Source organism: Variovorax sp. YR266, assembly GCF_900107295.1.
Classification (GTDB): Bacteria; Pseudomonadota; Gammaproteobacteria; order Burkholderiales; family Burkholderiaceae_C; genus Variovorax.
In genome coordinates this window covers 1-101,293 of record NZ_FNPM01000019.1, presented here as the reverse complement: position 1 = coordinate 101,293, position 101,293 = coordinate 1, and the positions used below count along the sequence as shown (strand labels likewise).

Annotated in this window: 92 protein-coding genes and 3 pseudogenes; 40 read left to right on the top strand and 55 right to left on the bottom strand. The window is 65.9% G+C overall.

Annotated elements, in window-relative coordinates:
* Positions 1-252: 252 nt before the first annotated feature.
* Positions 253-1,361: pseudogene (locus BLW48_RS32070) on the top strand (IS1182 family transposase); the annotation flags it as partial.
* A gap of 251 nt (positions 1,362-1,612) precedes the next feature.
* Here the strand turns inward: BLW48_RS32070 and BLW48_RS32065 are convergent.
* Entirely contained in the window at positions 1,613-3,115 is a 1,503-nt protein-coding gene (locus tag BLW48_RS32065; RefSeq protein ID WP_256331041.1) for an MFS transporter, read from the bottom strand.
* Between the two features lie 2 nt (positions 3,116-3,117).
* On the opposite strand from BLW48_RS32065, the gene BLW48_RS32060 reads away from it, so the two are divergent.
* A complete protein-coding gene (locus BLW48_RS32060; protein WP_093179654.1) occupies positions 3,118-3,990 on the top strand; it encodes a LysR family transcriptional regulator in 873 nt (290 codons plus the stop codon).
* 399 nt (positions 3,991-4,389) lie between these two features.
* Here BLW48_RS32060 and BLW48_RS32055 read toward each other — a convergent pair whose 3' ends face one another.
* Positions 4,390-5,550, bottom strand: a complete 1,161-nt coding sequence (locus tag BLW48_RS32055) for a serine hydrolase domain-containing protein (protein ID WP_093179653.1) — start codon at positions 5,548-5,550, stop codon at positions 4,390-4,392.
* Between the two features lie 411 nt (positions 5,551-5,961).
* Between BLW48_RS32055 and BLW48_RS32050 the strand changes: the two genes are divergently transcribed.
* The gene (locus tag BLW48_RS32050; RefSeq protein WP_143047846.1) at positions 5,962-6,507 is read left to right on the top strand and encodes a hypothetical protein; all 546 of its coding nucleotides are present in this window, start codon (positions 5,962-5,964) and stop codon (positions 6,505-6,507) included.
* A 177-nt stretch (positions 6,508-6,684) separates the two neighbouring features.
* Here BLW48_RS32050 and arr read toward each other — a convergent pair whose 3' ends face one another.
* Entirely contained in the window at positions 6,685-7,080 is a 396-nt protein-coding gene (gene arr / locus BLW48_RS32045; protein WP_093080736.1) for an NAD(+)--rifampin ADP-ribosyltransferase, read from the bottom strand.
* Positions 7,081-7,228: 148 nt separating this feature from the next.
* On the opposite strand from arr, the gene BLW48_RS32040 reads away from it, so the two are divergent.
* Complete coding sequence (locus BLW48_RS32040) at positions 7,229-8,242, top strand: LysR family transcriptional regulator (protein WP_093080739.1); 1,014 nt, start codon at positions 7,229-7,231, stop codon at positions 8,240-8,242.
* Here the strand turns inward: BLW48_RS32040 and BLW48_RS32035 are convergent.
* From BLW48_RS32035 to BLW48_RS32020, 4 genes are all read right to left on the bottom strand, one after another.
* Positions 8,160-9,053, bottom strand: a complete 894-nt coding sequence (locus tag BLW48_RS32035) for an ABC transporter permease subunit (RefSeq protein WP_093179650.1) — start codon at positions 9,051-9,053, stop codon at positions 8,160-8,162. The genes BLW48_RS32040 and BLW48_RS32035 overlap by 83 nt on opposite strands.
* Positions 9,046-9,834, bottom strand: coding sequence for a taurine ABC transporter ATP-binding protein (locus tag BLW48_RS32030; RefSeq protein ID WP_093179648.1), 789 nt, complete (start codon positions 9,832-9,834; stop codon positions 9,046-9,048). The genes BLW48_RS32035 and BLW48_RS32030 overlap by 8 nt, the downstream gene beginning before the upstream one ends.
* A gap of 26 nt (positions 9,835-9,860) precedes the next feature.
* Positions 9,861-10,874, bottom strand: a complete 1,014-nt coding sequence (gene tauA / locus BLW48_RS32025) for a taurine ABC transporter substrate-binding protein (protein ID WP_093058457.1) — start codon at positions 10,872-10,874, stop codon at positions 9,861-9,863.
* Positions 10,875-11,040: 166 nt separating this feature from the next.
* Complete coding sequence (locus BLW48_RS32020) at positions 11,041-12,579, bottom strand: MocR-like pyridoxine biosynthesis transcription factor PdxR (RefSeq protein WP_093080746.1); 1,539 nt, start codon at positions 12,577-12,579, stop codon at positions 11,041-11,043.
* A gap of 137 nt (positions 12,580-12,716) precedes the next feature.
* Between BLW48_RS32020 and BLW48_RS32015 the strand changes: the two genes are divergently transcribed.
* From BLW48_RS32015 to BLW48_RS31970, 10 genes and pseudogenes are all read left to right on the top strand, one after another.
* Positions 12,717-13,112 (top strand): nuclear transport factor 2 family protein, encoded by a 396-nt coding sequence (locus BLW48_RS32015; protein WP_093179647.1) that lies wholly within the window; start codon positions 12,717-12,719, stop codon positions 13,110-13,112.
* A gap of 62 nt (positions 13,113-13,174) precedes the next feature.
* Positions 13,175-14,665: an NAD(P)/FAD-dependent oxidoreductase gene (locus BLW48_RS32010; RefSeq protein WP_093179645.1), complete on the top strand. Its 1,491-nt coding sequence runs from the start codon at positions 13,175-13,177 to the stop codon at positions 14,663-14,665.
* Between the two features lie 197 nt (positions 14,666-14,862).
* Positions 14,863-16,467 (top strand): ABC transporter substrate-binding protein, encoded by a 1,605-nt coding sequence (locus BLW48_RS32005; RefSeq protein ID WP_093179643.1) that lies wholly within the window; start codon positions 14,863-14,865, stop codon positions 16,465-16,467.
* Positions 16,468-16,479: 12 nt separating this feature from the next.
* A complete protein-coding gene (locus BLW48_RS32000) occupies positions 16,480-17,457 on the top strand; it encodes an ABC transporter permease (RefSeq protein ID WP_093058462.1) in 978 nt (325 codons plus the stop codon).
* Positions 17,454-18,371 (top strand): ABC transporter permease, encoded by a 918-nt coding sequence (locus tag BLW48_RS31995; protein ID WP_177142483.1) that lies wholly within the window; start codon positions 17,454-17,456, stop codon positions 18,369-18,371. Before BLW48_RS32000 ends, BLW48_RS31995 begins: the two co-directional genes overlap by 4 nt.
* Positions 18,371-19,417, top strand: coding sequence for an ABC transporter ATP-binding protein (locus BLW48_RS31990; RefSeq protein ID WP_093179642.1), 1,047 nt, complete (start codon positions 18,371-18,373; stop codon positions 19,415-19,417). Before BLW48_RS31995 ends, BLW48_RS31990 begins: the two co-directional genes overlap by 1 nt.
* A complete protein-coding gene (locus BLW48_RS31985; RefSeq protein ID WP_093179640.1) occupies positions 19,414-20,451 on the top strand; it encodes an ABC transporter ATP-binding protein in 1,038 nt (345 codons plus the stop codon). Before BLW48_RS31990 ends, BLW48_RS31985 begins: the two co-directional genes overlap by 4 nt.
* Entirely contained in the window at positions 20,448-22,124 is a 1,677-nt protein-coding gene (locus BLW48_RS31980; protein ID WP_093179639.1) for an amidohydrolase, read from the top strand. Before BLW48_RS31985 ends, BLW48_RS31980 begins: the two co-directional genes overlap by 4 nt.
* A 7-nt stretch (positions 22,125-22,131) precedes the next feature.
* A complete protein-coding gene (locus BLW48_RS31975; protein WP_093179637.1) occupies positions 22,132-23,079 on the top strand; it encodes a CobW family GTP-binding protein in 948 nt (315 codons plus the stop codon).
* A gap of 51 nt (positions 23,080-23,130) precedes the next feature.
* Positions 23,131-23,580, top strand: a pseudogene (locus BLW48_RS31970) (N-acetyltransferase family protein); the annotation flags it as partial.
* A gap of 56 nt (positions 23,581-23,636) precedes the next feature.
* Here the strand turns inward: BLW48_RS31970 and BLW48_RS31965 are convergent.
* Positions 23,637-23,978: a hypothetical protein gene (locus tag BLW48_RS31965; RefSeq protein ID WP_093058531.1), complete on the bottom strand. Its 342-nt coding sequence runs from the start codon at positions 23,976-23,978 to the stop codon at positions 23,637-23,639.
* Between the two features lie 244 nt (positions 23,979-24,222).
* Here BLW48_RS31965 and BLW48_RS31960 point away from each other — a divergent pair, with 244 nt between their 5' ends.
* Complete coding sequence (locus BLW48_RS31960; protein WP_093179635.1) at positions 24,223-26,124, top strand: GspE/PulE family protein; 1,902 nt, start codon at positions 24,223-24,225, stop codon at positions 26,122-26,124.
* A 34-nt stretch (positions 26,125-26,158) separates the two neighbouring features.
* Here BLW48_RS31960 and BLW48_RS31955 read toward each other — a convergent pair whose 3' ends face one another.
* Entirely contained in the window at positions 26,159-27,784 is a 1,626-nt protein-coding gene (locus BLW48_RS31955; RefSeq protein WP_177142482.1) for a phospholipase D family protein, read from the bottom strand.
* Between the two features lie 188 nt (positions 27,785-27,972).
* Here BLW48_RS31955 and BLW48_RS31950 point away from each other — a divergent pair, with 188 nt between their 5' ends.
* On the top strand, positions 27,973-29,709 hold the full coding sequence (locus tag BLW48_RS31950) for a YadA family autotransporter adhesin (protein WP_093179634.1): 1,737 nt from the start codon (positions 27,973-27,975) through the stop codon (positions 29,707-29,709).
* Between the two features lie 72 nt (positions 29,710-29,781).
* Here the strand turns inward: BLW48_RS31950 and argC are convergent, their stop codons facing one another.
* Positions 29,782-30,708, bottom strand: a complete 927-nt coding sequence (gene argC / locus BLW48_RS31945) for an N-acetyl-gamma-glutamyl-phosphate reductase (protein WP_093179632.1) — start codon at positions 30,706-30,708, stop codon at positions 29,782-29,784.
* A gap of 82 nt (positions 30,709-30,790) precedes the next feature.
* Between argC and BLW48_RS31940 the strand changes: the two genes are divergently transcribed.
* Positions 30,791-31,681: a LysR family transcriptional regulator gene (locus BLW48_RS31940; protein ID WP_093058470.1), complete on the top strand. Its 891-nt coding sequence runs from the start codon at positions 30,791-30,793 to the stop codon at positions 31,679-31,681.
* A gap of 29 nt (positions 31,682-31,710) precedes the next feature.
* Here the strand turns inward: BLW48_RS31940 and BLW48_RS31935 are convergent, their stop codons facing one another.
* The 4 genes from BLW48_RS31935 to BLW48_RS31920 all read right to left on the bottom strand — a co-directional run bounded on the left by BLW48_RS31935 (position 31,711) and on the right by BLW48_RS31920 (position 34,952).
* Positions 31,711-32,001 carry a DUF1330 domain-containing protein gene (locus BLW48_RS31935; RefSeq protein ID WP_093179630.1) on the bottom strand — a complete coding sequence of 97 codons (291 nt, stop codon included), beginning with the start codon at positions 31,999-32,001 and terminating at the stop codon, positions 31,711-31,713.
* A gap of 82 nt (positions 32,002-32,083) precedes the next feature.
* Positions 32,084-33,352 carry a TCR/Tet family MFS transporter gene (locus BLW48_RS31930; RefSeq protein WP_093179629.1) on the bottom strand — a complete coding sequence of 423 codons (1,269 nt, stop codon included), beginning with the start codon at positions 33,350-33,352 and terminating at the stop codon, positions 32,084-32,086.
* Between the two features lie 7 nt (positions 33,353-33,359).
* Entirely contained in the window at positions 33,360-34,247 is an 888-nt protein-coding gene (locus BLW48_RS31925) for a glycosyltransferase family protein (RefSeq protein ID WP_256331039.1), read from the bottom strand.
* Between the two features lie 348 nt (positions 34,248-34,595).
* On the bottom strand, positions 34,596-34,952 hold the full coding sequence (locus BLW48_RS31920) for a hypothetical protein (RefSeq protein WP_093179626.1): 357 nt from the start codon (positions 34,950-34,952) through the stop codon (positions 34,596-34,598).
* Between the two features lie 896 nt (positions 34,953-35,848).
* Between BLW48_RS31920 and tuf the strand changes: the two genes are divergently transcribed.
* On the top strand, positions 35,849-37,042 hold the full coding sequence (tuf, locus tag BLW48_RS31910; protein ID WP_218132254.1) for an elongation factor Tu: 1,194 nt from the start codon (positions 35,849-35,851) through the stop codon (positions 37,040-37,042).
* 61 nt (positions 37,043-37,103) lie between these two features.
* On the opposite strand, the gene BLW48_RS31905 is transcribed toward tuf, so the two are convergent.
* Both BLW48_RS31905 and BLW48_RS31900 read right to left on the bottom strand, forming a co-directional pair.
* Positions 37,104-37,544, bottom strand: a complete 441-nt coding sequence (locus tag BLW48_RS31905; RefSeq protein ID WP_093179624.1) for a VOC family protein — start codon at positions 37,542-37,544, stop codon at positions 37,104-37,106.
* 560 nt (positions 37,545-38,104) lie between these two features.
* The gene (locus BLW48_RS31900) at positions 38,105-38,434 is read right to left on the bottom strand and encodes a 1-deoxy-D-xylulose-5-phosphate synthase (protein ID WP_093058476.1); all 330 of its coding nucleotides are present in this window, start codon (positions 38,432-38,434) and stop codon (positions 38,105-38,107) included.
* A 368-nt stretch (positions 38,435-38,802) separates the two neighbouring features.
* Between BLW48_RS31900 and BLW48_RS31895 the strand changes: the two genes are divergently transcribed.
* On the top strand, positions 38,803-39,054 hold the full coding sequence (locus tag BLW48_RS31895; protein ID WP_093179622.1) for a hypothetical protein: 252 nt from the start codon (positions 38,803-38,805) through the stop codon (positions 39,052-39,054).
* A 37-nt stretch (positions 39,055-39,091) separates the two neighbouring features.
* Here the strand turns inward: BLW48_RS31895 and BLW48_RS31890 are convergent, their stop codons facing one another.
* The 6 genes from BLW48_RS31890 to BLW48_RS31860 all read right to left on the bottom strand — a co-directional run bounded on the left by BLW48_RS31890 (position 39,092) and on the right by BLW48_RS31860 (position 43,402).
* Positions 39,092-39,853, bottom strand: coding sequence for an SDR family oxidoreductase (locus BLW48_RS31890; RefSeq protein ID WP_093179621.1), 762 nt, complete (start codon positions 39,851-39,853; stop codon positions 39,092-39,094).
* 365 nt (positions 39,854-40,218) lie between these two features.
* Entirely contained in the window at positions 40,219-40,944 is a 726-nt protein-coding gene (locus BLW48_RS31880) for a DUF6348 family protein (RefSeq protein ID WP_177142481.1), read from the bottom strand.
* A gap of 123 nt (positions 40,945-41,067) precedes the next feature.
* Positions 41,068-41,514, bottom strand: a complete 447-nt coding sequence (locus tag BLW48_RS31875; RefSeq protein WP_093080786.1) for an SRPBCC family protein — start codon at positions 41,512-41,514, stop codon at positions 41,068-41,070.
* A 45-nt stretch (positions 41,515-41,559) separates the two neighbouring features.
* Entirely contained in the window at positions 41,560-42,027 is a 468-nt protein-coding gene (locus BLW48_RS31870) for a GNAT family N-acetyltransferase (protein ID WP_093179618.1), read from the bottom strand.
* Positions 42,028-42,042: 15 nt separating this feature from the next.
* Positions 42,043-42,579 carry a GrpB family protein gene (locus tag BLW48_RS31865; RefSeq protein WP_093179616.1) on the bottom strand — a complete coding sequence of 179 codons (537 nt, stop codon included), beginning with the start codon at positions 42,577-42,579 and terminating at the stop codon, positions 42,043-42,045.
* Between the two features lie 28 nt (positions 42,580-42,607).
* Positions 42,608-43,402 (bottom strand): AraC family transcriptional regulator, encoded by a 795-nt coding sequence (locus BLW48_RS31860; protein WP_093058483.1) that lies wholly within the window; start codon positions 43,400-43,402, stop codon positions 42,608-42,610.
* Positions 43,403-43,471: 69 nt separating this feature from the next.
* Here BLW48_RS31860 and BLW48_RS31855 point away from each other — a divergent pair, with 69 nt between their 5' ends.
* Positions 43,472-44,719 carry an MFS transporter gene (locus BLW48_RS31855; RefSeq protein ID WP_093058484.1) on the top strand — a complete coding sequence of 416 codons (1,248 nt, stop codon included), beginning with the start codon at positions 43,472-43,474 and terminating at the stop codon, positions 44,717-44,719.
* A 30-nt stretch (positions 44,720-44,749) separates the two neighbouring features.
* On the opposite strand, the gene BLW48_RS31850 is transcribed toward BLW48_RS31855, so the two are convergent.
* The 7 genes and pseudogenes from BLW48_RS31850 to BLW48_RS31820 form a co-directional block, all read right to left on the bottom strand.
* The gene (locus tag BLW48_RS31850; protein WP_177142480.1) at positions 44,750-45,490 is read right to left on the bottom strand and encodes an alpha/beta hydrolase; all 741 of its coding nucleotides are present in this window, start codon (positions 45,488-45,490) and stop codon (positions 44,750-44,752) included.
* Positions 45,491-45,506: 16 nt separating this feature from the next.
* Positions 45,507-45,845 (bottom strand): annotated as a pseudogene (locus BLW48_RS36120) (DUF4419 domain-containing protein); the annotation flags it as partial.
* A 104-nt stretch (positions 45,846-45,949) separates the two neighbouring features.
* The gene (locus BLW48_RS31840) at positions 45,950-46,375 is read right to left on the bottom strand and encodes a hypothetical protein (RefSeq protein WP_093179613.1); all 426 of its coding nucleotides are present in this window, start codon (positions 46,373-46,375) and stop codon (positions 45,950-45,952) included.
* Positions 46,376-46,383: 8 nt separating this feature from the next.
* Positions 46,384-47,724, bottom strand: a complete 1,341-nt coding sequence (locus BLW48_RS31835; protein WP_256331038.1) for an adenylosuccinate synthetase — start codon at positions 47,722-47,724, stop codon at positions 46,384-46,386.
* A 7-nt stretch (positions 47,725-47,731) separates the two neighbouring features.
* Complete coding sequence (locus BLW48_RS31830; protein ID WP_093080801.1) at positions 47,732-48,712, bottom strand: hypothetical protein; 981 nt, start codon at positions 48,710-48,712, stop codon at positions 47,732-47,734.
* Between the two features lie 27 nt (positions 48,713-48,739).
* Positions 48,740-49,717: a lipopolysaccharide kinase InaA family protein gene (locus BLW48_RS31825; RefSeq protein WP_093179611.1), complete on the bottom strand. Its 978-nt coding sequence runs from the start codon at positions 49,715-49,717 to the stop codon at positions 48,740-48,742.
* A 10-nt stretch (positions 49,718-49,727) separates the two neighbouring features.
* Positions 49,728-51,041: a hemolysin family protein gene (locus tag BLW48_RS31820; protein ID WP_093058490.1), complete on the bottom strand. Its 1,314-nt coding sequence runs from the start codon at positions 51,039-51,041 to the stop codon at positions 49,728-49,730.
* 23 nt (positions 51,042-51,064) lie between these two features.
* Between BLW48_RS31820 and BLW48_RS31815 the strand changes: the two genes are divergently transcribed.
* Positions 51,065-51,907, top strand: a complete 843-nt coding sequence (locus tag BLW48_RS31815; RefSeq protein ID WP_093179609.1) for a symmetrical bis(5'-nucleosyl)-tetraphosphatase — start codon at positions 51,065-51,067, stop codon at positions 51,905-51,907.
* A 19-nt stretch (positions 51,908-51,926) separates the two neighbouring features.
* On the opposite strand, the gene BLW48_RS31810 is transcribed toward BLW48_RS31815, so the two are convergent.
* Complete coding sequence (locus BLW48_RS31810) at positions 51,927-53,483, bottom strand: M20/M25/M40 family metallo-hydrolase (RefSeq protein ID WP_093179608.1); 1,557 nt, start codon at positions 53,481-53,483, stop codon at positions 51,927-51,929.
* A 121-nt stretch (positions 53,484-53,604) separates the two neighbouring features.
* Here BLW48_RS31810 and BLW48_RS31805 point away from each other — a divergent pair, with 121 nt between their 5' ends.
* Positions 53,605-54,522, top strand: coding sequence for a LysR substrate-binding domain-containing protein (locus tag BLW48_RS31805; RefSeq protein ID WP_093179606.1), 918 nt, complete (start codon positions 53,605-53,607; stop codon positions 54,520-54,522).
* A gap of 10 nt (positions 54,523-54,532) precedes the next feature.
* Here BLW48_RS31805 and BLW48_RS31800 read toward each other — a convergent pair whose 3' ends face one another.
* A complete protein-coding gene (locus BLW48_RS31800; protein WP_093179605.1) occupies positions 54,533-55,246 on the bottom strand; it encodes a GNAT family N-acetyltransferase in 714 nt (237 codons plus the stop codon).
* Between the two features lie 95 nt (positions 55,247-55,341).
* On the opposite strand from BLW48_RS31800, the gene BLW48_RS31795 reads away from it, so the two are divergent.
* On the top strand, positions 55,342-56,817 hold the full coding sequence (locus tag BLW48_RS31795; RefSeq protein ID WP_093179603.1) for a MocR-like pyridoxine biosynthesis transcription factor PdxR: 1,476 nt from the start codon (positions 55,342-55,344) through the stop codon (positions 56,815-56,817).
* A 170-nt stretch (positions 56,818-56,987) separates the two neighbouring features.
* Positions 56,988-58,526, top strand: coding sequence for a peroxidase family protein (locus BLW48_RS31790; protein WP_093179602.1), 1,539 nt, complete (start codon positions 56,988-56,990; stop codon positions 58,524-58,526).
* A 27-nt stretch (positions 58,527-58,553) separates the two neighbouring features.
* Here the strand turns inward: BLW48_RS31790 and BLW48_RS31785 are convergent, their stop codons facing one another.
* Positions 58,554-59,471 carry a helix-turn-helix transcriptional regulator gene (locus BLW48_RS31785; RefSeq protein WP_093179601.1) on the bottom strand — a complete coding sequence of 306 codons (918 nt, stop codon included), beginning with the start codon at positions 59,469-59,471 and terminating at the stop codon, positions 58,554-58,556.
* A gap of 104 nt (positions 59,472-59,575) precedes the next feature.
* Positions 59,576-60,280: a fumarylacetoacetate hydrolase family protein gene (locus BLW48_RS31780; protein ID WP_093179599.1), complete on the bottom strand. Its 705-nt coding sequence runs from the start codon at positions 60,278-60,280 to the stop codon at positions 59,576-59,578.
* A gap of 380 nt (positions 60,281-60,660) precedes the next feature.
* On the opposite strand from BLW48_RS31780, the gene BLW48_RS31775 reads away from it, so the two are divergent.
* Positions 60,661-63,981: a bifunctional diguanylate cyclase/phosphodiesterase gene (locus BLW48_RS31775; RefSeq protein WP_093179598.1), complete on the top strand. Its 3,321-nt coding sequence runs from the start codon at positions 60,661-60,663 to the stop codon at positions 63,979-63,981.
* A 72-nt stretch (positions 63,982-64,053) separates the two neighbouring features.
* The gene (locus BLW48_RS31770; protein WP_256216958.1) at positions 64,054-64,764 is read left to right on the top strand and encodes a glycine-rich domain-containing protein; all 711 of its coding nucleotides are present in this window, start codon (positions 64,054-64,056) and stop codon (positions 64,762-64,764) included.
* Here BLW48_RS31770 and BLW48_RS31765 read toward each other — a convergent pair.
* Genes BLW48_RS31765 through BLW48_RS31745 form a run of 5 tightly spaced genes read right to left on the bottom strand, consistent with a single transcriptional unit; the run spans position 64,761 to position 69,736 of the window.
* Positions 64,761-65,717: an ABC transporter substrate-binding protein gene (locus BLW48_RS31765; RefSeq protein WP_177142479.1), complete on the bottom strand. Its 957-nt coding sequence runs from the start codon at positions 65,715-65,717 to the stop codon at positions 64,761-64,763. The two genes, BLW48_RS31770 and BLW48_RS31765, sit on opposite strands and share 4 nt — an antisense overlap.
* 20 nt (positions 65,718-65,737) lie before the next feature.
* Entirely contained in the window at positions 65,738-66,739 is a 1,002-nt protein-coding gene (locus tag BLW48_RS31760) for an ABC transporter substrate-binding protein (protein ID WP_093179597.1), read from the bottom strand.
* A 10-nt stretch (positions 66,740-66,749) separates the two neighbouring features.
* Entirely contained in the window at positions 66,750-67,574 is an 825-nt protein-coding gene (locus tag BLW48_RS31755) for a class II aldolase/adducin family protein (protein WP_093179595.1), read from the bottom strand.
* 3 nt (positions 67,575-67,577) lie between these two features.
* Positions 67,578-68,696: an LLM class flavin-dependent oxidoreductase gene (locus BLW48_RS31750; RefSeq protein WP_093179594.1), complete on the bottom strand. Its 1,119-nt coding sequence runs from the start codon at positions 68,694-68,696 to the stop codon at positions 67,578-67,580.
* Between the two features lie 38 nt (positions 68,697-68,734).
* Entirely contained in the window at positions 68,735-69,736 is a 1,002-nt protein-coding gene (locus BLW48_RS31745; RefSeq protein WP_093058502.1) for an ABC transporter substrate-binding protein, read from the bottom strand.
* A 110-nt stretch (positions 69,737-69,846) separates the two neighbouring features.
* On the opposite strand from BLW48_RS31745, the gene BLW48_RS31740 reads away from it, so the two are divergent.
* The 5 genes from BLW48_RS31740 (at position 69,847) to BLW48_RS31720 (ending at position 74,648) form a co-directional block, all read left to right on the top strand.
* Positions 69,847-71,091, top strand: coding sequence for an acyl-CoA dehydrogenase family protein (locus BLW48_RS31740; protein WP_093179592.1), 1,245 nt, complete (start codon positions 69,847-69,849; stop codon positions 71,089-71,091).
* The gene (locus BLW48_RS31735; RefSeq protein WP_093179591.1) at positions 71,088-72,071 is read left to right on the top strand and encodes an ABC transporter substrate-binding protein; all 984 of its coding nucleotides are present in this window, start codon (positions 71,088-71,090) and stop codon (positions 72,069-72,071) included. Before BLW48_RS31740 ends, BLW48_RS31735 begins: the two co-directional genes overlap by 4 nt.
* Positions 72,068-72,679, top strand: coding sequence for a cysteine dioxygenase family protein (locus BLW48_RS31730; RefSeq protein WP_093179589.1), 612 nt, complete (start codon positions 72,068-72,070; stop codon positions 72,677-72,679). The genes BLW48_RS31735 and BLW48_RS31730 overlap by 4 nt, the downstream gene beginning before the upstream one ends.
* Positions 72,676-74,298 (top strand): rhodanese-related sulfurtransferase, encoded by a 1,623-nt coding sequence (locus BLW48_RS31725; RefSeq protein ID WP_093179588.1) that lies wholly within the window; start codon positions 72,676-72,678, stop codon positions 74,296-74,298. The genes BLW48_RS31730 and BLW48_RS31725 overlap by 4 nt, the downstream gene beginning before the upstream one ends.
* A gap of 128 nt (positions 74,299-74,426) precedes the next feature.
* Complete coding sequence (locus tag BLW48_RS31720; RefSeq protein ID WP_093080849.1) at positions 74,427-74,648, top strand: hypothetical protein; 222 nt, start codon at positions 74,427-74,429, stop codon at positions 74,646-74,648.
* A 35-nt stretch (positions 74,649-74,683) separates the two neighbouring features.
* Here BLW48_RS31720 and BLW48_RS31715 read toward each other — a convergent pair whose 3' ends face one another.
* The 6 genes from BLW48_RS31715 to BLW48_RS31690 form a co-directional block, all read right to left on the bottom strand.
* Complete coding sequence (locus tag BLW48_RS31715) at positions 74,684-76,147, bottom strand: DEAD/DEAH box helicase (RefSeq protein ID WP_093080851.1); 1,464 nt, start codon at positions 76,145-76,147, stop codon at positions 74,684-74,686.
* Between the two features lie 131 nt (positions 76,148-76,278).
* Entirely contained in the window at positions 76,279-77,163 is an 885-nt protein-coding gene (locus tag BLW48_RS31710; protein ID WP_093179586.1) for a KPN_02809 family neutral zinc metallopeptidase, read from the bottom strand.
* Between the two features lie 110 nt (positions 77,164-77,273).
* Positions 77,274-77,840 (bottom strand): dCTP deaminase, encoded by a 567-nt coding sequence (dcd, locus tag BLW48_RS31705; protein ID WP_093179585.1) that lies wholly within the window; start codon positions 77,838-77,840, stop codon positions 77,274-77,276.
* A 79-nt stretch (positions 77,841-77,919) separates the two neighbouring features.
* Positions 77,920-79,206 (bottom strand): guanine deaminase, encoded by a 1,287-nt coding sequence (gene guaD / locus BLW48_RS31700; protein WP_093179583.1) that lies wholly within the window; start codon positions 79,204-79,206, stop codon positions 77,920-77,922.
* Positions 79,207-79,282: 76 nt separating this feature from the next.
* A complete protein-coding gene (locus tag BLW48_RS31695; RefSeq protein ID WP_256331037.1) occupies positions 79,283-80,266 on the bottom strand; it encodes a hypothetical protein in 984 nt (327 codons plus the stop codon).
* The gene (locus BLW48_RS31690; RefSeq protein WP_093179582.1) at positions 80,263-80,868 is read right to left on the bottom strand and encodes a short chain dehydrogenase; all 606 of its coding nucleotides are present in this window, start codon (positions 80,866-80,868) and stop codon (positions 80,263-80,265) included. Before BLW48_RS31690 ends, BLW48_RS31695 begins: the two co-directional genes overlap by 4 nt.
* 105 nt (positions 80,869-80,973) lie before the next feature.
* Here BLW48_RS31690 and BLW48_RS31685 point away from each other — a divergent pair, with 105 nt between their 5' ends.
* The 3 genes from BLW48_RS31685 to BLW48_RS31675 all read left to right on the top strand — a co-directional run bounded on the left by BLW48_RS31685 (position 80,974) and on the right by BLW48_RS31675 (position 83,108).
* Positions 80,974-81,861, top strand: coding sequence for a LysR family transcriptional regulator (locus BLW48_RS31685; protein WP_093179580.1), 888 nt, complete (start codon positions 80,974-80,976; stop codon positions 81,859-81,861).
* Positions 81,862-81,925: 64 nt separating this feature from the next.
* Complete coding sequence (locus BLW48_RS31680; protein ID WP_093179661.1) at positions 81,926-82,396, top strand: helix-turn-helix domain-containing protein; 471 nt, start codon at positions 81,926-81,928, stop codon at positions 82,394-82,396.
* The gene (locus BLW48_RS31675) at positions 82,389-83,108 is read left to right on the top strand and encodes a nucleotidyl transferase AbiEii/AbiGii toxin family protein (RefSeq protein WP_093179579.1); all 720 of its coding nucleotides are present in this window, start codon (positions 82,389-82,391) and stop codon (positions 83,106-83,108) included. The genes BLW48_RS31680 and BLW48_RS31675 overlap by 8 nt, the downstream gene beginning before the upstream one ends.
* A 2-nt stretch (positions 83,109-83,110) precedes the next feature.
* On the opposite strand, the gene BLW48_RS31670 is transcribed toward BLW48_RS31675, so the two are convergent.
* The 3 genes from BLW48_RS31670 to BLW48_RS31660 all read right to left on the bottom strand — a co-directional run bounded on the left by BLW48_RS31670 (position 83,111) and on the right by BLW48_RS31660 (position 86,162).
* Entirely contained in the window at positions 83,111-84,211 is a 1,101-nt protein-coding gene (locus tag BLW48_RS31670; protein ID WP_093179577.1) for a BMP family ABC transporter substrate-binding protein, read from the bottom strand.
* Positions 84,212-84,301: 90 nt separating this feature from the next.
* Positions 84,302-85,108 carry an SDR family NAD(P)-dependent oxidoreductase gene (locus BLW48_RS31665; RefSeq protein ID WP_093080861.1) on the bottom strand — a complete coding sequence of 269 codons (807 nt, stop codon included), beginning with the start codon at positions 85,106-85,108 and terminating at the stop codon, positions 84,302-84,304.
* Between the two features lie 106 nt (positions 85,109-85,214).
* A complete protein-coding gene (locus BLW48_RS31660; RefSeq protein ID WP_093179576.1) occupies positions 85,215-86,162 on the bottom strand; it encodes a GlxA family transcriptional regulator in 948 nt (315 codons plus the stop codon).
* Between the two features lie 172 nt (positions 86,163-86,334).
* On the opposite strand from BLW48_RS31660, the gene BLW48_RS31655 reads away from it, so the two are divergent.
* A complete protein-coding gene (locus BLW48_RS31655) occupies positions 86,335-87,576 on the top strand; it encodes an MFS transporter (RefSeq protein ID WP_177142478.1) in 1,242 nt (413 codons plus the stop codon).
* Between the two features lie 21 nt (positions 87,577-87,597).
* Here the strand turns inward: BLW48_RS31655 and BLW48_RS31650 are convergent, their stop codons facing one another.
* The 3 genes from BLW48_RS31650 to BLW48_RS31640 form a co-directional block, all read right to left on the bottom strand.
* Positions 87,598-90,030, bottom strand: a complete 2,433-nt coding sequence (locus BLW48_RS31650) for a penicillin acylase family protein (protein WP_093179573.1) — start codon at positions 90,028-90,030, stop codon at positions 87,598-87,600.
* A gap of 114 nt (positions 90,031-90,144) precedes the next feature.
* A complete protein-coding gene (locus tag BLW48_RS31645; protein ID WP_093179571.1) occupies positions 90,145-90,957 on the bottom strand; it encodes a helix-turn-helix domain-containing protein in 813 nt (270 codons plus the stop codon).
* Positions 90,923-91,951 carry a LysR substrate-binding domain-containing protein gene (locus BLW48_RS31640; protein ID WP_093080874.1) on the bottom strand — a complete coding sequence of 343 codons (1,029 nt, stop codon included), beginning with the start codon at positions 91,949-91,951 and terminating at the stop codon, positions 90,923-90,925. The genes BLW48_RS31645 and BLW48_RS31640 overlap by 35 nt, the downstream gene beginning before the upstream one ends.
* Positions 91,952-92,047: 96 nt before the next feature.
* Between BLW48_RS31640 and BLW48_RS31635 the strand changes: the two genes are divergently transcribed.
* On the top strand, positions 92,048-93,346 hold the full coding sequence (locus BLW48_RS31635; RefSeq protein WP_093179659.1) for an MFS transporter: 1,299 nt from the start codon (positions 92,048-92,050) through the stop codon (positions 93,344-93,346).
* Here the strand turns inward: BLW48_RS31635 and BLW48_RS31630 are convergent.
* Both BLW48_RS31630 and BLW48_RS31625 read right to left on the bottom strand, forming a co-directional pair.
* On the bottom strand, positions 93,307-94,368 hold the full coding sequence (locus BLW48_RS31630; protein ID WP_093179570.1) for an adenosine deaminase: 1,062 nt from the start codon (positions 94,366-94,368) through the stop codon (positions 93,307-93,309). The two genes, BLW48_RS31635 and BLW48_RS31630, sit on opposite strands and share 40 nt — an antisense overlap.
* Positions 94,369-94,456: 88 nt before the next feature.
* A complete protein-coding gene (locus BLW48_RS31625) occupies positions 94,457-95,260 on the bottom strand; it encodes an IclR family transcriptional regulator (protein WP_093058521.1) in 804 nt (267 codons plus the stop codon).
* Between the two features lie 201 nt (positions 95,261-95,461).
* On the opposite strand from BLW48_RS31625, the gene BLW48_RS31620 reads away from it, so the two are divergent.
* From BLW48_RS31620 to BLW48_RS31605, 4 genes are all read left to right on the top strand, one after another.
* Positions 95,462-96,229, top strand: coding sequence for an ABC transporter substrate-binding protein (locus tag BLW48_RS31620; protein ID WP_093179568.1), 768 nt, complete (start codon positions 95,462-95,464; stop codon positions 96,227-96,229).
* Positions 96,230-96,395: 166 nt separating this feature from the next.
* The gene (gene ehuD / locus BLW48_RS31615) at positions 96,396-97,067 is read left to right on the top strand and encodes an ectoine/hydroxyectoine ABC transporter permease subunit EhuD (RefSeq protein WP_093058542.1); all 672 of its coding nucleotides are present in this window, start codon (positions 96,396-96,398) and stop codon (positions 97,065-97,067) included.
* The gene (locus BLW48_RS31610; RefSeq protein ID WP_093058523.1) at positions 97,064-97,825 is read left to right on the top strand and encodes an amino acid ABC transporter ATP-binding protein; all 762 of its coding nucleotides are present in this window, start codon (positions 97,064-97,066) and stop codon (positions 97,823-97,825) included. The genes ehuD and BLW48_RS31610 overlap by 4 nt, the downstream gene beginning before the upstream one ends.
* Entirely contained in the window at positions 97,822-99,102 is a 1,281-nt protein-coding gene (locus BLW48_RS31605) for an NAD(P)/FAD-dependent oxidoreductase (protein WP_093179567.1), read from the top strand. The genes BLW48_RS31610 and BLW48_RS31605 overlap by 4 nt, the downstream gene beginning before the upstream one ends.
* Positions 99,103-99,108: 6 nt before the next feature.
* Here BLW48_RS31605 and BLW48_RS31600 read toward each other — a convergent pair whose 3' ends face one another.
* The 3 genes from BLW48_RS31600 to BLW48_RS31590 all read right to left on the bottom strand — a co-directional run.
* Complete coding sequence (locus tag BLW48_RS31600) at positions 99,109-100,497, bottom strand: FAD-dependent oxidoreductase (protein ID WP_093058525.1); 1,389 nt, start codon at positions 100,495-100,497, stop codon at positions 99,109-99,111.
* Positions 100,498-100,520: 23 nt separating this feature from the next.
* Positions 100,521-101,111, bottom strand: a complete 591-nt coding sequence (locus tag BLW48_RS31595) for a phosphonate degradation HD-domain oxygenase (protein ID WP_371127582.1) — start codon at positions 101,109-101,111, stop codon at positions 100,521-100,523.
* A partial coding sequence (locus BLW48_RS31590) for an aldehyde dehydrogenase family protein (RefSeq protein ID WP_143047844.1) occupies positions 101,105-101,293 on the bottom strand: 189 nt, incomplete at its 5' end. The genes BLW48_RS31590 and BLW48_RS31595, both read right to left, overlap by 7 nt.

Genomic DNA, 101,293 nt, shown 5'->3' with positions numbered 1-101,293 from the left:
ATGTGACGCTCAAGATTTGGTTCCGAGAGTAGTGTCGGAGAGGCGTCGAACAGCGATGGGGGGGCGGGCGACCTCCGTTCGCAACGGTGGCGTGTTCGACTTCAGTCGGCCGAGGCTGTGTGAAAAGACTTCCAGTCCTGCCCGTCAAAAAATGAAATCGATGCACCCGTTCCAAGCGAGGTGCCCCATGAAGAGATTCATCGAAGGCGAAGACCGGCAGCAGGTTGCGCTGTTGCCGGAATGTCTGGATGCAACGCAGCGGGCATCCGCAACGTCTGCAAGCGCTTCGTCGGCATGTGCCGGGAGCTCAAGCTGTTCACGCAGGCCGTCGTGGCCATCGATCGCAGCAAGTTCAAGGCCGTCAACAGCAGAGACCGCAACGTCACGCCAGCCAAGATCGATGCGCGCCAGCGGCAGATCGAGCAGAGCATCCAGCGCTACCTCGACGCGCTGGAGACCGCCGACCGCACGCAGCCTGCGGAGGTCGAAGCCAAGACCGAGCGGCTGCAGGACAAGATCAAGAAGCTGCGCGAGCAGATGCGCCAGCTCGATGAGACCAAGGAACAACTGAAGCACGAACCCGATGGCCAGCGCTCCACCACCGATCCCGACGCGCGCTCGATGAATTCGCAGGCCAAGGGCACGGGCCTGGTGGGTTACAACGTCAGGCGGGCGTCGATGCCAAACACCATTTGATCGTGACGCACGAGGTCACCAACATTGGCAGCGACCGCTCGCAGCTGAGCAAGATGGCGATGGCGGCACGCGATGCAATGGGAAAAGACAAGCTGCAAGCGCTGGCTGACCGTGGGTACTTCAACGGCACTGAGCTCAAGGCGTGTGAAGACGCGGGCATCGCGACTTACGTGCCCAAGCCGATGACCTCGGGCGCCAAGGCCCAGGGACGCTTCGACAAGAGCGACTTCATCTACATCGCCAAGGATGACCAGTACCAGTGTCCAGCAGGGGAACGCGCCATCTATCGGTTCAACACGATCGAGAGGAATGGCCTCGACGCGCGCGTCTACTGGACCAGCGCTTGCCCTCGTTGCTCCATGAAAGATGAGTGCACGACCAGCGACTACCGGCGCATCCGTCGATGGGAACACGAAGATGTTCTGGAGCGCGTCCAGCGACGGCTGGACAGGAAACTTGACGCCATGACCTTGCGACGACGCACTGTGGAGCACGTGTTCGGTACGCTGAAGCACTGGATGGGGTCCACCCACTTCCTGACGAAGACGCTGGCGCACGTCAGCACCGAGATGAGCCTGCACGTGCTGGCATATAACCTCAAGCGGGTGATGCGAATCCTGGGGATCGCGAAGACGATGAAGGCGATGCAGCTGGTGGGGGCGTGAGCCTCTTAATTGCAGCCTTGCCGACATGCAGCGCTTCAGTGCACATCAAACGCAGTCATTCTCGACCGCCCGCCTACTGGCTGTCCATTGAGGCCCAACAAGGCATCGACAGCACGAGAGTTCGGCATACTGGCGCGACGAGGACGTTTCCACACAGCCCCGGCCAGAACCGGACGCTCTCCGATGGCTGCTTTGCCGCCGTATCGATTGGGAGATAGCCCTGCGAAGGTCTTGCTTGTGAACGCTGGTGCTCACAGATTGGGCTGTCGTTTTCCATCGATTGCACTGTCTTGGCTTGATATGCCGAACCAGCACAGTACGAAACCAGCCAGCAGCAAGGCTGCTGCCATGGCAATTGCACGGTGCATACCTTGCATGAAGACGGCAGGCTCGGTGCCCCGGACCAAAAAGCCGCAGACAGCCACACCGAGCATGCCGCCCACCTGGCGTGCGGCATTGAGCACACCCGAGGCAATACCGGTCTGCGCCGGAGCGACCGATGACAAGGTCAGATTGGTCAAGGTCGGGACCATCGTCGCGATGCCACTGGAGGCAATCAGCATGGGCGCGATCAGCCAGCCATAGGCACCCTCGATGCTGACGGGCCATAGCAAGGCGTAACCGAGAGCCGCCCAGGACATGCCGAAGAGAAGCAGCCCCCTTGCACCCATTCGGCCGTTCAGCCGACCGACGAAGATGCTCACCGCCATCAGCACCGCCGTCATGGGCAGAAAGGCCAAGCCGGTCTGCAACGGCGAGAGATGCTGTTCGATCTGGAAGAACAGGCTGAAAACAAAGATCAGGCCGTAGTACGCGAAGTTGATGATGGCACCGCACACCGAGGCCAGCGTGAAGCGTTGCAGCCGGAACAGCGTCAGCGGCAGCATCGGTGCGGCGCTGCGGGACTCGATGGCGATGAAGCTGGCCGCCGATGCCAAGGAAAGCAGCAGGCCGCCATAGACCCAGGGGTGTTCCCAGCCCAGGCTGCCCGCCGCGCTCAGGGCATAGGTCAGGGCCGCCAGGGCAAGGCAGGCGGTCGCCTGGCCGGGAAGATCGAGCCCGCGTTTGGGGCTTGCTGAGCTGCGTTGGCCGGACTCGGCATGGCACCAGCTCAGATACAGGCCGAGCAAGCCGATAGGAAGATTGACCAAAAAAATGCTGCGCCAGCCGGCATGGCTCACCAGCACCCCGCCCAACACCGGGCCTGCCGCAAGGGCGATGCCGCCTGCTGCGCCCCACCAGCCCACAGCCCGGCTGCGCTGCGCGGGGTCTGGAAAGGCTTGCTGCAGCATGGACAAGGAATTGGGCACCAGCATCGCCGCGCCAAGCCCCTGCGCGATGCGCGCGAGGATCAACGCCGCCAGGCTGGGGGCCAGGCCGCAGCCCGCCGAGGCCAGGGTAAAGAGCGCGAAGCCCAGCATGAAGACGCGCTTGGCGCCCAAGCGGTCGCCCAAGGCGCCGGCCGACAGCAGCAAGGCGGCGAAGACCAGGGTGTAGGCATTGACCACCCATTGCAGCCCGGCAATGTCGGTGTCGAAGCTCTGGCGCAGTGCGTCCAGCGCCACGTTGACAACACTGACATCGAGTAGGACGACCACAAAGCCGATGGCAGCGGCCGCCAGCGTACCGCGTGAACGCGCATGGGATATGGAAAACATGGCAGGCATTCGAGAGAGCTGGAAGGCCTCGATGCTGGGCTTGATGGAGCTTTGCGTAAATTCCCTAAAATCGCACATATCCTGGAGAAAACGCACTGATGATGGACTGGGAAAGTTTGCGCCACTTCCTGGCGATCGCGCGCATTGGCACACTCTCCGGCGCTGCCCGCGCCCTGCAGGTGGACCATGCCACGGTCAGCCGCAGATTGGCCTCGTTGGAGTACGAGCTGCAAGCCGCCTTGGTTGACCGCCTGCCCCGTTCCTGCCGGTTGACGCCGCTGGGTCATCGGGTGTTCGAACAGGTGCAAGCCATGGAAGATGGGGCCTATGCCATCGAGCGGCTGCTGCATGCAGCGCGTGCGCCGCTCGATGGCAAGGTCTCACTCAGTGCGCCCCCTGTCCTGGTCACGCAGCTGCTAGCAAGCCACATGGCCGAGTTCAGGCGTCGTCATCCGGGGCTCCAGCTTGCGGTCTCGGCCCAGGGCCAGCAGGTGTCGTTGATCCGGCGCGAAGCCGATGTGGCGCTGCGTCTGGTGCGGCCCAAGGACGCCAGCTATGTCGTGCGGCGGATCGGCCGGATGCACTTCGGGCTGTATGCCAGCAATGACTATGTCCATCTTCAGCGCCCGGCCGAATGGGAGTTCGTCGCCTTTGACGCGCAGTTCGACGAGATGCCGCAGCAGCAGTGGCTGCTGGGACTGGCCGACGGCCGCCGGGTAGCCTGCACACTGAACGACATTTCCAGTCACTTGGCGGTTGCGCGGGCCGGCGCTGGCGTGGCCGGATTGCCGCGCTTTCTCGGCGATGTCGATCCGGGTCTACAGCGGCTGGAGCCGGACGGCAAGCCCTTCTTCCGCGACATCTGGCTGCTTGTGCATCGGGATCTACGGCGTAGCGCATCTGTGCGTGCCGTGATGGACTTCATCGCACAGATCGTGACTGAGCAGCCAGCACTACGGCTAGCCATATAGAGCGGCCGTGCCCCTGCGGAGCGCCTGCTCCAGATCAGTTGCGCGAATTCGCGAGTTCAGGTCGACCGGTCGCGCTGCAGTGCTGCCGACCAAATGGCTCGACCAAGAATGGCCGCGACTGTGGTCAGCTTAGTCGGGTTTCCGGCGACCGGTTGGACATACCGTCAGACGATCTTGGGTCGAAACCTGAAGTCCACTTCTCGACGCCACGAAAGTCAGGTATCCGGCGAGCCACGTGCCGCGGCCTATGTCGGTTCTGGGCCCCAAGCGGATGTAGCGAGTGCAACGTGGGCCATCGCCAAGCGGCCAGTCACCGTAATAGGCGTTTCGCGAAGATCGCCCGGTGTTTCGCGGTTCGATTAAGCGCTGACAGCATGGACGCCAGTCACGGTATCCGAGTCACAGGGACGGTGAGATAGCCTGCAGCACATCGTTGAACACGCCGTACTGCAACTTGAATGCCTGCGGGCTGTAGTCCTGGTAGTAGCCTGCCGTCACGGCAACGACGAGATCGAGCTCGGGCACGATGCGGATCGATTGCCCGCCTCGACCGAGCGCACCAATCCAGCGGACTATTCGTCGGTGCGCTCTGGCATGGCCGCTCCACCAAAGGTAGCCGTAGTCCTGGTCGTCCGTTGCCTTGATGAGCGACGCGGTGGAAGCTTCGATCCAGCCCTTCGACACGATCTGGCGTCCATCCCAGCGACCGCCCGCCAGCACGAGCTGTCCGATCTTCGCCATGTCCCGTGGACGCATACGAAGGCCTCCGCCGGCGTCGCTGTCTCTGCCCATTCGGCTCCATTCTTCGCCGGAGATGCCCAGGGGCTCCAGCAGGCTCGCTCGCGCGAACTCGTCGAGCGGTCTGCCGGTGGCCCGATGCAGGATCGCCGATATAAGCGCCAGCGCGCCGGTACTGTAGAAGAACTGCTGCCCAGCCGCCGCCACAGTTCGGCGCGTGAGCACGTAGCGACACGGATCGCCCGAAAAATACATGCGCGTTTCGTCGTTCGCGAGATCGCCGGTCGCGGGCGTTGACTCGATCCATTCGAGACCGAGCGTCATGCCGAGCGCGTGCCGCAGCAAGAGGCGATCCGATTCTGGCGTTCGCAGGTCTGCGAGTTCGGGGAAGAAGCCAAGGATCGGCTCGTCGACGCCATGGATCAGCCCCCGGTCGATCGCGATGCCGACGGCGAGCGACGCGACGCTCTTCGTCGCTGACTTCATTGCATGGCGCATGCCGGCGTTGAAGACGACGTTCTCCACACGGCTGCCGAAAAAGCTGGTCGGCACCTGATCGCTGCCTTGGAGGTAGCGCTCGAAAACGAGCCTGCCGCGATGCAAGACAAGAACGGAGTGAATGTTCGAGCCCGAAGCCGCAAGCCGATCGGCCATCTTGCTGAGTGCGGTGGTGTCAACGAGCTTGCCGTCGTCACCCGCGGCGATGTTCCAGTCATCTTCTCGCGAAGTCTTTGCGGCGAAGCCTCCGATCGAATGGGTGCACGCTGACACGCCGAGTGAGGCGAGCGCAGTGCCAACAAGAACGAACTCACGGCGTTTCATGGCACGTCGACGGTGGAAGGTGCATTGATGTTAAGCAGCGAAGGCTGCGCGCGTCAATCGCTTGCTCCTCCGAGTTAACGATCCCACACCTTTTTAATGAGGATAGAGCATCGCCGAAGCAGCCATTCGCGATTGGCCGCTTGTGGCCGCACGGGAAGTCTGCGCAAAGGGCCCAGCGACGTTCTCGAAAGCGGACGCTTAGGATTCCGCCGGGTACGCCTGGTTGACGGGAGCCGACCCTTGAGCCTTACATTCCAGTAGGTCTCGCTGGCAATCCTGCTGCTGCGTTTCGCCGGGAGAGCATGGCGGGCGCATCTCGCATCGAAGGTCGAGCTCGCTCCTGGCTCAACCTATGCCACAAGACATTCAAGGTTTGATCGTTTGACAGTCGCTTGCCGAGCCTCATCTGCCATGAAATATTCACGCCACCTTCTTGTTCTTTTCGCCGCGGTCGCATGCACCCACATTGGCGCTCAAACAACGGGCGCTGCATCGCATGGATTCATTTCTGAATCCAATGCCGCCGTGTTCAAAGCTTGCGCCGTCGCCCCGACAGCGAATGGAGCGTGCCCGCTCGATGCGGTCTTTGGGCTCTTCAAGCTCGCGCCCAACAACGACGTGCTGGACTTCAAGGTTTCGAACACCGTGCCACGGGCGATCAACCAAAACTACGGTTGGATCCTGAAACTCAACCGGAAATCTGGCAAGGTCCGCGTTCTCGAACGCGTGACATTGCCGGAAACCCCGAAGACGTGGGGCAGCGGTGGCCAGCCTTACGGTACGTCGGCGGATCGCAAGACCATTTCGCTGGACGTGACCCTGACCATCTACGACGGCACCGTTTCGAAGTCTTGGAACGTGGCCGATGGCGATCCTGCCGGCCACTACCTGATCAGCGCCTACGTCGAAGACTCCGCTCCGGTGCAGTTCGAGTTTGATGTCATCGATCCAAAATGACCAACTGCCGTAGCCCTGTGGGTTGAACTCATTGCGGCTGCCTCAGCTTCGAACGTCGGCCGCGAGGGAGCGCTTCTGGCCGAATTCAGCCGCACAGCAGTGGCGCCGAGAGGCCCAAGACGGTCAACAACCCAATCCATTTCCGTTCGCTACCCGGCGCGGCACGGAAGGCGGGATTCAGTTGATGATCTCTCCCATGCCAACGCGTACGCGCTCCCTGAGCTGCCGGATGTACTCCGGATCGAAGAGTTCCCAGGTCTCCAGTTCGCCGACGATCCGAAGCGGCTCCCGGCTGCGGTACGAGCGTGTGGGATTGCCCGGAAACTTCTTGTCGGTGACGTTGGGGTCGTCCTCGTAGGCGCCCGTGGGTTCGACGATGTAGACGCGGCCACGGCCGTCGCCCCTAGCCATTTCGGCGGCCAGCCCAGCGCCCTTGGGCCAGGCGGTGAAGTAGATGTGGTTCATGACGACGCGGCCGTCGTAGTTTGACCGAAAGCCGGCCGTGAGCAGATCGCCCACCTGAAGGTCCGCCCGCGTACCGTGGAAGTAGGGGCCGGCGTCCAAGATAGCCATGCAGCTCGCTCCTCTGCAGAAAGGAAAAGCCGCGGAGTCTACTCGTGTCGATCGTCACGGAAGCCGTCTCGCGTGAAGTCCGATCCAGGCCTGGGTATGCCCCTACACCCCACGGCCTCATCCTCGATGCTGGAACAATGCCTCCACCATGGACGGCCTCGATCTCATCAAAACATTCCGTGAAGTCGCGTTCCGGCGCAGCTTCTCCCGCGCGGCGATTTCGCTGGGCATGTCGAAAGCCACGGTGAGCCGCTATGTGGCAGAGCTCGAAACCCGCAGCGGCGTGCGCCTGCTGAACCGCTCCACCCGCTCCCTGAGCCTGACCGACGCCGGCCAGGTGCTGCTCGACCGCAGCACGCAACTGGTGACGATGGCCGAGAACACCCTGAACGACCTGCAGGCCCACGGCTCGCATCCGCGCGGTCGGCTACGCATGAGCGCGCCGCACGGGCTTATCGCCGGCTGGCTCTCTGACGTGATCGCCGGGTTCATCAAGCTCTACCCCGACGTGTACGTGAGCCTGGTGTTCACCAACGACAACCTCGACCTGATCGAGGAAGGCATCGACATCCACCTGACGGGCGGGCGCATCGACGACATGAACCTGATCGTGCGCCGGCTGGTGCAGTTCGACATGGTGGTCTGCGCCACGCCGGCCTACTGGGCCCAGCGCGGCATGCCGCAGACGCCCGAAGACCTGGGCCGGCACGATGTGCTGAGCTTTTCGGCGAAGCCGACCACCCACCTGCCCTTCGAGACCGGCGGCAAACCGTACGACGTGCCCGTGCACAGCCGCATGGAAGCCAACGACGCCGTGGCGCTGATCGAGCTGGCTCTGCGTGGCGTGGGCGTGGCCTATGTGCCCGAGCCGCTGGCGCAGTCGCACCTGGAGCGCGGGGCGCTGGTGCCGGTGCTGCGCGAGCACATGCCACGCGAACACTGGCTGTATGCCGCTTACTCACAGCGCCGCCACAACAGCGCCGCGATGCGCGCGATGCTCGACTTCCTGGAGCAATCGATGGGCGCGCTGGCCGAAGGCCCGGCGCTGCCGCCACAGCAGCCCGTGCACATGGCACCGACTACATGCGCCCTTTCCAGGGCACCAGACGTCGCTCGAGCCACCGCATCAGCAGGTCGAACAGATAAGCAACCACCCCGATGACGATGATGCCCATGATGACGATGTCGGTGCGCAGGAAGTTCGACGCGTTCAGCACCATCTGACCCAGCCCCATGTTGGCCGCCACCATCTCGGCGGCCACCAGCGTTGTCCAGCCGAAGCCGATGGCGATACGCATGCCCACAAGGATGTCGGGCAACGCCGACGGCAATATCACGTGGCGGATCACCTGCATGTAGCTCGCGCCCATCGAGTACGCCGCGTTGATCTGCTCTTGTGAGGCACTGCGCATGCCAGAGCGAGCGGCCAGTGCCAGTGGCGCGAAGCAACTCAAAAAGATCAGCAGCACCTTCGGCAGCTCGTCAATGCCAAACCAGATGATGATGAGTGGCAGGTACGCCAGCGGCGGCAGCGGCCGGTAGAACTCCAGCGGCGGATCGAAGATGCCGCGCCAGAAGCGGCTCATGCCCATCGCAATGCCCACTGGAATGGCGGTGACGCAGGCCAGGAAGAAGGCCGAGAACACGCGGAACATGCTGGCAAGAAAGTGCTGCCACAGCGGCTTGTCGTTGGCCTGGCCGGTGAGGTATTCGTAGAACTGCTGGAACACCGCCTGCGGCGTGGGCAGGAACAGAGGCTTGACCCAGCCCATGTTGGTGACGATGAACCACAGCGCTACCAACGCCACAACGGTGACGATGCTGATGGCCACGCTCGAGCCTTCGCCCGGCACCTTGAAGGCGCTGGTCTTGAGCTTGGCGCCTGCTGCGGGTGCAGGCAGTACTGGCGGGGTGGCGGGCTTGGAAGGCGGTGGCGTCATGGCGACGGGGGATGCGATCGACACCTCAGACATGGGCAACCTCGCGATGATGAATGATCGACAGCACTTCTTCACGCATGCGGATGAATTCGGGCTCCGATTTCACCTTGCGCGAGTCGCCGTGCGAGAGGTACTGGCGAGAGAAAGGCACGTCGTCGTAGACGTGCGATATGCGCCCGGGGCTCGGGCTCATCACGATCAGCCGGGTGGCGAGGAACAGCGCCTCTTCCACCGAGTGGGTGATGAAGAACACCATCTTGTTCGACTTGGACCAGGCTTGCAGAAGAATCTCTTGCACCTGTTCGCGCGTGAAAGCATCGAGCGCGCCCATGGGTTCGTCCATGAGCAGCACGGCCGGGTCGCTGGCGAGTGCGCGCGCAATGCCAACGCGCTGCTGCATGCCGCCCGACAACTCGTACACCGCGCGGTCGGCGTATTTCTGCAGGCCGACGAGGCTCAGCTTTTCTTCAGCGATGCGGTCGCGCTCGGCCTTGCCCACGCCGGCCAGTCGCCGGCCCAGCGCCACGTTGTCGCGCACGTTGAGCCAAGGCATCAGCGCGTGCTTCTGGAACACCACGCCGCGATCAGCGCCGGGGCCGACTACCGGCTTTCCGTCCAACAGGATCTCGCCGGTCGATGGCGGCAGGAAGCCGGCGATGCTGTTGAGCAGCGTGGTCTTGCCGCAGCCCGAGGCACCTAGCGCTACGACGAAGTCGCCGTCGTGCATCGTGAGGTTGACGGGGGCCAGCGCCTGCAGCGTGCCGCCCTTTACCGCGTAGTTGACCGTCAGGTCTCGGATGTCTAGCGTGGGCATTTCAGATCTCCGCTTTCCGTTCGTTGCTACTTGCCCATTGCCTTCTCGACATAAGTAGTGGTCACGAACGCGCCGTAGTCAGGCTTCACCTCCTGCACCCGCCCCTGTTCCTTCAGGAAGGCCGCCGTGTTAGCCATCGCCTTGGCAGCACCACCGCCCAGCCACGTCGGCGAAACCTGCTCTGCCATGGTCGGGAAGGTGTACAGCGCCATGGCCGCACCAACGTCCTTCGGATCGGCCTTGGTCCACTTGGCCATCGCCTTGGTCTGCGGCGAGTCGGGCGTCCAGCTCTTGCCCGTTGCCTTGTATTCCTCGTTCGCGCGGTTGAGTGCCTTCACGAAGGCGATCATGAAGGGCTCGTTGGCGGCCGCCCACTTGGCGTTGACCACGATGCCCTCGAAGGTGGGCGCGCCGCGCTTGCCGATGCTGCCCGAGGTGGCGATGGTCTTGCCGCTGGCCTTGATCTTCGAGAGCACCGGGTCCCAGATGAAAGTGGCGTCGATGTCGCCGCGCTCCCATGCGGCCGCGATCTCCGGCGGGCGCATGTTCATCACATTCACGCTCTTGGGGTCGACGCCGTCCATCTTCATGCCGGCCATGAGCTGGTAGTGCGCGGTCGACACGAAGGGCGTGGCCACTTTCTTGCCGGCCAGGTCCTTCATGCTGTTGATGCCCGATGCATTGCGCGCGATGAGCGCTTCCGCATTCGCGATGTCGGCGGAGATCCAGAACAGCTTGATGTCCTGCCCCTGGCTGGCCGCGGCCGTCAGCGGGCTGGAGCCGGTTTCACCCATCTGCACGTCGCCTGAAGCCATCGCGCGGATCACGTCGCCGCCGCCCGCGAACATGCGCCAGTTGATCTTGTAGCCCGTGGCCTTCTCGACCTCGCCGGACTCCATGACGAGGCGCAGTGGAACCAGCATGTCCTGGTGGGCGAAGGTGAGTTCCTTGGCCTGCTGTGCGGAAGCGGTGCCGCACAAGGCTGCCAGCGTGGTGGCCAGCACGGCGAGTTGCAGGGGGAGACGGCGGGACATGGTCATCGGGTTTCTCCAGTAGGTGAATCTCGCAGCGACTTTGCACGCATCGCCTCCAGCCAGGAAGTACCAGCACCGGGGCGGGCATGGAGCCAGCCGATGGGTGAATACCCTTGTTCTGGTGCACATGGCACTCAGACGGGGCGTTGCCTCCCCCGAACTCTTCAGCCGGTCAATGGGTCCGGCCGCCCGCCGGCCGCTTCTCACCGCGCGCCAAAGCCAGTTCTTCCACCGCTATTCCCAGGGCCCGGATCCCCGCCGGAATCTGCGAGGCCGCAATGGAAGACAGGCGCAGCCGGAAGAAAGGACACGGATACGGCGGCTTCGCAAAGAACACATCGCCGGCCTCGATCAGCACCCCATGGTTGCGCGCCATGAGCGACAGCTCCGTGGCATCTACCCACGTCGGCGCCTGCACCCATATCGAAGCCCCGCCAGAAGGCAGTCGGAACTCGAAATCGGGCAGATGGTCTCGCAGCGCCTGGGCAGCCAGCGCAAGCCGCTCCTGCATCGCGTGGTTCACCCGCCGCGCATGCGACTCGTGGTGGCCCAGCGAGAGAAACAGCGCATACGCATGCTGAAGGAAGGCACTCGGGTGCCGCACCATCGCATGCCGGATCACGCGCAGCTCCTTGATGAGCGCACGCGGCGCCACGATAAAGCCCAGCCGCAAGGCAGGCGACAGGCTCTTCGACACCGACCCCACGTAGATCACCCGCCCCGTCTTGTCCAGGCTCTTGAGTGCGGGCATGGGCGTGCCTTCGTACAGGTTCTCGGCCTCGTAGTCGTCCTCGATGATCACGAAGTCCTGCAACTCGGCCTTGCGCAGCAGCCACTGGCGCCGTTCGAGGCTCAGCGTTGCGGTCGTGGGGCTCTGGTGCGAGGGCGTAACGAACAGGTAGTCAGCCGCTGGCAACGCATCGACCACCAGCCCGTCTTCATCGACATCCACCTCCACCCACTTGGGCTGCCGCAGCGAGAAGCTGTTGCGTGCATGCGGATGCCCCGGCTCCTCCAGCCCCACGCGCGTCTGCTCGTCGAACAGCGCCTCGGCCAGCAGGTAGTAGGCATGCTGCGCGCCCATGGTCACGAGGATTTCTTCCTTGAGCGCGAACACGCCGCGCTTGGGCAAGAGGCGCGTGCGGATCTGCTCGATCAGGTCGGGCACGTCGTCGGTTTCGAAGTCGGGCGTCCAGTGCGGCAGCTGCGAGCGCGCCAGGCTGCGCGCGCAGCACTCGCGGAAGTCTTCAGTGGGAAAGAGCTGCGGGTCGTAGTTGCCGTAGACAAAAGGGTACGGATAGTCGCGCCACCGGTCGGGTTTCGACAGCGTGGGCTTGTCGACCAGCGAGCGCAGCACGCGACCCGACCAGTCGGGCGGCTGGCTCGCCTGCCCGCTGCGCCCGACCAGCGGCTCCGCATGAACGGCTGAAAGCGGACGGGCATCGTGCGCCACGAACACCCCGCTGCGCGGACGCGCTTCCAGAAAGCCTTCATCAATGAGCTGCAGGTACGCCGAGGTAACGGTATTGCGGCTCAGCCCCAGCAGCGCCGCAAGCTCGCGCGACGAAGGCAGCGGCGCGCCGGGCGCCAGGTGCTCTTCAAGAATGGCCTGCACCACGGCGGCTCGCAAACGGGCCTGCAGCGGCAGCGCCGGTTGATCGGGCAGCGCGAAGAGCTGCGCCCACTGGGTGGCTCGCGGATTCGGGGGCATGGTGCGCCGCAGTTTAGGGCAGCGCACGCGGTTCGTGGTGCTCTGGCTCGGTCGAATCCTCCCAACTGGCCCTATCGCGCTGGCAGGCGGCTGCCTAATCTTGCCGCATCAATTTCCGGAGTTCCCGCGTGACCGCAATGCCTTCCACTTCAGTGACCACCGACACCCTTGCCGCCTTCAGCGACGCCTGGAACCGCCATGACATCGACGCCCTCATGAGCTTCATGACGACCGACTGCATCTTCCAGACCGCCGCCGGCCCCGACGCCTGCGGCACCCGCCACGTTGGCACCGAGGCGGTGCGCAAGGCCTTTGCCGCAGCATGGCAAGCCGTGCCCGACGCGCAATGGATCAACGGCCAGCACTTCGTGCACGGCGACTTCGGCACCTCGCAGTGGACCTTCACCGGCACCGCCGCCGACGGCAGCCGCATCGAGACCGACGGCATCGACGTCTTCACCTTCAAGGGCGGAAAGATCCACCTGAAGAACGTGTTCCGCAAGGCACGCCCGAACCTGCCCGCCGCGAAGTAGGCAAGCACGCCTCGGCCCACTTCTTTCCGGCCCTCTTCTTTCCCCTTCTCCTGGAGCCCTTCATGACCATGACAGGCACCGTGCAGTTCGCCTCCGCCACGGCCACCGTCAGCGCGGCCATCGACGCCGCAGCGTTCGAGCAGCAGCCGCCGCAGGCCCCCTTCCGCCCCTACGACCCGCAGTACGACCCGCTGCGCGCACCCGACCCCGGCGCCGGCCGCGCCTACGCACCCACCTGGTGGGTGGCCAGCGCCGGCGAGCCGCCGGAAGACGACGGCCCGCTGCTGCGAGACATCGATGTAGACGTGGCCATCATCGGCTCGGGCGCCACCGGCATGTCGACCGCGCTCTACCTCGCGCAGGAGCACGGCATCCGCGCCACCGTGCTCGAAGCCAACCAGGCCGCATGGGGTTGCTCCAGCCGCAGCGGCGGCCAGGGCCAGAACGCGAGCGGCCGGCTCAAGCGATCGCAGTGGATCGAACGCTGGGGCCTCGACACCGCCAAGCGGCTCGACGCCGAGATCCGCAGCGGCTTCGAGAACTTCCGCCACCTCACCACGCAGATCGACTGCGACGCCTACGACGGCGGCCACCTCTACCTCGCACACCGCCCCGAAAAGCTCGCCGGCCTCGACGCCGAGGCACGGCTCATGCGCGAGAAGTTCGGCTACGCCACCCGCATGATGAGCGCCGAGGAAGTGCGCCACGACTACTGCGACGAGCGCGAGACCGTCGGCGCAATGTACGAGGCCGAGGGCGTGGGCATCCACCCGCTGAAGTTCACCTTCGGCCTGATGCGGCGCGCCCGCGCGCTGGGCGTGACGGTGCACACATCCAGCCCCGTGCAAGGCTGGCAGACCATCGACGGCGTGCACCACCTGCAGACGCCGGCCGGCGTGGTGCGCGCGCGCCGCGTGGCGGTGTGCACCGGTGGCTACACGGGGCAGGCGCTCAATCCGCTGCTGAAGAACCGGATCATGCCGATCCTGTCGAACTCGGTGGTCACGCGCCCGCTCACCGATGCCGAGTTGCAAGCCACCAACTTCAAGTCGCAGACCTTCCTGACCGACACGCGCACGCTGCGCTTCTACTACCGGCTGCTCAAGGGCAACCGGCTGCAGATCGGCAGCCGCAGCGCCGTGAGCGGCGCCGACGCCGAAGGCCCGGTGCACCTGAAGCTGCTCACCGACGCCATCGCGCGCAAGTTCCCGCCGCTGGCGGGCATCCGCATCGACTACTCGTGGTGGGGCTGGGTCGACATGAGCCACGACATGATGCCGCGCATCACGCAGCCCGATGCCGGCAAGAAGATCTGGTACGCGGTGGGCTACGGCGGCAACGGCGTGTCGTTCTCGACCTGGGCGGGCAAGCGGCTGGCCGAGCGCGTGGCGGGCAAGGACTCGGGCAAGGACGTGTTCGAGCTGCCCATCTACCGCTCGCCGCTGCCCTTTCCCAACGTGCTGGGGGTGGTCGAGTCGCGCGCGTTCGCGCCGTTCCGGCGCATCGGCCAGCGCATGCTCTACAAGTGGTACTGGCTGCGCGACGAGAAGTAGGCGCACCGCCTGCGCGCATTCACCGAAGTGGCGCACGCCCTGCTGCACAACGGGGCAAACCCGCCCCTTCTGGCCCTGTGAGTCGTGCCGCGTTGGCTCTTCGCCGGTGTGTACCAAGCGCCTATCTTCGACACAAGGTCTTCGCGTTGGCGTTGGCCGAATCCGATTGCCTGTGTCGAACTCTCCGAGGTCTTGTCATGCAGCTCCCGCTTTCTCTTTTCACGCGCCGCACCACACTGCTTTCCGCCGCGCTCCTGGCCGCGAGCACCCTGCTTCCGCTGCCCGCCTCCGCGGCCGACGAGCCCAAGCGCGGCGGCACGCTGGTCATCGGCAGCACGCAGACGCCCCGGCACCTGAACGGCGCGGTGCAGTCGGGCATTGCCACCGCCCTGCCCTCGACGCAGATCTTTGCGAGCCCGCTGCGCTTCGACGACAAGTGGAATCCGCAGCCCTACCTGGCCGAGTCGTGGAAGCTGGCCGACGACGGCAAGTCGCTCACGCTCAAGCTGCGCAAAGATGCCGTGTTCCATGACGGCAAGCCCGTTACCTCGGCCGACGTGGCCTTCTCCATCATGGCCATCAAGGCCAACCATCCGTTCACCACCATGCTCGGCCCGGTCGAGAAGGTGGAAACGCCCGATGCGTACACGGCCATCATCCGCATGAGCGTGCCGCACCCGGCCATCGTGCTGGCAATGTCGCCGGCGCTGTGCCCCATTCTTCCCAAGCACATCTACGGCGACGGGCAAGACCTGAAGAACCATCCGCGCAACACCACCGACGTGATCGGCTCGGGCCCCTTCCGCGTGACCGAGTTCAAGCCTGCGCAGCGAATCGTGCTGGAGCGCTTCGACAAGTTCTTCCTGCCCGGCAAGCCTTACCTCGACAAGATCATCGTCAACGTCACGCCCGACATGGCGAGCCTGGTGCTCGGACTGGAGCGCGGCGACATCCAGATGCTGCCCTTCGCCACGCTGCCCACCGACCTGAAGCGCTTCGCGAACGACCCCAGGGTGTCGCTCACGCCCAAGGGCTACGACGGCATCGGCCCGCTCAACTGGCTGGCCTTCAACACTGCGAAGAAGCCGCTGTCGGACGTGCAGGTGCGCAAGGCCATCGCCACGTCCATCGACAAGAACTTCATCACCAAGGCGCTGATGGGCGGCTTTGCCACCGTGTCCGACGGCCCGCTGGTGGCCAGCAGCCCCTTTGCCGTGCCCGACCTCGTGCGCTACCCGCTCGACCTGAAGAAGGCCGGCGAAATGCTCGACGCCGCGGGCTACAAGGCAGGCGCAGGCGGCGAGCGCTTCAAGCTCACCATCGACTACCTGCCCGGCGGCGACGACCAGCAGAAGAACGTGGCCGAGTACATCCGCGGCCAGCTCAAGAAAGTGGGCATCACGGTGGAGGTGCGCGCCTCGGCCGACTTCCCAGCCTGGGCCAAGCGCCTGGCCTCGCACGACTTCGACATGTCGATGGACGCGGTGTTCAACTGGGGCGACCCGATCATCGGCGTGCACCGCACCTACCTGTCGACCAACATCAAGCCCATTGTGTGGACCAACACGCAGTCGTACGCCAATCCGAAGGTCGACGAACTGCTCAACACCGCAGGCGGCCTGATCGACCCGACACAGCGCAAGGCCTACTACGCAACCTTCCAGAAGATCGTGACCGACGAGCTGCCCATCGAGTTCATCAACCAGGTGCCGTACCACACCATCACCAGCAAGAAGGTGGGCAACGTGCCGACCACCATCTGGGGGCCGCTGTCGCCGCTCGACGAGGTGTACATCAAGTAAGGCGGGCACGACATGGGCACGCTTCGCTACACCGCCTCGCGACTGCTCCAGGCCCTGGGCCTGGTGCTCGCGGTGGTGGTGCTCAATTTCGTGCTGGTGCACGCGGCGCCGGGCGACCCGGTGGAAACCATTGCCGGCGCCAGCGGCGGCATGTCGCCCGAGCTGATGGCGCAGCTGCGCACGCAGTACGGGCTCGACAAGTCGCTGCCGGTGCAACTGGGCGTGTACCTGGGCAAGGTGGCGCAGGGCGACCTGGGCTATTCGTACTTCTTCAACCTGCCGGTGACGAGCATGATCGCCGAGCGCGTGCCGGCCACGCTGCTGCTGGTGCTCAGCTCGGTGCTGCTGGCCTTCTTCGTGGGTACTGCGCTGGGCGTGCTGTCTTCGCGCAGGCCGAACGGGTTGCTGTCACAGTTCATCACCGTGCTGTCGCTGGTGGGCTTCGCCGCGCCGGTGTTCTGGCTGGGGATCATGCTGGTGATCCTGCTGGCATCGGTGTTTCCGATTCTTCCTGTCGCGGGCATGCGCTCCATCGACTCGACTGGCACCGGCGGCTTCGCGGACATGCTCGACGTGGCACAGCACCTGGTGCTGCCCACGCTCACACTGAGCCTAGTGTATCTCGCGCAGTACAGCCGGCTTGCGCGCTCGTCGATGCTCGACGTGCTGGGCTCCGACTTCATCCGCACCGCTCGCGCAAAAGGGCTGGCCGACCGCGTGGTGCTCTACAAGCATGCGCTGCGCAACGCACTGCTGCCGGTGGTCACGGTGCTGGGGCTGCAGTTCGGCAACGTGCTGGCCGGCGCCATTCTGGTGGAGACGGTGTTCAACTGGCCGGGCCTCGGCCGACTGGCCTTCGAGTCGGTGCTGCGGCGCGACTATCCGACGATTCTCGGCGTGCTGCTGTTCTCTTCCATCGTGGTGGTGGTGATGAACCAGCTCACCGACCTGTGCTACCGCTTCATCGATCCACGGATCAAGGCCTCATGAGCAAGGTGATCACGATGCCTACTGCTGCTGCTGCCGCATCTTCCAAGGCCCAGGCAAAACCCGCCGTGCGCGTCGAGCATCCGGGGGTGGAAGCGATGCGCATGTTCCTGCGCAACCCCGCGGCCATCGCCGGCATGGCGATGCTGCTGGTCGTGCTGCTCGTGGCCATTGCCGGGCCATGGGTCTACCCGGCCGATCCGTTCGAGATCAAGGCCGCGCCGCTCACGCCGCCCTTCAGCGAAGACGCCTGGCTCGGCAGCGACTACCTGGGCCGCGACGTTCTCACCGCGCTGATCTACGGCGGGCGCGCCACGCTGCTGGTGGGCGCGGTTGCCGCGTTGCTCTCGGTGCTGATCGGCATCACGCTCGGCGCCTTCGCGGGCTACTACGGCGGCAAGGTCGATGCGGCGCTGATGAAGCTGACCGAGTTCTTCCAGGTGCTGCCTGCGTTGCTGTTCGCGATGGTGGTGGTAACGCTGTTCTCGCCCACGCTGGTAACGGTGACGCTGGCCATCGGCATCGTGAGCTGGACCGGCACCGCGCGGCTCACGCGTGCCGAGTTCATGAAATTTCGCGGGCTTGAGTTCGTGCGGGCCGAGCGTGCCATCGGTGCACGCGACGCGCGCATCATCTGGAAGGTGATCTTGCCGAACGCGCTGCCGCCTCTGGTGGTGTCGGCCACGCTGGCCATCGGCGCGGCGATTCTGTTCGAAGCGGGCCTGTCCTTCCTCGGGCTGGGTGATCCGAACCAGATGAGCTGGGGGCTGATGATCGGCTCCAGCCGGCAGTACGTGCTCTCGTGCTGGTGGGCCGTGGCCTTTCCCGGTGCGGCGATCTTTATCACCGTGCTGGCCGTGAGCCTGATCGGCGACGGCCTGAACGATGCCCTCAACCCCAAGCTGAGGGAACGCTGATGACGAACGACGACGCATTGCTGCGCGTGCAGGACCTGCACGTCGAGTTCAAGACAAGGCGCGGCCAGGCGCTGGTGCTCAACGGGGTCGACTTCGAGATCCGCGCCGGCGAAACGCTGTGCGTGGTCGGCGAATCGGGCTGCGGCAAGAGCATGACGGCACTGGCGCTGCTGCGGCTCATTCCCTCGCCGCCGGGCCGCATCCGCGACGGCCGGGTGCTGTTCCAGGGTGAAGACCTGGTGCAGGCCACCGACGCGCGCATGCGCGAGGTGCGCGGCAACCGCATCTCGATGATCTTCCAGGAGCCGATGACATCGCTGAACCCGGTGTTCACCGTGGGCGACCAGATCGGCGAATCGCTTCAGCTGCATGCGGGCATGAACGCACGCGCAGCGAGGCAGCGCGCCATCGAGATGCTGCAGCAGGTGGGCATTCCCGCACCCGAGCGGCGCGTGGACGAGTACCCGCACCAGCTCTCCGGCGGCATGCGCCAGCGCGTGATGATCGCGATGGCGCTGGCCTGTCGCCCCGACATCCTCATTGCCGACGAACCCACCACTGCGCTCGACGTGACAGTGCAGGCGCAGATCTTCGACCTGCTGCGCGAGTTGCAGCGCGAGAAGGGCACGGCCATCATGCTCATCACGCACGACATGGGCGCGGTCGCCGAGATGGCCGACCGCGTGATGGTGATGTACGCAGGCCGCGTCATCGAACAGGGCACAACCGAGCAGGTGCTGTCGGAGCCCGGCCACCCCTACACGCGCGGGCTGATCGATTGCCTGCCCGAGCTCGGCAGCAGCGCAGCGTACGACGACGATGCGCGTGAAGACCTGGCCGAGATCGCAGGCGTGGTGCCTTCGATCTGGGAGCTGGGCACGGGCTGCGCCTTTCGAGAACGCTGCCCGCGCGCGATGGCACGCTGCGCCTCCGAAGTGCCGCCGATGTTCGCGCTGCACGGCAATGTGGCCGCTGGCGTGCCGCACGGCGCGGCCTGCTGGCTGCATGCCGAAGCTCTCGACCAACGCGAAAGAGAGGCCGCATGACATTCATCGGCAAGACCGACACGCTGCTTTCGGTCGATGACCTGAAGGTGCACTTTCCGCGCGGCAAGGCCGGCTGGGGCCGCACGCCCGAGGTGGTGAAGGCGGTGGATGGCGTCTCTTTCGAGGTGCGCCGCGGCAGCACGCTCGCGGTGGTCGGCGAATCGGGCTCGGGCAAGACCACGACCGCGCTCGCAGTGATGCGGCTGTCGCCCGTTACCTCGGGCCGCATGCGGCTTGGCGACACCGACCTGGGCGCGCTGCAGGGCGAAGCATTGCGGCAGGCGCGCACGCGCATGCAGATCATTTTTCAGGACCCGTTCTCCTCGCTCAATCCGCGCAAGAGGGCTGGCGCAGCGGTGCGCGCGCCGCTCGACCTGATGCGGGTGGGCACGCCGGAAGAACGCACGCGCCGCGTGGCAGAGCTGTTCGAGGCGGTGGGCCTGCGGCCTGAGCAGCAGCATCTGTTTCCGCACCAGTTCTCGGGCGGGCAGCGCCAACGCATCAACATCGCGCGGGCGCTGGCCACCAACCCGGAGCTGGTGGTGTGCGACGAACCTGTGTCGGCACTCGACATCGCCATTCGCGCGCAAATACTGAACCTGCTCGCACGACTGCAACGCGAGCTGGGCCTGACCTATCTCTTCATCTCGCACGACATGGCGGTGGTGGAGCACATCTGCGACGACATCGCGGTGATGTACCTCGGCCAGATCGTCGAGCGCGCGCCGCGGCGCAGTTTCTTTGCGCGGCCGCTGCACCCGTACAGCGTGGCGCTGATGTCGGCCGTGCCCACGGTGAGCGGCGGGCGGCGGCGCGCGGCAAACCGCATCAAGCTCAGCGGCGATCCGCCGAGCCCCATCAACCCGCCGCAGGGCTGCCGCTTTGCCGGCCGCTGCCCCGTGGCGGAGCCGGCCTGCGCGGCCGAACTGCCGCCGCTGCGCGAAGTCGCGCCCGATCATTGGGTACGCTGCAGGCGCGTCGATGTCGTCGACGGCTTGCCGCGCCCTCCTCTTTCGATTCCCATATCGCCATGAGCACCAGCAACACCACCGTCTACCCCGCCCGCAAGATCATCACCATGAACCCGATGCAGCCGCACGCCACTCACGTGGCGGTGCGCGACGGCCGTGTGCTGGCCGTCGGCGCGCTGGCGGACATTCAGGGCTGGGGCCCCTTCACGCTCGACGAGAGCTTTGCCGGCAAGGTGCTGATGCCCGGCCTCGTCGAAGGCCACTGCCACCTGAAGGAAGGCAGCATGTGGGACTGGACGTACCTCGGCTGGTTCGACCGCCGTGACCCCGAAGGCAAGGTGTGGAGTGGCCTGCGCTCGATGGACGAAGTGGTATCGCGCCTGAGCGAAGTGGCCGCGAAGATGACGGCCGATGGCGTACCCGACACCGAGCCGCTCATCGCCTGGGGGTTCGATCCCATCTACTTCGGCGGCGAGCGCATGACGGTGCAACACGTCGACTGCGCGAGCAGCACGCGCCCCATCGTCATCGGTCACGCCAACGGGCACCTGATGAACGTCAACAGTGCGATGTTGAGCATCGCCGAGATCACGCGCGACAACGAGGTCGAAGGCGTGGTCAAGTTCGCGGACGGAGCCAGCGAAGGCGAGCCCACTGGCGAGTTGCAGGAACCGGCCGCCATGTTTCTTGTGCTGCGCAAGATCGGCAACGCCGGCCTGCTCGCGCCGATGACCGAAGCGGGCGTGCGCTCCTTCGCGCGGCTGGCCTGCCTGCAGGGCGTGACCACCGCGACCGACCTCGTCAACAAGCTCACGCCTGAAGACTGCGGCGTGCTGGAGACGGTGACGCAGGACGACGGCTTCGGCGTGCGCATATTGCCCGCGTTCCAGGCCTTCCACGGCACGCATGGCGCCGCGCAGGGCGCGGAGCATGTGAAGGGCCTGATGCCGCGCAACACCGACCGCCTGCGCTACGGTCTCGTGAAGATGATGCTCGACGGATCGATCCAGGGCTTCTCGGCGCGGCTGCGCTGGCCGGGGCATTTCAACGGCGCACCCAACGGCATCTGGGTGACCGCTCCCGCACAGTACGAGGCCGACTTCGAGACCTATCACCGGGCCGGCCTCACCATCCACACTCACACCAACGGCGACGAGGCCAGCGAGGTGGCCATCGACGCCATCGGCCGCGTGCTCGCGCGCGCCCCGCGCCCCGACCACCGCCACACGCTGCAGCATGGCCAGATGATCGACGCGCCGCTGTTCCGCCGCATGGCATCGCTGGGCCTGTGCGCCAACCTCTTCGCCAACCACATCTGGTACTGGGGTGACCAGCACTACGAAATGACCATGGGCCCCGACCGCGCGAACCGGCTCGACGCCTGCGGCAGCGCGCTGGCGGCTGGCGTGCCGCTGGCCATCCACTCCGATGCGCCCGTCACGCCGCTCGGGCCGCTCTTCACCGCATGGTGCGCCGTGAACCGCATCACGCCCAAGGGCCGGCTGCTGGGCGAGGCCGAGCGCATCAGCGTGCCGCAGGCACTGCGCGCCATCACGCTCGGTGCGGCGTGGACGCTGAAGCTCGACGGCGAGATCGGCAGCATCGAATGCGGCAAGCGCGCCGACTTCTGCGTGCTGGAAGACGATCCGCTGGAGATGGACCCGATGACGCTGAAGGACGCGCGCGTGTGGGGCACGGTGCTGTCGGGCCGCGTGTTCGAGGCGCAAAGAGGCTGAAGGCCACATGACGCCGAAGAAGAAGCGCCTGCCGCTCACCGTCATCGGCGGCTTCCTGGGCGCGGGCAAGACCACGCTGCTCAACCGCTGGCTGCGCGAGGCGAACGGCCTGCGCATGGCGGTGCTGGTGAACGACTTCGGCGCCCTCAACATCGACGCCGGACTCATCGCCGCCACGCACGGCGACACCACCGCGCTGACCAACGGCTGCGTGTGCTGCCAGATCGGCGACGACCTGGGGCGGGCGCTGGTGGACGTGATCGAGGCGAAGACGCCCTTCGACGCGGTGGTGATCGAGGCCAGCGGCGTGTCGGACCCGTGGCGCATCGCGCAGATCGGCATGGCCGCGCCGGAGCTGAGCCTCGAAGGCGTGATCGTGCTGGTGGATGCGAGTGCGGTGGCCCAGCAGTCGGCAGACCCATTGCTGGCGGACACGCTGGTGCGGCAGCTGAAGTCGGCCGACCTCGTGGTGGTGAACAAGGCCGACCTTGCATCCGCCGAGGCGCTCGCTGGGGCCAGAGCGTGGGTCGGTGCGACGGCGCCGGGCACGCCATGCATCGAGACGACGGAATCGGCGGTGCCGCTGGCGCTGCTGTCGGGGCTGCCGCATGCGGATGTGGCTCCGCATGTCTGCGGTCATGACTGTCACGATCACCACGGTCATGACAACCCCGATCACGGATCGTTGTTCCAGACGTGGAGCGCGCTGCCCCAAGCCGCGATTCCCGCCGCCACGCTGCGCGCCTGGCTGCGCGAGGTGCCGCCGGGTGTCTTGCGGCTCAAGGGCTTGCTGCGCACTGGCGACGGTGAATGGTCGGAGGTGCAGTTCGCCGGCCGTCACGGCAGCTTGCGCAAGGCCGCGCCGCCCGCCGATGACACGCGCCCCGGCGTTGTCGCCATCGGCCTGCGCGGACAGTTGCCTGAAGAAGCGCTGACGGAGTTCTTCGCGCCCTGAGTCCGGTCATGTTGCAATCGCATGTCTTTCAACGTGCAGACCACCGACGCCATGACCTCCTCCCTCCTGATTCGCCCGCCGACGCCGCAAGACTACGCGGCATGGAAGCCGCTCTGGGACGGCTACAACGCTTTCTACGGACGCGAGGGTGCGACCGCGCTCGCCGATGAAATCACGCAGGCCACCTGGCAGCGCTTCTTCGATGCCTACGAGCCGGTGCACGCGCTGGTCGCCGAGCGAGATGGCCAACTGGTCGGGCTCACGCACTACCTCTTTCACCGCAGCACCACGCGCCTGGACCCGACCTGCTATCTGCAGGACCTGTTCACGCTGCCGTCGGAGCGTGGGCGTGGCGTTGGCCGCCAGCTCATCCAGGGTGTGTACGAGCGCGCGAAGGATGCAGGCGTGCATCGCGTGTACTGGCAGACGCACGTGACCAACACAGCCGGCCGCACGCTCTACGACAAGGTCGCGACGCACGATGGGTTCATCGTGTACGGCTGGGTTCATCGTGTACGGCACGCTGGTCTGAGACCGCGGGGCCTTCGGTACCCGACTCAGTACTTGATGGTGACGCCGGCCTTCACGCCGTTGTTGTTCTTGCCGTCCGACGACAACCCGCCCGAGAGCGACAGATTGCCGCCGGTGCTTCCGCCCAGCGAGTAAGTAGGCCGTGGCATGGAGGTGTCGGTACCGATGTAGGTGCCGCTGCCATCGGGCCGCAGCACGCCGACCGTGCCCCCCTTGACGGTGGCCGATGTCTCGGTCGGGTTGACGTTAGGCGCGACGTAGACGGAGCCCTTCTCGTCGCTGTCGACGGGCACCTTGACGGGCTCGGCCTGTGTGGAAGCGCCGAGCGCGCTCAGCCCCAGGGTCGTTGCAAGGATCAATTGACGCATCGGGGCCATGTTTGGGCAGATGGCGGGCAATCCGCGTAGGACTAAAGGAGATTCGGGGTGCGAACCACGGCCGAGAAGGTGTCGCCCCCGGCGAGGGGCAGGCGAAGCGACACGAAGTGCGCGAAGCCTTGGGGGCATTTCATTGCAGCATTGAGAACTTGTGTACTCAAGGGTCAAGCTGGTGGCAAGTGCATCGATCACGCTCTACGATTGCCTGTCCGCAATCCAGACAGGAGATCGCCCCATGCCCCCCATCGAAGTCGTCATGCCCGAGCAGTTGCATAGCGCGCTCGAAGCCCAGAGCCGCACACCGATCGCACGCATCGGCGAAGCGCTGACATCGCTGGGCATGATCACCGACGAGCAGCTTCGCGCGGGGCTGGCGCAGCAAAAGCTGGAGCCCACCGTGCCGCTGGGCGAGACGCTGGTGCGCATGGGCGTAGTGAGCCGCGGCCAGCTGCAGACCGCGCTGGTGCGCAAGATGGGCTACCCCCTCGTCAACCTGCATCTGTTTCCCGCTGCTGCCGAGGCGTTGCGCAAGCTCCCGTATGCGGTATCGCGCCGCCTGCAGGTGATGCCGCTGATGCTGCACGAAGGGCGCCTCGTCGTAGCGATCGACGACCCGACCAGCCGGCATTCGGCACTCGACGAAGTGGAGTTCATCGCCCAGATGAAGGTCACGCCGGTCGTGGGGCAATGCCTCGACCTCGACGGCGTGCTGCGAGCGGTGTACGAAAAGATCGGCGAGCACACGGCCTCCGCTCCCGGCGCCTTCTCGTCCAGCCTCGATCCCAGCCAGCCGCTCGATTTCGACATGGCCGGCACCAGCGAACTGCTGCAGACGCTGGAGAAAGAAGGCCCCGCCGCGCCCACTTCCGACGCGCCTATCGAGCAGTCTGACAACTCCCTTGTGCGCATGATCAACAGCATGATCCTCGAGGCGCATCGCGAGGGCGCGTCGGACATTCACATCGAAAGCTACCCCGGCCAGGAAAAAACCCGCATCCGCTTTCGCCGCGACGGCCTGCTCTACACCTACCTGGAGCTGCCGCCGAGCTACCGCAACGCCATCGTCGCGCGCGTGAAGATCATGTGCGACCTGGACATCAGCGAAAAGCGCAACCCGCAGGACGGCAAGATCAACTTCGCGAAGTACTCGCCGCAGCACCGCATCGAACTGCGCGTGGCAACCATTCCCACCAACAACGGGCTCGAAGACGTGGTGATGCGCATCCTGGCATCGGCCAAGCCCATTCCCATGAGCGAGCTGGGCCTGTCGCCGAACAACCTTGCGCAGCTGACCAAGGCCGTCGAGCGTCCCTACGGCATGGTGCTGTGCGTGGGGCCCACGGGCTCGGGCAAGACGACGACGCTGCACTCGGCGCTGATGCACATCAACACGCCGGAGCGAAAGATCTGGACGGCGGAAGACCCGGTCGAAATCACGCAGGCCGGGCTGCGGCAGGTGCAGATCAATCCGCGCATCGACTGGACCTTTGCCAAGGCGCTGCGAGCCTTCGTGCGCGCCGACCCGGACGTGATCATGGTCGGCGAAATCCGCGACGAGGAAACCGCGAAGACCGCCATCGAGGCCTCACTGACCGGCCACCTCGTGCTGTCGACCCTGCACACTAACAGCGCGCCCGAAACCGTGACCCGACTGCTCGACATGGGCATGGACCCGTTCAACTTCGCAGACTCTCTGCTGGCCGTGCTCGCACAACGGCTGGTGCGCCGCCTGTGCAAGCAATGCACCAGCAGCAAGCCCGCAAGCCCCGAGACCGTCGACGAACTGCTGGACGACTACATGCACGCCTTCGGCGCGCAGCAGCACGATGCGGCCCAGCGGCAGGCGGTGCGAAGCGACTGGGTGCAGCGATACGGCCGCGACGGGCACCTGCACACCTACACCAGCACCGGCTGCAAGCATTGCGGCGACACCGGCTTCAAGGGGCGCGTGGGTATCCACGAGCTGATGACCATGTCGAAGACGCTGCGCCGCCTGGTGCAGACCGGCGCACGCGCGGAGGAGCTTCAGCAGGCTGCCCTGCAGGAAGGCATGCGCACGCTGCGGCAGGACGGCATCGAGAAGGTGCTGGCCGGTCAGACCACCATCGAGGAAGTGCGCGCCACCAGCAACGTGTGAGAGCGGTAAGGGCGAGCCCGCGAACGCAGAGCCGCTACAGCTGGCTCTGCGGAATGAACGGCGCGATCAACCGCAGCTTGAAGCGCTGCCACGCCGAGGTTTCGGGCGGCACGTCGTAGGCCGTTTCCTTGCCGTCCTCGTCTTCTTCTACCCACTCGACGTTCCGGCCGGTGGCGTCGAGCCGCAAGCGGTAGGAGCTGCCCGCATCCGCGAAGCTCAGCAGCTGTCGCGCCATCTCGGGGCTGTCGATGATCACGCCCAGTTCGGTGTTGAGCCGGGCCGAGCGGGGGTCGAGGTTCATCGAGCCGAGGAACACCTGCTTCTGGTCGACGATGCCGTTCTTCATGTGCAACGCGCCCGTGCGGTGGCCGAAGATGCCGTACTTGCCGCGCTTCACGCTCAGCGTGGGGCTCAGCTCGTAGATGGTCACGCCGGACTTGAGCAGTTCGTGGATGTGCGGCCAGTAGCCCACGTACACCCATGGCTCGTCGGTGGACGCAAGCGAGTTGGTGACCAGCGACACGCTGATACCCTCGGCCTGCGCCCGCGCCAGGTTGGCCACGGCCGCATCGGACGGAACGAAATACGGCGACACCATCTTGATGCTGGAGCGCGAAGTCTCGAACCAGCGGATGACGCCTTCGGTCACCGTGCCCTTGATGGAGTTCTCGCGCTCGTTCAGGCCCTCGGTCTTGGTGAGCGGATCGAACAGCACGCGCGCATTGGCCCACAGCAGCGGGCTCAACTGGTGCTCGGCCAGCTCGAAAGGCAGGTTCAGCATGGGCACCATGTCGAGCGGCACGACGGAAGGCTCGTTTGCGCTGGCGTTGAGGATCTTGCCGTCCAGCGGGATTCGGAACGCCTCGGGCGGCTTCGCCGTGGCGGTGAGCGCTTCGAAGTTCTGCTGCAGTTGCGCGGGTGTGAGCCTGCTGCGAGCGATCTGGCCCACGGGGTAGACGACCTCGCTGTTCCAGTAGTGGTCGAACTCGTTCGACAGTTCGCGCACCACCGGGCCGGCCGCGAAGACGTCCATGTCGACGAAGTTGCTGCCGGCGGCATTCATCACGTATTCGTCTGCCATGTTGCGACCGCCCGCCACGGCCGCGGCGTTGTCGGCCACGAACAGTTTGTTGTGCATGCGCCGGTTGATGCGGTCGAAGTCCAGGCCCGAGCTGATGAAGCGCGTCACGTCGCTGCCGCGCCCGCCCGGAAACGGGTTGAACAGGCGCACCTGCACGTTCGGATAGCTGGCGAGCGCCAGCAGCAGATCATCTTCGCCAGTGGTGTAGAGGTCGTCGACCAGCAGCCGAACGCGCACTCCGCGCAGCGCGGCGTCGCGTAGCTCGCGCATCAGGGCGCGGCCGGTGTTGTCCGCGGCCAGCAGGTAGTACTGCACGTCGAGGCTGCGGGTGGCGAGCTTCGCCATTGCGATGCGGGTGGCGAAGGAAGTGGGGCCATAGGGCAGGAGCTGGAAGCCCGAGCGGGTATCTTGAGGCAGCACCTTCTGCGTGATCGCGCTCAACGGCGTGGCCGAGAAATCTGCGATGGCGTTGACAGGCTGTTCCGGCACCCGGGGCGGCAGGCTGGAGCAGGCGCTCATCAGCAGCGAGAGGGCAAGCGCCAGTGCGGCAGGCAGCGCACGCCAGCATGCAGTGATCATTTTTCTACTCCCGGCTCGGTTGGCACATCACATCCCGTGCGAATGATCCGGCTGGGAGTATGACGCGCTCAACCTGACGCCGAGCCTTGCCGGAGCCGGATCTACCAGTTCTCGGGTATGGCTCTTCTGCAAACAAAAAGACACACTCGCCCGCGTTTTGTCTTATTCGTTTTTGCAAGGGAAGAACCATGCTCACTCGACTCCAGCTCTCGCGCCGGTACTTGCCGGCCGTGGCCCTGCTCACCATGGGAAGCGCTCACGCAGCGGGCTACGTGGCCGGTGACGCCGGCAACCCCGGCCCCAACCAGCCGGGCTGGACGAGCAGCAGCGGCGGTGGCGCAGCCACGGTCTCCGGAGATGGCGCCACCGCGATCGGAGCGGGCGGCGACGGCAGCAACGGAACCGCCGGCGGAACCGGCGGCACAGGTGGAGCGGGCGCCAGCGCAAACGCGAACGGCGCGACGGCCATCGGCGGCGGCGGCACCGCCGGGCAGGGGTTCGCGGGCGGCACGGGCGGCAACGGCGGCAGCGGTGCACAAGCTTCTGCCAGCGGCGCCATCGCCGTCGGGTCGGGAGGCCAGGGCACGGACGGCTGCTGCGGCTTCAGCGGCCAGGCGGGCGGCGGCGGCGCGCAGGCATCGGGCGTCTCGGCGGTCGCCATCGGCAGTGCCTCGGGCGCCAGCCAGGGCGCCGTGGCATCGGGCAACGGCAGCACCGCCATTGGCGGCGCCTACAACGGGTCATCCGGTGCGTCGGCGCTGGCCACCGGCAGCGTGGCCGTCGGCACGGGCAGCCAGGTTGCCAGTGGCGCGACCAATAGCGCAGCCATCGGCGCCAACTCGGTCGCCACCGCGGCAAACACCGTTTCATTCGGCTCGGCGGGCCAGACGCGCACCCTCGTCAACGTCAACGCCGGCGCGGTGAACGCCACGAGCACCGATGCCGTCAACGGCAGCCAGCTCTACACCGTGCAGCAGACCGCCTCGACTGCGCAGTCCCTCGCGCAGAACTCGGCGCAGTACGGCGCGGGCGGCACATCGCTGCAACTCAACGCCAACGGCGGCGCCGGCACCACCATCAGCAACGTGAGCGCGGGTCAGGCGACCACCGATGCAGCCAACGTCGGCCAGGTGCAGCAGGCGCAACAGACCGCCATCACCACGGCCAACAACTTCACCGTGCAGCAGGTGACGGCGCTGCAGACGCTGATGAACCAGGCCCTGGCCAGCGGCGTGTGCGCGGTGGGCGCTGGCGGTGCCGTGGCCTGCGGCCCCGGCGCCAGTTCCAGCGGCGCGGGCAGCACATCGATGGGCACCAACGCACAGGCCAACGGCGAGAACACCGTGGCCATCGGCAACGGGGCGCAAGCCAGCAATGCGGGCTCGGTCGCCATCGGTGCCGGCGCCAAGGCGCTGGCCGACCCAACCACCGCAGTAGGCAACAACGCCATCGCCACCGGCAACAACGCCGTGGCGCTGGGCGCCAACACATTGGCCTCTGGCAACAACGCGGTCGCACTGGGCCAGGGCTCCGTGGCGGAGCGCGACAACACCGTGTCGGTGGGCAATGCCGCCACCGGTCAGTTGCGCGGCATCACGAATGTCGCGCCGGGGGTGCTGGGCACTGACGCAGTCAACGTCAATCAGCTGCAGCAGGCGGTGAGCAACGCGACCAGCCAGGCCAATGCATTTGCTGCGCAGGGCGTGGCCGCGGCGTTGGCCATGCCGTCGATGCCAACGCTGCCGGTGGGCAAGAAATGGATGGGCGCTGCGGTTGGCAACTATGCAGGTGCGTCGGCTGTGGGCTTTGCGTTTGGCTATCAGGTCAATGACAACCTGAATCTGGGGGTGGGGGTTTCGACGGCTACGAGCAGTGGGAGCAATAACAGGGTTGCGGCTCGGGTGCAGGCGGGGTATGCGTGGTGAGAGGTGTGGAAAGAAGGACTCACAACAATCCAGCTGAGTGAACCGTATCGCCTTTCGAATTCGCAACGTGGGCTACGAAGCGCTCGCCATCAATCGCAGGTTCTGCACGGCCGCGCCTGCGGCACCTTTGCCCAGATTGTCGAGAACCGCGCTCAAGACGATCTGACCTGTGCGTTCATTGAATGCAACGGCCAGACTCATGTCGTTCGAGCCGTTGTGGACTTGCGGGTCCAGTTCGGTCATCGGCACAGCAGACGACATCGGCAGCACGCGCACATGCGCCGCATCGCGGTATCGTTCCGCAAGGCATTCGTGGATGCGCACGCCCGAAGCATCAGAGGGAAGCATCCGCGCGTGCAATCCGATGGTCAGCACGATGCCCTGCCGGTAGCTGCCATAGGCCGGCACGAAGATGGGCCGCTGCGCCAAGCCGCCATAGGCCTCGATTTCCGCCACGTGCTTGTGCTCGAGTGCAAGGCCATAGACCTTCAGCGAATGCGCCCCTGCGCCGCCAGCTGCGGCCTCGTGCGCTTCCGCCCCCGCCCTGCCCTGACCCGAATAGCCTGAGACGGCATGGATGACCAGCGGATAGTCGGTGGGCAACAAACCCGCATCCGTCAGCGGTCGCAGCAGAGCGACCGCGGCGGTGGGATAGCAGCCCGGATTCGTGACCCGCGGTGCCGAGGCGATACGTTCGCCTTGCTGTGCATCGAGCTCCGGCAGGCCGTAGACCCAACCCGGGCTGGTGCGGTGGGCCGAGCTGGCGTCGATGACACGCACGGCAGGGTTCTCGATCATCGCCACCGCGTCGCGCGCCGCGGCATCGGGCAGGCAAAGGATTGCGATGTCGCACTCGTTGAGAGCGGCCCGGCGGGCAGCCGCATCCTTGCGCAGGCTTGTCGGCAATGTGCGGATGCGAAATTCCCCGCCCCGCAGGCGGTTCTGCAGGTCAAGGCCGGTGGTGCCCTGGTCGCCGTCGATGAAGATATTGAGGTCCATGGAGCGCGATCGTAGGGATACGACCTCGATGGCTCCAGCTAAATATATGGAACCCCAGATTAAGAAAAGTTAAATTAGCGATATGCGGGAACTGAGCCTTGACCATCTGCGCACCCTTGTCGCCATCGCCGACCTCGGGTCTTTGGCCAATGCTGCGCGCGCCCTTCACCTGGCGGCACCCACCGTCACCGTTCAGATCGCGGAACTGGAGTCGCGCCTGGGTGGCCAGTTGCTCGTTCGCGGGCGGGGGCCCGCGCAAGCGACTGCCTTGGGAGAGCGCTTCATCGCGCGTGCCCGCAGGTTGCTGGCAGACGCGGACGACGCAGTGGAGGACGTTCGACGTCAGCTCGCCGGCCAAACGGGCCGCGTGCGGGTGGGGGCATCGACGGGCGCCATCGCGCACCTGCTGCCGCCCGCGCTCGAACGTCTTGCCCGGAACCATCCCGGCATCGACGTGAACGTGCAGGTGCTGACCTCCAACGACAGCATGGCCCGGCTCGCCGCAGGCAGCCTCGACCTGGCGGTCGTGGCGCTGCCGCAGGCGCCTGTGCGCGGTGTTCATGTCACTCCGCTGCGGCGCGAATCTGTCGTCGCCTTTCTGCCGGCGGACTGGAAAGCACCCAAGCGGCTTACCCCGCAGTGGCTGGCCCAGCGACCGCTGATCATGAACGACTCTTCCACACGTCTCTACCGGCTGACCGCGGAATGGTTCTCTGCGGCTGGCGTCCATTGCCGGCCGCGCATCGAGCTCAACTACAACGATGCGATCAGGACACTGGTCGCCGCCGGCTACGGAGCGGCCTTGCTGCCGGAGGAATCGCACGAGCCCGCGCGCGATCCTCGCATCGCCGTTCGCCCGCTCAGCCCGGCTCTATGGCGGCAGCTCGGTCTAGCGGTCAGCGACCGGGGTGCCAGCGGACCGACACGCTTCGTCCTGGAGGCGTTGCTGCCAGAGAAGGATTCGGCTGCTTGAGTCGGCGCCAGCCCCTGGCCCGCGGTTGCTCAGACCCCTTCGATGATCCGTAGATCCCGTTCGGCGCCGTCGCCCAACGCGGCAAGCGCAGCTTGGTAGTCAGGGCTGTCATGCGTGGACGTAGCCAGCTCGAGGCTGTCGAACTCGATCAACACGGTGCGTTCGGACAAACCGAACTCGTAGACCTTGGCGGGCAGGCCACGCGCCAGAAAGCGCCCACCGCCAGCAGTGATCGCCGGGCCGGCCAGTTTTGCGTAGGCTGCAAGTTTGTCGGCGTCCTTGATGGCACGGTACGCACTGACCCAATAGGCTTTTGCCATGGTGACTTCTCTCTTGTTGCTAGATGAACAATATAGCTTCCGTTGCCCATGACCTTGCCGAGGCATGGCCGAGAAGGCCGTGCTAGGTCGGCTTGACTACCGCTGCTGTTGCGTCCACCGCCACCGTCGGCCGTGCGTAGCGCCACGCGATCAGCGCGCCGATGCCCAGGAACACCGCGGCAATGAAAAAAGGCGCGCCTGGCAAATGCACGGGTGCGTCCGCCCCGATGAAATAACCGAAGCTGCCGGCGAACGTCGCTGGTCCGACGATACCTGCCACCGACACCAGGCTCGTCAACGCGCCCTGAACGCGACCTTGCTCACTAGCGTCGACCTGCCTGGTGAGCAGCGTCTGTGCCGCCGGTCCGGCGACCGCCAACAACGTGCCGAACGGCAGCGCAGCCACAAGGACCCAGCCGACATCGGCGAAGCCGTAGATGACGAAGCCGAGCACGCCGCAACCCAGCCCGAACAACAGGGTGCGGTGCTCGCCGAAGCGCTTCACGCCCGGTCCGATCAACAGCACGTTGACCAGCACACTGAGCACGCCTACCAGTCCGAGCACCCAACCCACCGCGTCTTCCTTCCAGCGGTATTGGTAGTCGGCGAACAGCACGAACACGCTGGGATAGACATACTGCGCGAGGTTGACAAGGAAGATCACCGCCGCCAGCCCGAACACCTGCGGGTAGCGCTTCAGCAGCACCAGCGATCCGATCGGATTGGCGTGCGACCAGTCAAACTTCCGGCTGCGCCGTTCCGAGGGCAGCGACTCCGGCAACACGAACCATCCGTAGCAGAAGTTGAGCATGGTCAGGCCGGCCGCGAACCAGAACGGCAAGCGTGAATCGATGTGGCTCAGTTGCCCGCCGAGCACCGGCCCGAGCACCAGGCCCACACCGAACGCCGCGCCCACTATGCCGTAGCTCTTGGCGCGCTCCTCCGGCGACGTCACATCGGCGATGTAGGCATTGGCTGCAGTAAGGCTGGCCGAGAACACGCCGGACACCACCCGGCCAATGAACAGCCACGGCAAGCTGTTGGCCAGGGCCATGAACACAAAGTCCACGGCCAGCCCCAGGCACGACAGCAAGATCACAGGTCGCCGCCCAAAGCGATCGGACAAGGCGCCCTGAATCGGCGAGCAGATGAACTGAATAGCCGCAAACGCCGTGCCGAACACTGCGATCCAATACGCCGCTGTTGCAGTACTACCACCAGCGAGGCGCTCCACCAGATGCGGCAGACCAGGAAGAATCAACCCGAACGCCAGGAAGTCGATCAGCACGGTCACGAATATGAAAGCGAGCGCGGCGCGGCGGGCGCGGGGCGCTTGAAGGGTCGAGCTCATCGCGAATTCAACCGCTGCGGCTCAGGTACTTGCTCATCCGGGGACGCGCCTCGCGGATGCCGCCAAGCCGGCCGAGCAGGCCATCGAATAAGCCGACCATCAGTGCAATGCACTTTCTCAAACGATCGCGCTCGAAGATCAGCATGGGCAGGATCTGCTTCAGCGTGTAGACGTTGATGAACAGAATCGCGGGAAAGGCACGCACATGCGCCAGCGAGAGGTCGAGGGCATTGCGCGCAATGTAATAGCGGCGCACGGCCGAATAGTTGATAACGTAGATCTTCCAGCCGAACAGCGACTTCGCCTGGAGATCGCCGATCTGATGCTGAAGCACGACGTGCGGATTCAGATAGATCGGTACGTCGCAGTGCAGTGCGCGCATGCAGTAGTCGGTGTCGACGTGGTCGATCACGTAGCGCTCGTCGAAGCGACCTATCCTGGCCCAGGCCGCGCGCGAAATCAAAGAGCCAGAAGAGATCAGGAAGGCGCAGCGGACCAGCGGTTCGGTGAAAGGCTTTCGCAGGTCGAACTGATAGACACGCTTGCCCTCGAGGCCGAATTGCGGAATCAGCGCGTCCAGGTTCGTGTCGTGGACGAGCGGGCCGATCAGGAAGGCAGCGTCTTCTTCGCTCTCGCCGGCATCGCCTGTGCCGCGATCGTGTTTCCTGTCTCGTGCTGCCACTGCGGCCTGGCACATGGCGTTGAAGTAGCCGGGCGGGAGCTCCGAATCCTGGTCGAGCAGAAAGAAGAGTTCAACGCCCCGCGCTTCGAGTTCGACGATGCCGCAGTTGAAGGCACCCGCGATGCCACCACGGTTGCCGTTGTGCAGCACGGGGATCTCCGCGTCGATGAGCGCGCGATGCCAGTCGCCCACTTCTGGCGTGTTGTCGACCACGCAAAGGCGCGGGCACGACTGCGCGAGTGAATGGAGGTTCGTCAGTTGCCCGTCGGTGGGGAAATAGGTGACGACAACGGCACCGAACGAAAAGGACATCGCGATCTATCCAGAGTGACAGGCGTTCGGAGTGTGGGCCCGAACCGATGACAATTTCAAGCGTTGTTACGGGCGCGGATCGATATGCTGCCCCTGCGGTTGGTTTTGCGCAAAAGCGATGCGCGATCGAGCTCACCGAAGTACTAATCTGGTGCGGTGAATGGCAAAGAGAGGCTGCGAGAGTTCTTGTCTGCATTCATAACAAAGTATGAATGCGGCTTCTAGGTCCGCTTGTGGCTCGAGAGCAAACTACTCCGCTGGCTCAAAGGGACCAAACTCCCGGTGGACTTCGCCAGCGCGAATATCACGAGCCCATGTGTCGAACATTTCTTCGCCGACACCGCGTGCAAAGAACGTGACCGATGGGAATGCCAGCGAGATTTCTCGAAGCATTGCTATCAACGGTTCCGCATAGATGGAGTTGTAGCCCGGGCGATCAAGCCCTTTGCCTTCGGCAGACGCCCGCAGGTCTTTGAGCACATCCAGCGACCAACCATTGCCGACAACAAAGCTCTCGGCCGCTTCGGCGATCAGTTGAGGCGTAAGGCTTCCAGACGCGTAGTCAGCATCGTCCCATTGCAGTTCCAAGCGGGTGTAGTAGCTCATGGTTTTTTTCTCCAGTCAAAAAAGATCCCCAGAAAAGGGGGCTCATAGATATCCGTTCTTAGCCGACTGTAGCCAGTCACACCGCCGTCGCGAAGGGCGCGTTGCTGCCGCTCCCGATGCCCCGGTTCTCCGCGAAGAACCGATCGCTCAACCGGCCATCGTCCGCGAACTGAAAGGGGCGTTGACCTATGAGCCTGGTGCCTCTCTGGCGCGGGGCCGAAGGAACCGGCGTGCTTCTGCGTCGATCTGTGCCACGGCGCCACGAATGCGGCTTGCCGACATTTGCGACGAAGCGCCGGGCAACTATTGCTGCGCGCGTGCAACGCTTCTGTTGCCGGATCGCTATAGCGATGTTAGCCTCCGACCCCCCAAAGATTAACCATCGCGCTGCGGCCAACAGCCAGCCGCACGAGAGACCCATGAAGCAGTTCCTGACCACGCCAGACGCATTGATGACCCGCACCGTTGCGGCGGCTTCGCTGCGCCCTTTTGGCACCGAATTGCTTTCCTAGAGCCCTTCCACCTGGAGGCTCGGCCTCCTGAGTTTCACAAGACCCGGTAGGCCTCAAGCCACCGGGTTTTTTGTTTTCTGCTTACCCAGTTGGAGATTTGGACATGAGCCCCGAACGAGAACTTACTTTCGCCGCACGCGCTGCCAGCGCGGTGCTGTGCTTCGACTCCGCGGAGTGGTTCGTGTAGAGCTTCCAGGCCCTCGTGCGCCTGGAGGTCCATCCTTCAGGCAAGAAGAAAAGCCTGTCGGGTGGTCCACCCAGCAGGTTTTTTTTCGCCCGCATGGCGGGCATCGCGAGTTTGGTGCGCGCGCACCGACAACCCGCCGACCGTTTCGCCTGGCCAGCGAATCGGATCGGTTTTTTATTCTCAAACTGGAGAAAACCATGATGAACAAGGTTCATGTGAATGTCGGAACCATCGGTCACGTCGACCATGGCAAGACGACGCTGACGGCTGCTCTTACCTTCGTGCAGGCCGCGCGCATTGGCGGCCGTGCGCTGTCCTATGGGCAGATCGACAACGCGAAGGAAGAGCGCGAACGCGGCATCACGATCAATACCTCGCACGTCGAGTACGAGTCGGACAGCCGTCATTACGCACACATCGACTGCCCCGGACATGCCGACTACATCAAGAACATGATCACCGGCGCCTCGCAGATGGACGGCGCGATCCTGCTGGTGGACGGCACCGAGGGCGCCGCACGGCAGACCATCGAGCATGTGCTGCTGGCGCGCCAGGTGAACGTCGGCCACATGGTGGTGTTCGTGAACAAGATGGACCTCATTGCGGAAAGTGACCGCGCGGACATCGAGCAGCTGATCGAAATGGAAATCGGCGCGCTGCTGGCTGCGCACGGATACCGCGATGCCCGCTTCGTCTTCGGCAGTGCGCTGAAGGCCTTGGCCGCCGCCGAGCGCGGCGACCTCGAAGGCGCCGACGTGCAATGCATCGTCGAGCTCGTGAACGCGTTGGACTCGTGCATTCCTGATCCGGTGCGCGACTACAGCGCGCCGTTCATGATGCCTGTCGAAGGCGTGCACACCATCACGGGCCGCGGCACCGTGGTCAGCGGCCGGGTCGAGCGCGGTGTGATCCGCGTCGGTGACAGCCTGGAGATCGTCGGGCTCAGTTCGGACGGCGACGAACAGGTGATCGTGACCGGCGTGCAGTCCTTCCACAAGGACGTCGCCGAGGCGCGAGCCGGCATGAACGTCGGCCTGCTGCTGCGAGGGGTCAAGCGCGACGATGTCGTGCGAGGCCAGGTTGTCGTGAAGCCCGGTGCGCTGAAGCCGTACCGGACGGGGCGCGCACAGATCTTCGTCCTCAGCAAGGACGAAGGTGGTCGCCATACCCCGTTCGGCTCAGGCTATCAGCCGCAGTTCTTCTTCGGCACGACCGACGTGACGGGTGTCATTCGCGTCGACACCGAGACCGGTCTGGTCGAGCCGGGCGCACAGGCGCAGATCAGCTTCGAGCTGAACAAGCCCGTGGCCATCGAGAACGGCATGCGGTTCGCAATGCGCGAAGGCGGCAAGACCGTCGGCGCAGGCATCGTGACCGAGGTGCTCGGCTGAAGGGCTGATGCCGCACTTGCCCCTGTCGTCTGCTTGTCAGGCGGCAGGGGCTTTTTTTGACCTAAACGCCACCGAGTTGCTCGGCAAGCCCGACGATGATGCCCTCTGGCCCGCGAAGATAGGCAAGCCGGTACGACTCCCCGTACTGCATCTGGCCAATGAGTTCTGCGCCATGGGCCTGCATTCGCGCAACGACAGCATCGATGCCGTCGACGGCAAACATGATTCGACGAAGACCCAAAGTGTTCACTGGCGCATCCACAGGCCCGAACCGAACCGCATTCGGCGTGTGGAATTTGTCCAGTTCAATTCCCTGCCCATCGGGAGTCCGCAGCATCGCGAGGGTGGCTCTGACGTCTCCAAGCCCAATGAGGCTCCCGACAGAAGGCCCTTCAACCGTGGTTTGGCCCTCGAGTTCGAGGCCCAACTCTACAAAGAACTCCTTCACCGCTTCGAGATCGTCGACAACGATCAGGATGTTGTCCATTCGCTTGACTGTCATGTACTTCGGTTCCTCTTTCAACGGTGTCGCGTATTGGGGGAATTGGCGTCCAGGTCGAGCCAGGCGGATGACCTTACCGAGGAAACAGCCTACCCGGGAGTTGCCCTTGGCGACTGGCTGCTTCCGACCGGATTCCGCCTATAGCCCAGCGCACGCATGACTCACGACTGGAGATGTTTCGTTCGAGCCTACCTGCGGTTCTGCTTCCAGATCAACGCGGAAGATGCAGGAGTACGGCGGCCACAGGTTGTCTCTCTGACTTGAGCACTGCAGCATCGCCTTCTTGCTCGACGAAACCTCAGGGGCTGCAGTACAGGCATAGCCTTGCAGAGCCAACTTCTGAGCCAACTTTGAAGGCGGCTCGCCCTTGGATGCTGTCAAGACGGCGTCAAGCTTTTGACTTTCCCTCACTTCGATGGGAGCACATCCGCTTGTCATCAATAGCGCCGCGGAAAGAACTAGTGCCCGTCGAGCTATCGAGCGGGACTTCTGCATATTTGCTGCTGGCATGGTCTGAAGTTTGCTGCTTGGTAGAACCCCTGGGTCACACCTACCGGCACTCACACGAGTTGCTTCTCACCCCCGCACAGCACCGCCTCCCCGCGAACCTTCAACCAATACTCGTCCCGAACGTCATCGTCTATGACGGGCCGAATGTGCGTCGCATACAGGGCGTCCTTCCCATCTCGTCGAGGCCCTGAAATCCAGTAGTGCTCACCGGTTTCAACGTCGAAATAGTTCGACTTGAAGCCGCTTCCCTTCAGGCTGCGAAAGGCCTTTCCTCCGTAGTACAAGGTTGCCCCCGACTTGGAACTGGTGACTCGACCGATGCGGGCCGGTCCTGTCAGGCCGCCCGACTTCGCTTCGATATACATGATTCGGCTCTTCATCAGGTCGTACTTCCGTTGTGAAGAAGTGGAAAAGAAACCCGACGCCACGACTTCGTTGTACTCAAACCGCCATTGTGGGCTGAAGAAAAGTTATTCCCGCAAATCGAGACTTCCTAGTGCATTTGCTTTTCCGCACCGCGCCGCTCTTCTCTAAAGTGAATGCCCTCGCAACCAAACACCCGCTATGCGGGCAAGGAAGACAGCACCAACGGCAATCCACATAAGCAAACCGCATCGCCTCACGGCGGGCCATCGACGCACCCGCGCACCGATGCGAACGTGAGGCGCAAAAGGCGACGGCCAGGGTGCGGTAACACTCCAGCCGTCTAACCAAGTGACGTGCAACACCTTGAAAGGACGCACACCAAATGGCTAAACGAATTATGGCCCGGCCTCGCACGCCGGCATCTCCCGACGCAACTGCTACCGAGAGCGGACCAGGCCCGTCGGATCTTCTCGAAAACAAGCTGGAGCAGTTGCAATCGCTGCTCTGGTGCCTGCACGGAGATGGCCGATGGGGCGAGCAGGAAGACTCGGAGCATCTGAACAACGTGCTCTGGCTCGCGGCGGAGTTGGCTCGAGAGGCAGCGGCGTTGTTTCAGGAGAGCCCGCGCTGTTGAGGCGAAGCCGCGCCACTGGCGCGGCCTCCCCCTCCAACTACGCCGCAGTCGGGTTCATGGCGGCAAAGGTAGCGTCGTAGCGGCCATCCCGCTCGGCCCAACGCCGTGCCCTGTCGCGCTCGACCAGCACTTCGCCCCGGGGGTGGTCCTGCGACTCCAGCAGCTGCATAACCTCCGCCACGTACGCGGCAAGCGGCATGGCGCGCGGGTCGGATGCCTGGCTGTCGCCCGTGAGTTCCGTCTGCACATAGGGCGGCGCCAGTTCAAGCACTTCGACCGGAACGTTGCGCAGCTGATGGCGCAGCGATTGAAGCCAGGAGTGCACGAATGCCTTGCTGGCGCAATAGGTCGGAAAATCGGCCCGAGGCACGAAGGCAAGGTTGGAGCTGGTCACCATGATTGCCGCGTCTGGCTGCCTTTTCAGCAGCGGCAGGAGCGCCGCCGTCACACGCAGCACGCCCATTATGTTCGTCTCCACGATGGCCTGGGCGGCAGAAACATCCCAGCCGTCTGCGGCCATGTTCTCCGCCCGCGAGATGCCTGCGTTGGCGACGAGCACATTGAGTTCGGAAAAGCGCGCACGAACGTCTTCGGCGAGACGAGGCAACGAGGCCGGGTCATCGAGATCGAGCGGCATCCCGACCATGCCCGGCCGGCTCGCCGTGATTTCATCGAGCAGGGCCTGCCGTCGCCCCGAGACGATGACGCGATTGCCGCGGTCGTAAAAAGCTTCGGCGAGCGCACGGCCGATGCCGCTGGTTCCACCGGTGATGAGGATTGTGTTGCCGGTCATTTTCATGATTCGCTACTCCTTGTTGTGTTGAGGTCGTATGCAGGTGACGTGACAGCGCATTCGCCTCGTCCTTGAAAGGATCGGCGATGCGGCTTGTGAAAGGAAAAGATGGACGAGTCCAGCGCCAGTCGACCGAAGATCAGTGCGACAAGCGTGGCAACGGGGTCAGGATGAGGGAAGTGATGTCATGCCAAAGGCTCCTTTACTGCGTCGAGACACTCCCTGCTGGGATCCTCTCGACAAAGGACGCGTTGGATGACGGTAACGCCTACGACAGTGCCGTGGAGGCGACTGCGGGGGCGACTATAAGCGTGGCGCTGCGCTGTCGTCAATGCTTCATCAGTGCCGGCCTTTGACCGCCACTCCGGTAGTTACACCCCGCCGATCACAAAGAACAATTTCGCCATCGTAAATTCGCCGGAGACTGGCCACCTGAAGGCGGAGAGCCGTCGCGTAATGCGCTCGTCCTGCATGCCGTTGACCGTGAACGCCACCTGCTCCACCTTCCCCTTGACGATCAGGACAACCAGCTTCGCCCATTGCAGTTCCTTTGTCGGGGAGGTGTTCCGCAACTCCGCCGCGATCAACTGCTCGATCTGCTTCTGGGTGGCCTCATTGATCGACACACCCCGCTGCCCCCACTCGGACAAGAAAATCCGGCGCCGAGTGCCATTGATCTCCCATGCATCCTTTCTGACATGGGAGTCGGAATGATCGAAGAGCTCCGCGTAGATCGGGTGCAACGTCGTAAGACAGAAGTTCTGCAGCGAGTCTTTGAACGCGTCCTCGGCGCTGCTCCCTATGCCTGCGACGAAATCATCGAGCCGACGTCCATCCTTGAACGTGATGGAAACCCGGGATTCGACCGAGTACAACTTGCTGGAGGAAAACTCCTTTGCCTCATGGATCTCACCGTCGAGAAGTACCCCTTGCGCGGGGAAGAAAAGCCCATTCGGCTTCTTCTCGAATTTCGTGAAGTTGTGGGCCTTGAGCCAGAGTTCGAAATAGGAGTTGACGTACTCGCGCCCCTGTCCTGCGTGTGCCACGCTGCTCAATAACACGATGAGGGTTGCGAGAAGACGGATCACAGGGTGCATTGAATTACCCTTTCCCCTGAAGCTTTGGTTAGCAAATTCTGGCCAGGTCGCAACGCCCTCCTCCAGAGAGGTGAGAGGTGGCACCACCTGGCCAAGGCTGAGCACAAGCTCAAAGCGGCCTCCTCAACCCGGAATGTTCGGCTCGACCAACTGGGCCAGTGCGACAAGCGACTCCTGCCAGCCCAGGTAGCACATCTCGACAGGAATCACATCGGGGATGCCCTCCTGCACAACGGACATTTCAGTGCCGCAGGACACTGGAGTCAGCGTCACGGTGGTCTTCATGGTGCCCGGCAGGTTGGGGTCGTCGAAAGTGGCGTCGTATGCAATGCGCTGGCCGGGGACGAGCTCCAGGTACTTCCCGCCGAACGAGTGGCTGTGGCCCGTACCAAAGGCGGTGAACGACATGCGCCAGGCGCCCCCGACCACGGGCTCCATGCTGTGGACTTTTCCGGTGAATCCGAATGGTGGCAGCCAGCGCTCGAAAGCACCGGGCTCGACGAAGGCACGGTAGAGCCGGTCCGGCGGAGTGCGCAGCACGCGGTGCAGACGGACAGTGTTGGTAGCCATGGTTGTGTTCTCCTGAAGTGAAGAGGATGAGCCTTGTTTCGGGGCTCACGGGAAGGAACGGCCCTGGTCGGCAGGCGCCTTTGCAATGAACGCCTGCTTGTCATTGCTATTGAAGCCGGCCGACTCGTAGAACTGGAAGGTCGCTTCATCCTTCCTGCCGGTCATCAGCATGACCTTGTAGCAGCCTTGCGACCACGCAAAGGACAAGGCCTCTGCAAGCACCGCCTTGCCATGTCCCTGCTTGCGATGGTCGGCGTGGGTCACCACGTTCTCGATCACGCCATAGGGCCTGCAACCGCGGGTGAGATTCGGGACGACGGTGAGGGTGCAGCTTGCGATGAGCTTGCCGCCCACATAACCGCCGAAGTATTTGTAGCGAGGGTTGCCCAGCAGTTCCTGCCAGACGGCCTCGACAGTTGCGGCGTCGGGCAAGGGGTCATCGGCGTCGTGAAGATACTTGTACAAGGCCAGAAGGTCCTCGAGTTCTGAAGCGCCAATTTGATGAACTTCCATACATCCTTCTTTTGCTCAGGCCTTCGGAATCTGCGCCTCTATCTCCTTGATCACTGCCTCTTTCTCTCGGTTGTAGACCTGGGGGTTGGCCGGGTCTACCGCATGGGCGCGATCCTTCGCTTCTTCGTACCTTCTGCGCAGATCCGGGCGGCGGCTGAGTATGTCGATGAAGGCCAGCGAATCCTTGTGAACAGGATCGCCGCGATGGCAGATGTGGATGTTGATGTTGAAGCGCCGCCCTTCATGTAAGACGGAGGCGCAGACATACGGCTTCTCATCCCTGTCGACCCAGACCGGCCGACGGTGGAAGCCGATGCGCTCGAACGCCCTCTGCTCTTCCCGAAGGTCATCGCGGGAGGTGATCGCCGTGATGTCGATCATCGGCTTGCCGCGCAGCCCGACCACCGCCGTGCTCCCGATGTGCACGAGTTCCACGTCGCTCAGATGCATTCGCACGTACTCTTGCACCCCGGCGAAGACTCGGGCGTATGCAAGGTCATACGGGACGATATTCCGGTGCTCAAGGCCTTCGTCGAATGCGTCGATCTTCATGGCTCGTTCCGATGATTACCGCGAGGACTCAGCCTTCGGCAAAGAACTGGCTGGGCGTCTGGTCGAATTGCTTGCGGAACATTGTGGCAAAGGCACTGGGGCTTTCGTAACCCAGCGCAAGGGCAACGTCGATGACTTTCTCGCCGGCCGCCAGCAGCTCCAGCGCTCGCAGCAGCCGGGCCTGCTGTCGCCATTGACCGAAGGTCATGCCGGTCTCGTTCACGAACAGGCGCTGGATGGTCTTCACGTTCACCGCAAGGCGCCGCGCCCAGTCGGCCATGGTGGAGGAGTCGTCCAGTCGTTGCTGCAGCAGTTCGCAGATCTGTAGCAGCCGCGGGTCGGACGGCATGTGCAGGTGCAACGGCAGCACTGGCAATGCACGCAGCTCGTCCAGAATCAAGCGCATGACGCGACCGTCGCGGGTGCCGGGCACGTAAGGCTGCTGCACCTCCATGGCGGCTCGGATGAGTTCGCGCAGCAGGGGCGATATGCCCACGGCCCGGGTCTCGCCCAGCAGTTTGGGGGCAGCATCGGTCGCCACCTGCAGACTGCGCATGTGCACTTCTCCGATGCAGCGGATCTCGTGGGTCATGCCGGCCAGCATCCAGATGGCGCGAGTGGGCGGCACCACCCAGCGGCCCGCCCGGGCCTGCACCACCATTACGCCGCGCACGGCATAGATCAGCTGGTGCTTGGTGTGCGCATGCGGCTCTATGTACCAGCCGCTTGGGTAGTCGGTGGCCCGGCCGGTGACGGGCGTCGGCGCGTCGTCGATCTCCTTGAGCACCTGAGGCAGGGCCTTGGGCTTGCGAGATGAGTCCATGTCCTTTTCGCGAGGGTTTCTGGTGGATTGGCGCGAGACAGGCGCAGCGGTGCTTTCGATAATTCTCCCATGACAACCTCCGCAGCAGCATCCTTGGACGCCAGCGCCACGCCGACCGGCGCGGCCAGCGATCCGGCCTCTCTTTCTCAAAAATCCAAGCCGGCCTTCGGCATCCTCGCCGGCATCAGCAGCTCGCACATGATCAACGACATGATGCAGTCGCTGATCCTGGCGATGTATCCCATCCTGAAGGGCGAGTTCTCGTTGAGCTTTACGCAGATCGGGCTGATCACGCTGACCTATCAGCTGACCGCATCGCTGCTGCAGCCGCTGGTGGGCCTGTTCACCGACCGCCGGCCGCAACCGTATTCGCTGCCCTTCGGAATGATGTCCACGCTGATCGGCCTGATGCTGCTGGCCTTCGCGCCCAGCTTCGGCTTCGTGCTTCTGGCCGCGGCATTCGTGGGCATCGGATCGTCCATCTTCCATCCGGAGTCGTCGCGCATCGCGCGGCTGGCCTCGGGAGGGCAGCATGGCTTCGCGCAGTCGGTGTTCCAGGTGGGCGGCAATACCGGCACGGCCATCGGGCCGCTGCTGGCTGCTGCCGTCATCGTGCCCTTCGGCCAGCGCAGCGTGGCCTGGTTCGGGTTGGCGGCATTGCTGGGCATCGTCCTGCTGCTGCAGGTGAGCCGCTGGTATGCCGCGCACCATGTCGCCACGGCCGGCCGCAAGAAGCCGGCCGCCGCGGCGCCGTATCCGCCCAAGGTGGTGATGGGCGCCATCGCGGTGCTGCTGGTGCTGATCTTCTCCAAGTACTTCTACGTAGCGGGCATCAGCAGCTTCTATACGTTCTACCTGATGGAGCGCTTCGGCCTGACGGTGCAGAACGCGCAACTGCATCTGTTCTTCTTCCTCTTCGCCTCGGCGCTGGGCACACTCCTCGGTGGGCCCGTTGGCGATCGCATCGGCCGCAAACCGGTGATCTGGGTGTCCATTCTTGGCGTAGCGCCGTTCGCACTCCTGTTGCCGCATGCCGATCTGTTCTGGACCACGGCACTGACCGTCGTGATCGGACTTGTGCTGTCCTCGGCCTTCTCGGCGATCCTGGTCTATGCGCAGGAACTGATGCCGGGCAAGGTGGGCATGGTGTCGGGCCTGTTCTTCGGCTTCGCGTTCGGAATGGGCGGGCTGGGCGCCGCGGTGCTGGGCATCTTCGCGGACCACACCAGCATCGCCTTCGTCTACCAGACCATCGCCTACTTGCCCCTGCTGGGCGTGGTGGCGGCTCTGCTGCCCAGGGGCACCCGGCGGGACTGAACGTTGGAAGAAGAGGACCGGCTTGCGCTGCTAATCGATGAACCTTGCCACGATGTCCTCGAATGACGGCAGGTCCATCGGTGTGTGGCCGCCCGGATAGCCCTTCACGCTCAGTTGCAGGCCCTTGTAGTTGCGACTGGCGATCTGGTCGTACATCGCGGTGATCACCGTTCCTCCGACGTTGCCGATGCCATATCCGAGCAGCAAGGTCACGGGGATGTCCCGCCCGCTGCTGCTCGCGTACATCTGGCTTTCGAGCGGATCGATCTGGTCGTGTGCGCCGTTGAAGGGCGCCTCGGAAGAGAAGAAATACTGGAAGGTGAATTGGCTCGCACCTTCCATGAAGAAGGCGCATGCGACAAAGATGCCGCCGTTCGACAAGCCCGAGAGCATGCGCTTGGCCGGGTTGGCACGGTAGTTCGACTCGACGTACGGCACCAGCTGGCCGGTGAGGAAGTCGTGGTACGCCTTGGCACCCGGCATCAGATAGTCGGTGTTGCGGCGCGCGGTGCCGCCGATGCCAACGACGATCGCCTTCTTGCCCGCCGCCTCGAGGATGTCCGTGAAGTTCTTGAAGCGCGTCACGCTGTTGTTGTAGACGGCGTCGCCATCGGTGATGTAGATCGCGGGATAGGACGACGTTGCGCTGTCGTATCCGGCCGGCAGATAGAACTGGATGGGATAGGTCGCGCCCGTGGCATCCGACTTCATCGAGAACAGGCACTGGCTCGGAAAGCGGGCTGGCGGCGGCCGCATCAACCGCCGGTTCATGAACCACCGCCCATCCAAAGCTCGCTGACAGCGCGCCCGTGTCACCATCCTGCGCGACGCCGAACATACCCGCCACAAATCGCAGCTCTTTCTTCGAGCCGTTCAGCAGATCGATGCAGCGCACGGGCGCGCTAGCCAGCGCCTGCGGCACCGCATGGATGCCAGGGCCTTCTGATGGCACGTCGTAACGCAGCCATCCCGTGCGCGCATTCGCAGCGTCGAAGTGCGCCTTCCAGTTGCCCAGGTACTTGTTTGGCCCAAGCGCCTTGGTTCTCCAGTCGACGATCAGGTAGGGGAACAAGGTAACGATCCAGCCGGTCAGCTCAGAGGGACCCGAACCGCTCTGGTAGCGAAAGAAAGGAAACCACGAATTTCTTCATGTCTTGATCCCTTGTTTCATCTGGTTTTTTTACCAATGCGCAGATGCGGACGAACCGCTCGGACGCGCATTCGACAAATTCAAAGCCTATCCCACACCTGGATCAATCCAACCAGATGGACGATGCCGAACACGAGGCAGATCGCCGAACTCCACACCCAGAAGGCCGTCAACCGCTGCCGGTCGAAGACGAACAGCGCCAATGCGACGAGTCCGCGCAGCAGGTACACCGCGGTGATCACGGGCAACACGAACGCCAGCAGCGGCAGTGGCTGCAGCACTCCGGCCCCCGAGAGTGCATACGCCGCCCACACCCCCAGCACGCACGCGATCAGCAACGTGACGATGGGTGGATACAGGTGCCCGGCAGCGGCGCCTGCGGCCATGCGCTCCCCTGCACCAAAGAAGCGATACCACGCGGGCCCGCCAAAGATCACGCAGATATGCAGCAGTGCGGCGATGGCGCTGAGTGCGGCGCCGACGATCAAGGGAATGTTGTAGGGCATGACGTCTTTCAAAGACGATTGACGGGCTGCAATGCGCGCACCATGTCACGCGTCGGACCGAAGGCACCGTAGCGCACGGCAAGGCCGCTCAGGGTCTCGACGCGTTCGACCCATTCCTGCGGCGTGGCGATGGCGCCGGGCTCGTACAGTGGCTGCACGCCTTGTAGCTGTTGCGTCAGGGTGTGCTGGTGATCGAGGTTTGGCGTCTCACTGCAAGGCAGCGAGGCGAGCCTCGAACCATCTGCGCTGCGATAGCCAGAGCACCAGCGCAAGCCTGCGCCTTCGATGCCGTCGAGATGGCTCGCCACCAACCCATCGAGCTTGCCGACCGCATCGAGTGCATACCGCAGCAGCACCGCGTCCGGGTGCCCTCGCCGAAACGCCCCTTGCCAGCCGTCATCGGCGTTGTGCGGCTCGGCCAGCCGCGCGTCGAGTGCGCGGTCGTGCGTGGGCAGCGGGCCTGAGCCGTGGCGCGTGAGGTAGGTGCGCAGCACGCCGAGGTGCTGCACGGGCGCATCGATGCCCACGTCTCGCAGCACGGCTTCGACCGCTGTGGTCGAGATGGTGCTCCACGTGGTGTGCGGATGAAACCCGCGCCACTCGTCGAGCAGCACGCCCTGCGCGCCTTCGAAGATCACGGTGCCGGGCTGCGCGAGGCGTTCAGCGATGCGGTCCGTACTCGCGGGTGGCGACTGCTTAAGGCACGGCGCCACGGCATCAAGCCAGCGCCGTGCGAGCGTGTCGTCTCGAAGCATGGCGAGTTCCTGTGCAGCATCGGCATGCGAGGGAACTGAGTTGGTTGCGAACTCGCGCAGCAACGTGGTGCGCGAGGCTTCCAGTTTTTCAAGCGCGCGTGCGGGCTGCAGCAAGTCGCCGTAGTGCAGGGCTTCGTCAGGTGAAGCAAGCGCGTGCCGCACGGTCTCGCCAACACCCACGCCACAACTGCCATGCGCGCCCTCCCCTCGCACCCATTCGCGCAACCGCCCCGCAGCTTGGTGGAAAGGCGTGGTCACGCGGCAGCGTGCGTCGATCAGCAAACGCGAGAAGGCGTCTTCCACACCCACGCGGCGCAATGCCGCTTCCTCTACGCGCAGTGCCGTCGGGTGCACCACCACCGGGCTCGCGAGCACAGTGCCCACGCCCGCATGAAAACTGCCGGCGCCGAATTGCGAGAAGGTGTGATGCCGCCCGTCGGCCAGCACCACGTTGTGCCCGGCCTGCGCGCCGCCGTTGAAGCGCACGACGGTGTGGGCTTGCAGCGTGCCGCAAAGGTGATCGGTAAAGAGCCCCTTGCCGCAGTCTCCAAATCCAAGGCCCAGCAGCGAGACGTAGCGCGTGGCGGCAGTCACACGGCCATCAGCCGAAAAGCCGCTTCCACCACGACGAACGCGGGCCCGCTGCCGCGGCGGCCACAGCCGGCGGTGCGCGGCGCGATGCGCTCGGGTCGAGCAGCGCGGCATAGCCGTCGAGCGCATGCAGAACACCCCCGACGCGCTCCTTGGCCATGCCGGTGCCGCTCATCACGCCGGCCAGCGCTTCGAGGCTGGGCACTGCCTTCTCGGTGAGGGCGACGATGCCGGCGGCCACGGCGCAGGCGTCGTCGGGCGAATCCATGCAGATGACGTGATCGCCCAGCAGTTCGCGCCAGCGCGGTTCGCAACGGCGGCGGCGCTGGGCATCGGGAATCAGGAAGAACAGGTTGGTGGTCTCGGCCGCGGCGGCGATGACCTCCTCGATGGGAATGTCCTCGTCGAGCTTCTCGCCGACGAGGCCTTCGACCTGGTGGCGCGAGACTGCCGGGTACGGCAGCTCGTCGCCGGTAACGAACAGGTAGCCGCGCTTCTTGCGCTTGACCCAGCAGTCCATGTCGGTGTGCTGCGCCATGACGTAGAAGGCCAGCTCGTAGCTCTCTTCGCCGGTGCCGCCGCCACCACCTTCGAGATAGCTCCAGGTGAGCCACTGGTCCATGAGGTTTGCGGTCGACTCGAACTGGCCGACCTGCAGCGGCGCGTGGTCGGAGGTGGCGTCACCGATGGCCATGAACATGAGCTGTGGGTCTGCCACGCCGCAGTCGGTCAACAGCTTCATGAAGGTGGGCAGCTCGCGGCGCGCCAGGGTCTGCGGGATGTCGCCCATGGAGCCGGTGACGTCGAGCGCGAAGACGATGCCCAGGGAGTTGGGGTGGTCGGCGTTGTCGCGCGACTCACGCACCTTCAGGCCCTTCGGGTTCATCAGCGGGTGGGTGGAGCGCTGCGTGAAAACCTCGGCGCCAGGCTTGGCGGCGCGATCGGCAATGAGCGCCGTGTGGGCGGCGTGCGAGTAGTTTCCGTATCCCATGAGCTTTTCTTCCTTGATGACTGCGGTTCAGGCGCCGGCGCGCGGCGCGGGGTCGAAGTGAACGAACTTCGATGCGCCGAAGGCTTCGCGCGATGCGGCGGAGAGTTCTTGCTCGATGCCCTGCGCGCCGAGGCGCCGGCAGGTGGCGGCATCTTCGCTGCACTGGCGCAGCAAGGCGACGAGCGGTGCGGGGGTGTGAGAGCCGAAGCCGGGCTCACTGGCCGCGCCGCCATGCAACACGGCGCGCACGGTCCAGGCGGCTTGCATGAGGTCGCGAGCAACAGCGGAGCCTTGGGCCGCGCCGGTCGCATGCTGAGCGCGCGACCAGCCGATGAGCAGCACGCCATGGTCACGCGGATGCACGAGCGCGTGCGCAGGCGACAGGTCACGATGCGTCCAGCCAGCGCCGTGCACGAAAGCCAGCACTTCGAGCATGCGGCGCCAGATCCACACGGCATGGCGCGGGTCGATGCCTTGTGCATTGGCCTGCTGCACGTCTTGCAGGCTGCCCCAGAAGCCGGGCGGATGGCGCAGCACCAGCGCCTGGCGAGCGCCGTCGCCCAGCCCCTCGGCCACGCCCACACCCAAGGGCTGCGGCAGGCGGCGGGTGAAGTAGGCAGCACCGGGCACCGACAAGTCTTGCAGGGCCTGCAGCACCGCGCCTTCGCGCACAAGCACGTCGTTGGCCGCGCTGTCTCGCGCGAGCTTGAAGGTGACGCGCTCGGGCAATGCGCCGAGGCGTTCGGCCAGCAGCACTTCGCTGTGCTCGCCGGTAGCCAGCGGCGCCAGCACGCGGTAGCGCGCACCGCGCCACGCGAGGATGCGTCCGCCGGCCACGTCGGCATTGGCCCGGCGCAGCGCGGCGCGGAAGCTCTCGCGCTCGACGGTTTCCTCGCTGCGCACGACAGTGGCACCGCAGTAACTGCAGTTCACCGTGCGCCAACGGGCGGCGCGCGGCAGCGGCGCGGAACATTGCGGGCAGCTGAGAGCAAGCAGCGACAGCATGGCCCGCGCCTCAGTCTTCCTTGGGGGGCGCCGCCGGGTCGGGCGATGCCAGCACGCGATCGATGCGGCGGCCTTCCAGCGCGACGATCTCGAAGCACCAGCCGGCGCAATCGATGTGCTCGCCCACCTCGGGCAAGTGGCCGGACACAGCCATCAGCAGGCCTGCCACGGTGTTGTACCGGTTGCGCTCTTCGTCGGGCAGCTCGCGGATGCCCAGGCGCGCGCGCAACTCCGACACGGGCATGAGGCCATCGAGCTCCCACACGCCGTCGGGCCGCTCGCGCGCCCAGGCGTCGGTCTGCATGCCGGGCTGCAGTTCGCCGGTGATGGCTTCGAGCAGGTCGCGCGGAGTCATGAGGCCCTGCACCACGCCGTATTCGTCGACCACGAACACGAGGCGGCCGGCGCGGGCGCGGAACTGTTCCAGCAGCTCCATGCCGGTGAGGGTCTCGGGCACGAACACGGCGGGCGTGGCCTCCTGGCCGAGCACGCCGGGGTGTGCGGCGCCCAGGCGCAGCAGGTGCGCCACGCTGATCACGCCGACCACGTCGTCGAGCGAGTTGCGGCACACGGGGTACCAGGAATGCACGAGGTTGAGCGCGCCCGCCTCGGCCACCTTCTGCAGCGCCTGCTGCACGCTGAAGGAGGCGTCGAGCCATTCGATGTCGGCACGCGGAATCATCAGCGACGACAGGCGCCTGTCGTCGAGGTGAAACACATTGCGCACCATCTGGTGCTCATGCTGCTCGATGACGCCGGCGTCCACGCCTTCTTCGAGGCTGGCCGAAATCTCTTCTTCGGTGACGGAGCGGGCCGCGTTGGCATCGATGCGCAGCACCTTCAGCATGGTGGCAGTGGCGCCCGCCAGCATCCAAACGAAGGGCTTGGCGGCCTTGGCCAGTCCGCGCATGGGGCGTGACACCCAGCGCGCCACGGGCTCGGGATACAGCTGCCCGATGCGCTTGGGCACCAGCTCGCCGAAGATGATGGTGAAGAAGGTGATGCAGGTAACCACCACCGCGGTAGACGCGATGCTGGCGGTGCCGCGGCCCATGCCAACGCTTTCCATCCACACCGAGAGCGGCTCTGCAAACGCGGCCTCGCCGACGATACCGCTGAGCATGCCGATGGAGGTGATGCCGATCTGCACCGTCGAGAGGAACTGCGTGGGCGACTCCATCAGCTTCAGCGCGGCCACCGCGCCGGTGTCTCCCGTTTCGGCCAATGCCGCGAGACGTGCGCGCCGGCTGGTGGAAAGGGCCATTTCGGACATTGCGAACAACGCGTTGAGCGTGGTCAACAAGGCCAGGAGGAAGACATCCATGAACTGAGGGAGAGAATGAGGGAATGTCACTTTACTTGATTGGCGACCTGCAGGGCTGCGACGCCCCCCTCGAGCGGCTGCTGCAAAAGATCGATTTCTCCCCCAGCCGCGACACCATCGTGCTGCTGGGCGACCTGGTGAACCGGGGCCCCGATTCGCTCGCGGTGTTGCGCCGCGTGCAGGGCTACGGCGCCTCGGCGCTGAGCCTGCTGGGCAACCACGACCTGCACCTGCTGGGCGTGGCGCACGGCGCGCGCAAGGCCGGCCGCAAAGACACCCTGGCCGAGCTGCTGGCCGCGCCCGACATCGAGGCGCTGCTCGAATGGGTACGCCAGCAGCACATGGCGCTGCACATGCGCATCGGCAGCGGCGATCTGCTGATGGTGCACGCCGGCGTGCTGCCGCAGTGGACGGTGGGCGACACGCTGGTGCTGGCGTCAGAGGTCGAATCGGTGCTGCGCGGGCCGGCGCTGGGCGAGTTCCTGATGTCGATGTACGGCAACGAGCCGGCGCAGTGGAGCTACACGCTCACGGGCAGCGCCCGGCTGCGCGCCATCGTCAATGCACTGACGCGGCTGCGTTTCTGCACGACCGACGGCGTGATGGAGTTCGAAGCCAAGGACAGCGCGGCCACCGCGCCCGAAGGCTTCATGCCCTGGTTCGACGTGCCCGGGCGCAAGACGGCCAACGCCACCGTCGCCTTCGGCCACTGGTCGACGCTGGGCTGGCTCTCGCGGCCCGACCTGCTCTCGACCGACACGGGCTGTGTGTGGGGCGGCTGCCTGAGTGCGGTGCGCATCGGCGCGACGCTGGACGAGCGCGAGCTGATCCAGGTCGAGTGCGAGCAGGCGCAGAAGCCGGGCTGAAGCTCGGCTGAAGGACCTCTCAGAACGCCTGCGTCATCAGCCCGTACACGGTGCGCACGCCACTCACGTAGTTGCCCATGCGCAGGTTCTCGTTGGCTGCATGCTGGTTGTTGTCGGCGTTCACCAGCGGAATGATCGCGAAGGGCACCGGCAGCACGCGCACGATCTCGGCGGTGGGAACCGTGCCGCCCATCATCCGGATGCGCACCGGCTCGGGCTTGGCGCCAAAGGTGTCGCTCAGCGCCCTGTAGGCCCACTGCCCCACGGGCGAGTCGATCTGCGAGCCCGCTGCTTCGCCGCCCTCGCTCTGGTAGGAGAAGCTCGCGAGCTTGTCGTAGCGGCTGCGCTCCTCGTCGGTCGGTTCGCCCTTGACCAGGTGGTAGCCCTGGCGCTCGATGTGTTTCTGGATGAGCTGGCCGAGGTAGGCCGGATCGGAGTCGGGCGTGGTGCGAAGGTCCATCTCGGCCACGGCCTTGTCGGGCACGATGTTGGCCACCTTGTCGCCCACCGCTGCCGCGGCCATGCCGCGCACGTTCAGCGAGGGGTACTGCATCGCCTCCTGGTAGTTGGCGCCGACCTTGTCGGTCTGGGCAATACCCAGACGACGCTTGAGTGCGGCCTCGTCGTCGGGCACGGCGGCCATGATCTTGCGGTCGGCCTCGCCGATCTTCACGTGGTCGTAGTAGCCGGCCACCGTCACGCGGCCCTGATCGTTCTTCATCGAGGCCAGCAGGCTGGCCAGCCGCTGCGCCGGATTGGGCGCGTAGTTGCCATAGTGCCCGCTGTGCAGCGGCACCTTGGCACCGTACACCGTGAGCTGGGCTCTGGCCGCGCCGCGGTTGCCGAACACCAGCGTGGGCCGGTTGGTGGCGTGCATGGGGCCGTCGTGGATCACGATCGCGTCGCAGCGCAGCAGGTCGCGGTGCGCCTGCATCACCTTGCTGATCGACGGCGAGCCTTTTTCCTCCTCGCTGTCGAGGATCACCTTGACGTTGACCGCCGGCTGCCCGCCGCCGGCCTTCAGGGCGTCGATGGCCGCGAGCATCATCATGATCGGCCCCTTGTCGTCGGCCGACGCGCGGCCGAACACGCGCCACTCGGGGTCGAGCGGTCCGCTGAAGAGCGGCGCCGAATCGATCTCTTCCCATCCGCCGTTGGCCGCCTTGCGCTTGAGCACGGGCGTCCACGGGCTCTTTTGCGCCCATTGCGCGGGAATGACGGGCTGGCCATCGAGATGCATGTAGAACAGCACCGTCTTGCGCGCGGGGTCGCTGCCCGGGTATTCGGCATAGAGCATCGGCTTGCCGTCGTTGGGCAACTGCCGCGTGGTGAAGCCGCGCTTGCGGAAGGCCTGCTCCAGCCATTCGACGTTCTTGCGGATGTCCTCCGGCGAGATCGCATCGTTGGGCAAGGACAGAAGCTCGAAGTACTCGCGATAGGTGGCCTGCGCATGGCGCTCGGCATCGGCCGGGGAAAGTTCTGCGGCTGCGGCCATGCAGGTCATGCAGGCGCCTGCGAGCAAGGCCAGTGGGAGCAGCGCGAGCGGGCTGCGCAAGGTTCTGCGCTGTAAGGGCATGGCGGGATCCGCTTTGTGACAGTTGCGAGGCAGTCTAGGCAAACGCGTGCTTTTGAACAATTGCCGATTTTTCGGGATATCTTTGCTTTTTTTGCAACGCAGCCAACCCGCGTCCGCCGCCATGTCCTCCCATCGCCTGCAGGAAACCTCGCTTCGCTACTTTCTCGAGGTGGTCCGCGGCGGCTCGCTGACCGAAGCGGCCACGCGCCTCAACGTCAGTGCATCGGCCATCAGCCGGCAGGTGGCCATGCTCGAGGAGTTGCTGGGCGTGCCGCTGTTCGAGCGCCGCCCGCGCGGCATGGCGCCCAGCGCAGCCGGGGAGCTGCTGGCGGCGCACGCGCGACGCGGTGCGCTGGAAGCCGAGCGCGTTGTGTCCGACATCCAGGGACTGCAAGGCCTGCAGCGCGGGCATGTACGCATCGCCTGCTCGTCGGGCTTCGCGAACGAGTTCCTGCCGCAGGCCATCGTCGCGTTCCGCGCGCTGCACCCCGGCATCCAGTTCGAGCTGGAGGCCTGCGACCCCGCCGACGTGACCGAAGCCGTGCTGCTCGGCGATGCCGACATCGGCCTCACCTACAGCCGCGCCGCGGTAAAGGGCGTTCGGGTGTCGCATCGCCAGGCGGCCTCGGTGTTCGCGCTGATGCGGCCCGACCATCCGCTGGCGAAGCAGCGCAGCGTGACGCTGGCGCAGATGCTGCCGTTTCCCATCGGGCTGTCGGGGCCGGACACCACCGTGCGCCAGCTGTTCGACGTGGCCTGCAGCAACCGCGCAGTGGTGTTCGAGCCCGCGCTGGTGAGCAACCGTTTCGAGGCGCTCGCCAGCTTCGTGCTGCACGGCGGCGGCCTTGCGATTGCCGGCGAGATCACGGTGCGCGAACGCGTGCGGCGCGGCGAGTTGCATGCCGCGGAGATTCGCGAGCGCGGCATGCGGGCGCGCTCGGTCGAGCTGCAGACCTTGGCCGGGCGCACGCTGCCCGAGGTGGTGCGTGCCTTTCTCGACTTCCTGTGCAAGGCGCTGCCTGCGCCCAGTACGCAGTGACGATGCAGGCTCAGGAAGGCAGGCGGAACTTGTCGAGCGACATGCGCTGCTTGCCCTGCGCGTCGAAGTTTTCGGGCGAGAGCCAGCGCTCGAAGGCGGTGCGCAACGCCGGCCATTCGCTGTCGATGATCGAGAACCACGCCGTGTCGCGGCCGCGTCCCTTGTAGATCACGGCCTGGCGAAAGAGCCCTTCGTACTGGAAGCCCAGCCGCAGGGCCGCGCGCTTCGAGGGCTCGTTGAAGTTGTCGCACTTCCATTCGTGGCGGCGGTAGCCGAGTTCGTCGAAGACGAGCTTCATCAGCAGGTATTGCGCCTCGGTGGACATCGGCGTGTGCTTGAGCAGCGGCGAGAAATTGACGGTGCCGACTTCGATGACTCCATTGGCGGGGTCGATGCGCATCAACGCCAACGAGCCAATGGCGCGGCCGCTTTGCCTGTCGATGACGGCGAAGTGCATCGGATCCGTGCTCTTCGCAATGCGCTCGGCGTAGGCCCGGGTGCTGTCGATGTCAGCGGGCCGCTCGATGCCCAGGTAGGTCCAGTCGCGGCCGTCCGGGGCTTGCGCGTAAGCGGCGTACAGGTCGTCGGTGTGCTTTGCTGCATCGAGCGGCTCGAGGGTGCAGAAACGGCCCTCGAGGGAGCGGCGCGGCGGCAGGGAACGCGGGGTCCATTCGGGCAGGCCGGGGCCGATGGACTGGCCGAATTCGTTGTGGCGGACTGGCATGCGGGTGTCTTTCTGAAAAGCTGGAACGGCAAGGTCGGAGGACGTAAAGTACCCGCATCGTGGCTCCAATGAAAGTGCCACGAATACATTATTCGATGGTGCCACGCCCACTCCCTTCCCCCACCGCCCTGCTTGAATCTCCTCTCGTGAAGGAGCGCGACGCTGGCTCGATGCAGCGCCAGCTGCACGATCGGCTCAAGCGCGCCATCCTCGACGGCAGCCTGGCGCCGGGCAGCCGCTTGCCGGGTTCGCGTGCACTCGCCGAGGCGCTCGCCATCTCGCGCAACACCGTCACCGCAACCTACGAGCATCTGGCGGCCGAGGGCTATGTGCGGCCCGACCGGCAGGGCACGCGCGTGACCGAGCTCTCGTCGCCCGCCCTTGCGCCGAAGCGTGCAGGCAAGCCAGCCGCCGCGCTCACCACCGCGCTGCGCCTCGCGAACATCAAGCCCAGCGTGTCACGCGCCGAGACAGACATGGCACTGCGCCCCGGCGTGCCCGCGCTATCGCACTTTCCGTCGGCCGCATGGCGGCGCGCGCTCGACCGGGCGATTCGCGGTGCCGGCTCTGCCGCGCTGGGCTACGGCGACCCGCTGGGCGAGCCGCCGCTGCGCGCGGCCATCGCGCGTCACCTGTCGGTGGCACGCGGCGTACGCTGCGAGCCGCACCAGGTCGTCATTGCCGAAGGCGCACAGGAAGCCATCTCGCTGTGCGTGCGGCTGCTGTCCAACCCCGGCGACATCGGCTGGGTCGAAGACCCGGGCTACCGCGGCGTGAAGGCTGCCATGCATGCGGGCGACATGCGCATCGTGCCCGTGCGGGTCGATGCCGAAGGCCTGTGCGTGAGCGAACGCGACTGGCAGAAACATCCGCCCCGGCTGATCTACACCACGCCCTCGCACCAGTACCCGGTGGGTTCCGTGCTGAGCATCGCGCGCCGCCTCGACCTGATCGCGCAGGCCCGCCTGCATGGCGCGTGGATCATCGAGGACGACTACGACAGCGAGTTCCGCCACACGGGCGAGCCCATCGGTGCGATGCAGGGGCTGGTGGACGACGCGCCCGTGCTCTACGTCGGCACCTTCAGCAAGACGATGTTTCCCTCGCTGCGGCTGGGCTTTCTTGTGCTGCCCGCGCAGTTGATGTCCGCCGTGCAGGCGCCGCTGGAAGAGATGCTGCGCGGTGGGCACCGCCACGAGCAGCTGGCCATGGCCGACTTCATCGAGAGCGGCCAATTCAGCCGGCACCTGGGCCGCATGCGCCGGCTGTACCGCGACCGGCAGCAAGCGTTGCGGCTCGCGCTGAACAAACATTTCAAAGTGCTACACGAGATCGACGGTGGCTACTGCGGCCTACATCTGACGGTGCGTCTACCCGCGCGCTATGACGATCGACTTATCGCGGCCAAGGCGCTGCGCCATCGCATTGCGCCCACACCGCTATCGGGCTTCGCGCTGCAGCCCACGCCGTCGGACAACGGGCTGGTGCTGGGGTATGGCAACACGCCGGCGGAGCTATTCGAGCCGCTGGTGAAGAGGTTGTCGCAATTGGCGCGTGCGGTAGAAATTTAGAACGGCCGGAGAAAGAGTCTGGCTATTCAGTGAGCTCTTCGTCGCAAAGCTTCGCTAGCGCAACCGGCCTACCGCGTGCAGCGTATATGAATTCTTCGGCCGCTTCGTAGGATGCAAGTCCGCTTTGAACATGTTGCTCGAAGCCCCACATACGAAGCAAGGAAACCCTCATGTCCGAAGAAATCGGTGTCGATCCCAAGCACGGCCGAGCCGGCCGCCACCCCACCAAAGGATCGCTGGATGCGCTCTCGGGACATGGCGATCCGGGCATGTTCGGCCGGATGTTCCCTCACCTGGCGCCTCTTTCTGTTTCCGACGACAAGTTGAAGGCGCTCGCCGCTGCAATGCTGGACGACAACAGCAGCGCAGACAACGCACGAGTGCCGGCGGGGTTCACCTATCTGGGCCAGTTCGTCGACCACGACATCACGCTGGATCTGACCTCCATCGGCGACAAGCTGGAGGACCCGACCGGGGTCGAGAACTTCAGGACGCCGGCGCTGGACCTGGACTCGATCTATGGGCGAGGTCCGGACGGCAGCCCACACCTCTACGCCCGCGGCCCCAACAATGCGCCGAGCGCGAAGCTGCTGATCGGCAAGACCACCCTGGGCTTTCAACAGAATGCGGCCGACATACCTGGCGTGTTCCCCAACGACCTTCCGAGAAGCCCCGAGGGCCAGGCCTTGATCGGCGACCATCGCAATGACGAGAACCTGCTGGTCGCACAAACTCATCTGGCCTTCATGAAGTTCCACAACAAGGTGGTGGACCTGCTGATGGCTTCGCCAACGGCTCCCACGCCCGCCGAGCTCTTCTTTCAAGCCCGGCGCGAGGTGACTTGGCACTATCAATGGCTCGTGCTGCACGACTTCGTGGAACGGCTCACCGAAGACGGCATCGTGGCTCGCGTTCTCAACGAGGGCCGCCAGTTCTACCGGTTCAAGAAGACGCCCTACATGCCCGTGGAGTTCTCCGGTGCGGCCTACCGGCTCGGACACAGCATGGTTCGGGAGGTCTACAGCCATAACAGAGTCTTCACCCCGGGCGGGCTCGCACCCGCCTCGCTGGGACTTCTCTTCGCGTTCTCCGGCCTCTCAGGTGGCATCGTGGGTGACCTGGCGCCCAATCCGCTCACCGCTCCGACTCCGATAAGCAAGCTCGCCAGCAACTGGATCATCGACTGGCGGCGCTTCTACGATTTCGGCAACAACCCCCCAGGGGTCACGCTCAATCATGCGCGGCGCATCGATCCTTTCGTCGTCAAGGCGCTGCATACACTGCCTGGCGGTGCCAGCCTGCCATTCCTGAATCTGAAGCGGGGCGTGATGCTCGGACTGCCTTCAGGCCAATCGGTTGCGCAGTCAATGGAAGTGCCCAACCCTTTGACAAGCGCCGAGATCTCGTCCGGCACGGACGGCGCAGTGGCCAAGGCGCAGGGACTGCATGAGCAGACGCCCTTGTGGTACTACATCCTCAAGGAAGCGTCGATCAGAGAGGGTGGCGAGCGATTGGGGCCTGTGGGCGCGCGTATCGTGGCGGAAGTCTTCATCGGATTGGTCCACGGCGATCATGAGTCCTACCTTTGGAAGAAAGGCCCGGACTGGACGCCGACTCTTCCCTCGCGCACGCCTGGGACTTTTACGATGGTGGACCTCCTGCAGCTCGTAGGCGACGTAAGTCCCATCGACGGCGTGACCCAGGCCTGATCAGTCGAGGACTTGATCCGAGGGAAATCAACCTCGCGTATTCACCACGTGGTCGCGCCGGAAGTTGCGCGGCGTGCTACCCACCCACTGCCGAAAGCGCCGGTTGAAATACGCCTCGTCGGTAAAACCGCACTGGTGCGCAATCTCCCGCACCAGCAGCGAGGTGGATGACAACAGCTCCTTCGCCCGCTCGATGCGCCGCTCGGTCACGAGGTCGGTGAAGGTGCGGTCGGTTTCCTTGCGCAGCAGGTTGGCGAGGTAGTTGGGCGAGAGGAATGCAGCGGCCGCTGCATCGGTCAGCGACAGCGGCTTGTCGAGGTTGTCGCGCACGTAGCGCACCACGCGCTGCAACGCGTCTCGCTGCGAGGTCTTGCCGTTGTGCTGGAGCGAAAGGCGCATCAGCGCCTGCTCCTGCCGCATGCAGGCCAGCCCGATGATCTGCTGCACGATGCCACGCATCGCGATCTTGGCGCCGAAGTTGCGGCCCGCGTTCAGTGCGTGCAGCTCGTCGAGCCAGCCGCGGATGCGGGCGAAGTCGGCATCGTCGAAGGCGAAGTCGACGTACTCCTGGAACAGGAAGGGCGCGAGGTCGGGGTAGCGCGCGAGCGACACGTCGTCGAGGTCGAGCGCGTCGACCTCGAGTTCGGGCCACAAAAAGCGCTGGTCGAAGTTGACGATGCAGTACAGCGCCTCGGGCGGATGCGGAATCACGTGCACCCGGTACGGCAGCACGAAGCTCAGGTGGCGCGGCCCGAAGGGGCGCACCTCGCCGCCGATGGCCTGCTGCGAGCTGCCCTCGATGCCGATCTGGATCTGGAAGTACGCATGCCGGTGCGGCAGCGTGAGCTCGTTGCGCGCACCCTGAAAGCGGATGTCGAAGTCGAGGTGGTCGGCACGCTCGTGCATGCCGTAGGTGCGGACGGACGTGGAGGGAGAGGGGCGCATCGGAACAGGCGTGGCGGCAGGCGTCTGCCTGCGAGAGTACGCCAACTTGCCGCCGTGCGAGGCGGCCAGGCCCGGCAGGTCCGATGCGCGGACCGTCCTCAGGCTCAGACGACCACGACTTCCAGCGCACCCACGCCCGCCACCGTGCCGCGCATGCGGTCGCCGCGCTGCACGGCCGCCACGCCGGCCGGTGTGCCTGTGAAGATCAGGTCGCCAGGCTGCAGCATGAACAGGGTCGACAGGTAGGCGATGGTGTCGGGCACGTTCCAGATCATGTCGGCGAGGTCGCCGACCTGGCGTTGCGCGCCATTCACTTCGAGGCGGATCTCGCCGGCCGCCGGATGGCCGGCCTTGGTCACGGGCACCAGCTCGCCGCAGGGCGCCGAGCCGTCGAAGGCCTTGCCGGTGTCCCAGGGGCGGCCCATCTTCTTGGCCTCGCCCTGCAGGTCGCGGCGGGTCATGTCGAGGCCGACGGCATAGCCGTACACGTGGCTGAGCGCATCGGTGGCGGCGATGTTCGATCCGCCGGTCTTGAGCGCGACCACCAGTTCGATCTCGTGGTGCACATCGTTCGAGAGCGTCGGGTACGCGAACTCGCCGCCGTCGGCCACGATGGCGCTGGCCGGCTTCATGAAGAAGAACGGCGGCTCGCGATCGGGGTTGTGGCCCATCTCGCGGGCGTGTTCTGAATAGTTGCGGCCAACGCAGAAGATGCGGTTGACCGGGAAGCGTGCGCGTTCGCCCTGGATGGGCAGCGAGTGAACGGGCGCGGGTGCGATGGCGTAGAGGGTGTCGGTGGCAGAAATCATGTAACAACTCTAGCCAGCGGTGCCCCGCTTCCGGGGGACGCATCTACGCGAGTCTTGGACTTGGCTACGTTTTCGTTTTGACGTCTCTTTTCGGGGCGCGTGCACAGGAGCGCCGTCGCTACGCCGGGCGATCAACCGCCGTTCCCCGAATCGGCAGGTTGATCCGAATGCCAGGTTCCGCCTTGCCAGAGTTGAAACTTAAGCATTCAAACTCGGAATGAGCCGCCCATGCATGTGCTGTTATTGTTGTAACGAATTGCGTGACGCCCTCTCGCCAGCCATATATATTGCGGCAACGAAGCAACCTGCTGCGTTCTCTGCCGTGCCGCACCACTGCACACAGAGCTAACCGGCCTGTACCAACGACAGGATCAAATCCGATGTCAGTGTCCGTCTGGGTCAGGATTCGCTTGCCGCTGGTAATTTTCGTGGCCGGCACGGCGCTGTCGATCGCCCTCGGTGTCTCCGCCCACCAAGAGATCGGGCGTAGTGCCCAGACGCGCTTCGACGCAGCCGCCTTCGATCTGGCTCGCAAGGTCGAGGCCCGCTTCGACGACTACATCGCCGTCCTGATCGGCCTGCGTGCGCGATTCAACACCTCCGATGCCGTGACGCGGAGCGACTTCAGGGACTACGTCGCGGGGCTGAACCTGGCGAGCGCCTACCCCGGTTTCCAGGCTGTCAACTATGCGCCCCGCGTCGCGGCCAACGACAAGCAGGCCTTCGAGGAACGAGTCCGCGGTGATGCCGGCCTCGACGCCGGCGTTGCCTCCGGCTTCGCCATCAAGCCGCCCGGTGGGCGGGACACGTACTACCCGCTGATCTACGTCGAACCGCAGGGCGGCAACGAGAAGCTGCTCGGCAATGACCTGGGCGCGATGCCCGACAGAGGAAACGCGCTCGAGCAGGGGCGCGACACCGGCGGGCTCGTCATGTCCGGCCGCAAGGTCCGCCTCCCGGGTCGCGAGTCCGACATTGGATTGGCGATGCGGCTGCCGGTCTATCGCCCGAGGCAACCGCTCGATACGCTCGAGCAGCGGCGCAGTGCCTACATCGGTTCGGTTGGCGCGGGCTTCAGCATCGCAGGGATGCTGAGCGACGTGGTCGGTACCGATGCCGCGAGGACGTTCCGGTTGCGCCTGATCGATGCCGGGCCGGGTAAGGGGGCGATCGGGACGCGCGTGGAGACCAGGTTTGTAACGCCAACCCCATTCGGCGAGCGGCAATTGCTGTTCGACAGCGCGTCCCTGGCGAAACCCGCTGCCGCACCGGCGCACAGCCTCGAGCGCGTGCTCGGCTTCGAGTTGGGCGGGCACTCCTGGCTGGTGGAAGTCGGCCAGGACGAAAACCAGGTCTTCGGCCCGCTCGACAAGACCATCCCGTGGCTCATCGTCCTTGGCGGCCTGGCTACCAGCATGCTGCTTGCCGGCATCGTCTTTTCGTTGACCACCGCACGCAGCCGGGCCCAGGTCCTGGCGAACAGGATGACCAGCCACCTGCGCAGGAGCGAGCGGCAGCTGGAGGAGGCCCAGCACCTGGCAAGCCTGGGCAGCTGGATCCTCGATCCTGAAACCGGAGCCCTGCAATGCTCCGAAGAAGCCCGGCGCATCCTGGGCTTCGAGGCGGGCCCCTTGCCGCCGGACCTGCCCACGCTGCTCTTGCGCATTCCGCCCGCAGAGCGTTTCGCGGTCGAACAGCGCATCGCAATGGCATCCCGGTCCACGGAACGCAGCGAATTCGAGCATCGTCTGTGCCTGCCCGATGGCACCGAACGCTGGCTCCACGTCATCGCGCAATCGGCCGAAGATGAAGGCAAGAGATTGGTGCGCGGCACCGTGCGCGACGCCACGCAGCCGCGCAAGGATGCGTTGCGCCAGAAGCTCGAATACAAGATCGCCCGGCTGCTTGCCGGTGACGGCAGGACCGAGACGGTGATCGCGCTGGCGCTGGAGGCGGTATGCACCGACCTGCGCTGGGACTGCGGCGCGTTGTGGAGCGTTGGCGACGACGGCCTGGCTCGCTGTGCCGCGGCCTGGCATGCCGACAACGACCCGGCGGTGCAGCGATTCGTCAGCGCCAGCCGGTCGCTCACCTATCGGCCCAGCGAAGGTTCGCTGGGCCGCGCCTGGGGGATCGGTGGCGTTGTGCGAATCGACACGCTGGCGGCTCCGAGCCATTTCACGCGTGATGCGATGGCCCACCAGGCCGGGCTGACCGTCGGCCTCATCGTGCCGATGGCCTCCGCCGATGCGACCACGGCACTGGAACTCTTTGGCTCCAATCCGTACGTTGCCGACGCAGAGACGCTGGAGTCGCTGCGTGTGATCGCCTTGCAGATCGCCCAGTACAAGCAACGCAAGCGGGCCGAGCGGAGCCTTCGCTTCATTGCCAGCCACGACGAATTGACCGGGTTGCTCAATCGCGCCGCGCTGCAGCACGAGCTTGCCCGTGCCATCAGGCGCAGCAACCGCCATCAGAGGCAGTTCGCGGTGATGTTCGTCGACCTGGATCGCTTCAAGCACATCAACGACACGCTGGGCCACGGTGTGGGCGACGAAATGATCAAGATCTGCGGCGAGCGCTTCACGGCGCTGCTGCGCGATACCGATGTCGTGGCGCGTTTTGGCGGCGATGAGTTCGTGCTGGTGCTGGAGAACCTGTCCGGCCCGAAAGATGCCGAGGTGCTCGCCGAAAAGGTGCTGGCCTGCTGCGCCGAGCCTTTCGTGATCGAGGGGCGCGAACTGCACGTCAGCGCAAGCGTCGGCGTGAGCATCTATCCGGAGAACGGCGCCGATGCCGAAGCGCTCCTGAAAAATGCCGACACGGCGATGTACCGCGCCAAGGAAAAAGGCCGCAACACCTACCGGTTCTACGCAGCGAAGATGAATGCGCAGAGTACCGAGCAGCTGATGCTGGAAAGCGCGCTGCGCCATGCCCTGGAACGTGGCGAGCTGGAAATGTATTACCAGCCGAAGATGGATCTGCAGACCCAGCGCATCGTCGGCGTCGAGGCGCTGATGCGCTGGCACCATCCGGTTCTGGGCATGATTCCGCCGATGCAGTTCATTCCGATCGCCGAAGAGATCGGCTTGATCGTGTCCATGGGCAAGTGGGCGCTGGAGAGGGCCTGCGCCGATTCGCGTTCGTGGCAGAAATACGGTTTGCCCGCGGTGCTGGTGAGCGTCAATCTGTCGCCGCGCCAATTCGAAAGCCGCACGCTCATCGCCGACATACGGGCCGTCCTGGAAACCTCGGGCCTGGAGCCGTCGCTGCTGGAGCTGGAAATCACCGAAGGCGCGGTGATGGCGAACCCCGAGCATGCGGCGAAATTGCTCCGGACGATTCGGGACATGGGCGTCAGGCTCGCCATCGACGATTTCGGAACGGGCTATTCCTCGCTCTCTTACTTGAAGCACTTCCCGCTGTCGACGGTCAAGATCGACCGCTCCTTCATCAACGACCTTTCGCAAGACCCCGACGCACGAGCGCTCATCGACGGAATCATCACCCTGGCCCACGGGTTGCGGATGAAGGTGGTGGCCGAGGGCATCGAGACCACAGCCCAGCTCGACTACCTGCGCAGCCACGGATGCGACGAGGCCCAGGGCTATTGGCTGTGCAAGCCCGTACCCGCCGACGAGGCGCGCGATTTCATGGCGCATCACCTGCGCAACCAATTTGCCCCATCGGTAGTGGTCTGACGGCCGAACCTTCGGAGCAATCTTCACCGGGCACGTTCGCTCGGACCTTCCAGCAACTCAACAGGAGCATTCATGGTTCATTCCACTCAAGGCAAGACACTGGAGCAGACGATCACCGCGATCAATGCGCTCGACCTCACACCGATCAAGTTCAAGGCCTGCCGCAAGGAGGACGGCTACGGCTGGTCGGCAGCCTACGCGGATCAGATGGAGGTGGCCTACAAGCGCTACCTGATACTGCACGCCAAGCACCCCGACCTGACGCTCGCTCCAGAGCAGGACGTCGACCGCTTCTGGCACATGCACATCCTCGACACGAGAAAGTACGCAGCCGATTGCGAAACCACTTTCGGCTACTTCCTGCACCACTTTCCGTACCTCGGCCTGCGCGGCGAGGAAGATGCCCAGGCGCTGCAAGCAGCCTTCCTGGAGATGCAGCGCCTGACCGTCGAGGAATTCGGCGAGCCTGCGCCAGCGCCCCGACATGCGGCGGCCAAGGATGTGGCCGCATGGTGCTCGCTTGAGGCGGGCAAGCCTGCAGCAGCGTGGTGTTCGGCGGAGGCCGGCAACCCTTCGGCAGCATGGTGTTCGCTCGAGACGGGCAAGGCTTCAGCAGCGTGGTGTTCGCTCGAGGCAGGCAAACCCGCAGCAGCATGGTGTTCGCTGGAGGCGGGCAAACCTTCGGCAGCATGGTGCTCGCTCGAAACGGGCACCGCGGCCGTTACGGCCTCCGCGGCAGAGCATTCGGTGAAAGCCGGCGCATCTGCAGCCGGGCATCACTAGCCAGCCGCTACCCCGAAGCCCGTGTCGAAAGTACCCTTCACATCAAGCGGCTGCTTGATGAGTCCGACCTGCCGGTAGAAGTCTGCGGTGCCCTGCTGATCGGCGATGACCTGCGCGTCGATGGGCACCCACTTCTGCTGGCGGCGTTCGAACTGCAGCTTCGCGGCTTCGGGCGGAATGCCGATGATGCGAGCCAGCGCAGCCGAGTAGGCGTCGACGTTGCGGTATGACCAGATCTGGGCCTTCACCACGCGCTGCAGGAAGTCTTGCAGCACCGGCCGCTTGGCCGCGATGGCGCTGTCGGTCGCCGCGAGGTAGCTCAGGCCCGGCAGCAGCCCTCGCCCACTGACCAGCACGCGCGCATGGTGGCTGACCTCAGCCAGTGCGGTGTAGGGCTCCCACGTGGCCCAGGCATCGACCGAGCCCTGCGTGAGCGCGAGCTTGGCATCCGCCGGCGCGAGGAAGCGCAGGTTCACGTCCTCGGGCTTGAGGCCGGCCGCAGTGATGGCCTTGAGCGTGATGTAGTGGCCGATGGAGCCGCGATTGGTCGCGACGCTTTTCCCCTTGAGGTCGGCAGCGGTCTTCAGCGGTGAATCGGGCCGCACGAGCACTGCCGTGCCGTAGGAGTCGGAGCGGTTCGCGCCGATGGCTTTCACGCGCGTGCCCGCGGCCAGCGCGAAGATCAGCGGCGCATCACCGATGGGGCCGGAATCGACCGCAGCGGCATTGAGAGCCTCGGCCAACGGCGCAGCGGCCGGGAACTCCGACCACTGGATGTCGTAGCCCAGGCCTTCGAGTCCGCCCGCTGCTTCGAGCAGCGCGCGCAGGCCCCCCTTCTGGTCGCCGGCCTTGAGCACCGGGCGACCCTGCGCGGAGGCCCAGCCGGGCAATGCGATGGCGGCGGCTGCGGTGGTGCCTTGAACGAGAAACTGGCGACGTGAACTGTGGGTCATGGATTTGCTGATGCCGGGCTTCATGCCAGCGGATCGAAAGAAACATGCTCGGCGAAGCGCACCGGGTCCGTGCTCTTCTTGAGCACGCCCACGCCTCGGAAATCGCGCGCATAGAACTCGACCTCGTCGCGCAGGTTGCGGCCCAGCGGATGGTGGTTGTGCGTGAGCGTGCCGAGCAAGGCGCGCAGGTCTTCCACCGCGACGTTGGGCGAATACTTGGCGAAGAGCTTGGCCGACTCGTTCGGGTTCTCGGCCACGTAATCGGAGGCTTGCGCGATGGCGCGCACCAGAGAGGCAACGGTGGCCTTGTCCTTGCGCACGAGCTCGCCACGTGCACCGACGATGCAGCAGACCTTGTCCTTGTATTCGCCCGAGAGGTTGCTCGCCACCTCGATGTAGGCGCCCTGGTTGCGCTTCTCGATCAGGTAGACGTTGGGGTCGCCGTCGGCAATGGCCTGGATCTCACCCTTCTTCACCGCGATGTCGAGCAGGTCGGCCGGGTACTGGCGCCAGGTGACGTCCTTGTCGGCATCGATGCCGTTCTTCGTGAGCAGGATCGAGAAGAAGTTCTTGCCCGGACTCGCGATGTCGGACACGCCGATGGTCTTGCCCTTGAGGCTCGCGAGGTTGGTTACGCCCGCGCTCTTCGCGCCCACCAGCCGCACGCAGCCGCCGTGCGAGCTGCCGACGATCTTCACGTCGAAGCCCGATTCGAGCGGCTTGAGCCAGCGGTGGATCATGCCCACGGCCGCATCGGCCTTGGCGGTGGCCAGCGACTCCAGCAACTGGTCGGTGGAGCCGGTGTAGTTGATGAGGTCGACCTGCAGGCCGTTGCGCTCGAAGTAGCCGCGCTCCTGCGCCACCACCACGGGCGAGAGGCAGAAGGCCGCTGCGTTCCAGGCGAAGGTGAGCTTGCGCGCCTGCTGCGAGAAGGCCTGCGAGGCGATCAAGCCGCTCGAGGCGACCACGGCGGCTGCACCGCCGGCGCGCAGCACGCTGCGGCGGGAAAGAGTTGGGGTCATCGTCGTCGCGTTACAGCAGCAGTTCGGGCTCGGCTTCGACCAGGCCTTCATAGAGGCTGTCGAAGGAATGAATGGCGCCTTCGGGCCCGCCGATCTGGCTGTGCGTGTGGCGCGCAGTGGCCTCGTCGATGGGCTGCGGCTTGCCGGCGGCTTCGGCCAGCAGCTGCGTGTGGCAGGCGTTGTCGAGCGCGATGTACCACCACGCGGCAGCCTCCACCGTGGGGCCTGCGGTCAGGATGCCGTGGTTCTTGAGGATGGCGCCCTTCTTGTCACCCAGCGCGTGAGCGATGCGGTCGCCCTCGCTGGTGTCGACCACCATGCCGGTGAAGTCGTCGAACAGCGCCACGTCTTCGTGGAACACGCAGCTGTCCTGCGTGATGGTGTCGAGCTTGCGACCCAGCGTTGACCAGGCCTTGCCGTAGGTCGAGTGTGTGTGGGCGGCGGCAATGATCTTCGGGTTGTGCTCGTGGATGGCAGCGTGAATGGCGAAGGCGGCCTTGTTGAGCGGCCTGTCGCCAATGACGGTCTCGCCCTTCGAGTTGACGAGCAACAGGTCGGATACCTTGATGCGCGAGAAATGAATGCCCAGCGGGTTGACCCAGAAGTGGTCGCTCAGCTCAGGGTCGCGCGCCGTGATGTGGCCGGCCAGGCCCTGCGCGAAGCCGAAGCGCGCGAACAGGCGGAAGGCGCCGGCCAGGCGCTCCTGCCGATGGCGGCGCTCGGCCTGCACGGTGGTGCGCGGCGGGATGGGGTCGAACCAGTACTTCTGCTGCGGGTTCGGGTTGAGCTTCAGCGGCTGAGGGGCGTTGCGGTCGATGGAGAGAACAGCGCTCATGACTCAGGCCGCCTTGCGTTGTGCCTGCGCGCGCTGCGCCACCAGTTCGCGCGTACGCGGAATCAGCTCGCGCCCGTAGTCCAGCGCGTCTTCCAGCGGGTCGAAGCCACGGATCAGGAAGGTCGTCACGCCCAGGTCGTAGTAGTCGAGCAGCGCATCGGCCACCTGCTCGGGCGTGCCGACCAGCGCGGTGCTGTTCGAGCGACCGCCGATCTCCTGCGCGACCGCGGTCCACAGCCGCTTGTCGAGCCGCGAGCCTTTCTCAGCCGCGGCCAGCAGGCGCTTGGCGCCTTCGCTCTGCTGCGGACCGCCGCGGTTGTAGCCCTGCACCACGCGCAGGCGCTTGGTCTCCGCCAGGATGTTCTCGGCGCGCGCCCATGCGGCTTCTTCGGTCTCCGCCAGGATCGGACGGAACGACACCGAGAAGCGCACGCTGCGCCCGTGCCTGGCCGCTTCAGCGCGCACGCGCGTGGTCAGCTCGCGCGCCTGGTCGAGCGATTCGCCCCACAGCGCGTACACGTCGGCGTACTTGCCGGCGACCGGAATCGCAGCCTCGGAAGCGCCGCCGAAATACACCGGCACGTGCGGCTTGCCGTTGCGCGTCTGCAGCGGCTTCACTTCGGAGAACGCGTTCTGGAAGCGGTAGTGCGCGCCTTCGTGGTCGAAGGGCTTCTCGGCCGTCCACACCTTGTGCAGCACTTCGAGATATTCGTCGGTGCGGGCGTAGCGCTGGTCGTGGTCGAGCCAGTCGCCGTCGCGGCGCTGCTCTTCGTCGGAGCCGCCCGAGATGTAGTGCACACCCAGCCGGCCTCCGCTGAACTGGTCGAGCGAGGCGAACTGCCGCGCCGCCAGCGTGGGCGCCACGAAGCCGGGGCGGTGCGCGAGCATGAAGTGGATGCGCTGCGTCACCGAGGCCGCGTAGGCCACCGTGAGCGTGGCGTCGGGGCTGGTCGAGTGGTGCGGCACCAGCACGCGGTCGAAGCCGGCCGTTTCGTGGGCCTGCGCGAAGGCGCGCACGTAGTCGCGGTCGAGCGAGGGCCCCTTGGCCGCGTGGATCTCCGAGACCTTCTGGCCCTGGATCATGCCGATGAATTCGACGCCGTCTTGGTGTTGCTGGCTCATGGTGTTGTCCTTGTTTGAATATGAATGGGAGGTGGATGTCAGGCAGCGGGCAGGCGCAGCGCGTTCTCGAAGCTGCGGTCCCACAGCGGCTTGACGTCGGCCGGACCGTCGAGCACGCCGATCTTCAGGAAGGTGTCGGCCACGTCCTGGTGGCTGCGCACCACGGCATCGCTGACGGGGCCAAGGCTGTAGTCGCCGCTGCGGCCGTTGAAGAGCTCGACGATGTCGCCGACGGGCACGCGCGTTTCGGCTGACTGCGCGCGGGCATAGGCCAAAAAGTTGCCGTTGATCCACGCGAACGAGCGTTGCAGGCGCTGCAGCAGGTCGCTCAGCGCGGCGCGGCGCAACGCGTCGTCGAGCGCGCGCGGGTTGGCGTAGATCGGAAAGTTGCCCGAGAGATACCCCACGCCGGTCTTGATGACGCGGGCGCCGTACTGCGTGCGCGCCAGCTGGCCGTTGTAGCCGTAGATGGCCCAGGCATCGAGGTCGCCGCGCGCGAAGGCCGAGAGGCCGTCCGACGGGGTGAGGCTCACGGCCTGGATGTCGCTGAACGACAGGCCCGCTTCGGCCAGCTGCTTGGCCAGGTAGTAGTGCGAGGTGGTGGCGCGCACGTAGCCCACGCGCTTACCCTTGAAGTCGGCGATGGTGCGGATCGGTGCGTCCTTGCGCGCCAGCGTGGCCTGGTTGTTCAGGTCTTCATGCGTGACGGCCACCAGCTTCACGCTGGACTTCTGTCGCGCCGCGAACACCGGCGGAATCTCGCTGCCCGAACCCAGGTCGAGTGCATCGCCGTTGATGGCCTCGATGTGCAGCACGCCGTTGTTGAGCTCGCGCCAGTCGATCTTGTAGGGTGTGTTCGCCTGGCCAGAGGCGGCGAGCAGCGGGCGCCAGAGGCCCTTGTAGGTGCCCACGCGCAGCGTGACGCCGGACAGGTCGCGCGAGGGCGTGGCCGCCTGCGTCCAGCCTGCTGTGCCGGTCGCGGCCAACGCCGCGGCGGCTTGCAACAGGCGACGCCTGTCCAAAGGAAAGTCTGGTTTCATGCACCGAACCGTAACCAGACGCTCCACGGAAGCGAACGCAGAAAAACGAGTTTGCATATGCGGGATGCGTCGTTTTCCCGCGCCGGGCGGCCCGGTACCGTGCGGGAACCATGAGTGCACTCCCCTTGCGCCGCACGCCGGCCACGCCTGAACACCCCTCCCCGCCTTCCACCGTCGATGCCTCCGTGCTGGCGCGCCTGTCGGCCCAGTTCGCAGCCACCGCGGCCGACCACGACCGCAGCGGCGCTTTTCCGCGCGAGAACTTTGAGGCACTGCAGGCGCATGGACTCATCGGGCTGGTCGCGCCCGCCGAGCACGGCGGCGGCGGTGCCACGCTGGCGACGGCACGGCGCGTGATCTCGGCCGTGGCGCGGGGCGAGCCGGCCACGGCGCTGATTCTCACGATGACCTATCTGCAACACCACGCACTGACGCGCATCGACAGCCGCTGGCCACCGCATCTGCGCGAACGCGTGGCGCGGGACGCAGTCGCAAACGGCGCGCTGATCAACGCGCTGCGCGTGGAGCCCGCGCTCGGCTCGCCGGCCCGTGGCGGCCTGCCCGGCACGGTCGCGCGGCGCGACGGCAACGGCTGGAAGATCGACGGCCACAAGCTCTACACCACCGGCATCGAGGGCCTGAGCTGGCTCGCCGTGTGGGCTCGTACCGATGAGGGTGATGAAGCCGCCCCGCGCACCGGCGTGTTCCTGGTGCCGCGCAACGCGCCCGGCGTGCGCGTGATCGCGAGCTGGGACCATCTGGGCCTGCGCGCCTCGGGCAGCCACGAGGTGGTGTTCGAAGACGTCGCCATCGATCTCGACCACGCGGTGGACCTTCGCGCGCCGGCCGACTGGGCGCCCGATGCAGGCAGCCAGACCGATATCGACGCCCATGCCACGCAGCAGGCGTGGATGACGGTGCTGCTCGGCGGCCTCTACGACGCCGTGGCCACGGCCGCACGCGACTGGCTGGTCGGCTTCCTGAACCAGCGCGCCCCCGGCAGCCTGGGCGCGCCGCTGGCGAGCTTGCCGCGCGTGCAGGAGCATGTGGGCGAGATCGAGGCGCTGCTGCGAACCAACCGGGTGCTGCTCGACGACGCAACCGCCGCCGTCGATCGCGGTCATACACAACCCTCCGCCGACAGCGGCCTGCTCAAGTACACGGTGACAGGCAACGCAATCCGCGCGGTCGAGCTGGCGCTGCAGCTCAGCGGCAACCACGGCCTCACGCGGCAGAACCCGCTGGAGCGGCACTACCGCGACGTGCTGTGCAGCCGCATCCACACGCCGCAAAACGATGCGATCCTGGTGGCCGCGGGCAGGCGCGCTTTGCTCTCGACGGGAGCCGCTGCATGACCGACCTGCTGTTTTCCAGGGCTTCCCGCCGCAGCTGGCTGAAGCAAGGCACCGCGCTCTCGCTGGCCGCCGCTGGCTCGCTGCGCGTGTGGGCGCAGCCGCAACAGACGACGTTGGTGCTTGGCGACCAGGCCGGTGGCCTGCGCTCGCTCTTCGAGGCCTCGCGCACGCTCGAAGGCGCGCCGTTCGCTTACCGCTGGGCCAACTTCCAGGGGGCGGCACCGTTGTTCGAGGCGCAGCGCAGCGCGGCAGTCGACACAGCCATGGCCGGCGACCTGCCCGTGCTGGCCGCGGCCGTGGGCAAGACGCCGCTGAAGATCGTCGCCACGCGCGTCGGCAAGGCCGACTCGCTGGGCATCGTCGTGCAGCCCGATTCGCCGCTGCGCAGCGTTGCGGACCTGCGCGGCAAGACGGTGATCGTGTCGTCAGCGCGCGGCAGCATCTCGCAGTACCAGCTGTACGGCGCACTCGAAGAAGCCGGCGTGCGGCGCGAAGAGGTAACGGTGAAGTTCGTGCTGCCGACAGACGCAGCCGCCGCCTTCGCCTCGAAGCAGATCGACGCTTGGGCCATCTTCGATCCGTACTACACGATTGCGCTGCAGCAGGGTGGACGCATCCTGCGCGACGGGCGCGGAATCAACACTGCCCTGGGCTTCATCACCGCGAGCGAGCATTCGCTGGCGGACCCGGCCAGGCGCGCGGCCATCGTGCAGTTTCTCGACCGGCTGGGCCGCGCGGGCGACTGGGCGCTGGCCAACCCCGAAGCCTACGCACAGGCCTACAGCCAGCTCACGCGGCTGCCGATCGAGTCGTCGCGCATCATCACCGCGCGGGCTTCGGTGGCAGGCCGGCCGGTGAGCGAAGCCGACATCGTCGCGCTGCAGGCCGTAGCCGACCGCTCGGCGCGCGACGGCATCCTGCCGGTGCGGGTGGATGTGCGCGCGATTACCGACACCAGCGTCTGGAAGCGCCCGGCGTGATCGCCACCTTGGCGCCCCTGCGCGAATTCGTCGGCGCCTTCGGCCGGCTGCTCGACAGCGCGCCTGACGAGCCCCGCATTCTTTCTGAAGGCGGCGCGTTGCTGCGCACGCTGGTTGCGCGCGACGACTGGCTGCCCGAGGCCTTTGCCCAGCCCGACCCTGTGCGCTATCGGCAATTTCTGCTGCACGCGGACAGCACCGAGCGCTTTTCGGTCGTGAGCTTCGTGTGGGGGCCGGGACAGGCCACGCCGGTGCACGACCACACGGTGTGGGGGTTGATCGGCATGCTGCGCGGCGCGGAGTACAGCCAGGGCTATGCGCTCGATGCGCAGGGCAATGCGCAGTCGCAGGGCGAGGCGGTGCGGCTCGACGCTGGCGACGTGGAAGCCGTGTCGCCCACCATCGGCGACCTGCACCGCGTGCACAACGCGCATGCGGATCGCGTGTCGATCAGCATCCACGTGTACGGCGCGAACATCGGCGCCGTGCGGCGGCATACTTACCCGACGGAGGGCGGCCGCAAGCCCTTTGTCTCCGGATACTCCAACGCGCTGCTGCCCAACCTGTGGGACCGCTCCGCTGAACTCGCATCCTCGAACACCGTATGACGACTGCCTCCTTTCCCGTTCTTTCATTCGCCGCCGTGCGCGAGCGGCTCATCGCCCGCGACGAAACCGCCCTGCTCGACGTGCGCGAGGAAGATCCGTTCGCACAGGAGCATCCGCTGTGGGCTGCGAACCTGCCGCTGTCGCGCATCGAGATCGAAGCGTGGCGGCGCATTCCGCGGCGCGACACGCTGATCGTGCTGTACGGCGAGCACGGCGGTGTCGACCTTGCGCCGCTGGCCGCGAAGACATTGGCTGCGCTGGGCTACACGAACTTGCATCTGCTCGAAGGCGGCCTCGAAGGCTGGCGGCGCGCGGGCGGCGAGTTGTTCCGTGACGTGAACGTGCCGAGCAAGTCCTTCGGCGAACTGGTCGAGCACGAGCGGCACACACCTTCACTGTCCGCGCCCGAGGTGAAGGCGCTGGTCGATGCGAAGGCCAACGTGGTGGTGCTCGATGCGCGCCGCTTCGACGAGTACCAGACGATGAGCATTCCCTCGGCCACCAGCGTGCCGGGCGCGGAGCTGGTGCTGCGCGTGCGCGAGCTGGCGCCTGATCCTTCGACGCAGGTGATCGTCAATTGCGCAGGACGCACACGCAGCATCATCGGTACGCAGTCGCTGGTGAACGCGGGCATTCCGAACCCGGTGGCTGCGCTGCGCAACGGCACGATCGGTTGGAAGCTTGCGGGGCAGGTGCTGGACCATGGTGCCGACCGGCAGGCGCCTGCCGTGGTGTCGCAAACGCATCGCGCACAGGCGCAGGCCGATGCAAAACGCGTGGCCGATCTGGCTGGCGTGCGCCGCATCGCGCTCGACGCACTGCAGACGCTCGAAGCGCCGGGACGGACCGTGTACCGCTTCGACGTGCGCACGCCCGAGGAATATGCGGCGGGCCACCTGCCCGGCTTTGCCAGTGCGCCTGGCGGGCAATTTGTGCAGGAAACCGATCACCAGGTGCCCGTGCGCGGCGCGCGCATCGTGCTGGCGGACGACGATGGCGTGCGGGCTTCGATGAGCGCGTCGTGGCTTGCGCAGATGGGGTGGGAGGTCTACGTGCCGGAGGTCGTGCCAACGGCTGCGGACTTCATCGAGACCTCGGCACCGCCGAGCTCATACCCGCCGGTTGCGGCCGTTGTGGGCGAGCTCGCGCCGAAGGAACTGGCGGCGTTGCTGAAGCAACCCGGCACCGCAGTGATCGACGTGACGACGAGCGCGAACTACGTGAAGCGCCACATTCCCGGCGCCTGGTATGCGATTCGCGCGCAACTGGCGCAGGCCCTCGATGCGGTCATTCCACCGGCGCAGCGCTACGTGCTGACCTGCGGCAGCAGCCTGCTCGCCCGATATGCCGCGGCCGACCTGCGCGCGCTGCTCGATGCGCGCGGCAAGGGCGATATCGAGGTGCTGGTGCTGACCGGCGGCAACGCGGCATGGTTCGCCGCAGGCCTCGACGCGGAGACTGGCGAGACGCGCCTTGCAACCGCGCGCACTGATCGCTATCGCCGGCCCTACGAAGGCACCGATGCGCCGGCCGAAGCGATGCAGGCTTATCTCGATTGGGAGTACGGCCTGGTGGCGCAGCTAGGGCGCGACGGCACGCATCATTTCAACGTGATCTAGATGCAAGCGTTTTGAAAGGATGACAACACGGTGGTGACACTGTGTAGGCTGGGTAAAGGCCGTCATCCGGCGATGCCACGGGACGTTGGTTGTTCATACCGACAACAACTCGCCCCAGGAGCTTTGCCATGAGATTCCCTGTTCTTGCCTTGTCCGCCGCCGCGCTGGCAGCAGTCCTGACCGGCTGCGTGGTCGCACCGGCAGCCCCCGTGTACTCAGCACCTCCGGGTGTGGCCTATGTGGCACCGACCTACGTGTCGCCCGGTGTCGGCTTCGTGTGGGCCTACCACCCGCGCTACGGCTGGGGCTGGCACCACCCGCAATACGGATGGCACCGCGGCTGGCGCTGAACCGAGGCGGCTGATGCCGCCTCTACACGCCTGGATCAGCTCGGCTCGGCGCTCTTGAACAGAGCGGCGACCTTGCGCTTGGTCTTGATGTTGCTGGAGATGCCGCGTGCGGGCGTAGCAGCCTTGGCGGCAGCTTCCCATGCCGGTGTGGCATCGGGCTCGCCGGCTTCGTAAGGCTTGTCGAAGAACGGATCGCGCGGTGCCGACGGTGCGCGGTGCGGACGTCCACCGCCGCGGCGGGCTTCGGCCTCGCGGCGTTCGCGCGGCTGGTCGAGCACATCGCGTGCGTCGCCGGCTTCGCCTTCTTCGCGCCAGTGGCGACGTCCGTCATTGATGCGGCCACGCGGGCGGTCTTCTTCGAACTCGACGGGTTCGAGCTCGATCTTCTTCTTGATCAGCTTCTCGATGTCGGCCACCAGGCGCGCATCGTTGCCGCCGCTGGCAAAGCTCACGGCCAGGCCCGAGGCGCCGGCGCGGCCCGTGCGGCCGATGCGGTGCACGTAGTCTTCGGCGTTGAACGGAATGTCGAAATTGAAGACCGCCGGCACGTCCTTGATGTCGAGACCACGGGCCGCGACGTCGGTGCACACGAGCAGGTCAACTTCGCCGGCCTTGAACGAGGCGAGCGCCTTCAGGCGTTCGTCCTGGCTCTTGTCGCCATGCAGTGCGGTGGTACGCAGGCCATCGCGCTCCAGCGAGCGTGCGAGGCGCGCGCAGCCGAGCTTGCTGTTGACGAACACGAAAGCCTGCGTGATGCCGCGCTGCTGCACGATCTGCTTGAGCGCGCGGCGCTTGTCGTCGTCGGCCACGCTGTAGAAATGCTGCTCGACGGTGGAGGCCGTTTCGTTCGGCCGCGCCACTTCGATGGTGACGGGGTTCTGCAGGTAGCTGCCGGCCAGTCGCTTGATTTCGGGCGAGAACGTGGCCGAGAACAGCAACGTGGTGCGCTGCTTGGGCAGGTAGCTCAGGATGCGCTGCAGGTCGGGCAGGAAGCCGATGTCGAGCATGCGGTCGGCTTCGTCGAGCACGACGTATTCGACCTGGTTGAGCACCGCGTTCTTGGCTTCGATGTGATCGAGCAGCCGGCCCGGCGTGGCGACCAGCACTTCGACGCCCTTCTTCAGTTCCAGCGTCTGCGGCTTCATGTCGATGCCGCCGAACACCACCGTGCTGCGCAGGTTGGTGTACTTGGCGTACAGCTTGACCTGCTGCGCGACCTGGTCGGCCAGTTCACGCGTGGGCAGCAGCACAAGAGCCCGGACCGGATGCCGCGCGGGCGAGGTCGAGGCGTTTTCATGCTTGAGCATGCGCTGCAGCAGCGGGAGCGAAAACGCCGCCGTCTTGCCGGTGCCGGTCTGGGCGGCGCCCATCACATCCTGGCCCGCGAGCACGACCGGAATGGCCTGCTCCTGGATCGGTGTCATGGTCTCGTAGCCCATTTCGGCTACGGCGCGCGCCAGCGGTTCCGCCAGCGATAGATTGGAGAAGGAGCTTGTCATTGAGCCCGCTATTGTCGCATTGCCGCAAAAAACGGCAGTGACGGCGGCATGACAACGCCCGCGCCAGCGGAATTGCTATTTATTAGATAGCAACCAATTCAGCACTGGCAGGCCCTTCAAGACGGTGCAGCTCAGAGGCTACGCGCATTGAAGGTGTCGCAGGACTTGATATCGCCGCTTTGATAACCCGCGCCGAACCACCGTTGGCGCTGCGCGCTCGAGCCGTGGGTGAAGCTGTCGGGCACCACTGCACGGCCTGCGGAACGCTGCAGGGCGTCGTCACCGATCTTCTGCGCGGCGTTCATGGCGGCCTCGATGTCGCCCGGGTCGAGCCACTTCTTCGACTCTTGCGAATGGTGTGCCCACACACCCGCGAAGCAGTCGGCCTGCAGTTCGACGCGCACGCTCATCGCGTTGTTCTGTGTCTGGCTCAGGCGGCTGCGCATGCCGTCGACCTTGGCGGTGATGCCGAGTTCGTCCTGCACGTGATGGCCGACCTCATGCGCGATGACGTACGCCTGCGCAAACTCGCCCGGCGCGCCGAGCTGGTTCTTCAGCGTGTCGTAGAAGCCGAGATCGATGTAGACCTTCTGGTCGCCAGGACAGTAGAACGGGCCCATGGCCGATTGCCCCGTGCCGCAGGCCGTGGGCGTGGCATTGCGGAACAGCACGAGCCGGGGTGCGTGGTACGTGCCGCCGTTCTGCTTGAAGATGCCCGTCCAGACCACTTCGGTGTTCTTGAGCACAGTGGAGACGAAAGCCGCCTCGCGGTCGCCGGACGGTGGCTTGGGTGCGGGCCCCTGTTGCTGTTGCTGCACCGGGGCCGGACCGCCGCCACCGCTGAGCAGGCTCAGTACCGTGAGCGGGTTGATGCCGAAGACCCAGCCCGCGATCAGCGCGACCGCGATAGTGCCGATGCCGATGCCGCGACCGCCGATAAAGCCGCCGCCCCCGCCACCACCTTCACCGCGGCGGTCTTCGACGTTGTCCGATTGTTCGTTGCCTTCCCATCTCATCGCAGTCTCCTTGCCGGCCATTGCAGGAGGATTTGCCGGCGGTCGCAGGATGGTACTTGCCCCGGCGCCCTCCGGGGTAACCGGCCGTCAGCAGACGGCCTGGTGTTTCGTCAGGTTTTTGGCAGGGTGACGCCGCGTTGGCCCTGGTACTTGCCGCCGCGGTCCTTGTAGCTGGTCTCGCAGACCTCGTCGCTCTCGAAGAACAGCACCTGCGCACAGCCTTCGCCCGCGTAGATCTTGGCGGGCAGAGGCGTGGTGTTGCTGAATTCGAGTGTCACGTAGCCTTCCCACTCGGGCTCGAAGGGCGTGACGTTGACGATGATGCCGCAGCGCGCATAGGTGCTCTTGCCGAGGCAGATGGTGAGCACGTTGCGCGGGATGCGGAAATATTCGACGGTGCGCGCCAGCGCGAAGCTGTTGGGCGGAATGATGCAGTAGTCGCCGTGCATGTCGACGAAGCTCTTCTCGTCGAAATTCTTCGGGTCGACCACGGTGCTGTGGATGTTGGTGAAAACCTTGAATTCAGGCGCGCACCGGATGTCGTAGCCATAGCTGGAGGTGCCGTAGCTGATGATCTTGTGGCCGTCGCTCTCGCGCACCTGACCGGGCTCGAAGGGCTCGATCATTCCTTCGTTTTCGGCCATGCGCCGGATCCATTTGTCGCTCTTGATGCTCATATGCGGTCGCTACTGCTGCTGCGGGGGGAGATGGCGCGAATTGTGGCATGCGCCACTGCCCTCCCCGCCGCCCCGGGTGCTACGGCGCCTGCGAAATCACCGTGCGCTCGACCAGCCGGTCGTCGCCCAGCACGATCATCGCGAAGAGCATTTCTTCCAGCGTGCTCGCCAGTTTTGTCTTGCGCGCCAGCAGCGGCGTGGCCGCCGGGTTGAGCACCAGGAAGTCGGCCTCGCAGCCCGGCTGCAGGTTGCCCACCACGCCGTCGAGGCCCAGCGCGCGCGCCGCGCCGCCGGTGTGGCGCCACCAGAGCTCCGAAGGCGCGATGCTCAGGCCAGTCTTGGTCTGGCCTTCACGGCCGACGTAGTAGGCGGCCATCATGGTGTGGAAGGGGCTGAAGCTGGTGCCGCCGCCCACGTCGCTGGCCAGGCCGTACGGATAGCCCACGCGGTCGGCCGCGCCGAAGTCGAAGAAGCCGCTGCCGAGGAACAGGTTGCTCGTGGGGCTCACGGCCGCGGCCGTCTTCGTCTCGCGCAGCAGGGCGCGGTCGGCGTCGTCGAGGTAGATGCAGTGGGCGTACACGGCGCGCTCGCGCATCAGGCCGAAGCCGGCGTACACGTCGAGATACGAGCGCGCCTTGGGGTACAGCTCGCGCACCCAGCTCACTTCGTCGCGGTTCTCCGCCACGTGCGACTGGATCCAGGTGTCGGCGTATTTCGCGGCAAGCTCGCTCGCGCCGCGCATCTGGGCATCGGTGCTCGCGGGTGCAAAGCGCGGCGTGATGGCATAGCCCAGCCGGTCGACGTTGTGCCACTTGCGGATCAGCGCTTCGGAGTCGATCAGGCTCTGCTCGGTTTCGTCGCGCACGCCGTCGGGCGAATTGCGGTCCTGCAGCACCTTGCCGGTCATCATGCGCAGGCCGCGGCGCTGCGCGCCTTCGAAGAAGGCATCGACCGAGGCCACATGCGAAGTCGCGAAGGTCAGCGAGGTGGTCACGCCGTTGCGCAGCAGTTCACCGAAGAACACGTCGGCCACTTCGTTCGAATGCGCGGGGTCTGCGAATTTGCTTTCGGCAGGGAAGGTGTAGTTCTCGAGCCAGGGCAGCAAGCCGGGCGCGGGCGAACCGATGATGTCGGTCTGCGGATAGTGGATGTGCATATCCACGAAGCCCGGCGCGAGGATGCGCCCCGGCAGATGGGTCACGTGGGCGCCGGGGTGGCGCGGCGCGACGGCGGCGTGGCTGCCGGCATCGAGCACGCGCTGGCGGCCGGTGCTGTCGGGGGCCACGACCAGCAGGCCGTCTTCATCGAAAACGGGCTGGCCGGCGGCGTCGAATCGCAGGAGGGAGGCGCGGTAGGCTTTTTTCATCGTGGGTGCGGAGGGTAATCCAGCCCCACCGCACCGCAATTTCCATGCGCATATGAGTGCTATATGCGGAACGCACTCACCGCGGCGGCAGCGCACGCGACTGGATGTCGAAGGGCACGCCGGTCGGCACCGGCCCGTCGCCCTCCTTGCGCTTGGTCAGCAGCGCGTACTTCGATTCGATGAAGTAGACGCGGTCGCCCCGCACCGCGCCCGACGAGGGGTCGTTGAGCCCTGTCACTACCGTCTGCAGGCCGAGCTTCGTGCCGTCGACACGCGCCACTGTGATCTGGCCACCGTAGGGGCCTTCGCCGAAGGCATTGCTCTCGAACAGCACGAGCCGGCCGGGCTTCCAGGCGCGGATTGCGTCGACGTTCTTCAGCACGCGCGGCGCCTCGATGCGCGTGACCTCGCCGGCGTTGCCTTCAGCGCCCAAACCGATGCGCAGCACGTAAGGAGCCGCCGCCACGAGGCTCACATAGACATCGCGCCCACCATCGATGGCGATGCCGTTCAGGCCCTTGTAGGGGCCCGGTCCGGCCAGCGCCGGGTCTTCCTTCCACACCGTGAGCGCAGCAGCGCCCGGTGCGAGCTTCAGCACGCGCGGGTGGTAGGAGTCGGTCACGTAGAGATTGCCGCGTGCGTCCTGCGCGAGGTCGTTGCAGTAGCCGCCGTCGGGCATTGCATAGCTCGCGCGCGGCGCGCCCGTGGCCAGGTCGTAGCGCTTGAGTGCGCTCGGCGTCTGCGGCACGGTGGTGAAGCCGCTGCTGCCCGAGCAGACCCACAGCGCCCGACGCTTCGCATCGACCAGCACGCCCTGCCCGTTCGCCAGACCATTGGCGCCTGGCTTCACGAGCACCTCGGCCTTCGGCGCGACACCCGGCTTCAGGCGCGCGACCGCGCCCTCGCGCCAGCTGCCGACATAGAACGAACCGTCCGGGCCGATGGCGACGCTTTCCGGATACCAGTCGTCCGGCAAGGCGTGCACCCAGGCCGGCGCAGCCGAAGCCATCGCCGCCACGAACGCGAGCGACACGCCCCCAAGCAGCGCACGCACTCTCATTGCCACACGCGATACACGCGCCCCGTCTGCGGCCCTTCGACGCTGCGAACATAGGCCTGCGCAGCCTTCGCCGCCGACACCGACTCGAATCCGGGAAAGAACGACCCGTACAGCGGCAGCGACTCGGTCAGCACCGTCGGGCTCACCACGTTGATGCGGATGCCGCGCGGCAACTCGATCGCCGCGCCGCGCACGAAGCCCTCGACCGCCGCATTGACGGCCGTGGCATTCGCGCCCTGGCGGATCGGCTCGTCCGCCACGATGCCCGTGGTCAGCGTGATCGAGCCGCCATCGGTCAGCAAATGCTGACCCAGCAACGCGAGCCGCACCTGGCCGAGCAGCTTGTCCTGCAGGCCGACGTTGAAGTCGGCCGGCCGCATTTCATTCAGCGGCCCGAAGAACAGCCCGCCCGCCGCCGACACGATGGCATCGACGCGTCCCACCGCCGCATACAGCGCCTCGACGCTCGCATCGCTCGTGATGTCGACCTGGTAGTCGCCGCGCGTGCGGCCTGCGCGAATCACCTCGTGACCGCGCTCAGCCAGCGTCTGAGCCACCGCACTGCCAATTGCGCCCGTCGCGCCCACAACAAGAACCTTCATGGAGAACCTCGCCAAAAGTGAATCAACAAGCAGCGATTGTTTTACGAACCATTGATTTGATAAATTGCCACCTGGTTCGGTCATTCGAAACTCTGGATTCTCAATATGGACAAGCTCCGCGCCATGGAAGTCTTCGTCGCCACGGTGGATGCGGGCAGCTTCGCGGCCGCCGCCGAGGCGCTCGACCTGTCGGCCGTGATGGTCGGCAAGCACATCCGCGCGCTCGAAGAGCAGCTTGGCGCCCGCCTGCTGGAGCGCACCACGCGCCGCCACTCGCTCACCGAGATCGGCGCCGCCTACCTCGAGCGCTGCCGCGACGTGCTGGCCAGCGTGCACACCGCCGACGGCGTGGCCGAGTCGCTGCGCGCCATGCCCCAGGGCGTGCTGCGCGTCACCGCGCCCGTGGCCTACGGCGCGCACCGGCTCACGCCGGTGATCGGCGACTACATCGCCGCCCACCCGCAGGTGAAGGTCGACTTGAGCCTCAACGACCGCGTGGTCGATCTCGCGGAGGAGGGCTTCGACTGCGGCATCCGCTCGGGCGCCGCGGTCGACGAGCGGCTCATTGCAAGACCGCTCGCGCTGGCGCGCATGTATGCCGTGGCCAGCTCCGCATGGGTCGCGCGCCACGGTCAGCCGAAGCACCCATCCGACCTGGAGGCCTTTCCGCTGCTCGGCTTCGCGACCTGGGGGGGGGGGCCGAACCATTCGTGGCGCTTCACGCGCAAGGGCGAGACGGTGCACGTGCCGGTGCGCGGCCCGCTCACCACCAACAACGGCCAGGCACTGCTGGCCGCAGCCATGGCCGGCGTGGGTGTGATCGTGCAGGCCGATGCGCTGCTCGGACCTGCACTCGCATCGGGCCAGGTGGTGCAGCTGTTGCCCGAGTGGGAACTGCCCACGCGACAGGTGCACATCATGCGGCTGCCGGAAGCGCGGCCGAGTGCGAAGCTGCGGACCTTTGTAGACTTTGTGGTCGAGCGGCTGGGCTGAAAGATAGCGCTTGATGTCACTCATTCTGGACAAATTTTCAAATTTGTCTAACATGGGAGACACAATGCCCTCCACTTCCCCGCCCACCACAGCCACAGCAGACCGGCGCCTCGCAACGCTCGGCGGCCGCATTCATGCACGCCGCAAGGCGTTGAAGGTCAGCGCCACCACCGCCGCAGAGGCAGCGGGCGTGTCTCGCATGACGCTGCACAGGATCGAGCGCGGAGAACCTTCGGTCACGATGGGCGCCTATATGAATGCGCTGGGAGCATTGGGTCTCGACGTCGATGTGGTGATGTCCACTGAGCCGCCAGCCCTTGCGCCGCTCCCAGGGGGCATTCGAATTGCCGATTACCCCCAGTTGCGCCGACTTGCCTGGCAATTGGCCCCGACCACCGAACTCACGCCCGAAGAAGCATGGGGAACCTACGAGCGCAACTGGCGCCATGTCGACACATCCGCACTGGACGCCAAAGAGCGCGACTTGTTGGAAGACCTGGCGCGCACCCTTGGCAGGAAGCCATTGCATGTTTGAACGGCCACACCATCAACGCGTCGCTCAGGTGCTGGCCTCACTCGACGCAAACCTGCTCGCCCAAAGCCATTGCTTCTTCGGCGGAGGCACGGCTATCGCGCTTCGCTACGGCGAGTACCGCGAGTCCGTGGACATCGACTTCCTCGTATCCGACATCGATGGCTATCGCCAACTGCGCCAACTGCTGACGAGGAATCAAGGCCTCGGCGCACTCGCACGCCAAGGCTCCGAGATTCAGCAATCGGCTGAACTTCGCGCCGATCAATACGGCATTCGATCGTCGGTTCGCGTAGACAACACCGAGATCAAGTTTGAAATCGTTCTCGAAGCGCGCATCGAACTTGAATTGCCGGGAGCAGAGGACCGAGTCGGCGACATCGCGACCCTTACGCCGCTCGACATGGCAACGAGCAAGTTGCTCGCAAACTCGGACCGTTGGGCCGACGACAGCGTCTTCAGCCGCGACATCATCGACCTGGCCATGATGAAACCCGGGGCGGCACTGTTGCGTCGAGCAACGAGCAAAGCCAGCCGCGCCTACGGCAACAGCATCGACACCGATCTCACCAAGGCCGCCGAGGCGCTGCTTGCACGACCGGGTCGAATGGACCGTTGCATGGCCGTGCTGCAAATGACTCCGACCGTGACGCCCGCGCTGCTTCGCCAGCGCATCAAGGCTCTGTTGCCTCGTGCTGCGCGCGCAGGTCAATAGAGCTAGCGCGCCACCCGCCCCTGCACGCCCTCGACCAGCCAGTTCATCTTCAGTATCTGCTCGTCGCTGAGTTGCGCGCCCTTGGCGATCACGACGTGACCTTCGTTGTCACGCACGTCACCGGCAGTTGCGCGAAACGGCTGCAGCTTGCCCGCCGCAATGTCCTTCTGCCGCGCCAGCACCTCGTCCTGCACGGCCTTGGGCACCTTCGTGCCGAAGTCGCCGACGCGGATCATTCCTTCCTTCACACCGCCCCAGAGGTTGCCGCTTTTCCAGCTGCCGTCGAGCACGGCCTTCGCGCGCTGCGTGTAGTAGCCGCCCCACTGGTGCGTGACCGCGACGATCTGCGCGTCGGGCGCAATCTTGCGCATGTCGGAATGGTAGGCAATGGCCATCCTGCCGCGCTCCTGCGCCGCAGCCATCACGGCGGTGGAGCCTGTGTGAAAGGCGATCACGTCGGCGTTCTGATTGAACAGCGCCATGGCTGCGTCGCGCTCCTTCGGCGGATCGAACCACTCGTTGAGCCACACCACGTGCACCTTCGCGGCCGGGTTCACCGAACGCATGCCGAGCGTGAAGGCGTTGATGCCCTGCAGCACCTCGGGAATCGGAAAGCCCGCAACGTAGCCCGCAATATTGGTCTTCGTCATGCGGCCGGCCGCGATGCCCGCGAGATAACGGCCCTCGTAGTAGCGCGCATTGGCGGTCGCCACGTTGGGCGCGGTCTTGTAGCCGGTGATCGATTCGAACTTCACCTCGGGGAAGTCCTTCGCCACCTTCAGCGTCGGCTCCATGTAGCCGAAGCTCGGCGTGAAGATGAGCGTATTGCCCTGCTGCGCGAGGTCGCGGATCACGCGCTCGGCGTCGGCACCCTCGGCCACGTTCTCGACATAGGTGGTCTTGACCTTGTCGCCCAGCGCCGCATCGACGGCCTTGCGGCCCTCTTCATGCTGGCGCACCCAGCCGGCATCGGTGACGGGCGTGACGTAGACGAAGCCGATCTTCAGCGGCACTTTCGGCGGCTGCGTTTGCGAGAAGGCGGGAGATAAAAAGCACGCGGCGGCCAGCGCCAGAACGGCGCGGCCCGCGAGGTTTTTGTACATGGTGTTCCTCTACATGGCCCCGGAAAAGCAAAACCCCGCAGCAGGCCGGGACGCCCTGCTGCGGGGTGGGGATTTTATGCCCCGAGCCGTCTAGGCGGCGCGGTAGCGCACCGCGGGCACGGTGCTGGACAACCGCCCCGACATCGCACGCCGCGCCGCATCGAAGGCATCCCACTCGGCAAGGTCGGGCAGCGCGGGAATCGTGACCTGCTCGCCCTGGTCGAGCCCTGCGAGGGCCGCGTCGACCATGTCTTGCGCGGTCATCACGATCTCGCTGGGCAGGTGCTCGATCGGCACGCCCGCGACGCCCCAGAACTCGGTGGCCGTCGCACCGGGCAGCACCGCCTGCACGCGCACGCCCTTGTCCTTCAGCTCGTGCTGCAGCGACTGGCTCAGCGCCAGCACGAAGGCCTTGGTGCCACCGTACACGCCGTTGAGCGTCTCGGGCGAGATCGCCACGATGGAGGCGATGTTCACCAGCGTGCCGGCGCCGCGCTCGACGAAACCGGGCACGGCCGCATAGGTGAGCCGCGTGAGCGCGCTCACGTTGAGCTCGATCATTTCCTCCATCCTGTCGATGTCCGAGCCGAGCAGCGGTGCGGCGGCGCCGAAGCCGGCGTTGTTCACCAGCACGGTGATGTCGCCGCGAGTGCGCAGCACGGCTTCCACGGACGCGATGTCCTTCCGGTCGGACAGGTCGGCCGAAAGGACCTCGACCTTGCGCCCGGTCTCGTCCGCGAGCTTCGCGGCCAGTGCGGCGAGGCGCTCGCGGTTGCGCGCCACCAGGATGAGGTCGAAGCCGCGCCGCGCGAGGCGGTCCGCGTACACGGCGCCGATGCCCGACGAGGCGCCGGTGATGAGGGCTGTGCCCTTGCCGGGATTTGAAGTTGCAGTCATGGAGTTTCCTTTGATCGCCACGGGGTTGTGGCCATGAGGGGAAGTCTCCTCCTGCAAGGCTATGGCGTAAATGTCATATAAGCCACCTTTCAGGACATCCGGCGCTTCAGGCCGTGGCGGCCTCTTTCCGGGCCACTCGGCGCACGCTCTGCGGCGGTTGCCCCAGCGTGCGCAGGAAGGCGCGGCGCATGCGCTCGGGGTCGCCGAAGCCCGTTTCGCGCGCGACCACGCCGAGCGCAAGGCTGCCCTCGTCGATCAGCGCGCGCGCCGCCTCCACGCGCAGGTTCTCGACCGCATGCGCGGGCGACTGCCCGGTCTCGGCCTTGAAGGCGCGGCTGAACTGGCGCGGGCTCAGGTGCGCGACCTCGGCCAGTTCCTCCACCGAAAGCGTCTCGCGCAGGTTGGCCCGCGCATGTACCAACGCTTGTTGAATGCGATCGGACTTGGGTTCCAGCTCGAGCAGCGCGGAGTACTGCGATTGCCCGCCCGCGCGGCGGTGATACACGACCAGCTTCCTCGCCGCGAACCGGGCAGCCTCCACGCCGAGGTCGTCCTCCACCAGTGCCAGCACGAGATCGATGCCGGCCGTCATGCCGGCCGAGGTCCACACCGGCCCGTCGTTGATGAAGATGCGGTCGGGCTGCACCCTGATGGCGGGATGACGCTTCTGCAGTTCGCCCGCAAAGGACCAGTGCGTGGTCGCCCGGCGTCCGTCGAGCAGGCCTGCATCTGCCAGCCCGAAGGCGCCGGTGCAGATGCTGGCCACGCGGCGCGCATTGCGCAGCCCCGCACGCAGAAAGCGGCGCATCTTCTCGGACGTGGGCGCGACGAAGAGCGCGCCGCTCATCACCAGCGTGTCGAACTTCGCCGTGCCGAAGCGCTTGCTGTCGGTGGCCACGCCCGACGAGCTGGTCACGAGGCCGCCCTCTTCCGATAGCAGCTCGACCTTGTAGACCGCCTTGCCGGCATGGATGTTGGCAAGCTCGAACGCCGCGATCGCCGCGAGGTCGAGGATCTGGAAACCGGGGAAGACGAGCACGCCGATGCGTTTCATGGCCATGTCCTGAAAAGAGGGTTGCACTGAATGACGGACGCGAGGCTAGACGACCTGCGCTGACCGCGTTGGCGTGAGGGATACGCAGCGCGGCCTTCCCGCGCGGCGATGGGTGCCGCCACCAATCGGCAAGCGCCAACTCGGGCACGCAGTCCCACAATGGGCGCTCCCCATGACGCCCCCGACAACAAAGAACGCAACAAACGCCCCGCCAGCCGGGACGGGCGCCCACACCCACTGGCAGCGCAACCTCGCCGTCTGCATGTTCGGCTCCTTCACCACCATCATCGCGATGACGCTGCTGCTGCCCTTCCTGCCGCTGTACGTCGAACAGCTGGGCGTGAAGGACCATGCGGCCATCGTGCAGTGGTCGGGCGCGGCTTACGGCGCCACCTTCTTCAGCGCCGCGCTGGTCGCGCCGCTGTGGGGCCGGCTGGCCGACCGCTACGGGCGCAAGCCGATGCTGATCCGCGCGAGCCTCGGCATGGCGGTGGCGATGGCGCTGATCGGCCTTGCGGGCAACGTGTGGCAGCTCGTGGGCCTGCGGCTGCTGGCGGGGCTGCTCGGCGGCTATGCCTCGGGCTCGATGGTGCTGGTCGCCACGCAGACGCCCAAGGACCGCACCGGCTGGGCGCTGGGCACGATGTCGTCGGCCATCATGGCGGGCAACCTCGTGGGGCCGCTGGTGGGCGGCGTGCTGCCGCCGCTGGTCGGCATTCGCAACACCTTCTTCGCGGCGGGCGCGATGATCTTCGTGGCCTTTCTCGCGACGGCCTTCCTCATCCGCGAAGAGAAGAAGGCGCCTTCCGCATCGAAGCAACGCGGCGCCTCCGACGACACCGGCTGGGCCGCCGTGCCCGACAAGCGCCCGCTGGTCGCGATGCTCTTCACCGGCATGCTGCTGATGCTCGCGAACATGTCGATCGAGCCGATCATCACCGTCTACGTCGCCACGCTGGTCGAAGACCCGAACCGCGTGACGATGATGGCCGGCCTCGTGATGTCGGCAGCGGCGCTGGGCAGCATCCTCTCGGCCTCGTGGCTGGGCAAGCTGGCCGACCGCGTGGGTCACTGGAACGTGATCGTCGGCTGCCTCGCGGTGTCGGCACTGCTGCTGGTGCCGCAGGCCTTCGTCAGCTCGGGTTGGCAGCTGGTGGTGCTGCGCTTTCTGATGGGGCTGTCGCTCGGCGGGCTGCTGCCCTGCATCGCGAGCGTGATCCGCCATAACGTGCCCGAGCGAGTGGCGGGCAACATGCTCGGCTACTCGACCTCTGCGCAGTACACAGGCCAAGTCGCGGGGCCGCTGCTCGGCGGCTTCGTGGGCGGGCACATCGGCATGCGCGCCGTGTTCCTCGGCACCTGCGTGCTGATGGCCGCGGGCGCCGGGTGGAACTGGCTGGCGAAGCGGCGCTGAAGCACCGCTGCCCCCTCCTCCCTACTCGCTGATGGTCACGCTGCTGTAGGCGGCGTCGGCCTTGATCTCCGCTTCCGAGAACGGCAGGCGCAGCCACTGCCCGGCGCTGTAGGCGCGTGTGTAGTCGGCGTTGTGCGGCGATGCCGGATCGTCCGACAGCGAGAAGGTGAGGAAGGTGTGAGCTTCGACGCCTCCCACGGGGAAACGCACGATCTGCATGTAGCTGTTGCCGTTGGGGTTGGCATCCATCGTGTAGCCGCCCTTGTCGAGCCGGTTCTCCGAGCAAAGGATCGTGAAGTAGCCCTGGCCGTCGCAGCCGCCCGACAGCGGGATCTTCTGGCCGTTACGCGTCACGAACAGCGTGTCGCCGCGCGGCGCGTCGAGGGCGTAGCCGCTGGCCTGCACGCGCAGCACCGCCGCGCCGAAGGCCTGCCGCAGATCTTCAGCGGCTGAAGTCTTGAGGCCGCTCGGCGTGTTGATCGGATCGCTCGCGCTGAAAGGCACTTCATAGAGCCTGTCCGCGGGCAGGCGTGAGGCGCGCGCCCAGAACTCGTCCCACACATGAGCACCGCGCGCCGAGGCCAGGCCGGTGTTGTTCCACGCCTTCAGCACCGCGCAGGCGGGTCCGGTGTCGACGCTGCGCGGCGGCGAGAACGCCTCACCGGTCTGCGCGTCGCCCGTCACGGCAATGCGCGGCACTGCGCAAACCAGCTCCAGCGCGCGGGCCTTGAACAGTTCGGCGGTGTAGGCGCGGCTGCCGAGCGTCGCACGCTCGACGGCATCGACCGTTGCGCCCTTGCTCGTGTCTTGCGCAATGAGGTGGCCGAGCCGCGTGCGGAATGTCTGCGCGTTGCTGCCCGTCGGGCCGAAGATGGCCGGGTACCCCGTGAGTGGCGCCTCCGGGTTGGCGAGCCAGTAGCTGTCGTTCATGTTGGCGACGTAGTCGTCGCGCAGCAGGCTCGGCATGCGCGAAGGGCCGACTGCCCCCTTCTGCACCGAGTCGGCGTCGCTCTGCCAGTCGCAGGCACTGCGCGAGCCGTCGAACACCGGCACGCGCGGCAGCGCGGCCGCCATCGCCTTGCCGGCGGGCGTGGTGCAGCCAGCCGTCTGCTCGGGCGACACGTTGGGCACCGCGCCGATGTCCGCATACCAGGCCTTGGCGCTGCCGCGGCCCACGGCCACGGTGTTGACCCAAGGGATCGCGGCCTCCTCGCGCTGGACGGTGATGAGCTCGTCGAGCGATTTCGCCTGCGCCCAGCGCAGCCAGGTGCGGAAGGTGCGGTAGTTGTCGGCGTTGATGTCGCGGATGGCGAAGGCCATGCTCTGGCTCCAGGCCAGCGCCGGGTTGATCGCGCCCAGGTTCACCAGCGGGCCGTATTCGGAGGTGTAGAGCGTGCGCGTCACCGGCTCGACCTTGCCAGAGGCCTGCTTCACGTTCACGGTGACGGTGCTGGCCTGCATCTTCACCACGCGACCGTCGCGCAGGTAGCTCGTTGCGTCACCCGGAGCGAGCTGCAATTGAAAGAGACCGAAGCGCCGCGCCGCCGACACCGTGTGGCTCCACGCGATGTTGTCGTTGAAGCCGATCAGGATCACCGGCACGCCGAGGAAGGAAGTGCCGCTGACGTCGAGTTGCCCCGGAATGGTGAGCTGCGCCTGATAGAAGCGATCAGGCCCGCGCCAGTACCAGTGCGGGTTGCCGAACAGCAGCGGGCTCGCGTCGCCGGTGGCGGCCGTGCCGAAGCCGATCATGTTGCTGCCCACGCCCGCCTCGCCGCCGACCTGCAACGCCAGCGGCTGCGCGCCGTGCTCCTCGCGCGACGACACCTTGGCGGCAGGCGGCGCCGCATTCGCGATGTTCGAGAGGAAGTTGCTGTAGCCCGCCGCCAGGTTGGTGGCGTACATGCGGCGGTAGATGTCGTCGGCGCTCACCGGCCGCACCCACGCCTCGTTGCGGCAGGCCGCATGTGCGTTGCCTGCACCGGCACCAGCCTTCAGCTCGCGCACGTAGCGGTTGTAGCCAGCGGCAAAGCCTTCGACCATGCCGCGGATACTGGCCGGCTGCGCGCGGGCCATGGCCCCCACCACGTCGGCCGTGATCACGTGCTTGTGGAAGAAGTCGGAGTCGATGTTCCTGGGCTGGCCGATGGTGCTCTTGGCCGTCAACAGCGCCTCGGCGCCGAAGAACTGCGAACGCTCGCCGCGGTAGGTGAGAAAGCTGTCGGCCATGGTGCAGAGATCGTCCTGCGCCTGCGCATAGCCGTAGCCATAGCCGGCACCGGCCCAGTCGTCGGCCTTGATGTGCGGCACGCCCATGGCGGTGCGGCGGATCTCGGCCTTGTAGCTGCCGTGCGGGGGCGTTGAACGGTCGGTAATGCCGGTGCAGGCCACGAGGGCCATGGCAACCGACACGAGAAAAAGCGACCCGAGGCCGCACTTGAATTTCGAGCGCATGCAGTGTTCCTGTTGTGTATGAGGAACGCAGCTGCGTGGGCAATGAGCGTGCGTGGCGCGTTCGGCGGCAATCTTAAGACGGGCGACGCGAACGCCTCGCACGCGCGCCCTTCTTTACATTGACGCCAGCCCCTGCTGATGACCCCAGACGTGCGAGGCGCCGTCGTCGGCGGTCACGCGCACCTGGCTCGCCAGGAAGGACGGCGACAGGCCGAAGTAGCGCTGGAAGGTGCGGCTCATGTGCGCCGCGTCGGTGAAGCCGCTGACCAGCGCCACGTCGGTAAGTGGGCGCCGCACGGTGAACTGCTGCACCGTGCGCCGCACCTTGGTCCACAGCGCATAGCGCTTGACCGACGCCCCCACCTGCCGGGCGAACAGGTGCGTGAGCCGGTCGGGCGAGAGGCAGGCCACCACCGACAGGTCGCGCAGCGGAATCTGCCCCGCATGCGCGCGGATGGCCTGCAGCACGCGTTCGATGCCCGGGTCGATGGCCGCTTCGCTCTCGGGGAATTCGTTGATGGCCTCGACCAGCTTCACGCTGAGCACCCGCAGCCCGCGGCTGCAAAGCGCGCCGTGCTGCGCCGGATCGAAATCGTCGCGCAGCCGGCCGAAGCGGCGCGCATCGATCGGCAGGATGCCGTGGCCGCCCATGCGCTTTGCAAGCATGCGGTAGGCGCTCGACGCCGGATCGAGATTGAGCGACAGCAGCCCGCAGCCATCGACGTCGAGCCGGCGCGACACGTGCGGAGCGACCAGCGCCGCGGTGCAGTGCACGCGTGTGCCATCGACCGCCTCCAGCGCGAAGGGATGCCCGCTGATCGACGCCAGCAGCGTGGCCGACGAGCGGGCCGTCAGGCCCGACTGGATCGCCGGCGTGATGTAGAGGAACCGGTCATCCCACAGGTGCAGGAAGTTTTGCGTTGCCATGCCGTATCACTTTTGTTTTTGTCTCCAGCGGCGGATTCTCCCGCATCGGAACGGCCATGGGCTGCACATGCTGGCGCACCGCCTCCAGCAGCAGCGTGGCCAGCCGGCCCACCGGGGCCTCGGAGTGGGCCTGCGCGCGATAGAGCACGAGCGATATCTGCGGCAGCGCCGGCAGGGACAGCATCGTGCGATCGATGATGCGCACGTGCGAGGGCAGCCCGAAAGGCGTGCGCACCGTGAGGCCCAGGCCGGCCGAGGCAGCGGCCCACAGCGCGGCCAGGCTGGCGCTGCCGAAGGCGCGGCGCCATGGCACGCCGGCGCGGTCGAGCGCAGTGATGACGATCTCGCGCAGCGGGCACGGGGCGTCGAGCATGATGAGCGGCAACGGCTCCTTGCTCTTGGCCTGGCGCGTACCGGTGCCGCGGTACTCGCGCTGCGTCCACCAGTCGGCCTCGACCCGGTCGGGCGCCTTGGGGCCGATCCACAGCAGGGGCAAGCGCGCCACGCGCTCGGCATACGGCGACAGGGGCTGGTCGCCCGCGTCCCATGCCAGCGCCAGGTCGAGCTGGCCGAGTTCGAGCCGCTCCCGCAGCTCGCCGCTGCGCGCCACGCAGGCCTCGATGCGCACCTTGGGATGCGCGCGCGCGAAGCGGCCGAGCACGGCCGGCAGCAGCGTCTCGCCGAAGTCTTCCTGCAAGCCGAGGCGCACCCAGCCCTGCAGGTCGGCGCCGCGCATGGCGGCGCTGGCTTCTTCATTCAGTTCGAGCATGCGGTGCGCATAGGCCAGCAGCGTTTCGCCGGCGTCGGTTAGCTCCAACCCGCGGCCGGCCTTGCGGAACAGCACGGTGCCGGCCTGTGACTCCAGCTTCTTGAGCTGCGCGCTCACTGCTGAAGTCGAGCGGCCCAGCTTGTCGGCGGCACGCGCATAGCTGCCGAGCGCGATGCCGGTGGAGAAAGTGCGCAGCACGTCGAGATCGAACATCACCTGGCTCATGTCGGGGCTCCTTCTTGACCATCCTGTTTTTCAGGACGATTGGCACATTATTTTCTGATTTTCAAAACCTTGGCGGCGGTGGACACTGCGCCCAACATGACGCAATCTCCCTCTTCCTCCTCTACGTTCTCGCCGCGCCACCGCTGGAAGGTGCTGACTGCGGGCGTGGCCGCCAACGCAGCGTTCTCCGTGGCCTTCAGCGGCATCCCGATGACCGCCGTGCTCATGCGCACCGGCTACCAGCTCGACAACACCACGCTCGGGCTGGTGCTCGGCCTCATGGGCCTGGGCATCGCGGTGAGCGAGTTGCCATGGGGCCTGCTGACCGACCGCTGGGGCGACCGGCCGGTGCTGCTGATGGGCCTGGGCAGCACGGCCATCGCGCTCGTAGCGATGGCGCTGTGGGCCGCACCCGCGGCAGGGCACATTCCCGGCCTGGGCTGGCTCGGCGCCGGGCTGCTGCTGGTCGGCCTGCTTGGCGGCAGCGTCAACGGTGCCAGTGGCCGCGCGGTGATGACGTGGTTCGACGCCAGCGAGCGCGGCCTCGCGATGAGCATCCGGCAGACGGCCGTGCCACTGGGCGGCGGCATCGGCGCGCTGGTGCTGCCTTTCGTCGCCCTGCACTTCGGCTTTGCCGCGCTGTACGGCCTGCTCGCGCTGCTGTGCGCGCTGAGCGCGGCGATGAGCTGGGCGTGGGTGCACGAGCCACCCATTGCGCCGCGCGGCAACAAGACCGTGGAAGCGGCCGCACCCAAGAGTGGTCCACTGCGCAACGTGCGCGTGTGGCGCATCGTGGCCGGCATCGGCATCCTCTGCGCGCCGCAGTTCGCTGTGCTGTCCTTCGGCACCGTCTTCCTGCACGACTTTGGCCATGCGGGCTTTGCGACGATCACCGCGACCATGGTGTTCACGCAGGTCGGCGCGATGGTCATGCGCGTGTGGAGTGGCCGCTGGACCGACCGGCGGCGCAACCGGCCGGCCTACCTGCGGGCTTGCAGTGCGCTCAGCGTGCTGCTGTTCGCGGGCCTCGCGGTGCTGGTGATGGTCTCGGGCACGCATGCCGCCGATTCAGTTGCGCTGCGCATCGCGCTGGTCGTTCTGCTGGGCGTGAGCGGCGTGTCCGTGTCGGCCTGGCACGGCGTGGCCTACACCGAGCTCGCCACGCTGGCCGGTGCAGCCCGCGCCGGCACGGCATTGGGCATGGCCAACACCAGCGTGTTCCTTGTTTGCTTCGTCACGCCGTTTTCCATTCCGTACCTGCTGGCGCTGCAGGGCTGGCCGATGGTGTGGCTGGCGGCCAGCGCCTGCGCGCTGGTGGCGATGCCGCTGCTGGTGCCGCGGCCCGCCGTTGCGGATCAAAAAGTCGCGAAGGCCGCGTTGAGCCGGTCGACATAGGCGCGCTTGGCAGCCGCGTCGATGAAGCTGCCTTCGAAGCTGTTCGCCGCGAGTTGCCAGGCCTGCTGCACGCTGAGCCCGGTGGCCGCGAAGGTCTGCGTGAAGTTCTGGTTCATGTAGCCGCCGAAGTAAGCCGGGTCGTCCGAGTTGACGGTGGCGACCAGGCCCGCGCCCAGCAGCGCGCCAAGGTTGTGCTGCGACAGATCAGGGAACACGCAGAGCTTGAGGTTCGACAGCGGGCACACGGTGAGCGGAATGCGGTCTTGCGCGAGCCGCTTCATCAGCGCCGGGTCTTTGGTGCTTTGCACGCCGTGGTCGACACGCTCGACCTTGAGCACGTCGAGCGCGCTCCACACATAGGCCGGCGGGCCCTCTTCGCCCGCATGCGCGACAAGGTGAAAGCCAAGCTCGCGGCAGCGTGCGAACACGCGCGCGAACTTCTCTGGCGGATGGCCGACTTCGCTCGAATCGAGCCCCACGCCGATGAACTTGTCGCGGAATGGCAGCGCCTGCTCCAGCGTCTCGAAGGCTTCTTCCTCGCTCAGGTGCCGCAGGAAGCACAGGATGAGCGTGGCGCTCACGCCCAGCTTCGGTTGCGCATCGACGCAGGCGCGGTGCAGTCCGTTGATGACCGTCTCCATCGACACGCCGCGCGCCGTGTGCGTCTGCGGGTCGAAGAACATCTCGGTGTGCACCACGTTGTCTGCTGCCGCGCGCTCCAGGTAGGCCCAGGCCATGTCGTAGAAATCCTGTTCCTTCAGCAGCACGCTGGCGCCGGCGTAGTAGATGTCGAGAAAGCTCTGCAGATTGGTGAAGGCGTAGGCCTTGCGCAATTCTTCGACGCTGGCGTAGGGAATGGACACGCCATTGCGCTGCGCGAGCGCGAAGATGAGCTCGGGTTCGAGCGAACCCTCGATGTGCATGTGCAGTTCGGCCTTGGGCATGGCGCGCAGCAACTCGGGCAGGCGGTCGGCTGCGATGCGGTCGAAGCTCTTGTCGTAGACGGGGCGGAAATCGGTCATGGTGGGGGACTCTGCTGCTGCGTTGTGATCCCGCACAGCATAAAGCCAGCCACCGCCAGCGCGATGCCTGAAACCGTATAGCCGTCAGTCAGTCGATGCTGCGCGCCGAACTGGTCAGCGAGCGCGCGCACAGCAGCAGCGTGGGCGCCAGCTTGCGCACGGCTTCGTCGATCGTCCAGCGGCTGGTCGGCGCCACGATGTGCACAGAGGCCACCGGCCGCCCCTGGCTGCCCAGCACGGGCGCCGCGATGGTCATGTCGCCGAGGAACAGCTCCTCGGCATTGGTGGCAAAGCCCTGAAGGCGCGCCTGGCGCAGCGTTTCGAGGATTGCGTCCACATCGGTGCACGTGTGCATGGTGTGCGCCACGCGGTCGGAGGCCTCGATGAGCGAGCGCGCCTCTTCCTCGGGCAGCGCACTCAAAAAAGCGCGCCCCGAAGCCGTGCAGTACATGGGAATGCGGCTGCCGATGGGCATGTGCACCGGCACGAACTGCGCACTGACGAAACGCGCCACGTAGACCATGTCGAGCCCGTCGGGCTCGGTGAGGCAGGAGGTTTCCGTCGTCACCTTGGTCAGCTCCGACAGGAAGGGGTTGGCCATGTCGATCAGCGAATGGGCCGCCAGGTAGTTGAAGCCGATTTCCATCACGCGCGGCGTGAGCTGGTAGCGCCGCGTCTTCGGGTGCTTGCGCACGTAGCCCAGTTTTTCGAGCGTGAAGACCATGCGCTGGGCCGAGCTCTTGGTGATGTCGGTGGCCTCGGCCACGTCGGCCAGCGTCATGGTGCGCCGCCGTGCGCTGAAGGCGCGCAGCACGGCCAGGCCCTTCTCCAGCGACTGGTTGAAAAGCAGGCTCTGGCTGTCTTCGGGGGCTGTGTCGGGTGTGGCGTCCATGGCGCTGGAGTATAGCTACAGTCTCTTGAAATATCGAATATCGATTCTTAAAACCCGACTAGTGGTTTCTATTTATTGATTAGAGATTCAAAAGAATCGACTATTGGCATGCATGTTGCATCGCGGGGTGCATCACCTTTTTCCGTTCCCTTTCCGTTCATTTCCACTTTTCAACGTCCTTTTCCTCCGAGGAGTGCTTCCATGAATCGCATCGTTCGCCGCCTTCACCGCCTGGCCCTGGGTCTTTGCATCGCCGGCACCGCCTCGCTGGCCATGGCACAAGGCGCCACCCCGACCTACAACGTGGGCGCCACCGCCACCGGCGTGCCCTTCACCTTCCTCGACGTGAAGACCAACACCATCCAGGGAATGATGGTCGACACCGTCACTGCCGTAGGCAAGGCGGGCGGCTTCAACGTCAACGTGCAGCAGACGGTGTTCTCGGCGCTGATTCCCTCGCTCACGGCCCGCAAGATCGACATCGTCTCGGCGGCCATGCTCAAGACAGCGGCGCGCCAGGAAGTGGTCGACTTCAGCGACCCGGTGTATTCGTACGGCGAGGGCCTGATCGTCAAGGCCGACGACACCCGCGCGTATGTCTCGCTCGACGAGCTCAAGGGCGAAGTGGTGGGCGCGCAGGTCGGCACCGTGTTCCTCGACATGCTGAACAAGAAAGGCATCTTCAAGGAAGTGCGCAGCTACGACTCGGTGGCCGACATGACGCGCGACCTTTCGCTCGGACGCATCAAGGCAGGGCTGGGCGACCAACCCATCATGGCCTACCAGATCCGCCAGAACACCTTCCCCGGCGTGAAGCTGGTCGACAGCTACAAGGCCGTGAACGTGGGCGATGTGTGCCTGGTGGTGCGCAAGGGCGACACCGAGACGATGGCCCGCATCAACAAGGCCATTGCCTCCGTGAAGGCTGACGGCACGCTCGCCAAGATCGTCCAGAAATGGGGGATCTGATGCACACCCCCAGGCTTCGCGCACTTCGTGTCGCTTCGCCAACCCCCTTGCAGGGGGCAACACCTGTGGCCCGGCAAAGCCGGTTCCGCGGTGTTCCCCGAATGGGCCTGACTGCGTCGGCCGACCAGTTCGATGCGCCGCGCATCAAGCGACGAGGCTGATGCAGATGGCTGCTCCCACCTTTCTACAGAACGCGCAGGACTTCCTGCCGATCCTCCTGCAGGGCGCGGTGGTCACCGTGCAGGTTACGGTGCTCGCCTTCCTGCTGAGCAGCGCGCTCGGCCTTGCGCTCGCGCTGATGAAGCTGTCGCCCGTGCGCGCCCTCTCCTGGGCCGCCACGGTGGCCATCAACGTGATTCGCGGGCTGCCGATCATCGTGCAGCTCTTCTATATCTACTTCGTGCTGCCGGAGTTCGGCGTGCAACTCACGGCTTTCCAGGCCGGCGTGATCGGGCTGGGCATTGCCTACTCGGCGTACCAGGCCGAGAACTTCCGCGCCGGCATCGAGGCGGTCGATCCGGGCCAGCGCGAGGCCGCGCAGGCCATGGGCATGCGCTCGGCGCTGATCATGCGGCGCGTGATATTGCCGCAAGCCTTTCGCATCGCGCTGCCGCCCTACGGCAACACGCTGGTGATGATGCTGAAGGACTCCTCGCTGGTCTCGACCATCACCGTGGCCGAAATGACGCGCGCCGGCCAGCTCATCGCCTCGTCGACCTTCCAGAACATGACGGTCTACACGCTGGTCGCCCTGCTCTACCTGTTGATGAGCCTGCCGCTGGTCTACGGCCTGCGCCGGCTAGAGAAGCGCTTTGCCGCCGGGAGAAAACAACCATGATCCACGTCGAAGGACTGGAAAAGCGCTTCGGCACGCACCGCGTGCTGCAGGGTGTGAGCCTGAACGTGGACAAGGGCGAGGTCGTGTGCCTGATCGGCCCTTCGGGCTCGGGCAAGTCGACGGTGCTTCGCTGCATCAACGGGCTGGAGTCGTACGAAGGCGGCGAAGTGCGCGCCTTCGGCGAGCGGGTGGACCGCAACGCGCCCAACATCCACCGGCTGCGCAGCCGCATGGGCATGGTGTTCCAGCGCTTCAACCTGTTCCCGCACCGCACCGTGCTGGAGAACGTGATGGAAGGCCCGGTCTACGTGCTGCGCCAGAACGCGGCGCAGGCGCGCGAAGAAGCGCTGGCGCTGCTGGCCAAGGTGGGGCTGGCCGAGAAGGCACAGGCGTATCCGGCGCAGCTCTCGGGTGGGCAGCAGCAGCGCGTGGCAATCGCCCGCGCGCTCGCGATGAAGCCCGAGGCCATGCTGTTCGACGAGCCCACGTCCGCGCTCGACCCCGAGCTGGTCGGCGACGTGCTCGGCGTGATGCGCGCACTGGCCGACGAGGGCATGACGATGATCGTGGTCACGCACGAGATGGGCTTTGCGCGCGAAGTGGCCGACCGCGTGTGCTTCCTGCACAGCGGCAGCATCGTCGAGGAAGGCCCTTCCGCGCAGGTGCTGGGCGCGCCGCGCCAGGCGCGTACGCAAGACTTTCTGCGGCGCGTGCTGCACCCCTCCGGTGCCGTGGCGTCCGCGGAGGTGCGCGCATGAGCGTTCGCGCGTTGCCTCCTTCGCTCTGGGCCGACACCGCGCCACCCGCTCCACCGACACCGCCGCTGACCGAATCGCGCAAGGCCGACGTGCTGATCGTCGGCGGCGGCTTCACCGGCCTCTCGGCTGCGCTGCACCTGGCCGAGGCCGGCGTGCAGGCCTGCGTGCTCGAGGCGCACGAACCCGGCTGGGGCGCGTCGGGGCGCAACGGCGGGCAGGTGAACCCTTCGCTCAAGCACGACCCCGACGAGCTGGTCCAGCTCTATGGCCATGCGCGTGCAGAGCCCTTGATCGATGCGGTCTCGCGCTCGGCCGACCTGGTGTTCGACCTGATCGCCCGCCACGGCATCGACTGCCAGCCGGTGCGCAAAGGCTGGATCCAGGCCGCCTACGCACAGAAGGACGTGGCCGCGCTGCATGCGCGCGCCGAGCAGTGGGCGAAGCGTGGCGTCAGCACGCAGCAGCTCGACCACGCCGCCGTCAGCGCGCGGCTCGGCACCGAAGCCTTTGCCGGCGGCTGGCTCGACGGCCGCGCTGGCGGCATCCAGCCGCTTGCCTACACGCGCGGGCTGGTGCGCGCCGCGCAGGCCGCGGGCGCTGCCGTGCACGGCGGCACCGAAGTCACGGCGCTGGAGCGCCGCGGCACGCACTGGCATGCGAGCACATCGACTGGCGCGAGCGTCACCGCCGAGCAGGTGCTGATTGCCACCAACGGCTACACCGGCGCGCTGTGGCCGAAGCTGTCGAGCACCGTGCTGGCCGCCAACAGCTTCATCGTCGCGACCGAACCGCTCAAAGGTGCGGCGGCCGACGCCATTCTTCCGGGCGGCGAAACCGCCTCGACCTCGCAGCGCTTGCTGCTCTACTTCCGCAAGGACGCGCAGGGTCGCCTGCTGATGGGCGGTCGCGGCCACTTTGCCGACCCGGCCGGGCCCGCGGATTTCGCGCACCTCGAACGTTCGCTCGAACTGCTGTTTCCCCAACTGGGGCCGCTGCGCTACGAGTACCGCTGGGCCGGCCGCATCGCGGTCACGCGCGACTTCATGCCGCACGTGCACACGCCCGCGCCGGGCGTGACGGTGGCGCTGGGCTACAACGGACGCGGCATCGCGCTGGCCACGAGCATGGGCAAGCACGTGGCGGCGCGACTGGTCGATGCGGGCGCCGATTTTCCGTACCCGGTAACGCCGATCCAGCCGATTCCACTGCACGGATTGCAGCGCTTCTACGTGGCAGGCGGCGTGGCCTGGTACAGCCTGCTCGACCGGCTGGCCTGAACGCGCTCAGCCCTTGTCCGACTTGCCTGCCGCGTCGGCGAACTTGCTCAGCAGCCGGTCGACCATCCACGGCCGGCTGTCGCGGTCCTCGGCCGCTTCCTTGCGGCGGATCGCGTCGCGCACGACGATGGAGCCGATGTAGCGGATCGGCTCGGGCGGAAACTGCCCCAGCGGCCCCTGGATGAGCGGGCTGCGCGTCCAGGCGTTGTCCTCGTCCAGCAGCAGCGAAGAGAGGATCTGCCCACCCATGTAGGTCGGCCCCACGCCGTTGCCCGAGTAGCCGAAACCGTAGTAGATGTGCGGCGCGCCGTTGAGCTTGCCGAAGAACGGGAAGCCGGTGACGGAGCGGTCCGACGGCCCGTTCCAGCTCGCGGTCACCGGCACGTCGCGCAGCGAAGGAAAGAAGCCATGCAGCGCGCGCGTGAGCTCGGCCTCGTAAGGTGAGCGCTGGTCGAACACCGGCGCGATGCGCCCGCCCCAGGTGAAGGTGTTGCCGCCCTTGCCCAGCATCAGGCGGCCGTCCACGGTGGTGCGGTAGTAATAGACGAAGGTGCGCGAATCGAGCACCGAGACGCCATCGACCAACCCCGTCGCGCGCAGCAGCTCGGGGCATTTTTCCGTGATGACCATGTCGCTCGACACGATGGCGATCGTGCGCTCGAACTGAGGCAAGGCACTGGCCATCCACGCATTCATCGCCAGCACCAGCTTCGGCGCCTCGATGCTGCCGGCCGGCGTGCGCACCGTGACCGGGTGGCCTTGCGTGAAGTCGATCATCGGGCTGCGCTCGTAGATGCGAATGCCCATGCCCAGCGCCACGCGCCTCAGCCCGCGCACCAGCTTGCCCGGATGCACGGTCGCGGCAATGGGCGAATACACGCCTGCCAGGTTGCGCGCGGAACCCGAGCGGCGCGCGACTTCTTCGGGCGGCAGCGTGCGGTAGGAATGAATGCCGCAGTCCTCCAGCCCCTTCATCACGGGGTCGAGCGCGCCGACCTGGGCCTGCGAGGTTGCGGTGTAGAGCGTGCCGTCCTGCCGCAGCTCGGCATCGATACCTTGCGCGCGGCAGAAGTCGGCGATGTGCTGCACCGCATCTTCCGAGGCCCTGACGAGGCGGATGGCCTCGGCTTCGCCGAACAGCCTGCGCAGTGTGAAGAACTTGGTCGACCACGTCAGCAGGCAGCCGCCGTTGCGCCCGCTCGCACCGGAGCCGCAGAGATCGCTCTCGACGATGGCGATGTCGAGCGCCGGGTTGCGCTGCTTCGCCTGGATGGCGGTCCACAGCCCGGTGAAGCCGCCACCGACGATGCAGACGTCGGCGCGCTGTGCGCCCTGCAGTGCAGGTGCGAGGTCTCCGTCGTTGAAGAGGGCCTGTTCGATCCAGAAGGGGCGCATGTCGGAAGGCTCTCGGTTTCAGGTTATGGCTGCTGCGCGGCAGCCTGCCTCGACGCGAGCACCATGTGCCGCGCGTAGTGCATCAGGTCGGGCGTCTTCGCATCGGCGCACTTGGCGCTGTCGTCCCAGCGGCGCAGACGCACCGCGTCGAGCGCATGCGGCAGCGCTTCGAACTGCCTTGCCTGTGCTTCGTCGAACACGCCGCCCTGCAGCACCAGGCTGCGCTGCGAATCGGCCGACAGCGCTTCGAGATACCCCGGCTCGCGCGCGCACAGGAAGCGCTTGGCGTCCACATGCAGCCGGATCGGGTCGAGCGTGGCCGGGCCGAACAGGTGCTTCAGGAAGGCGCGGCTGCGGTACTGGTGCAGGTCGTCCAGGCCCTGCTGCGTGGGCGTGCCGTCCATGTCGTGCAGCAGGTGCCCCAGGTCGTGCAGCAGGCTGGCGGTGATGAGTTCGCTGGATGCACCGGCCTGCTCGGCCAGGTGCGCGGACTGCAGCGCGTGCTGGAGCTGCGTGACGGGTTCACCGTCGTACTGCGCGTGGCCCTTGGCCTCGAACAGGGCGACGATGCCCTCCACGTCCAGCGGTACAGCGAGCGATGCGGCGACTACCACGGCAACGAGTAGGTCTTGGTGTTGGTAAAGCTCTTCATGGCCTCGAGCACGCCTTCCTTGTATCCGAGGCCCGAGTCCTTGATGCCGCCGAAGGGCGTGAGCTCCAGGCGGTAGCCCGGCACCTCGCGCACGTTGACGCTGCCCACGTTCAGCTCGCGGATGAAGCGCGTGATGTAGTCCAT

Excerpts from the sequence above, each read along its gene's own strand:
- BLW48_RS31790 (WP_093179602.1), top strand. The coding sequence starts at position 56,988 with ATGTCCGAAGAAATCGGTGTCGATCCCAAGCACGGCCGAGCCGGCCGC.
- BLW48_RS31725 (WP_093179588.1), top strand. The coding sequence starts at position 72,676 with ATGACGACTGCCTCCTTTCCCGTTCTTTCATTCGCCGCCGTGCGCGAG.
- BLW48_RS31785 (WP_093179601.1), bottom strand. The coding sequence starts at position 59,471 with ATGCGCCCCTCTCCCTCCACGTCCGTCCGCACCTACGGCATGCACGAG.
- BLW48_RS31695 (WP_256331037.1), bottom strand. The coding sequence starts at position 80,266 with ATGAGAGTGCGTGCGCTGCTTGGGGGCGTGTCGCTCGCGTTCGTGGCG.
- BLW48_RS31990 (WP_093179642.1), top strand. The coding sequence starts at position 18,371 with ATGACGAACGACGACGCATTGCTGCGCGTGCAGGACCTGCACGTCGAG.
- BLW48_RS31875 (WP_093080786.1), bottom strand. The coding sequence starts at position 41,514 with ATGGCTACCAACACTGTCCGTCTGCACCGCGTGCTGCGCACTCCGCCG.
- BLW48_RS31800 (WP_093179605.1), bottom strand. The coding sequence starts at position 55,246 with ATGCCAGTCCGCCACAACGAATTCGGCCAGTCCATCGGCCCCGGCCTG.
- BLW48_RS31680 (WP_093179661.1), top strand. The coding sequence starts at position 81,926 with ATGCCCTCCACTTCCCCGCCCACCACAGCCACAGCAGACCGGCGCCTC.
- BLW48_RS31795 (WP_093179603.1), top strand. The coding sequence starts at position 55,342 with ATGGTGCCACGCCCACTCCCTTCCCCCACCGCCCTGCTTGAATCTCCT.
- BLW48_RS31965 (WP_093058531.1), bottom strand. The coding sequence starts at position 23,978 with ATGCGTCAATTGATCCTTGCAACGACCCTGGGGCTGAGCGCGCTCGGC.
- BLW48_RS31750 (WP_093179594.1), bottom strand. The coding sequence starts at position 68,696 with ATGAGCCAGCAACACCAAGACGGCGTCGAATTCATCGGCATGATCCAG.
- BLW48_RS31830 (WP_093080801.1), bottom strand. The coding sequence starts at position 48,712 with ATGGGATACGGAAACTACTCGCACGCCGCCCACACGGCGCTCATTGCC.
- BLW48_RS31600 (WP_093058525.1), bottom strand. The coding sequence starts at position 100,497 with ATGCGCCCCTTCTGGATCGAACAGGCCCTCTTCAACGACGGAGACCTC.
- BLW48_RS31620 (WP_093179568.1), top strand. The coding sequence starts at position 95,462 with ATGAATCGCATCGTTCGCCGCCTTCACCGCCTGGCCCTGGGTCTTTGC.
- BLW48_RS31975 (WP_093179637.1), top strand. The coding sequence starts at position 22,132 with ATGACGCCGAAGAAGAAGCGCCTGCCGCTCACCGTCATCGGCGGCTTC.
- BLW48_RS31780 (WP_093179599.1), bottom strand. The coding sequence starts at position 60,280 with ATGATTTCTGCCACCGACACCCTCTACGCCATCGCACCCGCGCCCGTT.
- BLW48_RS31840 (WP_093179613.1), bottom strand. The coding sequence starts at position 46,375 with ATGCCCTACAACATTCCCTTGATCGTCGGCGCCGCACTCAGCGCCATC.
- BLW48_RS32000 (WP_093058462.1), top strand. The coding sequence starts at position 16,480 with ATGGGCACGCTTCGCTACACCGCCTCGCGACTGCTCCAGGCCCTGGGC.
- BLW48_RS31775 (WP_093179598.1), top strand. The coding sequence starts at position 60,661 with ATGTCAGTGTCCGTCTGGGTCAGGATTCGCTTGCCGCTGGTAATTTTC.
- BLW48_RS31890 (WP_093179621.1), bottom strand. The coding sequence starts at position 39,853 with ATGAAAATGACCGGCAACACAATCCTCATCACCGGTGGAACCAGCGGC.
- BLW48_RS31605 (WP_093179567.1), top strand. The coding sequence starts at position 97,822 with ATGAGCGTTCGCGCGTTGCCTCCTTCGCTCTGGGCCGACACCGCGCCA.
- BLW48_RS31735 (WP_093179591.1), top strand. The coding sequence starts at position 71,088 with ATGACCGACCTGCTGTTTTCCAGGGCTTCCCGCCGCAGCTGGCTGAAG.
- BLW48_RS31905 (WP_093179624.1), bottom strand. The coding sequence starts at position 37,544 with ATGACAGTCAAGCGAATGGACAACATCCTGATCGTTGTCGACGATCTC.
- BLW48_RS32050 (WP_143047846.1), top strand. The coding sequence starts at position 5,962 with ATGAAATATTCACGCCACCTTCTTGTTCTTTTCGCCGCGGTCGCATGC.
- BLW48_RS31930 (WP_093179629.1), bottom strand. The coding sequence starts at position 33,352 with ATGAGCTCGACCCTTCAAGCGCCCCGCGCCCGCCGCGCCGCGCTCGCT.
- BLW48_RS31855 (WP_093058484.1), top strand. The coding sequence starts at position 43,472 with ATGACAACCTCCGCAGCAGCATCCTTGGACGCCAGCGCCACGCCGACC.
- BLW48_RS32005 (WP_093179643.1), top strand. The coding sequence starts at position 14,863 with ATGCAGCTCCCGCTTTCTCTTTTCACGCGCCGCACCACACTGCTTTCC.
- BLW48_RS31955 (WP_177142482.1), bottom strand. The coding sequence starts at position 27,784 with ATGATCACTGCATGCTGGCGTGCGCTGCCTGCCGCACTGGCGCTTGCC.
- BLW48_RS31635 (WP_093179659.1), top strand. The coding sequence starts at position 92,048 with ATGACGCAATCTCCCTCTTCCTCCTCTACGTTCTCGCCGCGCCACCGC.
- BLW48_RS31685 (WP_093179580.1), top strand. The coding sequence starts at position 80,974 with ATGGACAAGCTCCGCGCCATGGAAGTCTTCGTCGCCACGGTGGATGCG.
- BLW48_RS32055 (WP_093179653.1), bottom strand. The coding sequence starts at position 5,550 with ATGAAACGCCGTGAGTTCGTTCTTGTTGGCACTGCGCTCGCCTCACTC.
- BLW48_RS31935 (WP_093179630.1), bottom strand. The coding sequence starts at position 32,001 with ATGGCAAAAGCCTATTGGGTCAGTGCGTACCGTGCCATCAAGGACGCC.
- BLW48_RS31660 (WP_093179576.1), bottom strand. The coding sequence starts at position 86,162 with ATGAAACGCATCGGCGTGCTCGTCTTCCCCGGTTTCCAGATCCTCGAC.
- BLW48_RS31690 (WP_093179582.1), bottom strand. The coding sequence starts at position 80,868 with ATGAAGGTTCTTGTTGTGGGCGCGACGGGCGCAATTGGCAGTGCGGTG.
- BLW48_RS31645 (WP_093179571.1), bottom strand. The coding sequence starts at position 90,957 with ATGGCAACGCAAAACTTCCTGCACCTGTGGGATGACCGGTTCCTCTAC.
- BLW48_RS31720 (WP_093080849.1), top strand. The coding sequence starts at position 74,427 with ATGAGATTCCCTGTTCTTGCCTTGTCCGCCGCCGCGCTGGCAGCAGTC.
- BLW48_RS31655 (WP_177142478.1), top strand. The coding sequence starts at position 86,335 with ATGACGCCCCCGACAACAAAGAACGCAACAAACGCCCCGCCAGCCGGG.
- BLW48_RS31740 (WP_093179592.1), top strand. The coding sequence starts at position 69,847 with ATGAGTGCACTCCCCTTGCGCCGCACGCCGGCCACGCCTGAACACCCC.
- BLW48_RS31760 (WP_093179597.1), bottom strand. The coding sequence starts at position 66,739 with ATGACCCCAACTCTTTCCCGCCGCAGCGTGCTGCGCGCCGGCGGTGCA.
- BLW48_RS31755 (WP_093179595.1), bottom strand. The coding sequence starts at position 67,574 with ATGAGCGCTGTTCTCTCCATCGACCGCAACGCCCCTCAGCCGCTGAAG.
- BLW48_RS31940 (WP_093058470.1), top strand. The coding sequence starts at position 30,791 with ATGCGGGAACTGAGCCTTGACCATCTGCGCACCCTTGTCGCCATCGCC.
- BLW48_RS31850 (WP_177142480.1), bottom strand. The coding sequence starts at position 45,490 with ATGAACCGGCGGTTGATGCGGCCGCCGCCAGCCCGCTTTCCGAGCCAG.
- arr (WP_093080736.1), bottom strand. The coding sequence starts at position 7,080 with ATGGCTATCTTGGACGCCGGCCCCTACTTCCACGGTACGCGGGCGGAC.
- BLW48_RS31815 (WP_093179609.1), top strand. The coding sequence starts at position 51,065 with ATGTCACTTTACTTGATTGGCGACCTGCAGGGCTGCGACGCCCCCCTC.
- guaD (WP_093179583.1), bottom strand. The coding sequence starts at position 79,206 with ATGAAAAAAGCCTACCGCGCCTCCCTCCTGCGATTCGACGCCGCCGGC.
- BLW48_RS32060 (WP_093179654.1), top strand. The coding sequence starts at position 3,118 with ATGATGGACTGGGAAAGTTTGCGCCACTTCCTGGCGATCGCGCGCATT.
- dcd (WP_093179585.1), bottom strand. The coding sequence starts at position 77,840 with ATGAGCATCAAGAGCGACAAATGGATCCGGCGCATGGCCGAAAACGAA.
- BLW48_RS31765 (WP_177142479.1), bottom strand. The coding sequence starts at position 65,717 with ATGACCCACAGTTCACGTCGCCAGTTTCTCGTTCAAGGCACCACCGCA.
- BLW48_RS31825 (WP_093179611.1), bottom strand. The coding sequence starts at position 49,717 with ATGCTGTCGCTGCTTGCTCTCAGCTGCCCGCAATGTTCCGCGCCGCTG.
- BLW48_RS31870 (WP_093179618.1), bottom strand. The coding sequence starts at position 42,027 with ATGGAAGTTCATCAAATTGGCGCTTCAGAACTCGAGGACCTTCTGGCC.
- BLW48_RS31675 (WP_093179579.1), top strand. The coding sequence starts at position 82,389 with ATGTTTGAACGGCCACACCATCAACGCGTCGCTCAGGTGCTGGCCTCA.
- BLW48_RS31860 (WP_093058483.1), bottom strand. The coding sequence starts at position 43,402 with ATGGACTCATCTCGCAAGCCCAAGGCCCTGCCTCAGGTGCTCAAGGAG.
- BLW48_RS31630 (WP_093179570.1), bottom strand. The coding sequence starts at position 94,368 with ATGACCGATTTCCGCCCCGTCTACGACAAGAGCTTCGACCGCATCGCA.
- BLW48_RS31865 (WP_093179616.1), bottom strand. The coding sequence starts at position 42,579 with ATGAAGATCGACGCATTCGACGAAGGCCTTGAGCACCGGAATATCGTC.
- BLW48_RS31950 (WP_093179634.1), top strand. The coding sequence starts at position 27,973 with ATGCTCACTCGACTCCAGCTCTCGCGCCGGTACTTGCCGGCCGTGGCC.
- argC (WP_093179632.1), bottom strand. The coding sequence starts at position 30,708 with ATGGACCTCAATATCTTCATCGACGGCGACCAGGGCACCACCGGCCTT.
- BLW48_RS31650 (WP_093179573.1), bottom strand. The coding sequence starts at position 90,030 with ATGCGCTCGAAATTCAAGTGCGGCCTCGGGTCGCTTTTTCTCGTGTCG.
- tuf (WP_218132254.1), top strand. The coding sequence starts at position 35,849 with ATGATGAACAAGGTTCATGTGAATGTCGGAACCATCGGTCACGTCGAC.
- BLW48_RS31820 (WP_093058490.1), bottom strand. The coding sequence starts at position 51,041 with ATGGATGTCTTCCTCCTGGCCTTGTTGACCACGCTCAACGCGTTGTTC.
- BLW48_RS31745 (WP_093058502.1), bottom strand. The coding sequence starts at position 69,736 with ATGAAACCAGACTTTCCTTTGGACAGGCGTCGCCTGTTGCAAGCCGCC.
- BLW48_RS31665 (WP_093080861.1), bottom strand. The coding sequence starts at position 85,108 with ATGACTGCAACTTCAAATCCCGGCAAGGGCACAGCCCTCATCACCGGC.
- BLW48_RS31900 (WP_093058476.1), bottom strand. The coding sequence starts at position 38,434 with ATGAAGAGCCGAATCATGTATATCGAAGCGAAGTCGGGCGGCCTGACA.
- BLW48_RS31710 (WP_093179586.1), bottom strand. The coding sequence starts at position 77,163 with ATGAGATGGGAAGGCAACGAACAATCGGACAACGTCGAAGACCGCCGC.
- BLW48_RS32020 (WP_093080746.1), bottom strand. The coding sequence starts at position 12,579 with ATGCCCCCGAATCCGCGAGCCACCCAGTGGGCGCAGCTCTTCGCGCTG.
- BLW48_RS31920 (WP_093179626.1), bottom strand. The coding sequence starts at position 34,952 with ATGAGCTACTACACCCGCTTGGAACTGCAATGGGACGATGCTGACTAC.
- ehuD (WP_093058542.1), top strand. The coding sequence starts at position 96,396 with ATGGCTGCTCCCACCTTTCTACAGAACGCGCAGGACTTCCTGCCGATC.
- BLW48_RS31880 (WP_177142481.1), bottom strand. The coding sequence starts at position 40,944 with ATGCACCCTGTGATCCGTCTTCTCGCAACCCTCATCGTGTTATTGAGC.
- BLW48_RS32040 (WP_093080739.1), top strand. The coding sequence starts at position 7,229 with ATGGACGGCCTCGATCTCATCAAAACATTCCGTGAAGTCGCGTTCCGG.
- BLW48_RS31610 (WP_093058523.1), top strand. The coding sequence starts at position 97,064 with ATGATCCACGTCGAAGGACTGGAAAAGCGCTTCGGCACGCACCGCGTG.
- BLW48_RS31805 (WP_093179606.1), top strand. The coding sequence starts at position 53,605 with ATGTCCTCCCATCGCCTGCAGGAAACCTCGCTTCGCTACTTTCTCGAG.
- BLW48_RS31980 (WP_093179639.1), top strand. The coding sequence starts at position 20,448 with ATGAGCACCAGCAACACCACCGTCTACCCCGCCCGCAAGATCATCACC.
- BLW48_RS31895 (WP_093179622.1), top strand. The coding sequence starts at position 38,803 with ATGGCTAAACGAATTATGGCCCGGCCTCGCACGCCGGCATCTCCCGAC.
- BLW48_RS31670 (WP_093179577.1), bottom strand. The coding sequence starts at position 84,211 with ATGTACAAAAACCTCGCGGGCCGCGCCGTTCTGGCGCTGGCCGCCGCG.
- BLW48_RS31770 (WP_256216958.1), top strand. The coding sequence starts at position 64,054 with ATGGTTCATTCCACTCAAGGCAAGACACTGGAGCAGACGATCACCGCG.
- BLW48_RS31960 (WP_093179635.1), top strand. The coding sequence starts at position 24,223 with ATGCCCCCCATCGAAGTCGTCATGCCCGAGCAGTTGCATAGCGCGCTC.
- BLW48_RS32035 (WP_093179650.1), bottom strand. The coding sequence starts at position 9,053 with ATGTCTGAGGTGTCGATCGCATCCCCCGTCGCCATGACGCCACCGCCT.
- BLW48_RS31810 (WP_093179608.1), bottom strand. The coding sequence starts at position 53,483 with ATGCCCTTACAGCGCAGAACCTTGCGCAGCCCGCTCGCGCTGCTCCCA.
- BLW48_RS31640 (WP_093080874.1), bottom strand. The coding sequence starts at position 91,951 with ATGAGCCAGGTGATGTTCGATCTCGACGTGCTGCGCACTTTCTCCACC.
- BLW48_RS32010 (WP_093179645.1), top strand. The coding sequence starts at position 13,175 with ATGACCATGACAGGCACCGTGCAGTTCGCCTCCGCCACGGCCACCGTC.
- tauA (WP_093058457.1), bottom strand. The coding sequence starts at position 10,874 with ATGACCATGTCCCGCCGTCTCCCCCTGCAACTCGCCGTGCTGGCCACC.
- BLW48_RS31715 (WP_093080851.1), bottom strand. The coding sequence starts at position 76,147 with ATGACAAGCTCCTTCTCCAATCTATCGCTGGCGGAACCGCTGGCGCGC.
- BLW48_RS31985 (WP_093179640.1), top strand. The coding sequence starts at position 19,414 with ATGACATTCATCGGCAAGACCGACACGCTGCTTTCGGTCGATGACCTG.
- BLW48_RS32030 (WP_093179648.1), bottom strand. The coding sequence starts at position 9,834 with ATGCCCACGCTAGACATCCGAGACCTGACGGTCAACTACGCGGTAAAG.
- BLW48_RS32015 (WP_093179647.1), top strand. The coding sequence starts at position 12,717 with ATGCCTTCCACTTCAGTGACCACCGACACCCTTGCCGCCTTCAGCGAC.
- BLW48_RS31995 (WP_177142483.1), top strand. The coding sequence starts at position 17,454 with ATGAGCAAGGTGATCACGATGCCTACTGCTGCTGCTGCCGCATCTTCC.
- BLW48_RS31625 (WP_093058521.1), bottom strand. The coding sequence starts at position 95,260 with ATGGACGCCACACCCGACACAGCCCCCGAAGACAGCCAGAGCCTGCTT.